Raw genomic sequence first — 105914 nt, 5'->3', positions numbered from 1 at the left:
AATCAGATAACCGGCACCTTTGTTAATGACTATGGCGCGGTAAATACCTTTGATGCTGTCGTGAAATAAACCGCCAACATACATAAATATATTTATTCGACATTGTAGTCATTACTCAGGGAACAAGTTCTTGAAGGAATTTTATATGTCAAAACATTGGCAATGTGGCATCCAGAGCCGGCTTTCCCCTCTGGCCATCGCCATCTTATCGACTTTTTTCGTGGGCAACGCCAGTGCTGAAGTTGTGGTTAACCCGCCAAAAGAGCTGGCAAAGAATCTGGAGTTTGATGCTTCTTTCCTGAATCTTGATGATAGAAAATCGGTTGACCTTAGTCGCTTCGCGAACGGCTCTTCGGCGCTGCCTGGGGTGTATAAAACCGCTTTGTATGTTAACAACCAACTCGTGAGTAATACCGATATTGAGTTTAAGCCGCGGGAAGATAAATCCGTCTATCCGTGCCTGACCAGCGAAATTATTAAAAATATTACGTTCAATTACGAGAAATTGCCTGCAGATTTTCTAAGCCAACAAAGCGGTGGTGAATTGTGTATCGATCTGCAGCGTAAGCTGCCACAGGCACAGGTCAACTACGACAGTAATGAACAGCGGCTGGATATCGTTATTCCCCAGGTTTATATGCTTAACGCCGCTCGTGGTACCGTCAGCCCTGAATTATGGGATCGTGGCGTCCCGGCATTATTGCTCGGCTATAACGTCAATGGTTATACCAGCGAATCTCAAGGTAATACTTTCAGCTCAATATTCGCCGGAGTGAATGCCGGGCTGAACGTGAATGGCTGGTATTTACGGCATAATGGTTCCTATAACTGGACAGATAGCGGGCAGAAACAGTACAGCAATATCAATACTTATCTGCAACGCGATATTCCGCAGCTTATGGGTCGGATGCTAATCGGGCAAGCCAATACCCCTGGGCAGATTTTTGATACTTTGCCGTTCTCCGGTATTCAACTGGCCAGCGATGAGCGGATGTTGCCGGAATCCCTGCGTGGTTATGCGCCGGATATCCGAGGAATTGCCCGTACCAACGCCCGCGTTACCGTACGGCAGAACGGCCAGGTGCTGTATGAAACCACCGTAACGCCAGGGGAGTTCCTGATCAACGATCTGTACCCGACCGGGTACGGTGGAGATTTGGACGTCACCGTGCGTGAATCTGATGGCACTGAACAAACGTTCCGGGTCCCTTATGCGTCGGTCGCACAACTGCTGCGCCCAGGATCATCACGTTATGCCATTACCGCCGGTGAATTACGCAGCGATACTATCCGCGATAAACCCACACTGTATCAGGCCACTTACCAACGTGGGCTGACCAACGCCATTACCGGTTACGGTGGTCTGCAAGTCAGCCAAAACTATTATGCGTTGCAGTTGGGCGCAGCGGTCGGTCTGCCGGTTGGGGCAATGGCTTTCGACGTGACCCAGGCTCGTACGCATCTGGGGAAAGGCCCAGTGGCAGATGATAGCCGCTATCAACCAGATAATAGCCTCAGCGGACAAAGCTATCAGTTGAGCTATAGCAAGATGATCAATGAAACCAACAGTAACCTGTCGTTAGCAGCGTACCGCTTCTCTACCAGTGGTTATATGGATTTCATGACCGCGATGCAGACCCGTGATGCGGTAGCGAAAGGTTTTTCACCTGATTCCGTGTGGCGAGCCAAAAATCGATTCACCGTTACCGCTGGCCAGGGGCTACCCGAGGGTTGGGGGCAGTTGTATATCAGCGGATCGGTACAGAACTACTGGAACAAAGAGGGTACCGAGAAGCAGTACCAGGTGGGTTACAACAACAACTATAAAAGCCTGTCGTATGGCATCAGCATCAATCGCAGTTATTCCAGCCTGGGAACGACCCAGACTAACTATCTGCTGAGTTTCAGCCTGCCGTTGGGTCGTAATGACCAGATCCACACGCCTCAGTTGCGTATGGATTTGTCACATGACAACAGTGGACGTAATGGCCAGCAGGTCAGCGTGTCTGGTACCGCCGGGGTGGAAAATCAGTTGAGCTATGGCGTCACGGCGATGAATGCCAATCAGGGTGTGGGTTCCAGCGGGTCATTGAGTACCAATTACCGCAGTCCGTTCACGGCGCTGAGTGGAGCTTACAGCACGGGCAAAGGTTACCAGAGCGTTTCTGCCGGGCTTTATGGAACGGTGATTGGCCACTCTGGCGGTGTGACATTCACGCCATATACATCAGATACCTTCGCTCTGGTGGAAGCCAAAGGCGCACAAGGTGCCAGCGTATCATCTTATCCCGGCGTCAGAATCGACTCGCGCGGCTATGCGGTAGTGCCTTACCTCAATGCCTATCAGATGAACGAAGTCAGTATCGATCCGAATGGTATGCCAACAGACATTGAACTGGATAACACCAGCCAGAAGGTGGCGCCGTATTCTGGTGCGGTGGTGAAGGTGAAATATGATAGCAAACGGGGCATCCCGATCCTGATCATGACAACCTATCAGGGAGAACCCGTGCCGTTTGGCGCCAACGTTGTGGACGAGAAAGGTAATAGTGTCGGCTCAGTAGGGCAAGGGGGCCAACTGTATGCACGCGTGGCTGTAGAACAAGGACAGTTGCGCATCATATGGGGTGAAGACAGCGGCATGCAATGCAGCGTAAGGTACAGATTGCTGCCACAGGCGAAAGGCAGCCAGCAACAACTGATGCAGCGCTTCGACTCAGTCTGTCAGCCATAAAAGATAAGCCGTGCATACTGGCGACCCAAAGAGGTCGCCAGTATGTAGCGCTTTATTTCTAGAGAGCACTTCTTCATTCATTATTAATGAGTACAAGTTGTAACACAGATAAGAAATCACAAGGAATACTTGTATAATATTAAGGAGTTTTTTATGGTCGTTTATTTGATCACTGATGACAATTACTTTTTTATCGGCTTGCGGGCAGTTTTAAATAAAGAATTTTGCACCCTTAAATTAATCTCTCACAAAGATGCTTCATCTATTGATAGCAAAATAAAACATGAAGCCAGTGCGTTTGTTTTTCACACGTCACAATATGATTACTTACCCTATTCCCTTTTTTCATTTATGAATCATAGCGGTGGGATTGTTATCATCTCTCCTAAACACCTCATTAAATTCTATTCAAGCTTTAATTTTGGCCACGTCATCAATGAAAAGTCCGAGATAGAAGACATCAGCCAGGCTATTTCCAGCGTGTTACTAGGGAAAAAAATTTACCCTTACAATAATATAAAACTGACGAACAGTGAAAAAAACATACTATTGCACATTATGAACGGCCACAGCACGGCTTTTATTAGTGATTTCTTAGATATTTCAATAAAAACGGTCTATACACACAAGAGGAATGCACTGCATAAACTAGGCGCACGTAAAATCACCGATATTATCAGAACGCGAAAACCTATCAATAACCCTTCATTTATAGAAGACATGTCAATGTTTTTGACGGTTCAAAGCAGGCTTCGTTTATAATCCGAGGTTACCGGTTGCAAAATTGAAAACATACTCTGGAAATCAACAGGGTTTGTTGACATATTGCATTGGTGAATACAATGACCTTGACTAACACGCATAACTTATACCTCAGCGCTGTACTCGATCATAGAGTAGCGTGATTATTCCACAGGGTAGATAACGTAGGCTTCACACTCGCTCATCGCCCTCACCTCCTATTTCTTTCACCCGAATATAATATATGCGATAGGAACGTTCTTAATATGCGGTTAAGTTGCTCTAAAAACCTGCATAATACGAAAATCTTTTATTAAAATGCTAGTTCATCATGTGGTAAGTTCACACTTTCAAGCTACAATATTAATCAGTAGTACGAAAAATCCTAAAAACAACTACGTGACTGAAAATGAACAAAAAATTCATTATTAATAAGTCTATTTTTTTCTATCCTGATGAACATCGATTAGTCCCAGCAGATGGGAAAGGTTCAGAAATCACACTCAACCTGCCAGCCAGCAGATGCTTGCTGCTGCTCTTGCAAAAGCCAAATACCGTTATTAGCCAACAAGAGTTCTTTAAGCAGGTATGGGAAAACCAGAAACAATACGTCACCACCAATGCACTCTATCAGAATATCTCTTTGCTGCGGCGAGGGCTAAAATCTGCCGGATTGCATGGCAATATCATCCAGACTATCCCAAAAGAAGGGATAAAATTTTCTGGTACAGTAACATTTATTGAAGAAGAAATAGAATCTGACTTCGTCGCTGAAGAAACAGAATCTAAACCACCTACAGCCCCCCATAAGGCAGAAGATAGGACGGAAGAAAAACCAGAGGAGGCACAACTTTTAGCAGACAGTGAAAAACTATTTAGAGATGGAGTGGTGGCGTTACTGTCCAGTAAAATAAAACAACCATACACGATAATGCATCTCATTATAGTCAGTGCTTCACTTATATTCTTTTGGCTTACTTGCCAAAAGCTGTACCACAATGTCACGCGCACGTTGAACTACTTCTCTGCATACCACCAGATTGGAGAGGCTAACCAGTGTTTGGTATTTGCAAAAACAGCAAAAATGCCAAACAGCAACAGAGAGTATCTTTCTTTTATTAAGGAAAAAAAAATCTCGTGCGAACCCGGTCAGGTGGCTTACATCACCGCCAATACAGCGAATACCCGAATGTCAGTCCACATCTGTAACAAAAATTCGTCGGGTATCTCTTCGTGTTTAACACATTACTTTTTCGAATATAACGATGACCCCAAAATATCGTAATTTACTGTTATGGCTAGCATTCTTTGCAGTTATTTTTTCACCACTGCTGGCGAACGCTCTCTATAACTATCAAAACAGCCACTTCACCTGCTGGAATAAGGCTTATCTCCACAACCGTGACATCACCTACGATGCCTTGACGACATATTCAATGATGGGGAGCACAGGACAATTCAATTTTTTAGGGCAGCTCAGTGAGTCGGGTAAAAAAGCCTTGTACATAGAACAGCCAATTCCCTTTTTCTTCACCCAGGATCAGGGCAAGTCGTTCATGGTCTTCACGCCAGCGACGATCGCCGATTCGGTGAAAAAACTGCTGGAACCGATGGGCAGAAGGGAAAAGAAATGGAGTATGCCGATTGAAACCTATAGGGAAGGCAGAAAAATGATGGTACTGGAATCGGATGGGCTCCCGATTTATGTCTGTACCAGGATCTGACATGCAACCGCTGTAATCATCAAGAAAACGCCCAGTGATATTCCTTGGACATCAACTGACTACAGCTCAAGTGAGCTGCTTTTGTTCGGAGTGCTGGGCGGTATCAGCAGCGCTTATGGTCACATTGAAGAATAAACGCAGCTCACAGGATGCCATCACATGAAATGTATTAGCTCAGACCGAACTAACAGTTACCGACTATTTATACAGATCGCTGTCAGATCATATCTGACTTAAAATTTTCTCAGCCCAAATGCGTTTTCCACTGTAACAAACCGGCAATATCCTTTCCGCTCTCGGCTTCTTTTAAGCGGCACTGCTGCTCGGCAAACTGGGCATATCCCGTCTGCGCTTTAATCCGACTTAGATGCTGTATGCCAGACTACCTGATGCAGGTGTTTTACTCTTTCGTTATAGGGATAGTTTCTGAATACCTAAACGTGATTAAATTCACTTGGAGTACGATCTTGCCCTATGAGATAGCCTATGAGGTGTTGTTCTTGTAGAGGGAACTCTACGTGTGATTTAGAGATATTTCTTGGTTGCCGTAACGATTGATTCCTCGGATAATGTGACATAGCATCCTGATGAATTAAATGGATTTTTTAATCACCACCACTGGGTTGATAATTAAAATGACGTGGTACAAAAATAGAATTTTTCTCGGCGCTGCTGTCCTCATAATCGGTATCAGCACTTATTTTTTCTTTACAATAAGTGCAAACAAACCAGCCCAGAGTGATACTCCGCCAGAGAAACAGGCTGCACTTACCGTTAATATCGAAGCCCCCCAACAACAGAATTTGCCACGCCAAATCAACGCCAATGGTAATATTGCCGCCTGGCAGGAAGCGATTGTCAGTAGCGAGGCTGATGGGTTACGCCTGGCAGAAATTTACGTCAATGTCGGCGACCCTGTGCGTAAAGGCCAACTTCTTGCGCGTTTTGATCCCGAAACAGTCACCACTGACCTTGCCCAAGCAGAGGCTACCTTAGCAGAAGCTCAGGCAAATAAAGACGAAGCCAGCACTAATGCACAACGTGCACGCCAACTGAAAAATACCGGCGCACTCAGCGAATTGCAGATCGACCAATATCTCGCCGCCGATAAAACAGCACGTGCTCGCGTCCAACAAGCGAAAGCACAAGTCCAATATCAGCGGTTGCGCCTGGAAAAAACGCGCGTACTGGCCCCCGACGACGGTATTATCTCATCGCGCAGCGCAACGGTTGGTCACGTCGCCAACCGTGGCAACGAGTTATTCCGGCTGATCCGTCAAGAGCGCCTGGAATGGCGCGCAGAACTGACCGCAGCAGAATTACCCTACCTCAAACCAGGTATGAGTGCCGTCTTGCGCACCACAGCAGGAACCGAGCTCACTGGCCGCATCCGCGCACTGGCCCCTGCACTCGATCTGCAAACTCGCAACGCCATCGTCTATGTCGATATCAACCCAACGCAACAGCAACAGCTCGGGGTAAAAGCGGGTATGTTTGCCCAAGGGGCGTTCCACGTCGGTGAAATATCGGCGCTCACCGTTTCACAATCCGCTCTCGTCTCACGCGAAGGATTTCACTACCTTTTTGCTGTTGATGAAGCGGGCAACGTCAGCGAAATTAAAGTCGAAGTTGGTCAGTTATATCAGGGGCGGTTTGAGATCCTCACCGGCCTGCGGCCTGATATGCGCATCGTTACCCGCGGCGCCAGTTTCCTCAATCACGGCGAAAGAGTGCGCGTTAACCCCCTCCCTACAGGGGAAACAGCACAATGAATCTCTCTACCTGGTCTATACGTAATCCCATCCCCGCGGCTATGTTGTTTGTGCTACTCACCGTCGCTGGGATCATCAGTTTCCGTAGTATGAAGATCCAACAGTTTCCTGATATCGAGTTACCGATGGTCACCGTCAGCGCCGCCTTGCCGGGCGCTTCGCCGGAACAGTTGGAAAACGACGTGGCGCGCAAACTGGAGGACTCCGTTGCTTCCCTGCAGGGGCTAAAACACACCTATACCAAGATCTCCGAAGGCAGCGTGGTTATGACGCTGGAATTTCAGCTGGAGAAACCTGTCCAGGAAGCCGTGGATGATACTCGTTCGGCAGTACAGGGGGTGCGCTCTGACCTGCCCAGCGATGTCCGTGATCCTGTTGTACAACGCGTCAATCTGACCGGAACGCCTGTGCTGGTGTATGCGGTGCGCTCAGAACATTTGGACGAAGAAGCACTGTCATGGTTTGTGGATAACAAACTGGTGCGCAACTTGCAGGCGATCCGCGGCGTCGGGGCCGTCAAACGAGTCGGGGGCGTCAATCGTCAGGTCCAGGTCGTGCTCGATCCGTTAAAGCTACAAAGCCTGGGGCTGAGCGCGGCACAAATCTCGCAACAATTGCGTTTAGTGCAGCAGGATGCCCCCAGTGGACGAGCCGAACTCGGCAACAGCGAACAGACTATCCGCACCCTGGGAGGGCAACACTCCGCCAAGGAGATCGCTGCACTACAGATCCCGCTTACCGATGGGCGCTACGTTAGCCTCGATCAACTCGCTACCGTCACCGACACCGTGGCTGAAGTCCGCGCTTCTGCCTTTGTTGACGGTAAGCCAGTCGTTGGATTTGAGATCGTGCGTAGCCGTGGGGAGAGCGAGGTAGAAGTTGGCGACGCCGTGGAAAAAGCGTTGGAGAAAATTAAGGCAGAATACCCGCATCTGATTTTCACCCAAGCATTTGACTTCGTCAGCCCAGTCAAAGCGGAGTACAACTCATCACTCAATCTGCTGTATGAAGGCGCGCTGTTGGCGGTGTTGGTCGTGTGGTTTTTCCTGCGCGAATGGCGGGCTACGTTTATTTCGGCAGTGGCGCTGCCCATGTCGGTGATCCCGGCTTTTTTTGGTATGGCTTTGCTGGGGTTTTCGATCAATGTGATCAGTCTGCTGGCACTGTCGTTGGTGATCGGGGTTCTGGTTGATGACGCGATTGTCGAGATCGAAAACATCGTGCGCCACTTGCGCAATGGTAAAACCCCTTATGAAGCTGCGATGGAAGCCGCTGATGAGATTGGCTTAGCGGTAATTGCCACCACGTTTACACTGATCGCCGTTTTCCTTCCTACGGCGTTTATGAGCGGTATTGCAGGCAAATTTTTCAAAGAGTTTGGTTGGACGGCGTCGATCGCCGTTTTTGCTTCGCTGGTCGTTGCGCGCATTCTTACGCCAATGATGGCCGCTTATATGCTCAAGCCCCTGGTGGCAAGCGATCGCGATCCGGCCTGGCTCACCCGTTATTTACGCATCGTCAACTGGTGTACTCATCATAAGGTCAAAACGCTGCTTTCTGTCGGGCTATTCTTTATTGCATCGCTGATGTTGATCCCCCTGCTACCTTCTGGATTTATGCCGCCGGATGATAACTCACAAACTCAAGTTTTTGTTGAGCTGCCGCCAGGATCGACGTTAACCCAGACTGAGGCGATGGCTGAACAGACTCGTCAGTTGCTCCGTCAGGTACCTGAAATACGCAGCGTCTATACCACTATTGGTGCCGGAAGTGCGGGAAGCGATCCCTTCTCCTCCGCCCTGATGGAGCCGCGCAATGCGACCTTGACCATCCAACTCATTGAGCGCAATGAGAGGGAGCGTAAACAACATATTGAAGCACGCATCCGCAATCTATTGGCACAACTGCCCGGGGTGCGTACCAAAGTAGGCCTAGGTGCATCTGGAGAGAAATATATTCTGGTGCTGAGTGGCGAAGATCCGCACAGTCTGACGTCCGCCCAACAAGCGGTACTGCGCGATTTGCGCACTATTCCAGGGTTGGGAAATATCGCGTCTACCGCCAGCCTCGTCCGGCCAGAAGTGGTCATTCGTCCTGATTTTGCCCGCGCAGCCGATCTGGGGGTCAGCAGTGCCGCTATCGGAGAAACACTGCGGGTCGCCACGTTGGGGGACTATGACATGTCGTTGCCAAAGCTGAATTTGCCCCAAAGGCAACTGGACATCGTGGTGAAACTGGATGATGCAGCACGGCAAGATATCGAAACATTAAAACGTCTTATTATCCCCGGTACCAGAGGCCCGGTGATGCTCAGCCAGGTTGCCGATATCGCGATCGCAAGCGGGCCTGCGATGATCAACCGCTACGATCGCTCACGCAATATCAATCTGGAGATCGAACTTTCCGGTGTTCCGTTAGGTACCGTGGTAAATGAGGTTAAAAAACTCCCCTCAATACAGAATTTGCCTGCCGGGGTGAGTGTGGTGGAAGTAGGCGATGCTGAAACCATGGGTGAACTCTTTGCCAGCTTTGGGTTAGCCATGCTGATCGGTATCCTCTGTATTTACATCGTGTTGGTGCTGTTGTTCAAACATTTCCTACACCCGGTGACCATCCTTGCCGCACTGCCTTTCTCTTTGGGCGGTGCCTTCGTCGGCCTGTTGGTCGCTGGGCAAAGCTTATCAATGCCTTCGCTGATTGGCCTGATTATGCTGATGGGGATTGCCACAAAGAACTCTATTCTGCTGGTGGAGTACGCTATTGTGGCGCGGCGTGGCAATGATGGCAGCGACGGGCGGCCAGTCGTTGCTGCCAAACCACGTCAAGAGGCGCTGATGGATGCCTGCCATAAACGTGCGCGCCCGATCATCATGACCACCGTTGCCATGGGCGCAGGTATGTTGCCAATTGCGATAGGGCTGGGCAATGCTGACCCCAGCTTCCGTTCACCGATGGCCATTGCCGTGATTGGCGGTTTGTTGACCTCGACCGTGCTGAGCCTGCTGGTGATCCCAGCGATATTTTTATACGTTGATGACTTTAGCCAGTGGTGTTACCGCACATTCATTAAAAAACCGTCTTAGCCACGGATGAAAGCGGGTCATTGAATGGCCCGCTCAGATCATGGTGCCAGTTTTCCACTGTAGCAAACCGGCGATATCCTTATTCCCCTTCAGCTTCTTTAAAGCGGCGTTGCTGCTCAGCAAATTGGATGTTTTCAGCCTGTGCTTTTTCATCTGCCATTTTCTTACTGACCGTCCTGCGCCTTGTAGAACCTCGCGGTCATTAAATTGCAGGAACTGATCCCACTTTTCCTGCCTGTCACGCAGGAACACCTGCTGGCGACGCCGGGCCTGATCTTCGGCAAAATCCAGCCACATGTTAACCACGCGGTTGAGTTCACTGACTTTATCCTGATTGAGGTAGTTTTTCGCCACGTCACATCGCTTTTACGCGCCTCTTCGCCTTTATAGCTGCTCAAGCCTATATGGGGTTGACTGACATCAGCACGCTGATAGATCAGTTCGGCAGCAGTATGACTGGTACAGGCAAAGTGCAGTTTATTCTGGATGGTTTGAAAAAACAGCGTTGTCTCTTTGAGTGAAGACTGGTAGTCGGCGGCTAACGCAAAGATCTCCCAAACACGCAAATAAACCCGCCGTTCGCTGGTACGAATATTACGGATGCGTTCTAGCAGAAGTAGTCAGGTACAGTTGATGAACCAACAGGAGGGTTTTTAAGCCGCTCATCGTCCATCATGAAACCTTTGATCAAGTATTCCTGGAGCGTTTGGGTGCCCACTGGCGAAATTGGGTGCCTCTGGTAGAACGAACGCAGTACTTTGTCATGAGCCTGACCTTTGCGCGAACGTTAAGCCCCAGCTCACGGGGGGCTAATCGACCAACTCACGGCCTGCTCGACCAGTTAAAGCCAGGGCAGAAACAATACGCCCTGGACTTGTTGCAAGCGACCTAACCAGTACCCCCCGAAAATATCGGGGGTTTTCTTTTCCACTTGAATCGTTTTAAGTGCCTTCTGGCTATGTGCCTTCTATTCTCACAGCCCACGCCTTAACTCGCAGAATAATGACCGACACTGGTATCTCTTCTATCCGGCTAGTGCGGCCCCTAGTAGTATCCATAGAGCGTAACTCAATAATTTAAAATGTCTGATCTGGACTTCCTATGCTGACTAAAAATGAGCTATATTGCTCTGGATCTTTTTCACGTATTTTCTTTAGTATAAACTGTGCTGACTTCTTCATTTCAGGCACATCAATAGGAGTCATGCTGCGTTCAAACACACCTGAAAGGTGTGAGTATTCATTATTAACCCTTTCAGTTAAGGTTGTTGCAATGGGGTCGCACCCAAAGAACTTGGATAATTTATAACTACCGTTTTCCACAGCGTCCGGGTATTTGAAGTATAGAAACGCCTCCAAAAACTTCCTGGCATTGTTAGCATAACTGTAATAACAATCATGGTTATCATCAACACTCTGTAAATCAGCATTTGCGCACTTAAAAACCTGGTGAAATAAGTAATTAAACTCTGTCACATAGTTTCTTAAGTAATTTGGCATCAATTTTATTTCACTTTCCTCTTTTGCCCTTTCTATTAAGAAAAATTCCTGTGGTAATTTAGCACCCAACTTGTCCTTATGTGATATTCGCTTTAAGTATTTTAAAAAATCCAAGTTATGTGTGGAAATGAAAATCTGTTCAAAATCACCCTCTAAAATCAACTTTATATTTATTATGCTGTAAATAAAAAATATATGGTTACTGTCAAGGCTTGATATAGGATCGTCTATATATATTATTGGTGAGAAGCCTTTAGTTTCAATGTCCTCTAACTTTGCCATAAAGTAACAAAATGCCAGTAAGCTACACTCCCCCTCGCTAAGGTGATGTGCTTTACTATTATTCCTGATTACTTCGAACTTATAAATACTACCTTCCATTATAGGTTTTAATGATAGAGCTTGATGTCCAAAAAAGTCATGTAGCAATTTATTTACGCCATCAGCTCCTTTAGATTCATCTTTCAACTGCGCCTTTAGCTCACTAATTTTACTCTCTATTCCAAGCTTGCTTGTTTTTAATGCATTGAGAGGAACGCTAGATTCTATTTCCATCGTCTTTAGTTGAGCAATCTTTTCAATTGCCTCTAAATACTTTATATCTATCGTAAATTTATAGACCTCATTTAATCGCAATGTATCTTTTGCTTTTGATTTCTCATTACTTAACCTACTAGTCAGGTTGTTTGAACTTTTTATTATTTCATTTAATTTAGATATTGAAGAATCAATGCGCTCCTCTATATCTATGATCGAACTAGGCTCTATAGATGAAGATATGGACTTCTCTCTTTTCTTTAAATCAGATATTAGAACGCTAAAGTTACCCTCTTGTTTTTTAAACAACGCATCTATAGAGTTCCCAATTTCTGACACTTCGGTGGCGTATGTAGAGTAGAAACCATTCAAATCAACTTTAAAACCGTGTATTACTTTATCTCTCGCTTGTTCTATTTCTTTAATTAAACTCTTTATTTCACCTCTTAGACTTTCTGACTCCTTATTAAAATGCTCCTCTAATTTCACCCATAATTCGCTCTGCAACACTGAACCGCAAAATGCGCAGTTTTCCCGAATATCTTTATGAAGTGCTCTACCTTGATTAACCCATCTTTCTAGTAACTCATCCTTTAATAGTTCATTTATAGGGTTGCTTATATTAATTTTCCTGCGTAGTGCCTCATCCGTCTTATCGCTAAATGACTTGAAATTTAAAACTGGAGATCTTATCTCTTCCATTTTCGTTTTTATATTTTCCTTAAGAAGACTTTTAAGTTCGTGAGCGGTATTTTCAGATATAGGTTTATATGACTCAGACAGGACTATAGCTCTATCAGCCTTGAGCTTTACAATCGTATAATTAGGATCTCCGTATACTTCGCTATATTTTATTCCGGATTTTCTATTCAGCGCTTTCTCTGAAGACTTATCATTAATATCATCAACTGCCTGGGCGTGTTTTCTCTTATTCTCTACATAAACTCTATTTTTATTTTCAATCTCCCATAACAGACCTTTTTTCTCTTCTATTGAGCCTAAAACATCCTCAAGCCCTAGTATTTCGGATTCAACCCTATTATTGTTCTCTCCTAGTATTGCAAAAGAATTTATGTCCTCATCTGGATTTACTATAAATTTTAAATTTTCTCGTATGAAATCCTCATTAAACACTCTGATTTTTACTTGAGAGTTTGAGATATCATTCTGCGTGAGAATCGAACTATCCTGCATAACCACTTGGAACTTTGGATTAAAATATTTCTCTGAAATAAAACCCGTCTCAAATGACCTGAATATTCTTGATAAGGTTGTTTTTCCTGAATAATTTCGCCCGTAAAAAATATTCACTTTCTTAAATTCAGCCACATTGCCGTCTTTGTTTTTTACCGAATTATTCCATTGGTAGTTATTGAAAACTGCCAAATTATTAATTGATTGTATTTTCTTAAACATTGATCATTCCTCGCTTATATTTTTACCGACAGACATTCCATTATTAATAATAACCATTGTAAACAATTAACATCTTCATTCTTAGCTTACGGTAAAAACCGCTCATTCAACCCTTTCTACTTTACATGTATATCAACAACATGTGTTTATCAACTAATTCTATATTAGCTGTATATAATATTATTCTCGCATAACCTTCAATTTGTCTTACTAGTGCTATATGCTCTTGCACTTTACTGCATTTATCATTCTATTTACTTCTGCGCTAATGGGGACTTTTGTTGTATTGCATTTTTTCCACCTCGGAAAAAACTAACAATTAACCAGGAAAATCTTCTATATCAGCGACCATTTCGGGAACGAGGATATGCAGCTTGACGCAGTACCTCCACTTGGGCCAGCAACTTGGCTCCGTTACTTTCCGCTTTTGCTGTCTGAATAATCAGAGTGCCTTCCGCCGTTCCGCGCATCAATCCATTTTTCGTGCCAATAACCTGCCCCATGGCCAACCGGCGCAATCCAGCGCGGCTGATATCGAGCCCAATTGAGCGGGCGAAATCCTCCAGTTTGGCGATCTGCTCGTCAATTTCAGGGGAGAGCGCTCGCTCCCCTTGTGTTGGTGGGCGTTTCTTGGCTGAGATTCGGTTATCTGGCGGCTGTTCTCGCAATCGGTGGAGAAGCTGCCGACGCTGATGCGGGGTTAATACCGCAAAATCAGTAATAGTTTCTGGCTCTGCATTCGGTGTTTTGCTGGTTGTATTCTGCACAGGCGGACAGTTATTGCCACGAGTCCAAGGGGCGGCGGAACCGCCCTGACTGTCAAGGTCAACCCCCTGACGCCCGACTGCGCCGGTCGTGGATTTGGTTTTACGTACTCGCTGCCAATTTTCCGTATGGGTGCAGATGCGCGAATCCGTGCCAAGTTGTGGCGACCAGACACCGTAAATCTGCATGTTGATTTCACCGTAATCGTTCGGCTTGTCGGCTTCGTTGTAGGCCGTGCGCACGATGTGATTGCTACGCGGTGACAGGACGCCGCACTGTTTGATGATGTACGTTGCAATGCAACCCACGTCAGCGGCAGATAACACATCATCCATCGCCTTATCGATTAGCCGGGGGTGTTTCTTTCCGGTGATCCCCTTACGGGCCATCTGGCTAGCCAGCAAGCGCAATTCACGATAGGTCTGCCGGGAGGGAATACCAAAAAATTGAAATTGGCGGACACGATGCAGTGACGCCCAACCGATGGCATGTTCCACGGTATCCGCCATGCTTTTGCCGCTTTCATGATCGATAGGTAATTCGCCGGTTTTGCGGTCGGATTACCACCACTGGCCGAGCGAAATCCGAGCATAACGTTTCTCGACACAGAGGAAATCGGGTTGTTACTGTCGTTTTTAGGCGGGGATTAAAGGTTGATTGCGCTGCTGTGTTTAAGCACTGGCGGGCGTTGGGGGGAAGTTAGCACACTAACCCGGATGCAGATCGTTAACGGGCGCGTGACGTTCCTAGAGACCAAAAACGGTAAAAAGCGAATTGTACCGATTTCCCCGGAACTCGAAAAGGAAGTGAAAGCCTAGGCAAGCGCGACGTTATTCAAGGTCGATTATGAGAAGTTCTGCATAAAACTGCGGGAAATCAAACCGGACCGACCGCGCGGCCAAGCCACACACGGCTTACGCCATACGTTTGCAAGTCACTTTATGATGAATGGCGGCAATATCATTGCGCTACAGCAGATCCTTGGTCACGCCAACATTCAGCAGACAATGCCTATGCACACCTGGCCCCGGACTATCTGCAAAATGCGGTGATGTTGAACCCGCTAAAAGGGGGATTACGTGTTTAATCGCGTCCATCAAGTGCCCAAAAACGTTCTAAAGCGTCCATTTTCAGGAGCATTTTAAAACGGCGGAAACCCTTAGCGCTCTTTATAAGGTGCTGTTTAAAAAAAGAATAAATCGTAATTTACTGATAAAAAAAACCCGCCGTTTAAGGCGGGGAAGACAGGGATGGTGTCTATGGCAAGGAAAAAACAGGGGACTACTCAGTCGTACTCAACTTCTGGGCAGAAGTTTGCTGCAAACCAGAAATTTGTTGCTCCATCTGCTGCATGCGCTGCTGATGTTTCTGGCCTAAAACACTTTTTTGCTCTGGCGTCAGCAGGTTATACATCTGGTTGCGTATGCGGGCCATTTCGACCTGGCGCTTAACCTGTTCCTGAGCCATCTTTTCCGCCTGGGCATAAACGGCGGCTTCATCAAATTTGTCTGCGATCACCAGCCGATGCATGGTTTCAATTTCTGCGACCTTAACATCGAGCAAATCGTAGCGAGCCAATCGCATTAAATCGCGCATTTGCTGGCGCTGTTGTTCGGTCAGGCTGATACCCTCAAACATGTGGTATTGGCCGGGTGTTCTGATCATCGCATCATTGGCAGGAGCTTGAGCAGTTTCCGGTGTAGTATCGGCAGCAAAGGCAGCGGAAGAACCCATCGCCAACATTGATGCCATCGCTACTGCGGTAAACTTACGCATTTTCACTCCTCAAGCATTCTCTCTTTGCGAATCAACGAGGAACAGTGTACTGCTGCACCTGCAAACATGCGTCAGTGCATGTAAAACTACGTAAAGTCATGGAATGTCAACAGTTGATGACGTATTTTGCGTCAGGAGGTAAATCATAATGAACAAAATTCTGTTAGTTGACGATGACCGCGAGTTAACCTCGCTGCTGAAAGAACTGCTTGAAATGGAAGGCTTTAACATCGTCGTGGCCCACGACGGTGAACAGGCGTTGTCGTTACTGGACAGCTCCATCGATCTACTGTTGCTCGATATCATGATGCCGAAGAAAAACGGTATCGATACGTTGAAAGAACTGCGCCAGCATCACCAAACTCCGGTGATCATGCTGACCGCGCGTGGCAGCGAACTAGACCGGGTGCTTGGCCTGGAATTGGGTGCCGATGACTATCTGGCGAAACCCTTTAACGATCGCGAACTGGTGGCCCGCATCCGCGCCATTCTGCGCCGTTCCAACTGGAGCGAACAACAGCAGAATGTCGATACCAGCGCCCCTACGCTGGACGTAGACGGCCTGCAGCTCAACCCTGGCCGCCAAGAGGCAACTTTTGACGGACATGCTCTCGATCTCACTGGTACCGAATTTACCCTGCTCTACCTGCTGGCACAGCATCTCGGCCAGGTTGTCTCACGTGAATTACTGAGCCAGGAAGTGTTGGGCAAACGCCTGACGCCGTTTGACCGCGCCATTGACATGCACATTTCCAACCTGCGGCGTAAGCTGCCGGATCGCAAAGACGGCCATCCATGGTTCAAAACCCTGCGTGGACGGGGCTATTTGATGGTATCAGCAACATGATCAACAGTTTGACGGCACGCATCTTCGCCATTTTCTGGTTCACGTTAGCCTTGGTGCTGATGTTGGTGTTGATGGTGCCGAAACTCGACTCCCGCCAGATCACCTCGCTGCTGGACAGCGAGCAGCGGCAGGGGTTGATGCTGGAACAACACGTCGAGGCCGAGTTGCAAAACGATCCGGCCAACGATCTAATGTGGTGGCGCCGCCTGTTTCGCGCTATCGATAAGTGGGCTCCCCCAGGCCAGCGCCTGATTCTGGTCACCAGCGAAGGGCGGGTGATTGGTGCCCAGCGCAACGAAATGCAGATTGTGCGCAACTTTATCGGCCAGTCGGATAACGCAGATTTCCCGAAAAAGAAAAAATATGGCCGTGTTGAGCTGGTCGGCCCGTTCTCGGTGCGCGATGGCGAAGACAACTATCAGCTGTACCTGATCCGCCCGGCGAACAGCCCGCAATCCGATTTTATCAACCTGATGTTTGACCGCCCGCTGCTGCTGCTGATCGTTACCATGCTGATCAGCGCCCCACTACTGTTGTGGCTGGCCTGGAGCCTGGCGAAACCGGCACGTAAGCTGAAAAATGCCGCCGACGATGTGGCACGCGGTAACCTGAAACAGCATCCAGAACTGGAATCTGGCCCGCAGGAATTCCTTGCCACCGGTGCCAGTTTCAACCAGATGGTGAGCGCGCTCGAAAGAATGATGACGGCCCAGCAACGGCTGATTTCCGATATCTCCCATGAACTGCGTACCCCGTTAACGCGTCTGCAATTGGCAACGGCTTTGATGCGCCGCCGCCACGGCGAAGGGCACGAACTGGCGCGTATTGAAACCGAAGCCCAACGATTGGATTCGATGATCAACGATCTGCTGATCCTGTCGCGTGGGCAGCAGAAAAGCGAACTGGTGCGCGAACTGCTGAAAGCGAACGAACTGTGGGCCGAAGTGCTGGACAATGCCCGCTTTGAAGCCGAACAGATGGGTAAGCATCTGGAGGTCACTTCCCCTCCTGGCCCTTGGACGATTTACGGCAACGCAGGGGCGCTGGACAGCGCGCTGGAAAATATTGTTCGTAACGCCCTGCGTTACTCGCATACGCGCATTACGGTGGCATTCAGCGCCGATAATCAGGGGGTCACCATCGTGGTCGATGACGATGGCCCTGGCGTCAGCCCGGAAGATCGCGAGCAAATCTTCCGTCCGTTCTACCGCACCGATGAAGCCCGCGATCGTGAATCCGGCGGCACCGGCCTGGGGCTGGCAATCGTCGAGGCAGCCGTCAACCAGCATCGCGGCTGGGTGAAGGCCGAAGACAGCCCGTTGGGTGGTTTGCGCCTGGTACTGTGGTTGCCGCTGCATCAGCGTTAATCGCCAGCACGCCAAGAGTTTGCTATTCTGCGCCCCTCATCATGAGGGGCCTTTTACATGCTGAATATCGTTTTATTTGAACCTGAAATTCCACCCAACACCGGCAATATTATTCGCCTGTGTGCCAATACCGGCTTCCAGTTGCATCTGATCGAACCGATGGGGTTCCCTTGGGACGACAAACGCCTGCGCCGCGCCGGGCTGGATTACCATGAATTTGCCAGCATCAAGCGCCATGCCGATTACCCCGCGTTTCTCGCCAGCGAAAATCCGCAGCGGTTGTTTGCCCTGACCACCAAAGGCACCCCAGCGCACAGCGCGGTGAGCTATCAGGCGGGTGACTATCTGCTGTTCGGCCCAGAAACCCGCGGCCTGCCCGCCAGCATTCTCGATGCGCTGCCTGCACAGCAGAAAATCCGCATCCCCATGCAGGCCCAGAGCCGCAGCATGAATCTGTCAAACGCGGTTTCCGTGGTGGTGTATGAAGCTTGGCGCCAACTAGGTTACGCAGGTGCTTTACTCAAAGAATAAGATCTGCCACCTCAAGGCGATGGCCTACCGTACAGACATCGCCCTAAAGCATTCTCGCTAAATCTGTGATCGTCGGCATACACACCCGCTGAATTTTGCCATGCTCTTGTGCCATCCGGCAGCCACCCGAAGGTTCCCTTTGTCACCTCTCTTTAGACTTCCTGTTCATCCGTGGTCTTACCGCGCCAATAACAACGAAGGATAAACAAGATGAATAACGCCATTATGCTAGGGATACTCTGGCACCTGGTCGGGGCAGCCAGCGCTGCCTGCTTCTACGCACCATTCAAACAGGTAAAAAACTGGTCCTGGGAAACCATGTGGTCGATCGGCGGCTTCGTCTCCTGGTTGATTCTGCCTTGGGCAGTCAGCTATGTGCTGCTGCCTGATTTCTGGCAATACTACGGCTCCTTCAGCGCAGCTACCCTGCTGCCGGTGTTCCTGTTCGGTGCCATGTGGGGCATTGGTAACATCAACTATGGCCTGACCATGCGTTATCTCGGCATGTCGATGGGGATTGGTATCGCTATCGGCATCACGCTGATCATCGGTACGCTGATGACTCCATTGCTGCAAGGCCGGTTTGAACTGCTGTTCGGTACCGCCGGTGGCCGCATGTCGCTGCTTGGCGTGTTCGTTGCGCTGATCGGCGTGTTAATCGTCAGCTATGCGGGCTTGCTGAAAGAGCGGGCCATGGGCATCCGCGCCGAAGAGTTCAACCTGAAAAAAGGGCTGGTACTGGCGGTGATGTGCGGCATTTTCTCGGCAGGGATGTCGTTTGCCATGGACGCCGCCAAACCGATGCACGAAGCGGCGAGTGCCTTGGGCATCGATCCGCTGTACGTCGCATTACCAAGCTACGTGGTGATTATGGGCGGAGGTGCGCTGATTAACCTCGGTTACTGCTTTATCCGCCTCGCAACCCTGAACAACCTGTCGGTCAAAGCGGATTTCTCGCTACCGAAGCGGCTGCTGGTGATCAACGTGCTGTTCTCCATGCTGGCTGGCCTGATGTGGTATCTGCAATTCTTCTTCTACGCTTGGGGCCACGCCAAGATCCCAACGCAATACGATTACATGAGCTGGATGCTGCACATGAGCTTCTACGTACTGTGCGGCGGTATCGTCGGATTGCTGCTGAAAGAGTGGAAATGCGGCACCAGAAAACCGGTTGCCGTCCTGTGCATCGGCTGCCTGGTGATCATTCTGGCGGCCAACATTGTGGGTATGGGGATGGCGTCTTAAGGGCTGACGATTACAGCGACTCTTCCATCGCCACAAACCGCTGACGATATTCGCGTGGGGTCATTCCGGCCTCACGCGCAAACACCACAGAAAAATAGTTACTGTCCTCAAAACCACAACGGGCCGCAATGTCGCTGATGCGGAACTCGCTGCGGCGCAGCAACCGCTTGGCCTGGCATAGCCGGATCTGCCGCAGATAGTGGTTGATGGTCATGCCGGTTTGCTGGCGGAACAACAGCTTCAGCGCCCGCTCGGTTAGACGGTGCTGTTGGCAAAATAGCCCCAGCTCAAAATGCCCGTCGATGCCGCTTTGCAGCGCCGCCATCAATAAATCCAACTGCTCACCATCCGGCAGCATATGCGCTTTTTCCACCGCATAGCGGTGGCGTTTCAGCACGATCGCCAGTTGCAGCAGTAGCGCTTCGGTTAATTGCAGCGACAGCGAATCGGTTTTGCGGCTCTCTTGCGAAAGCTGGGTGATGATCGGCCGCGCCTGTGCCATACCCTGGGTGGATAGCCGCCAGTAACGCTCGTCCGCAGTTGCAAACGGCGGCAGCAGGCTTTCCCATTGGGCATTCAGCCGCAGGCGTTCGGGGCAGTAAATGATGTTATCCAGCACCAGATCGTGTACGGACTCATAGCTGTGGCAATCGCTGGCGCGCAGATAAAAAATATCCCCGCAGGTGATACGGTAAGGGCGATCGTTCAACACATGCAGGCCATTGCCGCGCCAGACGATGACGATCTCGCAAAACTGGTGAGTATGGGTAGCAAACCCTTCCTGGGGATAGCGTTCCGCCACCGCTACCGGCATCTGCTCAGAGGGCAGATAATCGCGGCTCTCCAACAGTAATGTTTCCCTCATCTGTGCACCTTTTTTATTCATCACCACTGGACATTATTACCCAACCTGAAGCGAGGAAAATTGATACGATCGCGATTTCACGCCGCTAACGCAAACCCCGCAGCGCCCGCGGTGGGCAGGTAAACTCGCGCTTGAACAGCGTTGAGAAGTGGTTGCTGTCACCAAAACCGCAGCGAAAGGCGATATCGGTAATACTGCTATCGCTGTGGCACAGCATATGGCGTGCTTGTAGCAGGCGCAGGTGGGTCAGATAACGCTGTGGCGTCATATTGGTGTGGTTCTTCAACTGCCGGTGCAGCGTGCGTAACGGTATGGCAAAGCGTTCTGCCAACTCCGGCCATTCGATTTGTTCAGCGTAATGGCTTTGCAACCAGTCCAGCAGCTGGTGTAACCGCCCTTCCTGATCGTCCCCCTGCCGCGCCATACACCCACGCCACAGCTGCACCAACAGTTGCATAAACACACTTTCATGCAGCGCAATATCTTCCGGCTGGTCACCTGCTGGCGCACTCATCAGTAATGCAATCAGTTGCTTAACCTGCTGTAACACCTGATGGTTGATACGCCAATGCGCGGGATAGATGCCGTCGCGCTCGCGGGGCAGGAACTGTTCCACGCCGGAAACAAAGCGGAACGCCCCTGGGGCGCGAAACAGGATATTGGTCAGGATTAAGCCGTCGGTCTGCTCAAACAGATGGCGATCGTGATCGCGCACGAAACAGACGCAGCCGCTGTTAAGGGTATAAGGATTGCCGTTAAACACATGGACACCGGCCCCCTGCTCAACAATCACGATTTCGTAAAAATCATGATGATGTTCTGGAAAAGCCTGCTGCGGTTCACGGGGTTCAATCACCACGGGCGCGCTACAGGAAGGGAAAAAATCACTACTGTGTAATAGATTCATCTTACCCCCCGTTCCTTGGCGCGGCGGGATTACCGCGCAACGTCGGTTAACGATAGTAAGAGAAGCATCAAGGAAGATACCTTAAGGTTTTGACCAAAAAGCACGCTAAATCGGTGCGTTTTTTAAGAAAGCCGCAGCAATGTTGAGAAATGCGTGCAAGGTCACAACCCACAGAAAACCGGGCTGAATGGCAAACTGTGAGCTGCTTCACCTTTACCTTTGCCATTTTGCCAACCCGCCCTCGGCACTGGCAGTAGCGAGAAGGCTTCGCTACCCGCAACTTTCTACACTGCCCGTCATCAAGCAATAACGGGCTTTCACTCATGACTACACGCAACATTGCTGCCATCGATCTGGGTGCCTCTAGCGGGCGCGTGATGCTGGCCAGCTATCAACCGGAACAACAGCGGCTCCAGCTACGGGAAGTCAGCCGTTTTACCAACCGTTTGCAACAGCGGGATGGGCAGGACTGCTGGGACTTGGATGCGCTGGAGCAGCATATCCGCCAGGCGCTCGCTCAGCTTGATGAGCAGGGCATCGTGCTCGACAGCATCGGTATCGACACCTGGGGAGTGGATTTTGTGCTGCTGGATGCTCAAGGCGAACGAATCGGCCAAGCGGTCTCTTACCGCGATGCCCGCACGCAGGGCGTGATGGCGCAAGCCCAGCGCACGCTCGGGCAAGGCAATATCTACCAGCGCACCGGCATTCAGTTTCTACCCTTCAACACCCTGTATCAGTTACGCGCCTTGCGCGAGCAGCAGCCTGAACTGTTAGAGCGCGTAGCGCATCTGCTGCTGATCCCAGACTATCTGCACTTCCGGCTGACCGGGCAACTGAACTGGGAATACACCAACGCCAGCACCACCCAATTACTGAATATCGAGACTGATCAATGGGATGCCGAGCTGCTGGCCTGGGCGGGTGTGCCAGCACGTTGGTTTGGTAAACCGACCCCGCCGGGCAATCGCGTGGGCTATTGGACCAGCGCCAGCGGCCAACAAGTACCGGTGATCGCCGTCGCCACTCACGATACTGCCAGCGCGGTGCTCGCCACGCCGTTGCAGGATGCCAATGCTGCTTACCTCAGTTCCGGCACCTGGTCGCTGATGGGCATAGAAAGCCCGGTACCGATTGTTAACCCCAGATCGCTGGCGGCCAACATCACCAACGAAGGCGGCGCCACCGGTTATCGGGTACTGAAAAACATCATGGGCCTGTGGTTGCTGCAACGTGCCACTCAGGAGTTGAATATCAGCGATTTACCGGCGTTGATTACCCAAGCCGCGCAGCAACCCGCCTGCCGCTCGTTGATCAACCCCAATGACGATCGTTTTATCAACCCGGCCAATATGTGCCAGACCATTCAGGCTTATTGCCGTGAACAGGAGATGCCGGTGCCGGAGAGCCCTGCGCAGTTGGTGCGCTGTATCTTCGACAGCCTGGCCATGCTTTACCGCCAGGTGGCACAGGAGTTGGCCACCCTGCATGGCCGCCCGCTGAGCCATTTGCATATCGTTGGCGGCGGCAGCCAGAACCATTTCCTCAATCAGCTGTGTGCCGATGCCTGCGGGCTTGCCATCAGCGCCGGGCCGATCGAAGCCTCTACGCTGGGCAACGTCGGCTGCCAGTTGATGGCCTTGGATGCGGTCGCCGATATCGGGCAATTCCGCCGCATCGTGGCGCAGAATTTCCCACTGCAACATTTCACCCCTCGCGATAATCCCGACTTTGCCGCCCACTGGCCGCAATTTCAGTCGTTGAGTCAATTACCTAAGGAACTTTGCATATGAAAAGCTCTATTGAACAAGCCTGGGAACTGGCAAAACAGCGCTTTGCCGCCGTTGGCGTTGACGTTGAGGCCGCCATTCAAGCGATGGATACTCTGCCAGTCTCTATGCACTGCTGGCAGGGTGATGACGTGGCCGGTTTTGAAAACCCGGAAGGCTCGCTGACCGGTGGTATTCAGGCGACCGGTAACTACCCCGGCAAAGCGCGTAATGCCAAAGAGCTGCGTGCCGATCTGGAGCAGGCGCTGGCGCTGATCCCCGGCCCGAAACGCCTGAATCTGCACGCGATTTATCTCGAATCCGAGACTCCGGTGGCACGTAACCAGATTGAGCCGCGTCATTTCAAGAACTGGGTGGAATGGGCAAAACAGCACCGGCTGGGCCTGGATTTCAACCCTTCGTGCTTCTCGCACCCGCTGAGTGCGGACGGTTTTACCCTGTCGCACGCCGATCCAGCCATCCGCCAATTCTGGATTGAACACTGCCAGGCCAGCCGCCGGGTTTCCGCCTATTTCGGTGAGCAGCTCGGCACGCCTTCGGTGATGAATATCTGGATCCCGGATGGCATGAAAGACACGCCGATCGATCGCTTAGCCCCGCGCCAGCGTTTGCTGAGCGCGCTGGATGAAGTGATCGCCGAAAAGCTCGACCCGGCCCACCATATTGATGCCGTGGAAAGCAAGCTGTTCGGCATCGGTGCAGAGAGCTATACCGTCGGCTCCAATGAGTTCTACCTCGGCTACGCCACCAGCCGCCAGACCGCGCTGTGCCTGGATGCCGGGCACTTCCACCCCACCGAAGTGATCTCCGACAAAATCTCCAGCGCCATGCTGTACGTACCGCGCCTGTTGCTGCACGTCAGCCGCCCGGTGCGCTGGGACAGCGATCACGTGGTGTTGTTGGATGACGAAACCCAGGCCATCGCCAGTGAGATCGTGCGCCACAACCTGTTCAACCGCGTACATATCGGCCTGGATTTCTTCGACGCCTCGATCAATCGCATCGCTGCCTGGGTGATCGGTACGCGCAATATGAAAAAAGCGCTGCTGCGCGCCCTGCTTGAGCCGACCGCTATGCTGCGTCAGCTCGAACAACGTGGCGATTACACCGCACGCCTGGCCCTGCTGGAAGAGCAGAAATGCCTGCCGTGGCAAGCCGTGTGGGAAACCTACTGCCAGCGTAACGATGTCCCGGCCGATGCCAGTTGGCTCGACAACGTACGCAGTTACGAACAACAGATTCTCAGCCAACGTTAAGGATACCGAGCAATGCAACAGCTACTTTCCTCCTGGTTTATCCAGGGCATGATCAAGGCCACCAGCGATATGTGGCTCAAAGGCTGGGATGAACGCAACGGCGGCAATGTCAGCCTGCGGCTGACGGCGGAGGACGTTGAACCCTTCCGTAACGACTTCGTCACCCAACCACGCTGCGTAGAACTGACGCAACCGGCCAGCGAACTGGCCAACTGCTGGTTCCTGGTGACCGGCTCCGGCAAGTTCTTCCGCAACGTGCAACTGGCCCCAGAAGAAAACCTGGTGCTGCTGCAACTGAATCATAACGGCACCGCCTATCACATCCACTGGGGGCTGGCGCAAGGCGGCCTGCCGACCTCGGAACTGGCAGCCCACTTCCAGTCGCACATCGTGCGTATGCGGGTCAGCGGCGGTAGCGATCGCGTCATCATGCACTGCCACGCCACCAACCTGATCGCACTGAGCTTTGTGCAGGAACTGGATAATGCCCGCTTTACCCGCCTGTTGTGGGAAGGCAGCACCGAATGCCTGGTGGTGTTCCCGGACGGCATCGGCATTGTGCCGTGGATGGTGCCAGGCACCGACGGGATCGGCACCCAGACCGCCGAACAGATGCAGGCGCACAGCCTGGTACTGTGGCCGTTCCACGGCATTTTCGGCACTGGCCCAACGCTGGACGACGCTTTCGGCCTGATCGATACCGCAGAAAAATCTGCCGAAATCATGGTGAAAGTGCTGTCGATGGGCGGCAAGAAGCAGACCATTTCTGGTAGCCAGTTAGCCGCGCTGGCCCAGCGCTTTGGCGTCACGCCGCTGGCTGCGGCGCTTGAGGATTAGCCCCGATAGCTTTCAAGTTACAGCTAGGCGGCAAGAACATGGAGCCCCAGGAGCTTAGCTAACTAAGTGACTGGGGACATGTACGCAGCCAACAACGCTGTAGCTTGAAAGATGAAGGGGATACGGGCGCATCACAATGCATTCTCACTTCAGGAGTAATACATATGAGTTTCATGCTGGCATTACCGAAAATCAGTTTGCACGGCTGTGGCGCCATCGAAGATATGGTTAAGCTGCTGGCGCAAAAACAGTGGGGTAAAGCGCTGATCGTCACCGATGGTCAACTGGTTGAGCTTGGCCTGCTGGAAGGGCTGTTCAGCGCCCTGCAACAACAAACGCTGCCCTACGCGATGTTCAGTGAAGTATTCCCCAACCCCACCGAAGAACTGGTGCAAAAGGGTTGGCAAGCATTCAAGCAACACCAGTGTGACTACCTGATTGCCTTCGGCGGCGGCAGCCCGATCGACACCGCTAAAGCGATCAAAATCCTCACTGGCAACCCTGGCCCTTCCACCGCCTATTCCGGCGTAGGCAAGGTCAAACACGCAGGTGCGCCGCTGGTCGCCATCAACACCACTGCTGGCACCGCAGCCGAGATGACCAGCAATGCGGTAATCATCGACAGCCAGCGCCACGTCAAAGAAGTGATTATCGACACCAATATCATCCCGGACATTGCCGTAGACGATCCGGCCGTGATGTTGAATATTCCTGCCAGCGTGACCGCCGCCACCGGCATGGATGCACTGACTCATGCAATAGAAGCTTATGTTTCTGTCGGAGCCCATCCGTTGACCGATCACTCGGCCTTGGAAGCGATTCGCCTGATTGGTACCTGGCTACCCGCCGCAGTGGACGACGGTAACAACCTGCAAGCACGGGAAATGATGGCATATGGCCAATATCTGGCTGGCATGGCATTTAACAGTGCCGGGCTTGGCTTGGTGCATGCGTTAGCCCACCAACCCGGCGCCACCCACAATCTGCCGCACGGCGTGTGCAATGCCATCCTGCTGCCGGTGATTGAAGCGTTTAACCGCCCCAATGCCGTGGCGCGTTTTGCCCGTATCGCACAGGCTTTAGGTGTGGATACCCAGGGAATGGATGAAGAGCAGGCCAGCCATCAGGCGATCGCCGCCATTCGTGCGCTTTCGCTGCGCGTGGGGATCCCAGCCGGTTTTTCAACGCTTGGTATCAAAGAGGTCGATATTGAAAACTGGCTGGATAAAGCGCTGGCTGACCCCTGTGCCCCCTGCAACCCACGCCCGGCCGATCGCGAACAGGTGCGTGAGCTGTATTTAGCGGCGTTGTAATGGCGGAGGAAAATCCATGATCCGTAAAGCTTTTGTGATGCAGGTTAACCCGAATGCCCACGCGGAATATCAACAGCGCCATAACCCGATCTGGCCAGAGCTGGAACAAGTGCTGAAAGATCACGGTGCGCACCACTACTCCATCTTTCTGGACGAAGCGCGCAACCTGCTGTTTGGCTATGTTGAGATCGAGTCGGAAGAGCGCTGGAACGCCGTGGCTAATACCGACGCCTGCCAGCGCTGGTGGCGTTTTATGGGCGACGTGATGCCGAGCAATCCGGATCACAGCCCGGTCAGCTCGGCGCTACGTGAAGTGTTTTATTTGGAGTAACGGATATGGCGGCGGGTTAAATCCCGTCGCCATATTCAAACCCGTGATTCACGCCGTTGAAATACTGATTCATATCCATCGACGGCGTATCACTTTCAGGCCGTCCGACGAGGCGGGCAGGCACGCCCGCGGCAGTGGTATGAGGTGGCACAGAGTGCAGCACTACCGAACCGGCACCGATTTTCGCCCCTTTGCCCACTTCAATATTGCCGAGAATTTTGGCACCTGCGCCAATCATCACGCCTTCACGGATTTTAGGGTGGCGATCGCCGCTGGTTTTACCGGTCCCACCGAGGGTCACCGATTGCAGGATAGAGACGTTATTCTCCACCACCGCGGTTTCACCGATCACAATGCCGGTCGCATGATCGAGCATGATGCCGCAGCCGATGGTGGCCGCCGGGTGGATATCCACGCTAAAGGCGACAGAGATCTGATTTTGCAGGTAAACCGCCAGGGCCTGCCGCCCCTGCCTCCACAGCCAGTGTGCAATGCGATAGGCCTGCAAAGCGTGAAAACCTTTGAGGTACAGCAGTGGCGTAGAGTATTTATCCACCGCCGGGTCGCGCAGCCGCACCGCAAGAATATCGCGGGCCGCCGAAACAATCATTTGGGAATCAGAACGGTAAGCGTCTTCCGCCACTTCACGTACGGCAATCGCTGGCATGATCGGATTGGCCAGCTTGTTGGCTAAGATATAACTGAGCGCACTGCCCAGGTTTTCATGCTTAAGCAACGTCGCGTGGAAAAAGCTAGCCAGCATCGGTTCACAATCAGCCAGTGCTCTCGCCTCTGATTTTATATTGCTCCAGACCTGCTCTAACTCTTCTACTGACATCGCTTTCCTCTCTGCCTTACAAAACAAGCCACCTTGCCAGGGTTTCCGGCAAGGTGGCTCAATCCAATCCTGAGGCACAAGACTTCTGGTCCTGAACCCTTCCTTAGGTCAAGCGCTGTGTTTTTCGTCTTTTCTGGTACGCCCCAGCAGACTCAGCGCAGCCTCACGGGCATCTTTATCACAGTACAGCACCTGGTAAATCTGCTCGGTAATCGGCATTTCCACGCCATGACGTTGCGCCAGCGCCAACACCTCTTTGGTATTGCGATAGCCCTCCACCACTTGACCGATGCTGGCCTGTGCTTCATTCACATCCATACCCTGCCCCAGCATAATACCGAAACGCCGGTTGCGCGATTGATTATCCGTGCAGGTTAACACCAGGTCACCCAACCCCGCCATGCCCATAAACGTTGACGGGTCAGCGCCCAACGCGGAACCAAGACGGCTCATTTCCGCCAGCCCACGGGTGATCAACGCGGTACGCGCGTTGGCACCAAAGCCGATACCGTCGGACATGCCAGCGCCGATGGCGATAACGTTTTTTACCGCGCCGCCCAACTGCACCCCAATGAAGTCGGGGTTGCTGTACACGCGGAAGCTTTTGCCGCAGTGCAGCAACTGCTGCAAATCTTGGGCAAACTGCTCGTCGGTGGCCGCCAGGGCGATCGCCGTCGGCAGCCCGGCTGCCAGCTCTTTGGCAAACGTCGGCCCAGAGATCACCGCCAGCGGTATATTATCGCCCAACGCTTCGCGCGCCACGTCTTGCAGCAACCGGCCGGTTTCCGCTTCCAGGCCTTTGGTGGCCCACACAATGCGGGCATCCGGGCGCAGATGCGGTTTCAACTGGCGCAGCACGTCACCAAATACATGGCTCGGCACCACCACCAGCACATCACGGCTGGCCGCCAGCGCACGGACCAGATCGGCTTCGAGCAGCAAAGTATCGGGGAAAGCAACGTCGGGAAGGAACGCCTGATTGCAGCGATCGCGCTGCATAATCTGAATTTTTTCGGGGATATGCCCCCACAATATGACCGGGTGGCCGTTACGCGCCAGCGTAATCGCTAATGCGGTGCCGTACGAGCCGGCACCGATAACAGTCATTGAAGCATTGACGGTGTTCATCAGGCATCCTGATGTGGTTCGGCACCTTCGCTTTCGGCCTGCTGTTGCTGCTGTTGCAGATAGCTCATGAACAGCGCGTCAAAGTTGACCGGTGCCAGGTTCAGTTGCGGGAATGTACCGCGAGAAACCAGGCTGGTGATGCACTCACGCGCATACGGGAACAGAATGTTCGGGCAGTATGCGCCCAGGCAGTGCGCCAGCTGCGTCCCTTCGATCCCGGCTACGGAGAAGATGCCCGCCTGCTGAACTTCACACAGGAACGCAGTTTCTTCGCCCAGAGACGCCGTTACGGTTACGCGCAGTACCACTTCATACACGCCATCAGTCAATTGGCTGGAAGCGGTATCCAGATCAAGTTTAACTTCTGGCTGCCATTCCTGCTGGAATACTTGCGGAGCGTTTGGCGCTTCGAAAGAGATATCCTTGGTGTAGATACGTTGGATCTGGAAAGCCATCTCTGTGGTGTTTTGTTCTGACATTTGTCTGGTACCCTTAGTTAAATATCCTTATTGACACTCAGTAACCGGTATACCCTGGTGGCTTGAGACTGCAAGCTGTGGGTATAACTACCCGCTTAAAGCAGCGGATCAAGGCCACCACGAGCATCGAGTGCATGTAAATCATCGCAGCCACCCACGTGCTGACCGCTGATGAAAATCTGAGGCACGGTGGTTCGCCCACTGCGCGCAATCATCTCTTCGCGCTTCACGTTATTGCCATCGATAGCAATCTCGTTGAACGCAGCGCCCTTACTGTTCAGCAACGCTTTGGCGCGATGGCAGAACGGACAGGTTGCCTTGGTGTAAATATCAATGCTAGCCATGGAAAAAACCACCTTAAACTACAACTACGTAAATAAATTACTTGCCGCGTGCCAATGGCAGGTTTTCACCGCTCCAGCCCGCAATCCCGTCTTTCAGGGTGTAAACGCTGACAAAACCGGCTTTATCCAGGTTTTCTGCTGGCTCGCGTGATGTGGTGCCATTAGCGCAAGCCACAATGATCGGCTGGGCTTTATGTTTTTCCAACTCACCGAGGCTGCCGCTTTTGATCTCACTTGCCGTCAGATTGATGGCATTGGCAATGTGACCTTTACGGAAATCATCCCGGCTGCGGGTATCTACCACCACAGCATCTTCTTTATTGATCAGGCGAATAGCTTCGCCGCGGGTGATCTCTTTCACTTTAGAGAAACGACCCTTGATGGTCATAACGATCACCGCAGCCAGCAGCGCCACCCAAGCCAAACTCAGTATGGGATGCCTGCTAACAAATTGCATAATTTCTTGCAGCATGGGGTGTAACAACTCCCGTCAGTTAGGGGAAAATAAGTCAAGGTTTCAGAGTATACCTGCCGAATGCGGCAAATACAGCCAATAAGCAAGCGTGAATGCAGAAACTGCGGTCTGCGCCGAAAAATTACCGCAATGGCACAAGGAAAGTCGCCATTGTTCAACGCAACTTTGATCTTTCTAGGCTCTTTTTTCCCGGCTTTGTTGTAAAATCATTCGGTTCTGGAGGGTGAATAGCCATCATTCCAACGGGTTGATGGCTATTCACAACTTAAGCGATCATAACGAGGTTATAGCAATGTCGAGTACGAAAAAGCCCATGGTTCTGGTGATCCTGGACGGTTATGGCCACCGGGAAGAACAGCAGGACAACGCGATCCTGAATGCCAAAACGCCGGTCATGGATCGTCTGTGGCAGCAACAGCCGCACACCCTGATTGCCGCCTCCGGCATGGATGTTGGTCTGCCTGATGGCCAGATGGGCAACTCGGAAGTGGGCCACGTCAACCTGGGTGCTGGACGCATCGTTTATCAGGATCTGACCCGCCTGGACAAAGAAATCAAAGACGGTGACTTCTTCACCAATGCCACCCTGACCGCTGCGGTAGACAACGCGGTGAAAGCGGGCAAAGCAGTCCACATCATGGGTCTGATGTCCCCTGGCGGCGTGCACAGCCACGAAGACCACATTCTGGCGATGATCAAACTCGCCGCACAGCGTGGTGCTAAAGCCGTTTACCTGCATGCGTTCCTGGATGGGCGTGATACCCCGCCGCGCAGTGCTGAAAACACACTGAAACGTTTCAGTGATGAGTTCGCCAAACTGGGTGCCGGGCGCATTGCCTCCGTGATTGGTCGTTACTACGCCATGGACCGTGATAACCGTTGGGATCGCGTGCAACTGGCTTACGATCTGATGACTCAGGCCAAAGGCGAATACACCGCCGATAACGCCGTTGCCGCGCTGCAAGCCGCCTATGCACGCGATGAAAACGATGAATTCGTGAAACCAACCGTGATTCAGGCCGCAGGTGAAGCCACTGCACAGATGAATGACGGCGATGCGCTGATCTTCATGAACTTCCGTGCCGACCGCGCGCGCCAGATCACCCGCGCCTTTGTCAATGCCGATTTCGACGGTTTCCCACGGGCTAAAGTGGTGAAATTCGGTGATTTCGTGATGCTGACCGAATACGCCGCCGACATCCAGACCGCCTGTGCCTACCCACCGGCTTCGCTGGCGAACACCTTCGGCGAGTGGCTGATGAAGCACGACAAAACCCAGCTGCGCATTTCAGAAACCGAGAAATACGCTCACGTCACCTTCTTCTACAACGGCGGTGTTGAAGAGCCGTTCAAAGGCGAAGAACGCGTGCTGATCAACTCACCAAAAGTGGCAACTTACGATCTGCAACCGGAAATGAGTTCCGCAGAGCTGACCGAAAAGTTACTGACCGCTATCCACAGCGGCAAGTACGACGCCATCATCTGTAACTATCCGAACGGCGATATGGTGGGCCATACCGGCGTTTATGATGCGGCAGTCAAAGCGGTAGAAACGCTGGACCACTGCATTGCGCAGGTGGTTGATGCAGTGAAAGCCGTTGATGGCCAATTGCTGATCACCGCAGACCACGGTAACGCCGAGCAGATGCGCGATCCGGCTACCGGCCAGGCGCATACCGCGCACACCAGCCTGCCAGTGCCGCTGATTTATGTCGGCAAACCGGCCAAGGCGGTTGAAGGTGGTAAGCTTTCCGATATCGCACCGACCATGCTGGCGCTGATGGGCATGGAAATCCCGCAAGAGATGACTGGTAAGCCGCTGTTCATCGTGGAATAATCCTTCTCCATGAGGGAGAAGGCGAATTTTGCACTACCAAGGGTCATCCGAAGTGCACGCTCAGGCAGCCAATTACTGCCTGAATGCTCTGCGCTACGCAAGTTGACCTCCGTCTGCGCCAGCGTACTTTTCGCTGGCGCATTGCTATTGCCGTTAACCAGCCATGCGGCAGAAGACAACAAATCCCAGCTCAAAGACCTGCAACAAAGCATCGCCGAAAAAGAAAAGGCGGTGAAGCAACAACAGCAACAGCGCAGTTCATTGCAAGAACAACTCAAACTGCAAGAAAAAACCATCGCGCAAGCCAGCCGTTCGCTGCGAGATACGCAAGGCACGCTCAGCGAACTGGGCAAAGATATTTCTGGCCTGAATGCCTCGATCGCCAAACTGCAAAAACAGCAATCTACCCAGCAGGAAATGCTTGCCAAACAGCTTGATGCCGCGTTCCGGCAGGGGCAACACAGCGCGTTGCAGCTGATCCTCAGCGGTGAAGAGAGCCAGCGCAGTGAACGTATTCTGGCCTATTTCAGCTATCTGAATGTGGCGCGCCAGCAATCCATTGAACAACTGCAACAAACCCGCACACAGCTGGCCGAGCAGAAAGGCACGCTGGTGGTCAAACAGGGCCAACAGAAATCGTTACTCGGCGAGCAGCAAACCCAGCAACAGAAGCTGGAACAGGCGCGCAGCGCACGCAAGAAAACCCTGACTTCACTGGAAGCCTCGCTGGAAAAAGATCAGCAGCGGCTGGTGGAACTGCGCCAGAACGAAACCCGCCTGCGTGATCAGATCGCCCGCGCCGAGCGTGAGGCACGGGCTCGCGCAGAACGCGAAGCGCGTGAAGCCGCCAAAGTGCGTGAACAGGTTAAAGCCAAAGAACAGCAGGCGAAGAAAACCGGTACGCGTTATCAGCCTAGCGAAGGCGAACGTTCACTAATGGCGCGCACCGGCGGTTTAGGTCGCCCTGAAGGGCAGGCCGTTTGGCCAGTGCGTGGCCGCACCGAACATCGCTTTGGCGAACAACTGCAAGGTGAATTACGCTGGAAAGGGATGGTGATCTCGGCTGCCGAAGGCAGCGAAGTGAAAGCCATCGCCGATGGCCGTGTTCTGCTGGCCGACTGGCTGCAAGGCTATGGTCTGGTGGTGGTGATCGAGCACGGTAAAGGCGATATGAGCCTGTATGGCTACAACCAGAGCGCACTGGTCAACGTCGGTGCGCAGGTGCGTGCAGGCCAGCCTATCGCGCTGGTAGGCACCAGCGGTGGTCAGGGAACGCCATCGCTCTATTTTGAAATCCGTCGCCAGGGTCAGGCCGTTAACCCACTGCCATGGTTGGGAAGATAGATTGCACTATAGCAAATTGCGTACCGCTATCCTGATGGGTTCTCTGCTGCTGGCCTGTGCCGCACAAGCCGGGAAGCTGTCCATCGTGATTGACGATGTCGGCTATCGCCCACATGAAGAGAACGCTGTGATGCAAATGCCCACGGCTGTCTCAGTCGCCGTGTTGCCCAACGCGCCCCACGCCCGGATGATGGCGACTAAAGCTCACAGCCAGGGGCGTGAAGTGTTGATCCATATGCCAATGGCGCCGCTCAGCAAGCAAGCGCTGGAACCCAATACGCTGCAACCTTCGATGAGCAGTGAAGAAATTCAGCGCCTCATCCGTAATGCGGTCAATAACGTGCCCTATGCCGTGGGGATGAACAACCATATGGGTAGCGCGATGACCTCCAGCCTGCCGGGTATGCAGAAGGTGATGCAGGCGCTTGAGGGTTATCAGCTCTATTTTCTCGACAGCATGACCATCGGCAACAGCCAGGCAATGCGCGCTGCGGCCGGTACCCATGTCAAAGTGATCAAACGCAAAGTGTTTCTTGACGATACCGCCAACCCGGACGATATCCGCCGTCAGTTCAACCGTGCGGTTGAGTTGGCACGCCGCAGCGGTTCTGCCATTGCCATCGGCCACCCGCGTCCGGCCACGGTGAAAGTACTGCAACAGATGCTGGCCACGTTGCCGAGCGATATCGTGCTGGTAAAACCCAGTGCCCTGCTGAATGAACCACAGCAAAGCGGAGGCAGCTATGTTCCACCGCCGAAACCGCACACCGTACAGCCGAAGAATCCGTTTACCGGTGCCATCAAGCAGTGCAAGGTTAAACTGCCAAAAGAGAAAGTGGATGCCAGCAGAGTGCTGATGGTGATCGGGGAGAGCGTGGCGCAGTCACCGGTGGTGCTGTTGCTCAAACATCGTTGGCAGTATTGGTTGGGTTCAGAGCAATCCAAGCCGTAAGATTAATAGGCGAAGCACCAGTTCCGCCTGAGATTGATGACAAAGTCGCTTTCTAGCCCGAGATACCCGGGTCTAGCGCACCGAGGGGCTATGATGGGACACATCCTTGTGTCCCACCCTACGGGCCGACTTAACGTCGTTCAAATTTGCTCCCGGCAAATTTGTCGGCGGCTTACGCCGTTACGACCCCTTCGGCACGCTCCCCCTAATAACCGGCTTTGTCTGCCGTCTAGACGGAGCACCAGCTCCGCCAATTACATCAATCCCAGCTCAACACTACTTTCCCAGATTGACCCGAACGCATGGCGTCAAAGCCCTGCTGGAAATCATCAATAGGAAAACGGTGAGTGATCATCGGTGTCAGATCCAGACCAGATTGGATCAGTGCCGCCATCTTGTACCAGGTTTCGAACATTTCACGGCCATAAATCCCTTTGATAAATAGCCCCTTGAAGATCACCTGATTCCAGTCGATGGACATATCCGACGGCGGGATCCCCAGCATCGCAATGCGGCCACCGTGGTTCATGGCATTGAGCAGCGTGCGGAAGGCCGGTGGCGCACCAGACATCTCCAGGCCCACGTCGAACCCTTCGGTCATGCCCAACTCTGCCATGACATCATTCAGGTTTTCTTTGCTGACGTTAACCGCCCGCGTCACGCCCATTTTACGCGCCAGCTCCAGACGATACTCATTCACATCGGTGATCACCACATGGCGCGCGCCCACGTGTTTGCACACCGCAGCCGCCATAATGCCGATCGGGCCTGCGCCGGAAACCAACACGTCTTCACCCACCAGATCGAAAGACAGCGCGGTATGCACCGCATTACCAAACGGATCGAAGATCGAGGCCAGTTCGTCGGAAATATTGTCCGGTATTTTGAACGCGTTGAAAGCCGGGATCACCAGATACTCAGCGAACGCCCCTGGGCGGTTAACCCCCACGCCAATGGTGTTGCGGCACAGATGCGTGCGGCCAGCGCGACAGTTGCGGCAGTGCCCGCAGGTGATATGCCCTTCGCCGGACACGCGATCGCCGATGCTGAAACCTTTGACTTCCTGACCGATCGCCACCACTTCACCGACGTATTCGTGGCCAACCACCATCGGTACCGGAATGGTTTTCTGCGACCAGTCGTCCCAGTTGTAGATATGCATATCGGTGCCGCAAATGGCGGTTTTACGGATTTTGATCATCACATCGTTGTGGCCCAGTTCAGGCTCAGGCACATCGGTCAGCCAGATACCTTCTTCCGCTTTCAGCTTTGCTAATGCTTTCATGCAATGACTCCAAGTTCTTTACCGATACGGATGAACGCAGCAACAGCACGCTCAATCTGCTCCGGTGAGTGGTCGGCAGACATCTGGGTGCGAATACGTGCCTGGCCTTTCGGTACCACCGGATAGAAGAAGCCCGTCACATAAATGCCTTCCTTAAGCAAAGCATTGGCGAAATCCTGTGCCAATTTCGCCTCACCCAGCATCACCGGGATGATGGCGTGATCGGCACCGGCAAGCGTAAAACCTGCCGCGGTCATTTTTTCACGGAACAGGCGCGCGTTGGCCCACAGGCGATCGCGCAGCGCGTCGCCGTCTTCAAGCAGTTCCAACACTTTGATTGACGCAGCAACGATCGCCGGTGCCAGTGAGTTAGAGAACAGATACGGGCGTGAACGCTGGCGCAACCACTCCACCACCTCTTTCTTCGCGGCGGTATAGCCACCGGAAGCACCGCCGAGCGCCTTACCCAGCGTGCCGGTAATAATATCGACGCGGCCCATCACTTCGCAGTATTCATGCGTTCCACGCCCGTGTGCACCGACAAAACCCACCGCGTGAGAGTCGTCGACCATCACCAGCGCATTGTATTCATCGGCCAGATCGCACACGCCTTGCAGGTTGGCGATCACGCCGTCCATTGAGAACACCCCGTCGGTGGCGATCATAATGTGGCGAGCGCCATCGGCCTTAGCCTGCTTGAGCTGTTCGGCCAGCCCCTGCATATCGTTGTTGGCATAGCGATAACGCTTGGCTTTGCACAAGCGCACACCATCGATGATCGAGGCGTGGTTCAGCGCATCAGAGATGATGGCGTCTTCTGGGCCGAGCAGGGTTTCAAACAGGCCGCCGTTAGCGTCATAGCAGGAGGAGTACAGAATGGCATCTTCCATACCCAGAAAATCGGCCAGTTTCTGTTCAAGCTGTTTATGGCTGTCCTGCGTGCCGCAGATAAAGCGCACCGATGCCATACCAAAACCGTGGCTGTCCATGCCCGCCTTCGCGGCCGCAATCAGTGCCGGATGATTCGCCAGCCCCAGATAGTTGTTGGCGCAGAAATTGATCACATGACGGCCATCAGCGATGGCGATATCGGCCTGTTGTGCAGAGGTGATAATACGCTCTTCTTTGAACAGCCCTTCGGCACGGGTGGTCGCAAGCTGTTGCTCCAGCTGCTGGTAAAAGGACGTGGACATTCGGTAATCTCCAGAATAGGGACGTTTTCAACATATTTTACTGATTTACTGGCAAACTGACGACAATGCGCGGTAGAGAATATGAAAAGTGCAGCAGATATCACGGCAAACTAGGATATGTACTCATCGAACGGGACATTAAGAACCGTTACGCTGTTCCCGCTGGCATGAAATGCTATTATAGGCAGCATATCGGGTGGAGCATTGTGCGTCACCGGCAAGAATACAGGGGTAAACCCAATGATTATCGTCACTGGCGGCGCTGGCATGATCGGCAGCAATATCATAAAGGCACTGAATGACACTGGGTATCGCGATATCCTGGTGGTGGATAACCTGAAAGACGGTACCAAATTCGTCAATCTGGTGGACTTGGATATTGCCGATTATGTGGATAAAGAAGATTTCATCGCCAGCATCATGGCCGGTGACGATCTCGGCGACATCGACGCCATTTTCCACGAAGGTGCCTGTTCGTCTACCACCGAGTGGGATGGCAAGTACATGATGGATAATAACTATCAGTACTCCAAAGACATCCTGCACTTTTGCCTGGATCGCCAAATCCCGTTCCTGTATGCCTCTTCCGCCGCCACCTACGGCGGGCGCACCGATAACTTTATCGAAGAGCGCCAGTACGAGCAGCCACTGAACGTTTACGGTTACTCCAAATTCCTGTTCGACCAATATGTGCGTGAAATCCTGCCAGAGGCGGATTCGCAGGTGTGCGGATTCCGTTACTTCAACGTTTATGGCCCGCGCGAAGGCCATAAAGGCAGCATGGCCAGCGTGGCGTTCCATCTGAACAACCAGATTAACCGTGGCGAGAACCCAAAACTGTTCTCTGGCAGCGAAAACTTCAAGCGTGACTTCATCTACGTGGGTGATGTTGCAGCGGTTAACCTGTGGTTCTGGCAGAATGGCGTGTCCGGCATCTTCAACTGTGGCACCGGCCGGGCAGAAACCTTCCAGGCGGTGGCCGATGCGGTGGTGGAATACCATCAGTCAGGCGCAGTGGAATACATTGAATTCCCTGAAAAGCTGAAAGGCCGCTATCAGGCTTATACCCAGGCCGATCAGACCAAACTGCGCGCTGCCGGTTACAACGCGCCGTTCAAAACGGTCGCTGAAGGCGTCAAAGAATATATGGCCTGGTTGAATCGCACCGCTTAAGCGGAAGGAACCTGCAAAGGGTATGAAAATTCTGGTTATCGGCCCTTCGTGGGTTGGCGATATGATGATGTCGCAAAGTCTCTACCGCACCCTGAAGGCCGAATATCCGTCAGCGGAAATCGATGTGATGGCACCCGCGTGGTGCCGCCCATTGCTGGCGCGCATGCCGGAAGTCAATCAGGCGCTGGCGATGCCGCTGGGCCACGGTGCACTGGGGCTGGGCGAGCGCCACCGTTTGGGGCACAGCCTGCGCGCCAACGGTTATGATCGCGCCTACGTGTTGCCCAATTCATTCAAATCCGCCCTGGTGCCGTTCTTCGCCAACGTGCCGCAGCGCACCGGTTGGCGGGGTGAAATGCGCTACGGCCTGCTCAATGATATCCGCGTGCTGGATAAAGCCGCCTTCCCGCTGATGGTGCAACGCTATGTCGCGCTAGCTTACGACAAACAGCGGATACAGCTAGCCGCAGACTTGCCGCAGCCGTTGCTGTGGCCACAACTGCAGGTGAGCGACGAAGAGATTGCCGAAACCACTTCCGCCTTTAACCTCACCGATCACCGGCCGATTATCGGCTTTTGCCCAGGGGCGGAATTTGGCCCGGCGAAACGCTGGCCGCATTATCACTACGCCACACTGGCACAGAGACTGATCGACCAAGGCTATCAGATCACTCTGTTTGGTTCGGCTAAAGATCACGACGCCGGGGAACAGATCCGCGCCGCGCTGGCCGAAGAATCGCGTGATTTCTGCCGCAATCTGGCCGGTGAAACCCAGTTGGAACAGGCGGTGATTCTGCTGGCTTCCTGCCAGGCGGTGGTCAGTAATGACTCAGGATTGATGCACGTTGCCGCAGCATTGAATAAACCATTGATAGCCTTGTATGGCCCAAGCAGCCCGGATTTCACGCCGCCGCTGTCCAACAAGGCAAAAGTCATCCGCCTGATTAGCGGCTATCATAAAGTCCGTAAAGGTGATGCCGATCAGGGCTATCACCAGAGCCTGATCGATATTCAACCACAGCAGGTGTTGGACGCGCTGACGCCGTTACTTGCCGCCAGCGAGGAATAAACATGCAGGTTCTGATCGTCAAAACCTCATCCATGGGGGATGTGCTCCATACGCTGCCCGCCTTGACCGATGCGATGCATGCCATCCCCGGCATCCGTTTCGATTGGGTAGTGGAAGAAGGGTTCGGCCAGATCCCCAGTTGGCATCCGGCGGTGGACCGCGTTATTCCGGTGGCCATTCGCCGCTGGCGCAAAAACTGGTTCGGCCCCGAAACCCGCCAGCAGCGCTGCGATTTCAAGCGCCTGGTTCGGGAACGCAGTTATGATATCGTGATCGACGCTCAGGGTTTGATGAAAAGCGCCGCGCTGGTAACCCGCATCGCGCGCGGCAGCAAGCACGGCCCAGACTGCAAAAGCGCCCGCGAGCCTTTTGCCAGTTGGTTCTATAATCATCGCCATGAGATTGATAAACAGCAGCATGCGGTGGAACGCCTGCGTGAGCTGTTCGCCAAAAGCCTGGGCTATGAAAAACCGCAGAGCGCAGGTGATTACGCCATTGCCGCCCGTTTTCTCAGCCAACCACCAGCGGATACCGGGCAATATCTGGTTTTCCTGCACGCCACCACGCGTGATGAAAAACACTGGCCGGAAGCACACTGGCGCGAACTGATTGAGTTGGTTGCCGCGATCGGGCTGAAGATAAAATTGCCATGGGGAGCAGCGCATGAACATCAGCGCGCCCTGCGGCTGGCGGAAGGGTTTGCACATGTTGAAGTGCTGCCGAAACTCAGCTTACAGCAGGTAGCGGAAGTACTGGCCGGTGCAAAAGGCGTGGTGTCGGTGGATACCGGGCTCAGCCATCTGACCGCCGCGCTGGATCGCCCGAATATCACGCTGTTTGGCCCGACCGATCCGGGATTGATTGGGGGGTATGGGCGGAATCAGTGCGCCTGCCGCCCTGATATGGGGAATAGTATGGAGGATATCAGCGCACAACAGGTCATGGGGCTGTTAGCACCCATTCTGACCAACGAGGATGCACGTTAATATGCCCACGCAAAACATTTTGCTCAGCATCATTATTGCCGCCCACAACAGCAGCCACTACCTGCGTGCAACACTGCAAAGCCTGCTTGACGCACTGGGCGAAAGCATTACAAGGTGCGAAATCATCTTGGTTAATGATGCTTCCACTGATGACACAGGGGCATTGCTTGACGAGTTCGCCCAGGCAGTTCCTCAAGCACGTTATTTCAGCGTAGAATTCAAAAATATCGGCAAGGTGCGTAATTTTGCTATTGCAAATAGCCATGGTGAATACGTCACTATGCTCGACAGTGATGACCTGCTAAAAAGCAATTCTCTGAATGAAATAAGCATTTTTCTCGACAACAAAAAACCTGATCTATTGTTGACAAAACTGCATGAGGTACGCGAGCTTTCCCAGGCAGATAAGATCTGGAACGGTTTACAAACAGAGTGTTTGACCCAGGATGATGCGATAACACGTTTTCTGCTCCATAAGGATTTTCAGGCACATTTAATCGGGCAATTTATCAAGCGTACTCTGCTGCTGGCCAATCCTATTCCAAGCTTTACCTGTTACGAAGATTTCTATGTGTTCCCACAAATTCTCACACAATCCAGAAATATTGTATTCTCACGCGAGAGCCATTATTTATATATAAAGCGGAGCTTCAGCCTATCGAATTCACCGTCAGCAGAAAAGATACATAATCTGTTTTTATGCACGGAAAAAATGGATACGCTTTTTGGTCAAAAATTTCATGACTTAGTCCTGTGCCACTGGCTGGATATCGAATTAAAACAGAAAAAGTGGATCACACAAAGCGTACAATTGAATACACTCAATAAGAAAATACGTGAAACTCGTTGCCTTGGTTTTTTTATCAATCCAACGATAAGATTCAGCTATAAGAAGAAAGCGGTAAAATTATTATGGAAAAAATAGGGCAAAGATTATATTTCATCAGTTTTATACTGGCCGTTTTATCCGTTGTTTTTACTTTGATTATTACTGCCCGTCAACGGGAGCTTTTCTATTTCTCTTTCTACGTTGCTATGTTTGGCCTTTTCGTCGAAAGAAAAAATATCCGCTTACCAAAGATGGATATATCCTACGCCATCATCATGATAGGGCTGGTGAAAATTATCTGGACGCTGGTGTCTTACCGCCATATGCAGGGTTATGGTTTCGGAGTGACTCAGCTAGATGCCGGTAAAAAACTGGTAGTGGGTGGAGTATTGATTTTTTATATCACCCACTTCTCGCACTATTTAGCTACATTCAATTATCGTCGGTACTTGCTTGCAGCCTTTGTTTTGGCTTTTGTGCTAGCGACAGGTTACGCTATCTATCAGGTTTATCACGGTATTGAACGTGTTGAACTCAGCACTAACCGCGCAACCATAGCGGCATATATTTACTCAACGCTGTCTATTTTGCTTATCTATCTGCTGATCAAGTTAAAACACAGTACAGGCTACCGTATTACAACAGCGGCGATCATTATTATTTCATTCCTGATCGTGGTTATGACGGGAACCCGCGCCGCAATACTCTCGCATCTGTTGCTTATTCTGCTGATGATGCTGTTCCATTTCCGAAAAATCCATCTTAAGCCGCTGCTGATCGTCATGGCATTGGTCGGGCTGGCAGGCGTGGCCTCCTACGGTAAATATATTAAACCCAAGATCGAACAGACCAGCACCGAAATTATGCAGTATCAGAAAGGTGACGATTTCTCATCACTTGGTTCCCGTTTCTCATTATGGCATGTCGGGTTAGAAATCTTCTCGCAGCATCCTTTCGGCAATACCGTTGAAGCACGCCATACACAAGCAGCTGAGATCATCGCTAACGATCCAAAAAACCAGACGGCACTGATCTATATCGACTCACATCTGCATGACGAACTGATCGAGGCCGCCTCCCTGCAGGGTATTGTTGGCTTACTGACAGTACTGTTTTTCTATGGGTATATTATCACGCGGTCGTTGATACAAAAAAATACCCCGTTGCTGATGATTGGTTGCTGCATGATTGTTTATGGCTTAACCGACGTCTTGCTAATTAGTGCAGAATCATTATTGTTCTATATGATATGTATCGCGCTATTTGCAAGAAAAAACCCGCTGGCAATAAACCAAGAATAATTTCACCCGGCCAGGGATCCTGAGCCGGGTTAATATATTATTTGCCGTGATAATTCAGCATGATACTGTCCAGAGCTTGTTTGAAATTCAAGTAGTAGCTGGCGTCATAAAACTTGGCAATCGACTGTTTGATCTGCGCTTGGTCAATTATGATTTCCCCATCAACCAATGCCTGCAAAATCTCTGTCAACTTTGTCAGTTGATTTACAGCATACAAACGGCCGTTGGTGCCATCAATAACGTCTGCAGGGCCCGTTGGGCAATCTGAACTCACGCAATATACGCCATGAGCCATGGCTTCCAGCAAGGTCATTGGTAGCCCTTCAAATGCAGAGGTGAGTACCAATGCCTTCAGATCGCCAATATTCGCTTTAACATAGGGCCAAGGTTGTGCTTGCCAGCCATGCCATAGAATTCGATCAGAAAGCCCCAACTGTTCAGCATGTTGCTGGCATTGAGTTAAATCATCACCACTTCCCACAACATGTAGCCGCCAGTCCCCTCGCAGGGCGACCAACGAGTCCAGCAAGTCTTTCAGACGCTTTTGCCCTTCGAAAATCACACGCCCAATATAAATGAAATTGGCAGGTGAATGGCTAACCGGAATAGTGTCCTCGGTTTTTTCTACCGGATTAAAAACGGTATAAATATCCCTTTCTTTTACACCTAGTTCCTGTACCTGCTGATTAATACCGTGGCTGATCACCAAGTGAGCGTCGGCCTTCAAGATATACGTGTATTTGTATAGGTCGTACAATGAGAAATGCAGCCAGGAAGCAATAGGGTATCGGCCCAGACACAGTTTTCTGGCGACGTTAGCGATATAACAGGAAAGAGTGTCCAAAGCGATCACCAAGTCCGGCTTACGCCTACGCAAGAAACCGGATAAGGCAAAGGCGAAACGCAACCGCCTTAGCTTAGTGTTATGCACGGTTGAGGAAATCATCTGGGCGCTTAACCCTGCATACCACTGCTCATCTACCTCTCCCTTTTCGTTGAAAAAGATAAAATCAACCTTGGCACCAGGATTATTTGCCACAATCAGTTCAACCAGCCTTTTGCATACGGTTTCCATACCACCGTAACCCCCCAAGGCATATCCTGTAATAACAATGTTCATTTCACTCCTTCACTGAATTAGAGCTAATTTGCTGCGGAAGTCATGTGCATTTTTTCTAATATTCCATACACCTGTTCTACAGAGATAATCGATAATGGCTGTTCAGGATGGGTGCTCAACGCATTATGGTGGCTGCTGGAAAGATCGATCACATGATGTAACTCTCTATTCTGATAAGGACCGGTAAATTTGGGGCTGGCAGTCACAAACAGGCTGATGGTCGGCACTTTCAATGCCACAGCTAAATGCAGCGGGCCAGTATCACCGGTTAATAGCACGTCTAGAGAATCGATCACGCCAATTAATTGTGGTAACGAAGTCTTGCCTACATAATTGCTCACCCGCTGCTGTTGGTCGCTGTCCAGATCAGCCAGCAGAGAAGCAACCAGATCGTGATCGGCGCGAGAACCAATGATCACGATATCGCACTTGTCACCATGAAAATCTATCATTCTCTTAGCCAATTCAGTAAAGTAACCCACTGGCCAGCAGCGCTCGCGGGTTGAGGCACCCATGTTGAATCCTATCCGTATCCGCCCGGCGGGCTTTACTAACTTCTCAAATGGGCAGGGGATTTCCATCTCAATCTTGGAGGAATCCCCTCCTAGAAACTGCATCAAATCCAGCTTACGTTGGATCAGATGACCCCTGAAGTTCAGTGAACAACTTATCACCCAAGAATCGAACTCTTTAGGTAACGTCAAATAATTATCTCTAAGGATATATTGGCAGCCTGCCAAAGCCGCACTGAGAATATCGTAAGGAAGATGGCCATGCAGAATGACGGCCAGTTCCGGTTTGCGTTTTCGGATTTTACACACGGCCGGTATCATATCCCGGAATCTATTATTCCAGAAAATAACCTCATCAAAGCACTGGTAATCTTTCACCATCCCATAATTAACCATACCCGCTACCAGTGTAATATGGGCGTCTGGATATCGTCGGCGTAAAGCCCGCATAGTTGGGGTATTAAACATAAAGTCCCCCAGAGCAGTCGTAGAATACACAACGATACGTTTGAATGGATAGTCAGCGCTCAACGATTCTTTCGGTTTTATATTGCCAAACAGCAAATTGTAAACAGATAAAAACCAATGAGTATACTTCATCTTTCTGATTTTCATGTTATGAACCAGTTTTCATCTGCTTTTGATAATATTCAGCCAACGTCATTCCTACCGTGCGTTGCTGCAACCAGGCAAAAAGCTGCTCCAGATCGCGATACAAAGCTTCAATATCCTGCTCGGTTTTAAACGTCGGGCTGCCACCGGGCATAAACTCGGAAGAGTGCAGCATAAACTCAACGTAATCATTGCCTTCTGCCAACGAACGCTGCACAACCTGCTTCATCTGCTCCAAATTGCCCCCCGCTGGGCGTAGCCAATGCACCGACGGCGAACGTTTTTTTCCCCGCAGGCGATCATAGCCCTGTTTTACCGCATTCATCAGCGCCGAGTGTTTATACTGGATGCTCATCGGCACCTCCAACAGCGCCGAATTACCCGGTTTGGCAATATCTTGCGGGTCGATAAAATAAGCCTGCGACGGGAAGTGACGATAGTCGGTGCCGCCCTTACCCTGCGGGTTACCCGGCGAATACTGCCAGTTGACGCGCGGCGTCACGGAACAATCCACCTGGTAGCCATACTCCAGCAATAGTGAGGCATAAAACTCATTAAACGCCCAACGCCCGGCACGGTGGCTGAGCATTTTGGTCTGGAAAGCATCCTCCAGCAGTTTGGTCATATGATCGACCTTGGCACGGATCTGCTCGGCAGGATATTCAATCAAATAGGGTTTATAACGCCAGTCATCATCGGTGAGCGGCGTCAGCGGCGGACTGTTCCAGGCGTGCAGATGCATCCCCACCTCACCGGTTCCGCGCGCAATCACATCGCGGGCAAATTCGACGTATTCTGCATCCATCGCCATTTCATAATTGGTGAGATAAACCGGCTTGAAGGCATATTTTTCACACAGCGCCTGAAAGCGCGGCAGAAAACGCGTGTTCTCGGTCGAAATGCGATCGTGGTTTTGCCACAGATTATCGCCTTCGGTATCAATGGTGATAAGAAACGCCGGTTTGGTCATAAATATCGAGCCTGATCTCAACGGAATACATCATGTTACGCAGCCTGTTTAGCGAGGGCAAACAACTTTACTGCCTTGTTTGGACAACGTTATGCCACGTTTATCTCCAAAACCGATTATTTTTTCGTTACTGGCAAGAAAATTGAGCAACAGTAGCCACATGCAATCGGGTCATTTAGAATCAGTGATTGGTTTCTCTGAAAGCGACTCATGATGAACGATGCACCAGCCTTAGCTTTTGCCACGCCAATACAGCGTATTTTGATCGTTAAACTCCGCCATCATGGCGATATGCTGCTCACCACACCGGTCATCAATACTCTGCGGCAAAACTACCCTGATGCACAGATTGACGTCCTGCTATACCAAGAAACGCAGGATATGCTGGTCAGCAACCCGGCGCTGTCGCAGATCTTCGTTATCGATCGCCAATGGAAAAAACAGGGAACCAAGGCGCATCTCGGCCACGAACTCAAGCTGATTCGCCAGTTAAAAGCACAGCGTTACGATCTGGTGGTCAATCTCGCCGATCAATGGCGCAGCGCACTGCTCGCCAAACTGACCGGTGCGCGCATCCGCTTGGGTTTTGACTTCCCTAAACGCCGCGGCTTTTTATGGCGCCATTGCCACACACATCTGGTTTCAGTGGCCGATCATGCCCATCTGCATACCGTTGAGCAAAACCTTTCACTGCTGCAACCGCTCGGTTTACCCACCGTCAGCCAGCAGGTGACCATGAGTTATAACCCGCAGGACTGGCAAACCAGCCTTCAGCTTCTACAACAAAAGGGCATCACCGGCAGTTATATTGTGGTACAACCCACTTCGCGCTGGTTTTTCAAATGCTGGAGTGAAGAAAAGATGGCTGCTACCATCAGCGCACTACAGGCCGATGGACACCAGTTGGTGATCACTTCAGGGCCAGACGCTAAAGAGCAGCAAATGGTGGCTCGGATTCTAGAGCAATGCCCACCGCATGGCGTGGTTTCTCTGGCCGGGCAGTTGACCCTGCGCCAACTCGCGGCGCTGATCGATCACGCAACATTATTCCTCGGTGTGGATTCCGTACCGATGCATATGGCCGCTGCGCTGCAAACCCCTTGTATTGCGCTGTTTGGGCCATCCAAACTGGTATTCTGGCGCCCCTGGCAGGCGATTGGCCACGTTATTTGGGCCGGAGACTACGGTACGCTACCCGACCCTGATGCCATCAATACCGGTACCGATGAGCGTTATCTCGACCTTATTCCTACAGACGCGGTGATTGCAGCCGCGCGGAGCACGCTTGCATGAAAGCATTTCGTTTGGCGATTGTCCGCCAAAAATACCGCCCGGATGGCGGGGCAGAGCGTTTCGTTTCCCGTGCCCTGGAGGCGCTGGAGCAACAAGATCTGGATCTGAACGTCATTACCCGCGAATGGCAGGGTGACGTTAATCCAAATTGGCACATCCACCTGTGTAACCCGATGAAGTTCGGGCGCATCAGCCGCGAACGCGGTTTTGCCGAAGCGGCCAGAGCATTATGGCAGAAAGAAAATTTCGATTTAGTGCAAAGCCATGAGCGCATTCCCGGCTGTGATATCTACCGCGCCGGTGATGGTGTCCACCGCCGCTGGCTGCTGCAACGCGCACGCCTGCTGCCCGAGTGGCGGCGCAAATGGTTGTTCTCCAACCGTTATCATCGCTATGTGATGTGTGCCGAACGCGCCATGTATGCTGCACCCGAGCTGAAAGCGGTGATTTGTAACGCAGAGATGATCAAGCAAGAGATCATTGCCGATTTCGGCGTGCCAGCCGATAAAGTCACGGTGATCTATAACGCTATCGACAATCAGGCGTTTTTACCGGCCAGCGAACAACAGCGGCAACAATTGCGCATGCAATACCACATTCCCCAGCAGGCACATTGTCTGATCTTTGTCGGCTCGGGCTTTGAACGCAAAGGGCTGGCGGCAGCCATCCGCGCGATCGCCCCGACCGAGAGTTACTTACTGGTTGTTGGCAAAGACAAAGCAGAGAAGCGTTACCGCGCGCTGGCGCAATCGCTGGGCTGTAGCGATCGGGTGCGCTTTATGGGCGTGCAGAAACAGACGTTGCCGTTCTATCAGGCTGCGGATGCTTTGCTGTTGCCTACGCTGTACGACCCCTTCCCCAACGTGATTCTGGAAGCAATGTCATGCGGATTACCAGTGATCACCAGCACCACCTGTGGTGGCGCTGAATTTATCACACCGGGGAAAAACGGTTTTGTCACCGACGCGCTGGATGTCAGTGCCCTCACCGACGCCATCCACGCCTTGCCACAGCAGGCGCTGGGTTCAAGCATGGGAGAAGCTGCCAGGTTACGCATCATGCCTGCCACGCTAGCCCATCTCTCGCAGCAACTGATCGATCTTTATAACCGACTGTTGGACTGATTATGCGTATCCTGATGATTATCGACGGTTTACCCGGTGGCGGCGCAGAGAAAGTAGTACTGACACTGAGCCAGGGCATGCAGCAAATGGGACATGACGTCAGCCTGATTTCACTGCGTGACGTATGTCATTACCCGATCCCTGACGGCATCGATTATCAGGTGGTGGCGGATAACTGCCGCAAACCCTGGCGGAAACTGACAGAGCTTACGCGTCGTGCCAACATGCTGGACCAGGCGATCGCCGCCAACGAGCAGCAGAACGGCCGTTACGATCTGGTGTTCTCAAACCTGCATAAAACCGATCGTATCGTCAGCCATAGCAAAGTGCTTTCTTCCGAACGGCTGTGGTTCTGTATTCACGGTATTCTATCGACGTCCTACCTGGGTCACCGTACCGGTCTCGATCGTTGGCTAAAGCGGCGCAAAGTTGCCCGTGTTTATCAGGGGCAAAATATCGTTGCCGTTTCGCAGGCAGTGGGGAATGACCTGCGGCAAAACCTGTCAATTCAGCCCAAGCAGTTGGCCGTGATTAACAACCCGTTTGATATTGACGCGATCGCACAACAGGCGGCAGAACCCTGCGAACTGGCGGGCCAAGATTATCTAATCCACGTAGGCCGTTTTCATCCGCATAAACGTCACGATCGCCTGCTGAAAGCCTATGCGCTTTCCGGCATCCAAGCTCCGTTGGCTTTGGTTGGGACGGGCGATGAACAGCATATTAATGCCATCAGGAAATTGGCCACTGAATTGAATATTGCCGAGCGTGTGCTATTTCTCGGCTTTCAGGCTAACCCTTATCCCTTGATCAAACACGCAACGATGCTGGTACTCAGCTCAGATAGCGAGGGCTTCGGTAACGTACTGGTTGAAGCATTGCTGTGCGATACCCCGGTGGTGAGTACTCGCTGCCCTGGCGGGCCTGAGGAAATTCTGGAAAATGCGGGAATGAGTCATGCCCTGGCGGAATTAAATGAAAAATCACTGGCGGAGAAAATGGCAGAAATTTATGCTCGGCCACCAGAAATTAATCGCCAGCAGTTGTTAAGCTACGGCCTACAACCTATTTGCCAACAGTATTTGGCATTAAAGAAATAACTAAAATGGCAGGGCATTCTCTGCCATCAGAGATTATTTCATTGCTTCAATACTACGCCACACGTCTTCGACAGGAATATCACTACAATCACCCGATTCCGCCTGTAATATTCGGTACTTTCCTGACCATGGATGCCACTCTTCCTGGCTAGTTTCACCAAAAAACACCACTTGGTTTTTATTCAACGCCGCAGCCAAATGCATCTGACCACCATCGCTGCATAACACCAGATCGCAGAGATCGAACGCGGCTAACAGCTCACGTAACGAGGCCGTGGGATAGAGTGCAACACGCCCATTCTGGCACTGCTCCAACAGTTGTTCAGCGCGCCTCTGATCGCCGATATCATCTGGGGCCAAGGTTCCCTGCGGCGACCAAAAAATCAGCACCGAGGTTTGCGGATCAGCGGTCAAACGGCGGATGATCTCGGCATAACGCTCCAAAGGCCATGTGCTCTTTTCTCTTCGGTTACTGAAATGCACCGCACAGATATGCAAACTCTCCGGCAGCAGGGCCTTTAAACGTTGGGCAGCGGCCTGACGTTCATCCTCACTGAGATAAACACGCACGGGTGGAATCGGGATGGTTTTATCGGTGATGGCAGAAAGATAACTGAAGGCATATTCAACCTGATGCTTGCCATGAAAATCTTCCTTACGAAAAGCATGGGTGATTTCAGGTCTACCTAAATCAGCGCCAATAATGTGTTTCACTCCAGCCATCTTTGCCAGCCGCAGACTATATTTACAAGGGACAGGGTTAGCCAGGATCGCCGCATCAAACTTTATTTTTCGCAGATGCAAAAATACCATTAAGCGCTCAAAATAGATGCCCAGCGTAGTTTCATTCTTTGCCTTGTGTTTTGCTTTTTTATAAACAAACACTTTTTCGATATTTGGGTTATTTTTCACCACATCTTGGCAAGCTTTGTTGATCAACAAATAAATTTTGGCTTCTGGATAAGCAATTTTCACCGCTTCAATCAATGGTGTGGTACAAACGAGATCGCCAATGTTGTCGCGGCGAATAATTAAAATATTCTTCATTCCAAGCCTTTCGGCGAAACTCTCGCCTGTTGTTCCAGCCTTAGCCCCAGGTTACCAAATTAGCGCCTTTCCCTTGCGGTTATGATACTATTCTGGATAACCCATATAAATGAAATTGATAGAATGCTGCTCCGTTTATATCAGGTACTACTCTACCTTATCCAACCCCTGATCTGGCTTCGCTTACTGTTGCGCAGCCGCAAAGCACCAGCCTACCGTAAACGCTGGGCAGAACGCTATGGCTTCTGCGCCGGTAAAGTGGTGCCGGGCGGTATTATGCTGCATTCCGTTTCTGTCGGCGAAACGCTGGCCGCTATTCCGCTCGTGCGCGCACTACGCCACCGCTACCCTTATTTACCGATTACTGTGACCACAATGACGCCGACGGGTTCCGAGCGTGTGCAATCTGCGTTCGGTAACGACGTGCATCATGTTTATCTGCCTTATGATCTGCCCGGTTCTATGCGCCGTTTTCTCGATCAGGTGAATCCGAAGCTGGTGATCATTATGGAAACCGAACTCTGGCCAAATCTGATTAATACGCTGCATCAACGCCAAATTCCGCTGGTGATTGCCAATGCCCGTCTTTCTGTCCGTTCAGCCGCTGGTTATAAGAAAATCAGCGGATTCATTCGCGATATCCTGCGCCGCATTACGCTGATCGCGGCGCAGAATGAAGAAGACGGGGAACGCTTTATCGAACTGGGCCTGAAACGTTCACAGCTCACCGTGACTGGCAGCCTGAAATTCGATATTTCCGTTACGCCAGAATTGGCGGTACGCGCGGTAACGCTGCGCCGCCAATGGGCGCCGCGCCGCCCGGTGTGGATCGCCACCAGTACCCACGAAGGTGAAGAGGCCATTCTGCTGGAAGCGCATCGCCAACTGCTGGAAAAGCACCCTGATCTGCTGCTGATTCTGGTGCCACGCCATCCGGAGCGCTTCCTCACCGCCAAAGAACTGACACAGAAATCAGGCTTCAGCTACACCACCCGCAGCAGTGGCGAAATCCCTTCCAGCAGTACGCAGGTGGTGATTGGCGATACCATGGGTGAACTGATGTTGCTGTACGGTATTGCCGATCTGGCTTTTGTCGGCGGCAGCCTGGTGGCGCGCGGAGGACATAACCCGCTGGAAGCCGCGGCGCATGCTATCCCGGTGCTGATGGGCCCGCATATCTTCAACTTCAAGGATATCTGTGCCAAGCTCTCGCAGGCTGGCGGGCTGATTGCCGTCACCGATGTGGATTCTCTGGTGAAGGAAGTAACAACGCTGCTGACGGACGAAGACTATCGCCGTTACCACGGCCGCCATGCGGTTGAAGTGCTGTATCAGAATCAGGGAGCGCTGCAGCGTCTGTTGCAATTGCTGGAGCCTTACTTGCCGCCGCGGAGCCACTAGATGAGCGATCGTAAAAGCCTGTCGGTGGTGATGATCGCTAAAGACGAAGCCGAACTGCTGCCGGAATGCCTGCAATCGGTGGCCTGGGCGGATGAAATCATCATGCTTGATTCCGGCAGCCAAGATGGTTCCGTCGCTCTGGCCGAAAGCCTGGGCGCCAAAGTCTTTAGCCATACCGATTGGCAGGGCTTCGGCAAACAGCGGCAAAAAGCGCAAAGCTATGCCACAAAAGATTACGTTCTGATGATCGATGCCGATGAACGCGTGACGCCGGAGTTACGCCAATCAATCGAACAGGCGCTGGCAGCCGCAGACGACAGCGTGGTTTATAGTCTTGGCCGCCGCAACCTGTTTCTGGGCCGCTTTATGCGCCACAGCGGCTGGTATCCGGACCGGGTCAACCGTCTTTATGCTAATCAGCATTACCGTTACAACGACGATCTGGTGCATGAATCCCTCAATACCAACGGCGCAAAAGTGATGCCGCTAAAGGGCGATCTGCTGCATCTGACCTGCCGCGATTTTTTTGCTTTCCAGCGCAAGCAGCTACATTACGCCGAACAATGGGCCATTCAACGCCATCAGGCCGGTAAACGCTGCGGTTTTCTGTCTATTTTCACTCACACGATGGGCGCTTTCTGCAAAACCTGGCTGCTACGCGCCGGTTTCCTTGATGGCAAACAGGGCTTGCTGTTAGCCGTGGTCAACGCGCAATATACCTTCAATAAATATGCCGCATTGTGGGCATTGGATCGTAACACAACCCAATAGCCTTCGAGATGTGGGTAGGCGGCAACTGAGTGAATCTCCAGGAGCTTACACAAGTAAGTGACTGGGGTGAGTGAAGGCAGCCAACACCCCCACATCTTGAAGGATGAAGGGTTTATTCAGAGAAGTGAATCATGACCACTAAAGCCATCTACCCAGGAACCTTCGATCCGATGACCAACGGCCATCTGGATTTAGTGACCCGCGCCTCATTGATGTTTGATCATGTGATTCTGGCCATTGCCGCCAGCTCAAGCAAAAAGCCCCTGTTTACACTAGAAGAACGCGTGGCACTGGCTACACAGGTAACCTCGCATCTGGATAATGTGGAAGTGCTCGGTTTCAGCGAGTTGATGGCACACTTTGCCGCTCACCAAAATGCCAATATTCTGGTTCGTGGGCTGCGAGCGGTATCTGATTTCGAATATGAATTGCAGTTGGCGAATATGAACCGCCATCTGATGCCAACGCTTGAAAGCGTGTTCCTGATGCCGTCCGAAGAGTGGTCGTTTATCTCTTCTACCCTGGTGAAGGAAGTGGCACGCCATGGCGGCGACATCGCACCGTTCCTACCGGATGTCGTCACCAAGGCATTGATGGAAAAGCTCGCCGCAGAGTAAATCAGTGCTGGCAGCAGCGGCAGAAAAAGGTGCTGCGCTGCCCGTGCTTGGCGCTTTCAATCGGGGTTCCGCATACGCGGCAAGGCTCGCCTGCCCGGCCATAAACCTGCAGTTCCTGCGCAAAATAGCCTGGTTTACCGTCTGATTGCAGAAAATCACGCAGCGTGGTGCCCCCCTGTTCAATCGAACGCAACAAGACTGCCTTGATGGTGGCCACCAGCAAATCCGCCTCCGCATGACTCAGTGAACTTGCCTGACGATCGGGCAGGATCCCGGCGGTAAACAGCGATTCGCTGGCATAGATATTCCCTACGCCCACCACTAACTTGTTGTCCATGAGCCAGGGTTTTATCAGCGTGCGTTTATTACGCGATTTTTCATACAGATAGTTGCCATCAAACGCCTCGCTCAGCGGTTCTGGGCCGAGATGAGCCAGCACGTTGCTCGTTGCCAGATCTTCGCACCACAGCCAGGCACCGAAACGGCGAGGATCGGTATAGCGCAGGATCATGCCGTTGCTCATCACCAGATCGACGTGGTCATGCTTGCCAGCTTCGGTTTCTTCCGCCAGCATGCGCAAGCTGCCAGACATCCCCAAGTGCACAATAATCCAGCCGTAATCCAACTCGATCAGCAGATACTTGGCACGGCGTTGCACGCTGCGCACCGGCCTATCACTCAGCGTCAGGATCTGCTCGGAGACGGGCCAGCGCAGACGGGCATTACGCACCACTGCATACTGGATGTTATGGCCGACAAGATAAGGTTCAATACCGCGGCGGCTGGTTTCGACTTCTGGTAATTCAGGCATGCTGCGCTCCCTTTCGTACACCTCATATAACAAAAAACCCGGCCTTAGCCGGGTTTTTATTAATCCACTAAAATTACTTAATTTTAGCTTCTTTGTAGATCACGTGTTGACGGACAACTGGATCGAATTTCTTCAGTTCCAATTTTTCCGGCTTAGTACGCTTGTTCTTCGTGGTGGTATAGAAGTGACCAGTACCAGCAGAAGAAACCAGCTTGATCTTCTCGCGAACACCTTTAGCCATGATTCAGTTCCTTAATACTTCTCACCACGGGCACGCAGATCGGCCAAGACCGTCTCAATACCCTTCTTATCAATAACACGCATACCTTTAGCAGATACACGCAGAGTTACAAAGCGCTTCTCAGCCTCAACCCAAAAACGGTGTGAGTGCAGGTTCGGCAGAAAACGGCGTTTGGTCGCGTTCATTGCGTGGGAACGGTTGTTACCGCTCACCGGGCGCTTGCCAGTAACTTGGCAGACTCGGGACATGTCTATTCTCCAAAAATCAAATCAGCTCGAGCTTCGTATAGGGTATGGCCGCCTCGTCAGGCTTTTAGAGCCCATCTCAGCAAACTTCACACTGAGGAGACTCTCGTCATCAGGTCAGAAACTACACATCAGGTCAGAAACCTGCTGAGATAGGCTCTTAACGCCAAACCCAAGATTCTCAAAGGTGGCGTAGTATACGCTCTGAAGCGTAAGTGCTCAAGTCCCGAACAGCTAAAGATCCCTCAAGGATCGCGAAAAAATGGCTTAAAGCCATCCGCGCTCGGCAAAAGAGACGCATTCACCCCGGCCTATAACCAAATGATCGAGCACTCGGATCTCCAATAACCGGCAGGCATTGACCACTTGCTCGGTTATCAAACGGTCGGCGTGGCTGGGTTCAGCCTTACCCGAAGGGTGATTATGCGCCAGAATGATGGCGGCTGCATTAGCCTTCAACGCTTCACGCACAATTTCTCTTGGGTGTACGACGACGCTGCTGATGGTACCAGCAAACATCTCCTGATGGCGAATAACCCGGTGCTGATTGTCCAAAAACAATACTAAAAACACCTCGCGCTCATGGTGAACCAGCAAACTGTGCAGATAATGCTGGGTGACTTTCGGATTCAGCAATGCGTTTTCCAGCAAATGCGGGCCAGAAAACAGCCGCAAAGCCAATTCCGAAATAGCCTGCAACTGGGCATAGGTGGCATTTCCCAACCCTTTCTGACTGGAGAATTGCGCATAATCAGCCGAAATCAGATGGTATAGCGAACCAAAATGAACCAATAACTGCTCGGCCCGCTGCAAAACGTGAATACCTGGCAAACCGGTACGCAGGAAGATCGCCAGCAGTTCCACGTCTGACAGCGCCGCCGCACCATCGCGCATCAATTTCTCTCTCGGGGCTAACTCTCCCGGCCATAACGACATATCCTGGCTGCTCATCACTACCTCCCTGCAATCAACCGAGCATGCCATGAGGCATTCTGGATCGCGACAGGTGATTGATAACATTGCGAAGTATTACGCAAACCAGAATGTAACTGGCTGCATACACAGCAGAATCGCTCACCTCGTCAACGGTTATGCTAAAATGCTGCATCTTTCGGTTTTCAATCGGACAATCATGATGACGGGACTTTCCGGCAAACATATTGTGCTTGGCATCAGCGGCGGCATTGCTGCCTATAAATGCCCTGAGCTAGTACGCCGCCTGCGCGACAGGGGCGCCGAAGTACGGGTCGTCATGACCTCTGCAGCAAAAGCCTTTATCACCCCGCTCACCTTGCAGGCCGTTTCCGGCTATCCAGTTTCTGACGATCTGCTGGATCCCGCAGCAGAAGCCGCCATGGGCCATATTGAATTAGGCAAATGGGCCGATCTGGTGATTCTGGCACCGGCCACTGCCGATCTGCTGGCACGCGTTGCCGCCGGTATGGCTAACGATCTGCTGACCACGGTCTGCCTGGCAACGGCTGCACCGATCGCCGCAGCGCCGGCCATGAACCAGCAGATGTACCGTGCCGCAGCCACGCAGGCCAATCTGCACACCCTGCAAGCGCGTGGTATGTTGCTGTGGGGGCCAGACAGCGGCAGCCAGGCCTGCGGTGACGTCGGGCCGGGCCGTATGCTGGATCCGCTGGACATCGTCGAACTGGCTAACGGCTATTTCACCGCGCCACAGGATCTGCAACATTTAAAGCTTATGATCACCGCTGGCCCCACGCGCGAAGCGCTGGATCCCGTGCGTTTTATCAGCAATCACAGTTCCGGCAAGATGGGTTTTGCCATTGCCCATGCGGCAGCGGCTCGCGGTGCACAGGTAACGCTGGTTGCCGGGCCGGTTAGCCTATCGACGCCGCCCAAGGTGACGCGTATAGATGTCATCAGTGCTCTGGAGATGGAACAGGCGGTGCAACAGCATGCCGCACAGCAGAACATTTTTATCGCCTGTGCCGCCGTGGCGGATTACCGCGCAGAACAGATTGCCGATGAAAAAATCAAAAAACAGGGTGATGAAATCACTCTCAAGATGATAAAAAACCCCGATATCGTCGCAGGTGTTGCCGCGATGAACAAAAATCGTCCGTTTGTTGTCGGGTTTGCGGCCGAAACCCAGAATGTGGAAGAATACGCGCGACAAAAACTGGCGCGGAAGAAACTGGATTTAATCTGCGCTAACGATGTATCACTCGCAGAGCACGGTTTCAACAGTGATACCAATGCCCTGCATCTTTTTTGGCAGGATGGAGAAAAGCGCCTTCCGCACAGCGACAAGGCACTCCTTGGCCAACGTTTACTAGACGAGATAGTCAGCCGTTATGATGAAAAAAATCGACGTTAAGATCCTCGACCCGCGTATCGGTCAGGATTTCCCTTTACCAACCTACGCCACCCCTGGCTCTGCCGGCCTGGATCTGCGAGCCTGCCTGGATAGCGCGGTTGAACTGGCTCCGGGCGAAACTACCTTGCTGCCTACCGGCCTGGCCATTCATATCGCCGATACCGATCTGGCGGCGGTGATCCTGCCACGTTCCGGGTTGGGACATAAACACGGCATAGTGCTGGGTAACCTGGTAGGGCTGATCGATTCCGATTATCAAGGCCAGTTGATGGTGTCCGTGTGGAACCGTGGCCAAAAAGCCTTCACCATTGAACCGGGTGAGCGCATCGCACAGATGGTGTTTGTGCCGGTCGTGCAGGCCGAATTCAATCTGGTAACCGAATTCGACAGCAGCGAACGCGGTGCCGGTGGTTTTGGCCACTCTGGCCGCCACTAAACTCAGCCAGTAATGTTAGGGTCGGCATGCCGCGTCAGAGAGAAGGATATCTTTATGGCAAGGTTTGTTCGGCAATGAAAGTACCGCACACCCGATCGCGTAGAGAATAATGGTTGAACAGACCATTGGCCCAAACACCATAAAAACGATGACATAAGCCGCCTGGAGTTTACTCTGCTGCGGTCAGTGTTTGGGTTCTTGAGAATCTATACCCAATGGATTGCAAAACACAGGGGTATAACCGTTTTAGCAAAGGTCTAATCAAACATGGCAGAGAAAGAAAATACGAAAAGGAATCGGCGCGAGGAAATACTGCAAGCGTTAGCCCAGATGCTGGAATCCAGCGACGGCAGCCAGCGTATTACCACAGCAAAGCTTGCCGCAAACGTTGGTGTCTCTGAGGCTGCCCTTTACCGGCATTTTCCCAGCAAGACACGGATGTTTGACAGCCTGATCGAGTTCATTGAAGACAGCCTGATATCACGCATCAACCTGATCTTGCAGGATGAGAAAGAGACGTTCAACCGCCTGCGCCTGATTCTGTTGCTGATATTGGGGTTTGCTGAGCGCAATCCGGGGCTGACACGCATCATGACCGGGCACGCATTGATGTTTGAACAGGATCGCCTACAGGGCAGAATCAACCAGTTGTTTGAACGTATCGAGGCACAACTGCGCCAGGTACTGAAAGAACGGAAACTGCGCGAAGGCAAAGGTTTTGTCGTGGACGAAACACTGCTGGCCAGCCAGTTGCTGGCCTTTTGCGAAGGTATGCTGTCGCGCTATATCCGCTCCGAATTCCGCTACCGCCCGACGCAGGATTTCGATGCACGCTGGCCACTATTGGCATCACAACTGCAATAATCGCTACTATTGCAACGTGAAAGATAATGATAACGCCGGGTTTATGCCCGGCGTTATCATGTTAAACACCGTATTGTTCGCGATACGCCCGCACTGCTGCCAGATGGCTCGCCATTTCTGGTTTCTCTTCCAGATACGCAATCAAATCTTTCAGGGTAATAATGGAGATCACTTTGCAGTGATAATCACGCTCAACTTCCTGAATCGCAGACACATCGGCACGGCCACGCTCTTGGCGATCGAGGGAAATCAGTACCCCCGCCAGAGTGGCGTTATTGGCACTGATGACCTCCATTGATTCACGGATTGCCGTACCCGCCGTGATCACGTCATCCACCAGCATCACACGCCCCTGTAATGGGCTGCCCACCAGCAGGCCGCCTTCGCCATGATCTTTGGCTTCCTTGCGGTTGAAGCAATATGGCACATCGCGTTCATGGTGTTCCGCCAACGCCACCGCCGTAGTGGTGGCAATCGGAATGCCTTTATAGGCCGGGCCGAACAGCAGATCAAAATCAATGCCGGAATCGACCAACGCTTCGGCATAAAAACGCCCTAACAGCGCCAGATCACGCCCGGTGTTAAACAGGCCGGCATTGAAGAAATACGGGCTGACGCGGCCGGATTTCAGGGTAAATTCGCCAAATTTCAATACCTGTTTGTTAAGCGCAAACTCGATAAACTGGCGCTGATAGGCTTTCATTACTGCTTCTCCTCGTCTGGTCTGTTACATCTGTTCTACTACCGCCCGATCGCCGGGCGTAAAAAAGGCGACTTCGTCGTCGCCTTCAAAAATCAATCTGTCAGCGCCGCTTTCTGCGCTTGGAAAATGGTTTCAATGCCCCCTCGGGCCAGTGCCAGCAACGCCAGTAGCTCATCATGGCTGAACGGTTCGCCCTCAGCAGTGCCTTGCACCTCAATCATGCGGCCATCTTCCATCATCACTACGTTCATATCAGTTTCTGCGGCGGAATCTTCAACGTATTCCAGATCGCACAACGCTTCGCCGTTAACGATGCCCACCGAAACCGCAGCCACCAACCCTTTCATCGGATTAGCCTTCAGCTTGCCAGCGGCCACCAACGCGTTAAGCGCATCGGCCAATGCCACACAGGCTCCAGAAATAGACGCGGTACGGGTGCCACCATCGGCCTGCAACACGTCGCAGTCCAGGGTTATCGTGAACTCACCGAGTTTTTTCAGATCTACCGCTGCCCGCAGCGAACGGGCGATCAGGCGCTGGATTTCCAGCGTACGGCCACCCTGCTTACCTTTGGCGGCTTCGCGGGCATTACGGCTGTGGGTAGAACGCGGCAACATACCGTATTCTGCGGTGATCCAACCCTGCCCCTGGCCTTTCAGGAAGCGCGGAACGCCTTCTTCAACCGTGGCGGTGCACAAAACTTTGGTATCGCCAAACTCAACCAGCACTGAACCTTCAGCGTGTTTCGTATAGTGACGGGTCAATGTCAGGGGGCGAACTTGTTGTGGTGCTCTGCCTGCAGGACGCATGGACTCTCTCCGGCTTCTAATCAACGTTTGGCTGCGCATTATACGGGCTTCGTGACGTTATGCCTATCTTGGCCGCAGGTGCAACGCTATAATCGTTTCATCTTTTCCTATTACGGGTACGCATCAATGATCCGCAGCATGACCGCCTACGCCCGGCGTGAAATCAAGGGTGAATGGGGCAGCGCAGCTTGGGAGCTGCGTTCCGTTAACCAACGCTACTTAGAAACCTACATCCGCCTGCCAGAGCAGTTCCGCAGCCTTGAGCCGGTGATCCGTGAACGTATCCGTGGCCGCCTGACGCGCGGCAAAGTGGAATGTAACCTGCGTTTCGAACTCGATCCCAGCGCGCAAAGTTCGCTGATTTTGAATGAAAAACTGGCCAAACAGCTGGTCGAAGCCGCTAACTGGGTCAAAATGCAAAGCGACGAAGGGGAAATCAACCCTATCGACGTACTGCGCTGGCCGGGCGTTATGTCCGCTCAGGAACAGGACCTGGATACCATCAGTGCGCAATTGATGCAGGCGCTGGAAGACGCGCTGGATGACTTTATTACCGCGCGCGAAAGCGAAGGCACTGCGCTGAAAGCCATGATCGAACAACGCCTTGACGGCGTGAGCGCCGAAGTGCTCAAAGTGCGTGCACAGATGCCAAATGTCCTGCAATGGCAGCGTGAACGCCTGGTCAGCAAGCTGGAAGAAGCACAGGTTCAGTTAGAAAATACCCGCCTGGAGCAGGAACTGGTGCTGATGGCACAGCGTATCGACGTGGCAGAAGAGTTGGATCGCCTGGAAGCGCACGTGAAAGAAACCCACAACATCCTGAAGAAGAAAGAAGCCGTTGGCCGCCGCCTCGACTTTATGATGCAGGAGTTCAATCGCGAATCGAACACGCTGGCCTCGAAATCCATTAATGCCGATATCACCACTTCAGCCATTGAGCTGAAAGTGTTGATCGAGCAGATGCGTGAGCAGATCCAGAATATCGAGTAAGTATTCAGGAAGAGTCAAGAAGCCGCATATATCCATTGAAGCCCGCAATACGTCGGGCTTTTTTTGTTGTCATGAGCTAGCATAAAGAATCAAGAAAGCGCATCATTACCGTGTACATACCGGTGTACATAGTGACATTTATAGGAATGGCTTTATGTACACGCCCTATTCAATATTCAGATATACACGATGCCAAAGCTAACAGATATGCAGATCCGCGCCTGGATAAAGGCCGGGGAACGTTTTGCAGGCCGCGCTGACGGTGGTGGGTTGTATCTGTGCTTCCCTGAAAACTACACATCCCCCTTCTGGCGCTTCCGGTATAAATTCGCTGGAAAGGCTCGCGCAATGGTTATCGGCTCCTATGCGGAGCTATCACTTGCCAAGGCACGTGAAACCACCAAAGAGCTATCGGCGCGAGTTTCTTTGGGCTATGACGTGGCCGGAGAGAAGCAGGAGCGCAAATCCGAAGCGCTGAATAAGATGGAGCAGGAGAAGCACGCGCTGAGAGTGTCAGCATTGGCCGCTGAATACTTTGAACGCCAAATCCTGCCGCGCTGGAAGCACCCGGACATCCTGCGCCGTCGTATCGACAAAGACATAAATCCGTCGATCGGCCACATGAAGGTTGAGGACGTAAAACCCCGACACATTGACGACATGCTGAAAAGCATTGTTGACCGTGGAGCACCAACCATAGCAACGGACGTTCTACGCTGGACGCGCCGCATATTCGATTACGGCATTAAACGGCACGCGCTGGAGATTAACCCCTGTTCAGCCTTTGAGGTTTCCGACGCTGGTGGCAAAGAGGTAGCACGTGACAGGTGGTTAACCCGTGAAGAGCTGATCCGGCTGTTCCAGGCCATGCGCACCGCCAAGGGCTTCAGCAGACAAAATGAACTCACGTTCAAGCTATTGCTGGCGCTGTGTGTACGCAAGATGGAACTGTGTGCGGCGCGGTGGGAGGAATTCGACCTAGACGCCGCCATCTGGCATCTACCAGAAGAGCGCAGCAAGAATGGCGACGCTATCGACATCCCATTACCGCCACCAGCAGTTGAATGGCTGAAAGAGCTTTACACGTTCTCATGTAATAGCGCCTGGGTACTGCCAGCCAGAAAGATGCAAAACCGCATGATCCCCCACATCCAAGAAAGCACTCTGCCCGTGGCGCTGGCAAAGGTGCGGGCAGAAATGCCCGATGTGCCGAACTACACCATTCACGACTTCCGGCGAACCGCACGAACTCACCTTGCAGCTTTGGGGGTTGATCCGGTGGTCGCTGAACGTTGCCTGAATCACCGTATCAAGGGCGTTGAGGGCATTTATAACCGGCACCAATACTTTGATGAGCGCAAAGCTGCGTTGGCACAGTGGGCGGCATTGCTGGTGGCTTTAGAAAATGGCGAAGGCTACAACGTGACACCAATCAGGAAAGCGAAGTAACCGAACAGATTGAGCCTAGTCCGACGGGGCGAAAAGCGGAGAGCCTTACCGCATGACTCAATCCCTTCTTTTAAGGCATAGCGTGAAAGGTGACGTAGTGAAATTACCCTCGCACAAATATTATTCCCTCGAAAAAGCAGCCAAGCTAGCTCGCTGTGAGGTATCCGATCCACCATCTACCGGAGAGCGACCAGCCAGAGGAATAGATTTTTTAATTTCCTGCTTTTCTACACGTGAGAAAAAACATGTTGGTTCAGTCGGTTCAGTTGGTTCAATTTGTAAAGATTGTTGTTTTTAAAGGATATTGTTTTTAAAAAGTGCCGATTTTGAACCAACACTGAACCAACAAATGCCAGTTTTGAACCAACAAATATTAATCCGCGGGATGTACTAATAGGTAAGCATTGAATTATATCGGCGCGTGATTATTACCTAACCTCATGATATGGCCTGCTTTTTAGCAGGCTTTTTTGTGTCTTTGATCAAATGCTGAGCATTTTGATATGGCTATATAGCCGTCTGTAGAACACAGTAGACGTACTAATGTGTGAAATTCGAAGGAACGAATCGTGAAGAGAATAACTCTGGTTGTATGCCTGTCACTATTTGCACTCTCCGCAACTGCTGCAAACAAGCCATGCTCTGGCAAGAAAGGTGGCATATCTCACTGTTCCGGTGAAAAGTTCGTTTGCAATGATGGTTCGATCAGCCAATCGAAGAAGGTTTGTCGTTGATGGACTCTAACATATACGCGCCCGTAGTCGCCTGCTACCAATGGCTAAAGTAGGTGTTTAGCAAGGACATAAGATGAGGCTGGTTTAGAGGGAGATAGATTTATTACAACCTTATTTTTAACTTAATTTTCATCATCTTATTGATGGTTGTTAATAATTTTCAAAAGGACTTAGGATGGAGAAGCTTTGTTTTCCTCCCTTGCTCTCCCCCGGATTTCATGCGCTTGATGATGAATCTCTCAGGTTATTATGCGTGGATGGATTTCCGAATTCCGAAAGAAGGGGTATGCTATACTGTAATTATATACAGCTAATAACTGATGTTAGAAGTATCAATAAGCAATTCAAATGCTTTACTGAAATATGGGTAGACGGATCATTCACAACTGAAAAGCCAGAGCCTGATGATATCGACATGTTATTGGTCATTGACTATGATCGGTTAAATCTTGTTCCGATCATGTTTCAGCCCCAAGTTGAAAAACTGCTCGATAGGTCATTCATTAAGCACAACTATAAAATTGATCTTCTTTTGTTAAGTAGTAGTCGAGATGAGGATAGGATGCATTGGCGCGGGGTGTTCGGTCATGACAGAGAGGATACCCCCAAGGGTATAGCGAGGATATTATTATGAACGGCAGTCGCAATATGGCCTCTTTAAAAGGGCGCATTCAGTTCGTTCAGGATAAGCTCGCTTCTATCTCATCAAAGGGTGAGATGTCCTTCGCGGATAGAATTATGTTCAATAACATGGATTCGTATCTGAGCGACCTAAAGGCTGAGCAGATCGCTGAGGACGCCCGCCATCCGCTACTAGACTTTATGGAGTTGCGACTTAAAGGCGCAGTTGTTGACCTGGGAACTATACCACTTGAGATACTGGGCGTTATTTCCAGTAATCTCGCTGCGCTCGTCCAGCGCGCTACTCATAAACTTTCATCGGGGAAGGATTCACATAAAGTTCCTTATGCTGTTAAAAGCTCATTAAACATGAGGCTTGCCGAATTGTCACCCGGCTCCACAAGGCTTGGCTTAACATTTTCTACTGGTCAGTGCGAGCTAGTCGAGACGGTTTCAAGCAAAGCAGTGAAAGAAATCATGGACCTTTTAGAAACAAATGACCCATCAGCCATGATGAACCAAATTGCTGAGATTGGTTACAACTCAGCGCAAAGCTTGAAAAAAATAGTCGAGGAATGCGATAGGAATCATATAGATTTTGATTTGTCATGGATTGGCCCGTTCAGTGATGGCAAGAAAAATGTGAGTGTGAATCCTTCTAAAATCAAGATACTAAATGATCGACTTGCGACAACAACAATCTCGATACCGGTCATAGGAAATGTCGTTGGAGTTCTAGCCTCGCTATCTAAATACGGCAAAATGGAGCTTGAGGTTGATGGTGAAAAGATCAGGGCATCATTCCCCATTGAGTTATTAGATGAAATACAGGGCAGCCATAAGGTTGGTCAGCAAGTATCTCTTACTGTTGAGGTAACTGAAATTCACAATGAAAACCTTGGGCTCCATAGAAAAAACTATCTGGTTAAGTCTCTAAAATAAGTACAATACCCGGCCACCGCGCCGGGTTTTTGTGACCATGAATAAACTACCACACTTCATCACCAAAGCCCGTAAAAGGCTATCACCGTGGGAGCCTCTCCCTGATTCTGCCATCGTCAAGATCGCGCGAAAGTGTGGCCGTGATGAAGTTGCTTATGCCCATATTCGAATCAAAGAGCTACGTGCTGAACGGTTAATGGTTGAAGACTGGGACGGCGATACCCAAGATGATATCTGGCGAGCGATAACCTTCTTCGAGAAAATCCTCCTTCTATCCAGAGGCTAAAAAGCCCCGTAAGTGCGAGGCTGGTTAATTGGCGATGACGTTATTGCATGCGCTTTAATGCCCTTCCTTGCATTGACTAGAGTACCACCCCATTACACGGCCGAAAGGATGCGTTATGAACGAACATCACCAACCATTTGAGCAATTCAGACAGCAAGATGGCAATGGCATTGAATTTTGGTCTGCCCGTGATCTATCTAAGATTCTGGATTACTCGGAATACCGACACTTTGCTCCAGTGTTAGAACGCGCAAAAGAGGCTTGTTTAAACAGTGGTCATTCTGTCGAAGACCATTTCGAGGATGTCCTCGCAATGGTCAAAATTGGCTCAGGTGCGTTAAGGGAGCTTAAAGACGTCAAGCTCTCCAGATATGCTTGCTATCTTGTCGTGCAGAATGGTGATCCAAACAAGATTGTGATTGCGGCCGGGCAAACCTACTTTGCGATGCAAACTCGCAGGCAAGAACTTGCTGATGACGAAACATTCAAGCGCCTTCGCGAAGATGAAAAACGGCTGTTCCTGCGCAATGAATTAAAAGAGCACAACAAACAACTGGTTGAGGTCGCACAACAAGCAGGGGTAGAGACAACGTTGATTTCAGAACCATGGCTATCAAGGCCTATATGGTGGGTTGGATCAAAAGGCTATCCACCAGCGCAAGGGGCTAAAAAAGAGTCAAAAAATACTCGACCATATGGGTTCTACTGAACTTGCTGCCAACCTATTCCGGGCAACACAGGCCGAGGAAAAATTGCGCCGAGATCAGGTGAAATCAAAACAACAGGCAAATCAGACTCATTTTGATGTTGGCAGAAAGGTGCGACAAACCATCCAGGAGCTCGGTGGTACCATGCCGGAAAATCTTCCCTCACCGGAAAAAAGCATCAAGCAACTCGAATCAGCGGCTAAACGACTGGATAAGAAATAAGCCAATTAGGTGAGCACTCCGTTTTACCGTGTACACAATCAAAAAGCGCATTATAAAAAATCCAGTATCCAAAAGGCTTAGACGCCGATACTTGTAACCAGAGTGTACCAACTACGGCCCTTGTTAAACTTACCGGGTACACTCCCTGTTTTAGCGCTTAACTATAAGTAACCGCACAACAAACATGCTGCACTACGCACGAAAACCAGAAAATATTCAGCCGAATAGTATTGCAACTAAATCAATGTCGAATAGATACTCTATTATTTAATATTCATTAGAAAATCATATTAAATAATATCTTTTTCATCTTAACAGTGTGAATAATAAAAGACTTCTCTATTAACACTGACCATAAGCAATACTACACACTAATGCCCAATCAAATGGCTTTATAAGATAAGTTGATCGCCCCTTACCTAAATACCCTTGCTCTTATGACGTGACCTGCGCACGCAAATACGCCAATGCACTTTGGCTGTAGCTCTCGTCTTGAGCCAGCTTTGGGATCAGGCCCTGAGCTTCTAGAACCGTACCAATACGGTGCAACTCTTGATGCTGTGGGAGCACATCGGCAAAAGCATTGAGTAGGATAATCGATGGCATGATCTTGTCTGCGCAAGTACCAACCGCACCAGGTTCATCCCCTCTGGCTGGGCAAGGAAGATTATCCGCATTACGACACTGACATGCCTGTAACAAAGTAATTGCCTGTTGAATCTCATGACTCCATGGCATAACCACATTCCCCTAGATTTATCTCTATGCCAACATATGAAGAATAACCGATCGTTAGCACGCGTTAATTATTCACAGCAGAAGAACAACTTGTAAACCAAGCTGGCTTCGTATGACAAGATAAATTTTTCCAAGAATTGCACATTGATGTAGGTCACATTGTATAAAGATAGCTAAGGCTTTTCTATTCTTAGCCTTGGGCGTTCACTGAGTGATTTAAGTCTAAGTACATACCAAGCCTCTATTTATTACTCAATTGCTCAACCAGCGTCTGGCTCTGCTGAATAAAATGGCGGCTCTCTTCACTGTTCTGCTGCATCAGGCTGACAAACAGCAAATCAATGATGGTGTTTTGCGCCGTCCTGGCTGCAATCGAGGAGCTGCGCCAGCGTGTCTCATCGGCGATGGTATCCAGCGTGTAGTCCGCGAGCTCTCTCAGAGGATTATGCTGTAAGGAAGTGATGGCAATCAGCGTGGCTCCCCTTTTCTTGGCAACATCTGCCGCAATCAGTATCTCCCGGCGTTTACCGGAAAATGAAATAACAATCTGCACATCGGCTGGGCTCAGGGATTGGGCAACCGTGATTTGGACATGGCTGTCCAACTCATTCATAACCGAATAGCCAATCTTCATCAGCTTATAGGCGAGATCTTTGGCAATTAACGACGAGCCACCCACACCGATAATCTGAACACGCTTGGCCGCCTGAATATGTGACACCACCTGCTGCAACTGAGCAAAATCGAGGCTATCGGTGGTATCGCGCAACGCCTGTTGTTTCTCCAGAAATAACTTCTCGGCGATATCCGGCAGGCTGTCATTGCTGTTGATACCATTATGAATGTGTGAAATCTGCAGCTTCTGCTCTGACGCCTGCTGCCCCCACTCTTCAATTAGCGCTATTTTTAGGTGGGTAAAGCCTTTCATTCCCAGCTTCTGAGCAAATTTAATAATGCTGGATTGGCTAACCCCCAGAATCATCGCCAAGCTCTGTGAGGAGAGCTGTTTTAGCTTATCAGGGTTTTCCAGCACATAATCAGCGATCTTACGCTCGCCGGGGGTGAATAACTCTTTGTTATGAATTATCTTCTGCGTGTATCTCATCGCGGTGGTGACTCACATTGTCAACAAAAAAGCAGGCTCTACCGGGCTATCTTACGCTGCCAGTGCTTAAAAACAACCTGGGGTATAAACAGGGGCCATGGCAAGTTGATAACGGTCACATAATCATCAGAAAACATAAAATATTTATTGATTTAATTATTATTGGAATTAATTATTCCAATAATATTCGGGTATGTTTTGAGACAGCAATAAAAATTGATTTATCTACCCTGGTTACCGAGAGCCGGAATCAGGCTAGTGAAAATTCGGCCTGATTGCTGGGGGCATCCCGCTATGCAAGTAAACATCGTCATGCAGGCAACGGCGTGCCGCCGAAGCCTTGGACGCATGCGGGCGCCACTGTAAAACGGCTATCGTCATGATACTGGCCAACCTTTCGGCTACCGAAGCCAGTACGATTTTAAAACACAATAACGGTTTTATCCGCGCAGTCTTATCAGGAACAGGACGTCAATCCGATGGCGAAAATCAATGAAGCAATGATCGAACAAATTTTGGGTCATGTTGGCGGTAGCAATAATATTGCTATTTGCGGTAACTGCATGACACGGCTGCGCCTGACCCTGAGGGACAGAGAGCAGGTAGACCGCGATGCGTTGAAAAAAATGGCTGGCGTGATGGGTGTGATTGAAGGGGACGATCAGTTGCAAATCGTCCTGGGCCCTGGCAAGGCACAAACCGCCGCTGAAATGATGAATACCTTGCTGAGCCGTACTGAGCAGAACACCGCTGATGTGCCCAAAGATCTTAATGCAATCGCTTCGGAGAATAAAAAGCAGCTCAAATCCAAGCAAAGCAGCGCTATCCATCAATTTTTCAGCAAGTTTGCTACCATCTTTACCCCGCTGATCCCCGGTTTTATTGCCGCAGGGCTGCTGCTGGGGATTGCGACTCTGCTCGAACAAAGTATGGTTCTCGGCGTTGAGTCTCCCAACCCTTGGCTAATCAGCGCCATTGGCTATATGAAAGTATTCAGTAAAGGCCTGTTTGCCTTCTTGAGTATTCTGATCGGCCATAATGCACAAAAAGCCTTTGGCGGTACGGGAGTGAATGGAGCCATCATCGCTTCGCTGTTTGTACTGGGTTACGTACCTGATGCCAAAGTGGGTTACTACTCCGGCATCGACAACTTCTTTGGCCTGCCTATCGATCCTAGAGGCAGCATTATCGGCGTGCTGATTGCCACGATTATGGGAGCCTGGGTCGAACGGACAGTACGGAAATTTATCCCCGATAATCTGGATATGATACTGACCTCAGTCATCACTCTGCTGATTATGGGCGCGGTGACCTTCGTGGTCATCATGCCAGTTGGAGGGGAACTGTTTAAAGGAATGTCGTGGCTGTTCTTACACCTGAATGGCAACCCGTTTGGCAGCGCCGTTCTGGCAGGCCTGTTCCTGCTGGCGGTTATGTTCGGTATTCATCAGGGGTTTGTTCCAGTCTATTTCGCTTTGATGGATGCGCAGGGTTTCAACTCGCTCTTTCCGATCCTGGCCATGGCTGGCGGCGGGCAAGTGGGTGCTTCAATGGCGCTGTTCGCCAGAGCAAAAGCAGGCTCGGTGCTGCGTACCCAGATCAAGGGTGCCATCATTCCAGGTATTCTTGGCATTGGTGAACCACTGATTTATGGCGTGACGTTGCCTAGAGTGAAACCTTTTATCACCGCCTGTCTCGGGGGTGCCGTTGGTGGGTTCTTCATCGGGATGATTGCGTACTTGGGATTACCGGTTGGTCTCAACACCGTCTTTGGCCCATCAGGCATCGTATCTATTCCGCTGATGACGTCTGCACAGGGCATTTATGCCGGGATCATGGTCTACGTTGCCGGGCTACTGGTGTCTTATACAGCAGGTTTTATTTTCACCTGGTTCTTCGGCAGCAAGAATGTTGATTTGAGTTAACGACCCGATAACCGGGGGCAGACTAACACTCCCCCGGTTACCCTCATGCTGACGAGCGGCTGCAAATTAGGTATAAGTAACTTTTTTCTAGCCTGCATGCTGTTCGGACTGTCTATGTCGCAAATTCTGCACTTTACTTTGGCGTTGGTCGTTATCATCGCCCTCGCGTTATTGGTCAGCAATGATCGTAAGAAAATCCGCCCACGCTATATTATCCAGCTTCTGGTGATTGAAGCGATTCTGGCCTATTTCTTCCTGCATTCGGAAAGCGGCCTGGGTGTGATTAAGCACGTGGCTAGTTTCTTTGAAACCCTGTTGACCTTTGCTGCACAGGGCTCTGACTTCGTTTTCGGTGGCATGAGCAAAGAGGGGTTATCGTTTATCTTCCTCGGCGTTTTGTGCCCGATTATCTTTATCTCTGCGTTGATCGGTATTTTGCAGCATTTCCGTATCTTACCGCTGATTATCCGTGCGGTGGGTACGCTGCTCTCCAAAGTGAACGGTATGGGTAAGCTGGAGTCTTTCAACGCCGTCAGCACTTTGGTGCTTGGCCAGTCTGAAAACTTTATTGCTTACAAAGGCATCATTGCGGATATCTCCCCGCGCCGGATGTACACCATGGCCGCCACTGCCATGTCGACGGTATCAATGTCGATCGTCGGCGCTTATATGGTGATGATCGACGCCCGATACGTGGTAGCGGCGTTAATCCTCAACATGTTCAGCACCTTTATCATTCTTTCTATTATCAATCCCTATCAGGTCGAAGATGAGCCGGAACTGAAGCTGAACAAGCTGCATGAAGACCAGAGCTTCTTTGAAATGCTGGGGGAATACATTCTGGCGGGTTTCAAAATCGCCATGATTATTGCCGCTATGCTGATTGGGTTTATTGCACTCATCGCAGCGGTGAACGCCATCTTTGCGGCGATTTTCGGTATCAGCTTCCAGCAAATCCTAGGCTACGTGTTCTATCCGCTGGCCTGGCTGATCGGCATCCCGGCAAGCGATGCGCTGCGGGCTGGCAGCATTATGGCTACCAAGCTGGTCGCTAATGAGTTTGTCGCAATGATTGAACTGAAAAAAATCGCCGCAGAAATGTCCCCTCGTGGATTGGGTATTCTCTCGGTCTTCCTGGTGTCCTTCGCCAACTTTGCTTCTATCGGCATTGTTGCTGGCGCCATCAAGGGCCTTAATGAGCAACAGGGCAACGTCGTTTCACGTTTCGGCCTGAAACTGGTTTATGGCTCAACGCTGGTTAGCCTGCTTTCAGCGGCGGTCGCCGGGCTGGTGCTCTAAACGGGGTTCCCGGCTTGTCGCTTGCGCAGCAAGCCGGAAACTCATCAAAACCCCACGCACACCGGCGTATCAACCCGCATCACGGAATCCTGAACAAACTGCTGTTTATAATGGCTACGCAGCGCTTCTATCTTCTGCTCGCTTTCAGCACCCGATGTATGAATCAACATCAGCGCTTTGCTGTTTTCTCGCGCCAGCTTGCCATCGTTACCCAACCATTGCCCTTTGCCATCAAATACCGATAGCCCTTCTTTAAAACGTGGAGTTACTTGTTGATCAACAAAAGACTGCCACTCCGCTGCGGTAATCGCAGGTCCTACCGGGCGGTTCAAGCCAAAATAGAGCGTGGTCTGCGTCAGCGGATCGCCAACGCTGCAAAATGGTACCGACTTTTGCGGCGTAGCCTTCTGGGCTGGCGCAACACAGCCGTTCAACAACATGGCTATTGCAACAACCGCTGCCAGCATTACGTTGTGTCTCATTTTATTTTCACTTTCCTTAAAATGGTTACTCTGGAACAGAACTGAATACCATAGAAATAGCCCAGAAAGTATAATCACCGTCTGGAATTACCCATAATTATCTAATCCATTTACCGTATACTGTGTCAAGTAGGCTTGACTAATCGGTATAGTAAGCTCATCTATCATTAGATTAAATAATCCGAATTGAGATCCTTTAGAAAAACTCAGTCGCGCATTCACAGCTCTATCGTTACCCTCTAGCAATTGCACCTTAATTTCCCACCTTGTGAATCCCCCTATGTTACTGCTCGTTCTTTACATCATTGGCATCACTGCTGAAGCCATGACCGGAGCCCTGGCCGCTGGCCGCCGTCAAATGGATATGTTTGGCGTGATCTTTATTGCTTCGGCTACCGCCATTGGTGGCGGGTCAGTGCGCGATATGCTGCTGGGGCATTTTCCACTGAGTTGGGTCAAACACCCCGAATACATTGTTATCGTAGCTATCGCCGCGATTGTGACGACCTGGCTGGCACCTTTGATGCGCCATTTGCGCCGCCTGTTTCTGGTGTTGGATGCTATCGGGCTGATTGTCTTCTCCATCATCGGGGCACAGGTGGCGCTGGACATGGGTCATAGCCCAATCATCGCCGCGATTGCTGCGGTGATTACCGGCGTATTCGGCGGCATTTTGCGCGATATGTTCTGTAACCGCATCCCGCTGGTTTTCCAGAAAGAAATCTATGCAGGCATCGCTTTCGCTGCTGCCTGGCTGTATATCGGTCTGCAACACCTTAGCCTGCCGCATAACATGGTGGTTATTATTACGCTGGCTGTTGGCCTCAGCGCCCGCCTGCTGGCATTGCGCTTCCGCCTCGGCCTGCCGGTATTTAACTACCAGCATCCTGATCATTAATACCGCGTCACGTTATTCGGCCGGGCCCACCATTATGGGATGATTAGATAACGTTTCGAACCCGTTGATTTCTTGCTCTGCCAAGGTTTTTGCCAACCCGAGCATGACCGGTGATTGTAAAAAGACCTGGAGTTGCCCGGCTCTTTTAGCGCCAATTCCAGCCACTTTCTGCCAATTTTCTGGCGTTATCTGCTGTATTTGTTGCCAGTTTTGCGCTTGTGCTCCAATAACCTGAATAGGTGAAAGCGGTGCTCCTAGCGCGATCAGCCAGCGGTCGAAGGGTTGCTGCCGCGCCTGGCGAAACCGCTGATAGAGTGACTGCGCACGCTTGTTGCCAATACCCGGTATATCGTTCAACTGCTCCGGGGTTAATACTAACCAATCGAGCAAATCGTCAACCAAACCCTGATCGATTAACGATTGCCATCCGGCCTCACTCAGGCCGCTCATGTTCAATCCGTGAGTGCCACTTAGCCATACCAAACGAGCCAGAAACTGCTGACGACAACCGGGCTGTAGCGTAAAGCAGCTCAACGGATGGTAATTTTCAGGATTTGGGGCCACGGGAACCTGTCTTTCAACCGCTCGCCACACGACGCGATTAAGATGCGGAATACCGTGCCCCATCAAGCTGATGGCAATATGGTCACCCGGCGCAATATCCCATTTCTGCCATAGTGACAACGAGCCAACGTTAACGCGCCGGATCCATTTGTCGTCCATCCGTACCGGCTCCAGAAGCAACACCACGGTGATTTTTCCGGTACGGCCAACGCCAAACTCAACGTCCGTCACCCTGGTTACCTGCTGGGCCGGTGGATATTTCCATGCAACCGCCCAATCGCCAGGCTTGGCTTGCCAGTAACGCCCCTCAGGTACCGACCCTTGGTGAATAACAATACCGTCAGTCACAAATGGCAAAGGGTCACGATGCCAGGATGTGCGCCACTGCTCCACCTCATCCAGCGTATTGACCGGTTTTGAGTATTGCTGGGTGAACGCAAAACCCATCGCAGTAAGCTGCTGCAAACGTTCGGCCATATTCGGTGGGCCATCAGGCCATGCCCAGACAAACAGGCTGAGCTGTTTCAGCTCCAGGGAAAGTTGCTTGCGCATCAGCATGCCGGCAACTTTTGCCCGCGCATTGATCCCCCCAAGCGTTTGCTGGCGGTGATCGTTCACCATCAGGAACAGCTCCCCCTGTAACACTAATTGTGCGGGAGCCCTCGGCAAATCTTGGGGAACCGCGGGAATGGCTTTGACCTTTTCCAGCCAGTCTTCACCTTTCTCCCCGTTGCCCCTGCTGATAGCGCTGACCAGTTTTCCTTGCTGATAGACCAACGTGACGGCCACGCCATCAATCTTGGGCTGAACCCACAGGTCACTGCGCCCTTGCATCCATTGCCCCACGGCCACGCGATCTGGCAGCTTGCGCAAACCGGTCTGGGTAACAGGATGCAGCGTTTTACCTTCCGGTAAAACCGGCCTGACGTCTGCCAATGGCTCCTTACCGGCGCAATTTTGCCAATGTTGCAGTTGCTTCAGCAAGCTGTCGTAAATCTCGTCATCAACCAAACTACGACCCTGATGGTAATAAGCCTCATCCCAGCGCTCTAACTGGCTATTTAATGCCGTTATCTCCAACTGCAATCTTTCTGGCCGCCAGCTTGGGCAGGTTTGGGCCCATGCCGTGCTACACAGCAGCCCTACGGCTATCAGCATAGTCCTGATGTAATTACTGTACCCCGACATCGCACACCTCCTTGGTGCAGGGCAGTAAAAACGGAAACTGAATGATTGGCGATGGCTAAAAATCAGAAATGCAAAGTGGTTCCAGAAAGGAATGAACGTTTGCTGAAAACGCCGAAAATTTCCAGAGATGCTGCGCAAATTGGCTTTTTTCCCCTGTTTTTAACAGAAAGCAGCGGCCAAAATGCGACCCAACGCTGCATACCGGGCTTTAGCCGTGTATACTGTGCGGAGAAAATACACATCTGCTGTTACTGGCTTATCAACCGCTATCAACGAACATCATCATGGCTCAAGGCACGCTTTATATTGTCTCTGCACCTAGCGGCGCAGGGAAATCAAGTCTGATTCAGGCTTTGTTAAAGACGCAACCGCTGTACGACACGCAGGTTTCGGTTTCACACACCACGCGCGCAAGTCGCCCGGGTGAGAATCACGGCGAACATTATTTCTTCGTCTCTAAAGACGAATTTCGCCATATGATTGAGCGGGATGAGTTTCTTGAGCACGCCGAAGTGTTCGGCAACTATTACGGCACGTCGCGTGTTGCAATTGAGCAAGTGCTATCGACCGGTGTCGATGTCTTCCTGGATATCGACTGGCAAGGTGCGCAGCAGATCCGTGCCAAAATGCCCCAGTCGCGCAGCATCTTTATCCTGCCGCCATCAAAGGAAGAGTTGGGCCGCCGCCTGAGGGGCCGCGGGCAAGACGCTGATGAGGTGATCGCCAGGCGCATGGCGCAGGCCGTTGCAGAGATGACGCACTACGCGGAGTATGATTATTTAATCGTGAATGATGATTTCGATCTGGCACTGTCCGATCTGAAAACCATTATTCGCGCCGAACGCTTGCGTTTGGGCCGACAAATGCTGCGGCATGACGCTTTAATCAGCAAACTATTGGCAGACTGAAGACAGTTTCAGTATTATGCCCAGTCTTTTCGTCACCTGTGGAGTAGCACAAATATGGCACGCGTAACTGTTCAAGACGCTGTAGAGAAAATTGGTAACCGTTTTGACCTGGTGTTGGTCGCTGCTCGTCGGGCGCGTCAAATCCAGACCGGTGGTAAAGACGCTCTGGTACCTGAAGAGAATGATAAGTACACCGTTATCGCACTGCGCGAAATCGAAGAAGGGCTGATCAACAGCCAGATCCTCGATGTGCGTGAGCGCCAGGAGCAGCAAGAGCAGGAAGCCGCAGAGATTCAAGCGGTTACCGCAATTGCTGAAGGTCGTCGTTAATTAGACTGTGAGTCTGCCTTGTACCTGTTTGAAAGCCTGAATCTGCTGATTCAACGTTACTTGCCTGAGGAGCAGATTAAACGCCTCAAACAGGCATACCTCGTTGCACGTGATGCTCACGAGGGACAGACACGCTCCAGCGGTGAGCCCTACATTACTCACCCTGTTGCCGTGGCCTGTATTCTGGCGGAAATGCGTCTCGACTATGAAACGCTAATGGCAGCCCTGCTGCACGACGTCATCGAAGACACCCCGGCCACCTATCAGGATATGGAACAACTGTTTGGCAAAAGCGTTGCCGAACTGGTTGAAGGCGTATCCAAGCTCGACAAGCTGAAATTCCAGGATAAGAAAGAAGCGCAGGCGGAAAACTTCCGCAAAATGATCATGGCAATGGTGCAGGATATCCGCGTCGTTCTGATCAAGCTGGCTGATCGCACTCACAATATGCGGACTCTTGGTTCGCTGCGCCCCGACAAACGGCGGCGCATCGCGCGCGAAACCCTGGAAATTTACAGCCCGCTAGCCCACCGGCTGGGTATTCATCATCTGAAGATCGAGCTGGAAGAGTTGGGCTTCGAGGCGCTCTATCCGAACCGTTACCGTGTCATTAAAGCCGTGGTGAAAGCCGCGCGCGGTAACCGTAAGGAGATGATCCAGAAGATTCTTTCTGAGATCGAAGGGCGTTTAACCGAAGCGGGTATTCCCTGCCGCGTCAGCGGGCGGGAAAAGCATCTCTATTCCATCTACTGCAAGATGCACCTGAAAGAACAGCGTTTCCATTCAATTATGGATATCTACGCGTTCCGGGTGATCGTGAAAGAAGTCGACACCTGCTACCGGGTGCTGGGCCAGGCCCATAGCCTGTATAAGCCACGTCCGGGGCGAGTGAAAGACTACATCGCCATTCCTAAGGCCAACGGCTACCAATCACTGCACACATCGCTGATCGGCCCGCACGGCGTACCGGTTGAAGTGCAGATCCGTACCGAAGACATGGATCAGATGGCAGAGATGGGGGTTGCTGCGCACTGGGCCTATAAAGAAAGGGTTCCAGGCGAAACCACCGGCACAACCGCACAGATCCGCGCTCAGCGTTGGATGCAGAGCCTGCTTGAGCTGCAACAAAGTGCGGGCAGCTCGTTTGAATTTATAGAAAGCGTAAAATCCGATCTGTTCCCAGATGAAATTTACGTTTTCACCCCGGAAGGGCGCATCGTTGAACTGCCTGCGGGCGCAACGCCGGTCGACTTTGCTTATGCAGTGCACACCGATATCGGCCATGCCTGCGTGGGCGCACGCGTCGATCGCCAGCCGTATCCGTTGTCACAATCGTTGTCCAGTGGTCAGACGGTGGAAATCATCACCGCGCCGGGCGCACGGCCTAACGCTGCCTGGCTGAACTTTGTTGTCAGCTCAAAAGCCCGCGCTAAAATCCGCCAGATGCTGAAAAACCTCAAGCGTGACGACTCTGTCAGCCTGGGCCGCCGTTTGCTTAACCACGCGTTAGGCGGCAGCCGTAAGCTTTCTGAAGTACCGCAGGAAAACATCCAGCACGAACTGGAACGCATGAAGCTGGCTACGCTGGACGACCTACTGGCAGAAATCGGCCTCGGTAATACCATGAGCGTGGTCATCGCGAAGAACTTGCAGGGCGATCACTCCAACCTCGGGGCTTCTTCCGGCGTGCGCAATCTGGCCATTAAAGGGGCCGATGGCGTTCTGATTACCTTCGCCAAGTGCTGCCGGCCAATTCCGGGCGATCCGATTATTGCCCACGTCAGCCCAGGCAAAGGGTTGGTGGTCCACCATGAGTCCTGCCGTAACATCCGCGGCTACCAGAAAGAGCCTGAGAAATTCATGGCGGTAGAGTGGGATCTGGAAACCGAGCAGGAATTCATTGCTGAAATCAAAGTGGATATGTTCAACCATCAGGGAGCATTGGCTAACCTGACGGCGGCCATTAATGCGGCCGAATCGAATATTCAAAGCCTGAATACCGAAGAGAAAGATGGCCGGGTCTACAGCGCCTTTATTCGCTTAACCACGCGCGATCGCATCCATCTGGCAAACATTATGCGTAAGATCCGTATCATGCCGGATGTCATCAAAGTTAACCGTAACCGAAACTAGCGCTTATGAGCCCTGAACGTTATGCACGGATTTGTGAAATGCTATCCACCCGGCAGCCCGACCTGACGGTCTGTCTGGAACAGGTACACAAACCGCATAACGTCTCCGCGATTATTCGCACCGCCGATGCCGTTGGTGTACATCAGGTGCATGCCGTGTGGCCAACCACGCGGATGCGCACGCTGGTTTCTTCCGCCGCAGGCAGCAACAGTTGGGTAAACGTCCAAACCCACCCGACCATTGCCGATGCCGTGGCACAGATGAAAAGCCAGGGGATGCAGATCCTGGCTACCCACCTTTCCGCACGCGCCGTCGATTTTCGCGCAGTGGACTATACCCGCCCGACCTGTGTACTGCTGGGGCAGGAAAAAACCGGTATCACCGAAGAAGCGCTGGCGCTGGCCGATCAAGACATCATTATTCCGATGATCGGTATGGTGCAATCGCTCAATGTCTCTGTGGCTGCCGCATTAATTCTGTATGAAGCCCAGCGTCAGCGACAAAACGCTGGCATGTACCGCCGCGAACACAGCGCACTGAATAAAGAAGAGCAACAACGCCTGCTGTTTGAGGGGGGTTATCCGGTGCTGGCCAACGTGGCCAAGCGCAAAGGGCTGCCACGCCCGTATATTGATGAGCAGGGCCAAGTGATTGCCAGCGCCGAATGGTGGGCAACCATGCAGGCAACGACGGTACGCCGATGAAAGGCCGCCTGCTGGATACCGTCCCTCTTACAACACTTTCCGGGGTTGGAGCCAGCCAGGCAGGTAAATTAGCCAAAATCGGCCTGAATACCATTCAGGATTTGCTGTTACACCTGCCACTGCGTTACGAAGATCGCACTCGCCTTTACTCCATCAACGATCTGCTGCCCGGCATTTTTGCCACGGTGGAAGGGGAAGTGCTGCGCAGCGATATCAGTTTTGGTCGCCGCCGCATGCTGACCTGCCAGATCAGCGACGGCACCGGCCTTCTGACCATGCGGTTCTTCAATTTCAACGCGGCGATGAAGAACAGCCTGGCCACCGGTCGCCGCGTGACGGCTTACGGTGAAATCAAACGCGGCACTCACGGTGCCGAAATCATTCATCCTGAATATCGTATTCAGGGTGAAAGCAGTGAAGTTGAGCTGCAAGAAGCCCTGACACCGGTCTATCCCACCACCGAAGGCGTGCGTCAAGCCACGCTGCGCAAGCTGACCGACCAAGCATTAGAACTGCTGGATACCTGTACCATCGCCGAATTACTGCCTGCGGAACTGAGCGGTGGATTAATCAGCCTGCCACAGGCGCTACATACCCTGCACCGCCCGCCGCCGGATATCCAACTGGCCGATCTGGAGCAGGGCAAACACCCAGCACAAAAACGCCTGATTCTGGAAGAGCTACTGGCGCATAACCTCAGCATGCTGGCAGTACGTGCAGGCGCGCAAAGCTATAAAGCACTATCACTCACGCCAGACGACCGGCTGAAAAAGCGTTTCCTCGCTCAGTTACCATTTGCCCCTACCGGTGCGCAAAATCGTGTAGTAGCCGATATCGAAGCCGATATGCAGAAAGGTTTCCCGATGATGCGCCTGGTGCAAGGGGATGTTGGTTCAGGCAAAACTCTGGTTGCAGCACTGGCCGCCCTGCGTGCCATCGCCCACGGTAAGCAGGTGGCGCTGATGGCCCCTACCGAGTTACTGGCCGAACAACACGCCAATAACTTCCGCCAATGGTTTGAACCGCTGGGGATTGAGGTGGGCTGGCTGGCGGGGAAGCAAAAGGGCAAAGCACGCATCGCACAGCAGGACGCAATTGCCAGCGGGCAAGTATCGATGGTGGTAGGAACGCACGCCATCTTCCAGGAACAGGTGCAGTTCAATGGCCTGGCACTGGTGATTATCGATGAACAACACCGCTTTGGCGTGCATCAGCGGCTGGCACTGTGGGAAAAAGGCGAAGAGCAAGGGTTCCATGCTCATCAGTTGATCATGACCGCTACGCCAATTCCACGCACGCTGGCGATGACCGCCTATGCCGATCTCGACACTTCGGTTATCGACGAACTGCCGCCGGGGCGCACGCCGGTAACCACCGTAGCAATCCCTGATACGCGCCGTGCCGATATTATTCAGCGGGTAAAAAGCGCCTGTTTAGAAGAAAGCCGCCAAGCGTATTGGGTTTGTACGCTGATTGAAGAGTCCGACCTGCTGGAGGCTCAAGCAGCGGAAGCCACCTGGGAAGAATTGAAAATCGCCCTGCCGGAGCTGAAGGTGGCTCTGGTCCATGGCCGCATGAAGGCGCAAGAGAAACAGGCGGTGATGCAGGCCTTCAAACAGGGTGAATTGCAGCTCCTGGTCGCGACCACGGTGATCGAAGTGGGGGTTGATGTACCCAATGCCAGCCTGATGATTATCGAAAACCCGGAGCGGCTCGGATTGGCACAGTTGCACCAGCTACGCGGCCGCGTTGGCCGTGGTGCCGTCGCCTCTCACTGCGTGCTGCTGTATAAAACCCCGCTCAGCAAAACGGCGCAAAAACGCCTGCAGGTGCTGCGCGACAGTAACGACGGCTTTGTGATTGCCCAGCGCGATCTGGAAATCCGTGGGCCGGGCGAACTGTTGGGTACGCGCCAAACCGGCAGCGCAGAGTTCAGAGTGGCCGATCTGTTGCGCGATCAGGCGATGATCCCAGAGGTTCAGCGCACGGCGCGCCACATCCACCAGCACTATCCGCAACATGCTCACGCCCTGATTGAGCGCTGGCTGCCTGAAACCGCCCGTTACTCTAACGCCTGATTTTATCGCCCTCTCCCACGGAAAGGGCGACATCATTTAGCCAAACATCGGCAACATCAGATACAGCTTAATCACGATGGCATTGGCGATATCAATAAAGAACGCCCCCACCATCGGCACCACGAGAAACGACAGGTGCGAAGGGCCAAAGCGATCGGTAATCGCTTGCATGTTGGCAATCGCCGTCGGCGTCGCCCCCATACCAAAACCACAGTGCCCAGCGGCCAATACCGCGGCATCATAGTTTTTGCCCATCACGCGATAGGTCACAAAGATCGCATACAGCGCCATCACCAGGGCTTGTACCACCAGAATCGCCAGCATCGGCAATGCCAGAGAGGCCAGTTCCCACAAACGCAGGCTCATCAGCGCCATTGCCAGAAATAGGGACAAGCTGACGTTACCCAACACCGAAACGGCGCGCTCAAACACCGTATAGAAACCGGTGGCCGACAGCGTGTTACTGAGGATCACCCCCACAAACAGCACGCAAACAAACGTGGGCAGTTCGAAGGCGCTACCATTCAGTAATCCAAAAATAAATTTCCCGAGGCTCAAGCAGATAGCGATCATGGCAATGGTTTCGACCATCACCAGCGAGGTAATTAGGCGGCCACTTTCCGGCTTTTCAAAACCGCTTGGTTGCACGCTGTCTTCCGGGCTTCCTTCTGGGGTTGAAGAGTGCTTCACCAGATAACGCGCCACTGGGCCACCAATCAGCCCCCCCAGCACCAGACCAAAGGTGGCGCAGGCTATCGCGACTTCTGTCGCATTTTCAAAACCATAGCGTTCGATGAACACCTTACTCCAGGCAGCGCCGGTGCCATGGCCGCCAGAAAGCGTAATTGAGCCAGCAATCAGCCCCATCAGCGGATTCAAGCCGAGTATTTTCGCCATGCCGATACCAATGGCGTTCTGCACCACCAGCAGGCCCAGCACGACAAACACGAACACAAACAGCGCCTTGCCCCCTGCGCGCAAACGCGCCAGGTTAGCATTCAGGCCGATGGTGGCGAAAAAAGCCAGCATCAAGGGATCTCTCAGCGACATATCAAAGCTGACTTCCCAGTCGACGGTTTTTTTCACCAGCAACAACAACAACGCCACCAGCAAACCGCCCGCCACCGGGGCCGGAATAGTATATTTTCTTAACCAAGGGATGGATCGTACACATTTGCCCCCAAGGAGCAAAACCAGCGTGGCAGCCACTAACGTGCCATAGGTATCGAGATGGAACATCTCAGGTACTCCGTGTCAGAATCGATATACAATAAATTATAAACCATAATTTTAGTCAGGCTTTTAACTCGATGAGTAGTCAATTATTAGTGGAAAAGACTAATAAAAAAAGAAAAAGCGAACGAAAATGTGACCTTCATAAGGCTAAATTTGGCAAAAATATTAATGCGCAACCGTTTGCTTTTGTGAGGCGGATCATTAAAATGCTTTCTTTGCCGCTTCAGGGAACGCTACACCATGTCCATCCAATCCGCTGAGCTTGATACCGCGCAACAGGCATCAGCAACCGCTCCACGCACCAGTGAACTGATTTATCGCCTGGAAGATCGCCCGCCGTTGCCGCAAACCCTGTTTGCCGCCGGTCAGCATCTGCTGGCGATGTTTGTTGCCGTGATCACCCCAGCCCTGTTGATCTGCCAGGCACTTGGCCTGCCCGCACAGGATACGCAGCACATTATCAGCATGTCGCTGTTTGCTTCAGGTTTGGCCTCGATTCTGCAAATCAAAACCTGGGGCCCGGTGGGTTCTGGCTTGCTATCCATTCAGGGCACCAGCTTTAACTTTGTCTCGCCGCTGATTATGGGTGGGCTGGCGTTGAAAAACGGCGGTGCCGACGTGCCAACCATGATGGCTGCGCTGTTCGGCACATTGATGGTGGCTTCCTGTACTGAAATCCTGCTCTCAAGGGTGTTGCATCTGGCACGCCGCATTATTACCCCGCTGGTATCCGGTATTGTGGTGATGATCATCGGCCTGTCGCTGATTCAGGTGGGTCTGACCTCCATCGGTGGTGGCTACGCGGCCATGAACGACCATACTTTTGGCGCACCGAAAAACCTGTTGCTGGCTGGCGCAGTGCTGGTGGTGATCATTCTGCTTAACCGCCAGCGCAATCCTTACCTGCGCGTGGCTTCGCTGGTGATCGCCATGGCTGTGGGTTATCTGCTGGCCTGGGCGATGGACATGCTGCCGGAAACCCAACCGGCCACCAATACGGCCACGATTAATATTCCAACGCCGCTGTATTACGGTCTGGGCTTTGACTGGAACCTGCTGCTGCCACTGATGCTGATCTTTATGGTGACCTCGTTGGAGACCATTGGTGACATTACGGCAACTTCCGACGTTTCTGAACAACCGGTCAGCGGCCCGCTGTATATGAAACGCCTCAAAGGTGGCGTGCTGGCCAACGGCCTGAACTCGATGCTGTCGGCCGTATTTAACACCTTCCCGAACTCCTGCTTCGGTCAGAACAACGGCGTGATCCAACTGACTGGCGTAGCCAGCCGCTACGTCGGTTTCGTGGTTGCCTTGATGCTGATCGTGCTGGGGCTGTTCCCAGCGGTCGCCGGTATTGTGCTGCACATCCCAGAACCGGTGCTGGGTGGCGCCACCATCGTGATGTTCGGCACCATTGCCGCCTCCGGCGTGCGTATCGTTTCCCGCGAGACCCTGAACCGCCGTGCGATCATGATTATGGCGCTGTCTCTGGCCGTTGGCATGGGCGTTTCCCAGCAACCGCTGATCCTGCAATTTGCACCGGATTGGCTGAAAACCCTGTTCTCTTCCGGCATCGCCGCCGGTGGGATCACCGCCATTGTGTTAAACCTGCTGTTCCCGCAGGAAAAATAACCAATCCGACCCTAAGTGGTAAAACGGCCGGTAGCAAAGTGCTATTGGCCGTTTTTTTATTGTCTTTCAGGCTATTGCACTTGAGCTGGCAGGATAATTACGGCATAAACAGGGTATCTTTTCTGACCGCTACGGATTCGGACGATGAAATTTATCGGAAAACTGTTGCTGACGTTGTTACTGCTGGCGTTGCTCGCTGTGGTACTGCTATACGTCTTGGGGCAAACACGCTGGGCTGCGGGCTGGATGAGCCGTTGGATCAGCAATAACAGTGAATACCGCCTATCGGTGGAAAAAATCACCCATTCATGGAGTAAGCCAGGGCAAATCACGCTGGAAGAGGTCACTTTTGCTCAGGCTAACCAGCCGCAGGTGCTGGCCGCCAAGCAGGTGGATTTTGCCTTCAGCCTACGGCAGATCACTGAACCAGGTTACTTCGGCAGCGTGACGCTGCGTGACGGGACGCTCAATATACAATCACAGCAGGGCATCTCCTTGCCAATTCAGGCTGATACGCTGCAACTGAGCAATATGGCGTTGCAGTCCAACGAGGCAAACTGGCGGTTGAATGCGCAAAAAGTGAATGCCGGTGTTACCCCTTGGCAGCCGACCACTGCCCATGTGCTGGGTGAAAACAACCAGTTCCAGTTCAGCGCCGGTTTGATGGTCTTGAACGGTGTTCCTGCCTCGCAGGTGTTGGTGCAAGGTGAAATCAAGCAAGACCAACTGATCTTGAGCGATTTCGGGGCTGATCTGGCCCAAGGCGATCTGACCGGGGTGGCCAGCCGGGCCGCAGACGGCAGTTGGCTGGTAGAGCGCCTGCGCCTGAGTAACGTGCGCCTGCAAACCCCGCTGACGTGGGAACAGCTTTGGGAGCAGGTCACTGCACTGCCACCGATTACGGTGAAGCGCTTTGATTTGATCGATGCACGCCTGGAAGGGAAAGAGTGGGCAATTAACGATCTCGATTTATCGCTGCAAAACGTCACCTTCCAACAGGGTGATTGGAGCAGTCAGGATGGAACGCTCAGCTTTAACGCGGGCGATCTCATCCATGGCAGTTTCCACCTGGTCGATCCGATCATCAATATGCAGCTTTCTCCTGCCGGTATCACCATTCAACAGTTCACCACCCGTTGGGAAGGTGGGCTGTTACGCACCTCCGGTAATTGGCTGCGCGCCGACAAGCGGTTGCAACTCGATGAAGTGGCCATGGCTGCGCTGGAGTATACGTTGCCCATCAATTGGCGGGCGCTCTGGCTGCAACCGCTGCCAAGCTGGCTGGCGCAGGTGTATATCGGCAAGCTGACGACCAATCGTAATCTGATTATCGACATCAATCCGGATTTCCCTTTCCAAATCACCGCGCTGGATGGTTACGGCAGCAATCTGCTGCTGGCAAACGATCATCAGTGGGGCATCTGGTCCGGTTCGTTGAAGCTCAACGGCAGCGATGCCACCTTCAACAAAGTTGACGTGCGCCGCCCTTCTCTGGCGCTGGATGCCGATACACAGCAGATTAACGTTACCGAACTGAGCGCCTTTATGCCTGATGGCCTGTTGGATGCCAAGGCCAACATCAGCCAGTTACCCGGCAAGCCGTTTACGCTGTCTCTTGATGGGCGCTCGGTGCCGTTAAATACCTTACAGCAATGGGGATGGCAGCAGATGCCGCTGGAAGGTGATGGTAATCTGCAATTGCAGTTGAAAGGGATGCTGAACGGGGATGAACCGTTTAAATCCTCATTACAGGGCCACTTGCAGGCGACCAGCAAAGAAGGGCAAACGCTGGAACAGCAACTGCCATAACGAATAAGGGCCCGCGTTTGCCGGGCCCTTTTGATCTTTAACTGGCTATCGCTACTGACCCCCCCTTATCCAAGGGTTCGTCCGGTTCGGCAGGCAGCACCATATAGGTGCCTTCAAAGATTGCCCCTTTATCCTCATCCCCAAACAAATGGACTTCCGCCTGCACGCGCGCCCGGCGGCCACGGGCCAAACGGGCCAGATCGCCACTGAGTGAGCTGAGATCCGCCACCGCTCGTGGGCGACCGGTGATCGGTTTGCTGTAACGGATGTGGGCATCCGCCAGAATAATGGTGCCACCCAGATGGCGCTCGCGCAGCAGCAGCCAGATCAACCCCCAGGCGGTCAGCGTCGCCAGCGAAAACAGGCTGCCAGCAAACAGCGTATGGTGCGGGTTCTGATTACCCACCTCCGGCATGGTGGTGACAAAACGCTGCCCGGTATATTGGCTGATGCGCACGCCCATCTTTTCGCTCAGCGGAATATGCTCGTACCAAGCCTGTTGCAGTTGCCCGCACCAGTCAGGGCGATGCAGGATATCGTCCAGCGTGGCTACCGGTTTAATCATCAGGTAGTGACGGATTGGCGTGGTTTGCGGGGCAGTGATCTCACCCTGATTGATAAACCCAAGTTTGGCAAAGAAATCGACGGCATCTTCACGCGCGCTACACACTACCCGCTTTACCCCTTCCTGACGCGCGACCGACTCCAGGGTCATCGCCACCAGCGTACCCAGGCCTTTGTCTTGTACCGTAGGGTCAACCGCCAGGAAGCGGATAGCGGCTTCATTGTCGGCATTGATATACAACCGCCCAATCGCCACAATCTTGCCATTCTCATCCACCACCATCTGATGGTGCGCCATGGCGTCGTAGGCATCCTTTTCCGAACCCACTGGCTGATGCAACGGCTTGCGCAGCATCTCCCAGCGAAACTGGTAATACGCTTTCAGTTCTTGTTCTGTTACAGGGACTCGTAGGTGATACATAGACGCCTTCTCTCTTATCATGCTTACACTTGCAGCCAGAACGTCACCGGCCCATCGTTCACCAGCGACACTTTCATGTCGGCGGCAAACTCTCCGGTCTGGGTTTCCACACCGCGCTCGCGGCACTGGCCAACAAAATATTGATACAAACGATCGGCATCGATCGGCGCCGCGCCGCGCGAGAAGCTCGGGCGCATGCCTCTCTCAGTGTCGGCCACCAGCGTAAACTGCGACACCACCAGCACGCTGCCACCGGCCTGCTGTACGTTGAGATTCATCTTGTCGTTCTCATCGCCAAAGATGCGGTATCCCAGCACCCGCTCGCACAGGCGTTCAGCTTTTTGTTCGTTATCATCCGCCTCAACGCCCAATAACACTAACAAACCAGGGCCAATTTTGCCTACCGTTTCACCTTCAACCACCACGCTGGCGTTTAACACCCGCTGAATTAACGCAATCATAAATGCTCTTCCTGCTGCCGTTTTTGCTGTTGCTGATAAAGACGATACTCACCCAGCGTGACGGTGATTTCAGCACCGAGTAACACGATACACCAGCTCCAATACACCCATAGGAATAAAATGGGGATCACCGCCAACACGCCATAAATCAGTTGATAAGACGGGAACATGGTGACGTAAAACGCAAAAGCCTTTTTGCCCAGTTCGAACAGCACCCCAGCTACCAGAGCACCGACCAGCGCATCCTTCGGCGGTACCCGCACGGTGGGGACGATGCTGTACAGCAACCAGAAGGATACCCATGACAGCAGCAGCGGAAAAATGCGTAACACATCATCGAGCAGATCGTTGACGCCGGTCTGTGCCAGCCATTTCAGCGACAGCAGATACGAGCTGATCGCCATGCTGGCCCCTACCAACAGCGGCCCCAGGGTCAGCACCATCCAGTAAACGGCAAAGGAAAACACCATCGGGCGTTTATTTTTGTTGCGCCAAATGGTGTTCAGCACGGAATCCACCGAGGAGATCAACAACAACGCGGTGATAATCAAACCGCAGGCCCCTACCGCCGTCATCCTGCTGGAGTTGGCGACAAACTGCTCGAGGTACTGTTGAATCACGTTGCCAGCAGCAGGCATAAAGTTAGAGAAAATAAAGCTTTTCAACTGAACGCTGATGTCCGAAAACATCGGAAAGGCGGCAAACAGCGCAAACACTACGGTGACCAACGGTACCAGCGAGAGCAGAGAAACATAGGCCAGATGGCCTGCCAGCATGGTCAGGCCATCGCTATCGATACGCTTCATCAGCAACCGCCCGAAGGTTACTCCGGGCTTGAGCGACGCAGGCAGCTTTTTTCGGCGGAAAAACGACATATCCACTCCTTGAGATCGGCCTCTACGCCTTAAGCTTAACGCGCGGTGGTCATTGAGCAAAATACGCCGGAATAACCTGCCGATCGGTCACCTGCACCGCTTTGATCCCCAGCGCTTGCGCCGCTGCCACGTTAGCGGCGACGTCGTCAAAAAACACCGCCTGATCCGCCAGAGTATTTTCCGCAGCCAGCACATGCTGATAAATATTGGCATCGGGTTTACGCATACCGAGGTCTTGCGACAGGTACATATGATCGGCAGCTTCGGCAACCTGCGGGTAGTGTTGCGGCCAGTAGTTGCAGTGCAGACGGTTGGTATTCGACAGCACCACCACACGGTGCCCTTCATTACGCAAGCGATGCATAATGTCGATCACTTCCGGGCGCAGGGCGACAAACACCGCCTGCCAGCCAGTGGCAAACTGTTCGAAACTGAGCGCAACCCCCATCTCATCACACAGTTTAGCGGCAAAATCTTCGTCGCTGATTTCACCGCGTTCGTGCTGCTGGAAGACTTCGCCCATGCTGAAACGATCGGTCAATATCGCCAGCGGTGTACCGCTCAGATTGCTCCACACTCCCAGCACACGTTTGAAATCGATATCGACAATCACATTACCTAAATCAAAGATATACAGCATAGTCCTCTCCTGATGGGCCAGTGAGATTTTACTGTAACGGGAAAAGTTAAGGCTGAACAGGGAACAAGGAGGAAAAGCGCACGACACGCCGCAGAAACGGGGGAAAGACTGAGAAAAAAACTCAGGGCGCCTTTACGCGCCCTAAGCATTGCGGATTAAATCAGCTGATTAAGCTTCTTTAGGACCGCGGCTTGCACGCTTACGATCGTTTTCCGTCAGGTGACGCTTACGGATACGGATCGAGGTTGGCGTCACTTCTACCAGTTCGTCATCATCGATAAATTCCAGAGCTTGCTCCAGAGACATCTTGATGGCAGGAACCAGGGTAGTCGCTTCGTCAGTACCAGAAGCACGCATGTTGGTCAGCTTTTTACCGGTCAGGCAGTTCACGGTCAGGTCGTTAGAACGTGAGTGAATACCGATGATCTGGCCTTCATACACTTCTGCACCATGGCCCAGGAACAGCTTGCCGCGATCTTGCAGACCGAACAGGGCGAATGCTACCGCTTTACCCTGGCCGTTGGAGATCAGCACGCCGTTTTGACGCTGGCCCACTTCACCCTGGCGCACATCATCGTAATGGCTGAAGGTGGAGTACAGCAGACCGGTACCAGAAGTCATGGTCATGAATTCGTTACGGAAACCGATCAAACCACGGCTTGGGATCACATAGTCCAGACGCACACGGCCCTTACCATCAGGATCCATGTTTTTCAGGTCAGCTTTACGCTCGCCCATCGCCTGCATCACAGAACCCTGATGCTGCTCTTCGATGTCCAGGGTCACGTTTTCGAATGGCTCCTGCTTGCGGCCATCGATTTCGCGGAAGATAACTTTCGGACGGGAAACCGCCAGTTCGAAACCTTCACGACGCATGTTCTCGATCAGTACCGACAGGTGAAGTTCACCACGGCCTGAAACGCGGAATGCATCAGCATCTGCCGTTTCTTCAACGCGCAATGCCACGTTGTGTACCAGCTCTTTGTTCAGGCGCTCAAGGATCTGACGTGAAGTCACATACTTGCCTTCTTTACCGCAGAACGGTGAGGTGTTGACGTTAAAGAACATGCTTACGGTCGGTTCATCAACCGACAGCGCAGGCAGTGCTTCTACCGCGTTCACATCACAGATGGTATCGGAGATGTTCAGTTCACCCAGACCGGTGATAGCGATGATGTCGCCCGCTTCAGCAACGGTGGCTTCGATACGCTCCAGACCCATGTGGGTCAGCACTTTACCGATTTTACCGTTACGGGTTTTACCTTCGCTGTCGACCACAGTGATTTGCTGGTTAGGCTTCACTTTACCGCGCTTGATACGGCCGATGCCGATCACGCCAACGTAGTTGTTGTAGTCCAGCTGAGAGATTTGCATCTGGAATGGAGCATCCATCTCAACCTGCGGTGCAGACACGTGGTCAACGATCGCCTGATACAGCGGGGTCATGTCTTCGGCCATCTCGTTATGGTCGAGACCTGCGATACCCAGCAGTGCAGAAGCATAGATGATTGGGAAATCGAGCTGTTCGTCGGTGGCATCCAGGTTAACGAACAGATCGAAGACCTGATCAACGACCCAGTCAGGACGCGCGCCAGGGCGGTCAACCTTGTTGATGACCACGATCGGTTTCAGACCGTTAGCGAACGCTTTCTTGGTCACGAAACGGGTTTGCGGCATTGGGCCATCCATCGCATCCACGACCAGCAGCACCGAGTCAACCATTGACATCACTCGCTCAACCTCACCGCCGAAGTCGGCGTGTCCTGGGGTATCCACGATGTTGATGCGGTAGTCTTTCCAATTAATGGCGGTGTTTTTTGCGAGGATGGTAATCCCACGCTCTTTCTCCAAATCGTTGGAGTCCATTACGCGTTCTGTTGCTTCTGTACGCTCTCCGAAAGTACCGGATTGTTGCAGCAACTTGTCAACCAGGGTGGTTTTACCATGGTCAACGTGGGCAATAATGGCGATGTTACGCAAATTTTCGATCACAGCTTTGCCTCAGGCATTAGAAATAGCGCGCTATTGTACACGTATTAAGCGAGGGACTAAACAAGATCACAACACTCTCTTATAAACAACTGTGTACAGGTCAGTTTGTGATCTCATTCACGGTGCAAAAAGCAGCAACTGATGACGTTTTGCACCATTTAAGTGCCCCAACAGGCATTATTTGCACCACGGCAGTGCATTGCATCCCCCATGGTGCATACTAGGGATGGGTAAAACCCGCGCAGAAAGGCGATTATTGCGCTTTTAAAATAGTTGGCACAGTTTTCGCTTTAGTCTACGCAAGGCGAAATCAAGCCAGTTTCCACAGATTCGTTCCACGACGACGACAACGATAAATCCGGGAGAGTTAAGTATGTCCGCTGAACACGTTTTAACGATGCTGAATGAGCATGAAGTGAAATTTGTAGACCTGCGCTTCACTGACACCAAGGGTAAAGAACAACACGTCACCATCCCTGCTCATCAGGTAAATGCCGACTTCTTCGAAGAAGGTAAAATGTTTGACGGCTCCTCGATCGGTGGTTGGAAGGGCATCAACGAATCTGACATGGTGCTGATGCCAGACGCCAGCACCGCGGTTCTGGATCCGTTCTTTGAAGAAACCACGCTGATCATTCGCTGTGACATCCTCGAGCCAGGCACCATGCAGGGCTATGACCGTGACCCGCGTTCAATTTCCAAGCGTGCAGAAGATTTCCTGCGCTCTTCCGGCATTGCAGATACCGTGCTGTTCGGGCCAGAACCAGAGTTTTTCCTGTTTGACGACGTGCGTTTCGGCAGCAGCATCCGTGGTTCCCACGTGAGCATCGATGACATCGAAGGCGCTTGGAACACCAGCACCAAATACGAAGGCGGTAACAAAGGCCACCGTCCACCGGTTAAAGGCGGTTACTTCCCAGTACCACCGGTTGACTCTTCACAGGACATCCGTTCTACCATGTGCTTGACCATGGAAGAAATGGGTCTGGTGGTTGAAGCTCACCACCACGAAGTGGCCACCGCAGGTCAGAACGAAGTGGCAACCCGCTTCAACACCATGACCAAGAAAGCCGACGAAATCCAAATCTACAAATACGTGGTGCACAACGTGGCTCACGCATTTGGTAAAACCGCGACCTTTATGCCAAAACCGATGTTCGGTGATAACGGTTCTGGTATGCACTGCCACATGTCGCTGTCCAAGAACGGTGTTAACCTGTTCGCTGGCGACAAATACGGCGGCCTGTCTGACATCGCACTGTTCTACATCGGCGGTATCATCAAGCACGCTAAAGCGATCAACGCACTGGCTAACCCGACCACTAACTCTTACAAGCGTCTGGTCCCAGGTTACGAAGCCCCGGTGATGCTGGCTTACTCCGCCCGTAACCGTTCAGCGTCTATCCGTATTCCAGTGGTTGCCAGCCCGAAAGCTCGCCGTATCGAAGCGCGCTTCCCGGATCCAGCGGCTAACCCATACCTGTGCTTCGCAGCACTGCTGATGGCAGGTCTGGATGGCGTGATCAACAAGATCCATCCTGGCGATGCCATGGACAAAAACCTGTATGACCTGCCGCCGGAAGAAGAAGCTGAGATTCCAAAAGTGGCTGGCTCACTGGACGAAGCTATGGCTGCACTGAACGAAGACCGCGAGTTCCTGACCCGTGGTGGCGTGTTCACTGACGACGCGATCGATGCTTACATCGAACTGCGTAAAGAAGAGATGGACCGCGTTCGCATGACGCCACACCCAGTAGAGTTTGAACTGTACTACAGCGTTTAAGTAATACCTTGCGCTGTCCGCGGATGGCGCACCGGTTTCAGTTGCCGTTTTTTTTGTTGCCGTGGAAACTTTTTAGCCCATCTCTGATGGGCTTTTTTCTCCACCGTATTATTTCATACCGCGATAGTGCTGGATGGGGTAGGATGGATGCACTAAAAAGGTGCAGGCGTCTGCTGTGCCCAATAGGTTTCATGGTATAGCTAGGCGGCAACCGAGCGCATCCCCAAGAGCTTGGTCGGCCAAGTGACTGGAGCAAGCAAGGGCGGCCAACAACGCTGTGCCTTGAAAGATGAAGGGCATGTATGGCAATTGGCAAGCTACCCGATGCTGGGCAGATCCTCAATTCTCTGATCAATAGCATTCTGCTGTTGGATGACCGGCTTGCTGTTCACTACGCCAACCCGGCGGCGCAACAACTGCTGGCGCAAAGCTCCCGTAAACTTTTCGGTACGCCATTGCCTGAATTACTGGGCTATTTTTCGCTGAACATCGATCTGATGCGTGAGAGCCTCAATGCAGGCCAGGGCTTTACCGACAATGAAGTGACCCTGGTGGTCGATAGCCGTGCGCACATCCTCTCCCTGACTGCCCAGGCGCTGCCTGAAGGCTTTATCCTGATCGAGCTGGCACCGATGGATAACCAGCGCCGATTGAGCCAGGAACAGTTGCAGCACGCTCAACAGGTGGCAGCGCGCGATCTGGTGCGCGGATTGGCACATGAAATCAAAAATCCGCTCGGTGGCCTGCGTGGCGCAGCACAGTTGCTGGCCAAGGCGCTGCCCGATCCGGCGCTGACCGAATACACCAAGGTGATCATCGAGCAGGCCGATCGGCTGCGTAACCTGGTGGATCGCTTGTTGGGGCCACAGCGGCCTGGTCAGCATATTACCCAGAGCATTCATCAGGTTGCAGAGCGTGTTTGCCAATTAGTGTCGTTGGAAAAACCGGATAACGTCACGTTGGTACGTGATTACGACCCCAGCCTGCCAGAGCTGGCACACGATCCAGACCAGATAGAACAGATCTTGCTCAACATCACCCGCAACGCCCTGCAGGCGCTGGGCCGCGCCGGTGGCACCATCACGCTGCGCACGCGTACCGCGTTTCAGATCACCCTGCACGGCACGCGCTACCGGCTGGCAGCGCGCATTGATATCGAAGATGACGGCCCTGGCGTACCGGCGCTGCTGCAAGACACCCTGTTCTACCCGATGGTCAGCGGCCGAGAGGGGGGGACCGGCCTGGGATTATCTATCGCCCGTAATCTTATCGATCAGCATTGCGGAAAAATTGAATTTAACAGTTGGCCAGGGCATACCGAATTCTCGGTTTACCTGCCCATTCGTAAGTAGAGGTCGCTATGCAACGAGGGATAGTCTGGATCGTCGATGACGATAGCTCCATCCGCTGGGTGCTTGAACGTGCGCTCACTGGAGCTGGTGTAAGCTGCGTCACCTTTGAGAGTGGCCATGAAGTGCTGGAGCAACTTGCCACACAAACTCCCGATGTGTTGCTGTCCGACATTCGCATGCCGGGTATGGACGGTTTAGCTCTGCTTAAGCAGATAAAGCAGCGCCATCCGATGCTTCCGGTCATCATAATGACCGCGCATTCAGATCTGGATGCCGCCGTCAGCGCCTATCAACAAGGGGCATTTGACTACCTGCCGAAACCTTTTGATATTGACGAAGCCGTCGCGCTGGTAGAGCGCGCCATCAGCCATTATCAGGAACAGCAGCAACCGGCGCGTAGCCAGCCGGTTAGCGATCCGGCAGCCGATATTATCGGTGAAGCGCCCGCGATGCAGGACGTGTTCCGCATTATCGGCCGCCTGTCACGTTCGTCCATCAGCGTGCTGATCAACGGGGAATCGGGAACCGGTAAAGAGCTGGTCGCCCATGCGCTGCACCGCCACAGTCCGCGCGCTAAATCCCCGTTTATCGCCCTGAATATGGCGGCGATCCCTAAAGACCTGATCGAATCCGAACTGTTCGGCCACGAGAAAGGTGCGTTTACCGGTGCTAATCAGATCCGCCAAGGGCGCTTTGAACAGGCCGACGGCGGCACGCTGTTCCTGGATGAAATCGGTGATATGCCGCTGGATGTGCAAACCCGTTTGCTGAGGGTGTTGGCTGATGGTCAATTCTATCGCGTTGGGGGCTACGCACCGGTAAAAGTGGATGTGCGCATCATTGCCGCCACCCACCAGAACCTGGAATTACGGGTGCAAGAAGGTAAGTTCCGTGAGGATCTGTTCCACCGCCTGAACGTGATCCGGGTGCATTTACCGCCACTGCGCGAACGCCGGGAAGATATCCCGCGCTTAGCACGCCATTTCCTGCAAGTTGCGGCAAAAGAACTGGGGGTGGAAGCGAAAAATCTGCACTCAGAAACCGAAACCGCCCTCACCCGCTTGCCATGGCCGGGCAACGTGCGCCAGTTGGAGAATACCTGCCGTTGGTTAACGGTAATGGCCGCTGGGCAAGAGGTGCTGATTCAGGATCTGCCCAGTGAGCTGTTTGAAACCACGGCTCCAGAGTCTGCTGGCCACAGCCTGCCGGACAGTTGGGCGACTCTGCTGGCACAGTGGGCCGATCGCGCGCTGCGTTCCGGGCATCAAAATCTGCTGTCAGAAGCTCAGCCTGAAATGGAACGAACCCTGCTTACCACCGCCTTGCGCCATACGCAGGGGCACAAGCAGGAAGCCGCCCGCCTGCTGGGATGGGGTAGGAATACGTTAACGCGGAAACTGAAAGAATTGGGGATGGAGTAATCTGTGCGCAGGATAGTAAAAACACAATCAAGCGCACAAAAAATCATCTAATTACGGCTTTACAGGGTACGCCGCAGCAGTATGATTATGGCGCAAACCCCGGAGGCTCAGGATGTTGGATTCTTTTATCGTCTTTATTACCCATGGCGCAGACGTCAGTTCTGCCGTCAGCCACACGCCGCAGGCGGCCTTTGCTGCGGTACTGTGCGCCGCACTGATCAATTTCTTCAGTTAAAATAACAGCCGCATCTCAGCGGCTGTTATTTTAAGCATCAAATCACCCGTGAGAACTGCTGAGTGCGCGCCTGCTTGCGCAGATAAATATCAAAACACATACAGATATTGCGGATCAGCAAACGTCCGCGCGGTGTAACACGAATGCCACGCTCATCGCGCTCCACCAGCCCATCTCGCTCAAACGGTGCCAGCAACGCCAAATCTTCGGCAAAGTAATCGGTAAACCGGATAGCGTGTTGCTGCTCAATGGGCTGATAGCTGAGTTGGAAATTGCAGATCAAGGTTTTAATCACATCGCGACGCAGGCAGTCGTCTTCTGTCATCGCCAGGCCACGCCATAGCGCATTCCCACGTTCTTCTACATCGGCGTAATACACCTTCAGCTCTTTCTGGTTCTGCGCGTAACTGTCACCGAGCATGCTGATGGCGGAAACCCCCAGACCAAGCAGATCGCTGTCCCCCTGAGTGGTGTAACCCTGGAAGTTGCGGTGTAGCTTGCCTTCGCGCTGGGCGATCGCCAGTTCGTCATTCGGCCGGGCAAAGTGATCCATACCGATAAACTGGTAACCCGATTCAGTTAGCGAAGCGATGGTTTGCTGCAAAATATCGAGCTTCTGTTGCGCACTCGGCAAATCAGCATCTTTGATTTTACGTTGCGCAGCAAACAGATTCGGCAAATGCGCGTAGTTGAAGACGCTCAGACGATCCGGGTTCAGTTCCGCCACGCGCTGTAGCGTAAAGGCGAAACTTTCCGGCGTCTGCTTTGGCAGGCCGTAAATCAGGTCGATATTGGTGGAGTTGAACCCCAAGGCTTTAGCACGAGCGATCAGCGCGAAGATAAAGTCTTCGTCCTGTTCACGGTTCACCAGGCGCTGCACTTCTTTATTGAAGTCCTGCACCCCCATACTCAGGCGATTGAATCCTTCAGCACGTAAATGATCCAGTACGTCCAGCTCAATTTCGCGCGGATCAACCTCGATCGACATTTCCGCATCAGGCAAGAAATCAAAATGCTGGCGCAGCATAACCATCAACCGGCTGATTTGTTGTTTGTCGAGGTAAGTCGGCGTTCCGCCGCCCCAATGCATCTGATTAACCTTACGGCCCGTAAACAGCGGCGCACGCGCGGCAATCTCTCGCGCCAGCACTGCCAGATATTCGTCAGCCTTATGGGTTTGGCGCGTCACCTGTTTATTGCAGCCGCAGAAATAGCAGAGCTTGTGACAGAAAGGAATATGCACATACAGCGAGAGCGGGCGCTCAGGATAACGCGCAGCGGCGCGTTGAAACGCCGCTTCGTCGTAGCTCTGGTTAAACTCCAGCGCTGTGGGGTATGAGGTGTAACGCGGCCCCGAATAGTTATACTTTTGGATCAGGGCCAAATCCCAGACTATTGTCTGTTCAGACATGTTTGCTCACTCCTTCCGATACTTTTTCCTACCGGGCCGGGAAATGGGCAGTTGTCTATGCTGTCTGGCCGCGGAAGCGCTGCGAAAACGCGCTTTGCGTTTCGACAGCCGCCATAGTTTACCGAATAACCACAGTAGATAACACGTCAACAGTAGGGCTATTGCCGGGATCAGCCACATATCACATTAAAATACGTCTTTTGGGTTACCGCTTTTCAGCAGTTTCAGGATATCTTCCTGCTTCTCTTCGACTTCGTCGTCTTCATCACCCAACTCGATGCCCAACTGCTCCATCAGAGCATCAATACGATCCAGGGTTTTCTCAACGTAAGCCTGATCTTCCGCATTCAGGGTGGCGCCATCATCCAGGCGCTCCAGCAATGCATCTAAACGTTCATCATTTTCCAGTTTCGCCAGTTCTTCTTCCGGCGACAGGCGCGGCTTAGCTTCTGCCTTCGGTTTTGGCTGAGGTTTGGTTTTCGCTTTGGCTTCAACCACCAGCGCTACTGGCACTTTACTGCCAATACGGGGATCTTTAGGCTGTGCCGCCGCTTTGTCTTTCTGGTTGGCGGACTCAACCTGGGTGCGTGAGCCTGAAGCATGACCACGGCGTTTTTTAAGACGTTTGCGATCACGAGCTTCCTGATCGAGCTCCACACGGCTTTTCTTTTTACTTTTTGACGTCGCCGCGCTGCTGCGTGGGGTGCGAGGTGCTTTTGATGGCTGGTTCATTGCGTGTGCTCTTAGGTGTGTAGATTCAGTATAGAATTGCTATACGATTGCGGCGGAATCTAGCAGAAAGTAGACAAAGAAAAAAGGCGGCAGGTTAAACCTGCCGCCTATTTCACACCTTCAAGTGAAGGATATTCCTACTCCGCACTCCATGCGTACACTCAACGTCCCAGTTTTTCCATCTGCTATAACCGCATTCCCTGCAACTATGTCCTTCATCCTGAAAAGGAAATTCGTCCCTGGTGCAATCCGTTAGCCTTCACTCTTCCTGAGTGTGCTTCCCGCATGCATCCAAATTGCAGTTAATTCACCATCCATATGCTATTCATACGCTCCGGTACAAATAGTTTCAATTCCATCTGAAGCCATCCTGATACTCATTACACATCCTGTGTATTCCATGAGATTTATCACCCTTCCTGGATGTTCCTGTTTCCTTCGCGTCCTGCGTTGAGACCTACTTTACGCCTTTAGGAATTGTACTCAAGGTACCTACAACAGACTTACAGTGATATTTTCACCACAAAAACACTAATTGTTTGTTTTTTAAATAAAATAAATAAATGAACATTTAAATAAAGAGACATTACCCCCTATTGGAATGGCAAATGTCTTACACGACAGGAGCCAATTTGCTCGAATGGACTACTCGCTAGATGCATAAAAACCGAGAAAAACACCATTTTGATACCGATGCAGTTATAATCGCCCACCAGATAGCCATCCTCACGGAGACGAAAATTTTGACCAGCAAGAATTACAATTATCATGTGACCCACTTCGTCACCAGTGCGCCCGATATTCGCCACCTTCCGGGGGATGAAGGTATTGAAGTGGCATTTGCCGGCCGATCCAACGCCGGTAAATCCAGTGCCTTGAATACCCTGACCAATCAGAAAGGGTTGGCGCGTACCAGTAAAACCCCTGGCCGTACCCAATTGATCAATCTATTCGAAGTGGAAGAGGGTATTCGTCTGGTGGATTTGCCTGGCTATGGCTACGCAGAAGTCCCTGAAGAGATGAAACGCAAATGGCAGCGTGCGCTGGGGGAATACCTGCAGATGCGCAACTGCCTGAAAGGCCTGGTGGTACTGATGGATATCCGCCACCCGCTGAAGGATCTCGACCAGCAGATGATTCAATGGGCTGTTGATGTCGGCACGCCCGTACTGGTGCTACTGACTAAAGCCGATAAACTGGCATCCGGCGCGCGTAAGGCACAGCTGAATATGGTGCGTGAGGCCGTGCTTCCGTTCATGGGGGATGTTCAGGTTGAAGCCTTCTCTTCACCGAAAAAAATTGGTGTCGACAAGCTGAGCCAAAAGCTAAACACCTGGTTTAATGAGATCCCACCCGAGGTACTGCCGGAAGAGGACGAAATCGGCGGAGAATAACCGTTGGTTGAGTAAATAGCCGATGTGGAGACATCGGCTTTTTTTACGTCTCTCGATCGCCACGCTGTGCTTGATTTTGTTACCTAGTTACATTTCTGACTAAAAACCATCAGAAAGGCTTATGACAAATTGAGGGAATAATGCAGATAAAAACAGGGAGTTATCGACCATAGGCAGGAAAGGGAATAAACAGAGAAAACGCAGAGAAAGCTATATTGACCTTTGTTTATACAATAAAAAACGCCCCAGTCAAAACCGACTGGGGCGGCTAATATTAAGCCAAATCCGATTACGTGAAGTAAAAGGTCTGAAAAGATAGAACATCTTACCTCTGTACCCTACGCCCGTAACTCTACATCATTTTTTCACAGTGCAAAAGAATTTTTTGTAGTTTAGTTACACGGTATAAAGGCTAAGAACGGCGATGTTGGGGAAACAATCGCCGTATATTGTAGCTTAATTACAAAAAGTGCTTAGGTTATCGCCAGTTAGATGCCATCCCCTGAAGAACGCAGCAAAGCAATCAGTGAGCTTCATCCCAGTTTTTACCAACGCCGATATCCACCTTCAGCGGTACCGCCAGTTTCATGCTGCCTTCCATCAATTCGTGAATGCGCTGGCTCGCCTCTTCAATGGCCGATTCATGCACTTCAAACACCAATTCATCATGTACTTGCATGATCATGCGCACTAACGGCTTTTCCTGCGCTTGCAACCAGGCATCCACTTCGATCATCGCACGCTTGATGATATCCGCTGCGGTACCCTGCATCGGGGCGTTAATCGCCGCTCGTTCAGCTGCCTTGCGGCGCATCGCGTTACTGGAACGTACGTCTGGCAGATACAACCGGCGCCCATCCAGCGTGCTAACATAACCCTGCTCAGAGGCCTGCTGGCGGGTACGCTCCATATATTCCAGCACCCCGGGGTAGCGTTCGAAGTAAAGGTCCATATAGCGCTGGGCTTCGCCACGCGGGATCCCCAACTGACGCGCCAAACCAAACGCACTCATGCCGTAAATCAGGCCAAAGTTAATTGCCTTGGCACTGCGCCGCTGTTCGCTGGTCACTTTGTCGAGCGGTAAACCAAACACTTCTGCCGCTGTGGCACGGTGAATATCTTTACCTTCAGCAAAGGCCTTCAACAGACCTTCGTCTTGCGACAAATGAGCCATGATACGCAGCTCAATCTGCGAATAGTCGGCAGCGACAATTCGGTAACCTTCTGGCGCAATAAACGCCTGACGGATACGACGACCTTCATCGTTGCGTACTGGGATGTTCTGCAGATTCGGATCGCTGGAGGAAAGGCGCCCGGTTGCCGTCACTGCCTGATGATAAGAAGTATGCACCCGCCCGCTAACCGGATTAATCATCAGCGGCAGCTTATCGGTATAGGTGGTTTTCAGTTTCGCCAACCCACGGTATTCCAGCAGTACTTTTGGCAATGGGTAATCCAGCGCCAGCTCAGCCAAAACCTCTTCATTGGTTGACGGGGCACCACCGGGGGTTTTCTTCAAAATTGGTAACTTTTGTTTTTCATACAAAATTGCCTGGAGCTGCTTGGTTGAAGCCAGGTTAAATGGCTCTTCAGCCAGTTCATGCGCTTGCACTTCAAGCTCTGCCAGGCGTTTAGCCAGCTCTTTGGAATGTGCCGCCAGAATATTTTGATCGATCAGCACACCGGTTCGTTCGATATGCGAAAGTACCGGCAGCAACGGCATTTCAATTTCATTGAATACCGTCAGCAGATCTTCACTTTCTTTCAGTTTTGGCCACATCGCCAGATGCAACTGCAGCGTAACATCGGCATCTTCAGCGGCGTAAGGCCCAGCTTGCTCAAGGGCAATCTGGTTAAAGGTCAGTTGATTTTTCCCCTTACCTGCAATCTCTTCAAAGGTAATGGTTTTATGACCTAGATGGCGATCGGCCAGACTATCCATATCGTGGCGACCACTGACGCTGTCCAGTACGTAGGACTCAAGCATGGTGTCATAAGCAATACCACGCAGATCGATGTCATAGCGCGCCAGCAGGCTCTTATCAAACTTCAGGTTCTGCCCAACCTTCAGCGCCTTTTCGTCTTCCAGCAACGGCTTCAGGGTGGCCAACACGTGTGCACGATCCAATTGAGGGGGAGCATCAAGGTAATCATGTGCGACCGGCAAATAGGCAGCTACACCCGGTTCAATAGCAAAGGACAAACCAATCAGGTTAGCGGTTAAGGTATCCAGGCCATCAGTTTCGGTATCAAAGGCAAACACCTCCGCTTTTTTCAGGCGTGCTATCCAATCAGCAAAGGTTTCTTCATCAAGGATCGTGACATAACCTTCCTGCGACAACGTGGCTTCACTGGCAACCTTAGGTGTTTCAGCCGCTGCCGCCGGTTTTGCTCCGGTACTGGCTTTACGTCCGCCACCTTTATTCTCTAGCCAAGTGCCAGCCTCAACGTCTGCCATCCAACGCTTGAATTCGTAGCGTTTAAACAGCGCTTGTAACTGATCAACATCTGGCTGGTTCACTTGCAGTTCGCCGCAGCTTAGCTCCAACTCAACATCGGTTTTAATTGTCGCCAGCTTATAAGAGAGGTAAGCCACCTCTTTGTTCTGCTCCAATTTGGCGGCAATAGTTTTAGCACCACGGAAACTCAGCGTGGCGATGCTGTCGAGATTAGCATAGAGCGCATCCAATCCTCCCAGCCCTTGCAGCAGCGCCTGAGCGGTTTTCTCACCAACGCCAGGTACACCGGGGATATTATCTGATGAGTCACCCATCAGTGCCAGAAAATCGATGATCAGCTCTGGTGGAATGCCGTATTTATCACACACTTCCTGTGGACCGAGGATAGTGTTGTTCATGGTGTTGATCAGGGTGATATTTGGCGTCACCAGTTGCGCCATATCCTTGTCACCGGTACTGATCAATACCGCGTGGCCGGCCTTTTCAGCCTCTTGTGCCAAGGTGCCGATCACGTCATCGGCTTCCACTCCTGGCGTCACGATCAGCGGCAGCCCCATGGCCTTCACCATTTGGTGCAGGGGTTCGATCTGCGCACGCAAATCGTCCGGCATCGGTGGCCGGTGTGATTTGTATTCGGCAAACAGATCGTCACGGAAAGTTTTGCCTTTGGCATCGAACACCACCGCCACGTGGCTAGGGGTGTACTGCAGAAGCAGGCTGCGCAGCATATTCAGCACACCGTACATCGCCCCGGTCGGCTCGCCAACGGAGTTGGTTAGCGGTGGGAAGGCATGATAGGCACGATAGAGGTAGGAAGAACCATCTACCAGGATTAATGGGTTTTCTGCAATCTGGGCCATAGCGTTTCTTTTTTATTCGTGAAAAGACTGAGCTAAGCATGCCATAGCTAGCCGCTGGTGACGAACCTTAGCGTGCATTGTCGGTAAATTTGATGGGATTCTGCGAGGCGATCCGCAAGATCCTTCTTGTGGATAACTTTGTGCATAGAAAAGATAGCGAATTATAATAATGTGCTTATTATTATAACTAAAAATAAAATTATCATTTAAATCATGGTGTTAAAATAAATTATTTTATGCCTTGATATTAATCATCTTTCAAGCAATTTGTGGATATAACTTAAGCCAAATGCTAGCAGCACAAATAATCAATTTTTGGCACCTCAATGACCATAGCACAAGATTAAAGATTTGCACGGGGACGTAATACTCGGCTATGCCTTTGCAATCAAAACACTGACTTTTAGCTGCGTTATCTTCCCCTGGTTTCTGTTAAAATATTTTCCCATGCATAACAATGTTTTCATTCACCTTCAGCACTTAACTCATGCCAAAATTGTTATCCCCCGTTATTTTTATCCTCTCTACACTGCTCACCATTGTAGTGACGGTTTTATGCTCTATCCCGATCACTTTGGCTGGCGTTATTAAACTGTTGGTTCCGGTTCCCACTCTTTGGCGACATATCTCCATCTTTTGTGATTACATGATGTGGTGCTGGTGCCAAAGCCTAGCCCTGCTACTAAAAAAAATTAACACGGGTATGCAATGGGATATTGATGGGCTGAAAGGGCTGGAAAAAAAGAATTGGTATCTGCTGATCGGTAATCATCAAAGCTGGTCGGATATTGTCGTGCTCTGTGTACTCTTTCGTAATCACATACCGATGAATAAGTATTTCCTCAAACAGCAGTTAGCCTGGATACCCTTCGTTGGCTTGGCCTGCTGGGCGCTGGATATGCCATTCATGAAACGCTATTCACGCTCATATTTGCTGAAGCATCCGGAAAAGCGGGGACGGGATATCGAAACAACTCGTCGTTCCTGTGAGAAGTTTCGCCAACGCCCAACAACTATCGTTAATTTCGTTGAGGGTTCGCGTTTTACGGAAGCGAAAAAAATCAAAACTCACTCACCTTACCGTAATTTACTGGCACCCAAAGCGGCCGGTATTGCCTTTACGCTCAACGCGCTTGGTAACCAGTTTGATAAAATATTGAATGTGACTCTGCTCTATCCTGATAACCAGGCGCACCCGTTTATGGATATGCTGTGCGGCCGGCTGAAACGCATTGTGGTAAGAATTGAATGCCTGCCGATTGATAAAACCTTGCACGGGGATTACTTCAACGACAAGCAGTTCAAGCGCAAATTCCAGCTTTGGTTGAATACCTTATGGCTGGAAAAAGACCGCCTGCTTGATAAACTCAAGCGCCAGTACCGCTAAAAAAACGCCGGATTAACCGGCGTTAGTTATCTTGTTTACACGTTATTTCTTTTCACTCAGGAATTTTACTACGTCAGCAAATTGCTTCACGTAAGCTTCCATTGAGCTGGTATCCAAACCATCAGGTTTCACCATGTATTTGCCATTAACAAACATCGCTGGTACACCACGCAGTTGCAGATCTTCAGCTGCTTTCTCTTGCTGAACCAACAAGGATTTCACGACAAAACTGTTCAAGGCCGCATCATAGTCTTCCGCGCTAACGCCTGCCTTCACGAAAACATTACGGATGTCATCTGGAGTTTGTATCGTTTGGGTTTTCTGTACGGCTTCAAACATCAGCGGAGTGATTTTATCTTCCACACCTAACGCTATCGCCACAGCCCATGCTTGAGTCATCTGTTTGCCCAAGGGCCCCAGGAACTCCACATGATATTTGGTCATTTTAGTGCCCGCGGGCAAGGCTTTCTTCACGCTATCAGAAACATGATAAACCTCTTCAAACTGATAACAGTGTGGGCAGTAGAAAGAGAACAACTCCAATACTTGCGGTTCACCGGTCACAGGTTTGTCCAAAGTGACATACTGATTGCCTTCACTGAATTGCGCAGCAGAGGCACTGAATGCCATCACCATGCCAACGAGCGCCAACCATATTTTCTTCATAAAACTAAACTCTCCATTATGTTAAAGCTTCAATACATTGGCGTCAGCTGCAGAGGAGGTTCCTGCAACAGCTTAACCTGCTCAGTAAATGCCTTAGTCTGAGATAACCAAAAATCAGACTCAGCCATCCACGGAAAACTTTTAGGGAATGCCGGGTCTTGCCAACGGCGTGCTACCCATGCCAGATAATACACCATACGCATCGCCCGCAACGGCTCAATTAACGCTAGTTCACTCTGATCGAATTCAGAAAATTCACCGTAGGCTTCCAGCAAGATATCCAATTGCATCAACCGATCGCGGCGTTCACCGTGTAACAACATCCACAGATCCTGCACTGCTGGCCCATTACGCGCATCATCCAGATCGACGAACAACGGCCCATCACGCCACAGAATGTTGCCCGGGTGGCAGTCACCGTGCACACGCAACGGCTGCCAATCCAATTGCCAATGCTGTTTAATGACGGCAATCAGATTATCCATAGCGTTCAAAAAAGTATCGCGCTGAGCCTTGGGCACTAAAGCGCAGTTTGCCAAAACCTGCCGTGGCGCCGTAAGATACTCTTCAACGCCGATGGTAGGGCGCTCTGCAAACAAACTTTCGCTACCCACCTGATGAATACGACCCAGAAAACGCCCAACCCACTCCAGTTGCTCAAGACTGTCTATCTCATATTGCCGGCCACCCACACTGGGAAAGACGGTAAAAAAGAAACCCGCATGGGTATGTAGGGTATTTCCTTGCAACACCAGTGGTGCAACTGCCGGGATTTCAGCTTGGGATAGCTCAAGAGCAAACTGATGCTCTTCACCAATTTGTACCGCACTCCAACGCTCCGGGCGATAAAATTTCACCACATAACGCTGACGATCTTCATCCATAAACTGATAAACACGGTTTTCATAGCTGTTCAGCGCCGTCAGCCCGGAATCAACACGCAAACCAATCCCTTCCAAAGCATCCATAATCAGATCGGGAGAAAGGGTTTCAAAATTAAAAGCAGAGTTATTATTCATAACAGCCATTCAGTTCGCCAGATGACAGCACAGTGCCAAGTATGAGAAATAGTAGCACTAATCATCACTACAGATGACTGTCCCTGATGAGTGCTAGTCTTTAATGACACCACGAGCACGCAGCAATGCGGTTTTGAAGTCTTCTTCGTAATCTTTCTTCAGACCAGGGATCTGCTCAGTGCCAGCACTGCCGCGCATTTTAAGATGATAAATCAAAATATCATCACTCAGCTCCGCCAAGTCACCTTGAAAACCCGCTTCCTGCGCCAGCTTTTGCAGAAACTGAATCAGATTGAGATCCGGATCCTGCTGCCAGGCCGGGTGGAGCAGCTCAATCAACTCGTTTACGCGATGCGTTTTCATACCAATATCATCCAGTGAAGTGAATAAACTCACAAAGTAGCAGGCTTACTCACGCAGTGAAAGAACCAGCTTGTCAATAAAGGTAAATCACCCTGTCCGCATGGGTTTAGCGTTACAATCAGTGCATTAGTGATACAGCAGAGTGATGAATTATGCGTACAGAAATAACCGGCGTTATTCTGGCCGGAGGGCGCTCTGCCCGCATGGCGGGTGAAGATAAAGGACTAATTCAACTGGGTGATAAAGCATTATACCAACACGTGTTGGCTCGATTAATGCCACAGGTTGGTCACCTGATTATCTGCGCCAACCGCAATCAGCAATGTTATAGGGAAAGCGGCTTACCAGTAGTAAGCGATCTAACGGCTGACTTCCCCGGCCCATTAGCCGGTATGTTGGCTGGGCTCCACTATGCCGATAATGAGTGGATAGTTTGCGCCCCCTGTGATGTTCCAGATCTCCCTGACAATTTGGTTGAGCAACTATGGCAGCATAAAGGTACAGCGCTGGCTGCTTATGCCAGCGACGGCGAGCGCCCGCACCCCACATTAGCATTACTCCATACCAGCCTGTTGGGTAACTTGACGGATTATCTGGCTAGCGGCGAGCGTAAGCTGATGCTGTTTATGGAGGCCATAGGTGCGCAGCAGGTTGTATTCAATAACCAGCGACAGGCATTTCGCAATTTAAATACGCCTGAAGATTGCCAGCAATGGTTGCAGGAAAAAGGAGTCGTTAATGATTAACTCATTGCCCCCCTTACTCGCTATCGCAGCTTATAGTGGCACAGGAAAAACGACGCTGCTTAAACAATTAATTCCACTATTGAAACAGCAGCAGATACGGGTTGGACTTATCAAGCATACCCATCATGATATGGATGTCGATACTCCAGGCAAGGACAGCTACGAGCTACGTAAGGCCGGAGCAAGTCAAACGCTGGTGGCTAACGATCGGCGTTGGGCGCTGATGACCGAAACCCCTGAACAGCAACCGCTGGATTTAATGTATTTGGCCAGCAGGTTCGACAGCAGCAAAGTGGATTTAATTCTGGTGGAGGGATTCAAACATGAACCTATCAGTAAAATCGTTCTTTATCGCGAGGAAGTGGGGAAATCGCTTGAAAGTATGCTGGATAAATATGTTATTGCGGTGGCTAGCGATAAAAAAACCAACGATATACTGCGGCAATTAGATATCAATCGGCCAGAGGAGATCGCCGTATTTATCACACAATGGCTGAAGGAAATAAGAAAATAAGTGAGTTTATTGAACAAATTAATCCTGGGTTTAAGTCTCAA

The 105914-nt window shown here is 51.8% G+C and carries 95 protein-coding genes and 6 pseudogenes; 60 read left to right on the top strand and 41 right to left on the bottom strand.

Annotation, left to right across the window (positions count from 1 at the left end):
- Nucleotides 1-145: 145 nt before the first annotated feature.
- From AC2A1E_RS14935 to AC2A1E_RS14920, 4 genes are all read left to right on the top strand, one after another.
- On the top strand, nucleotides 146-2734 hold the full coding sequence (locus AC2A1E_RS14935) for a fimbria/pilus outer membrane usher protein (protein ID WP_484384407.1): 2589 nt from the start codon (nucleotides 146-148) through the stop codon (nucleotides 2732-2734).
- Nucleotides 2735-2887: 153 nt separating this feature from the next.
- Entirely contained in the window at nucleotides 2888-3496 is a 609-nt protein-coding gene (locus AC2A1E_RS14930; protein ID WP_484384406.1) for a helix-turn-helix domain-containing protein, read from the top strand.
- A gap of 388 nt (nucleotides 3497-3884) precedes the next feature.
- Nucleotides 3885-4760: a winged helix-turn-helix domain-containing protein gene (locus AC2A1E_RS14925; protein ID WP_484384405.1), complete on the top strand. Its 876-nt coding sequence runs from the start codon at nucleotides 3885-3887 to the stop codon at nucleotides 4758-4760.
- Entirely contained in the window at nucleotides 4741-5199 is a 459-nt protein-coding gene (locus AC2A1E_RS14920; protein ID WP_484384404.1) for a hypothetical protein, read from the top strand. The genes AC2A1E_RS14925 and AC2A1E_RS14920 overlap by 20 nt, the downstream gene beginning before the upstream one ends.
- A gap of 244 nt (nucleotides 5200-5443) precedes the next feature.
- Here the strand turns inward: AC2A1E_RS14920 and AC2A1E_RS14915 are convergent.
- Nucleotides 5444-5554, bottom strand: a pseudogene (locus tag AC2A1E_RS14915) (hypothetical protein); the annotation flags it as partial.
- 241 nt (nucleotides 5555-5795) lie between these two features.
- Here AC2A1E_RS14915 and AC2A1E_RS14910 point away from each other — a divergent pair.
- Nucleotides 5796-6971, top strand: coding sequence for an efflux RND transporter periplasmic adaptor subunit (locus tag AC2A1E_RS14910; protein WP_484384403.1), 1176 nt, complete (start codon nucleotides 5796-5798; stop codon nucleotides 6969-6971).
- Complete coding sequence (locus tag AC2A1E_RS14905; protein WP_484384402.1) at nucleotides 6968-10054, top strand: efflux RND transporter permease subunit; 3087 nt, start codon at nucleotides 6968-6970, stop codon at nucleotides 10052-10054. Before AC2A1E_RS14910 ends, AC2A1E_RS14905 begins: the two co-directional genes overlap by 4 nt.
- A 33-nt stretch (nucleotides 10055-10087) precedes the next feature.
- Here the strand turns inward: AC2A1E_RS14905 and rhuM are convergent.
- The 3 genes and pseudogenes from rhuM to AC2A1E_RS14890 form a co-directional block, all read right to left on the bottom strand.
- A pseudogene (gene rhuM, locus AC2A1E_RS14900) lies at nucleotides 10088-10813 on the bottom strand (RhuM family protein); the annotation flags it as partial.
- 317 nt (nucleotides 10814-11130) lie between these two features.
- Nucleotides 11131-13506: an AAA family ATPase gene (locus AC2A1E_RS14895; RefSeq protein ID WP_484384401.1), complete on the bottom strand. Its 2376-nt coding sequence runs from the start codon at nucleotides 13504-13506 to the stop codon at nucleotides 11131-11133.
- Between the two features lie 341 nt (nucleotides 13507-13847).
- Nucleotides 13848-14780, bottom strand: a complete 933-nt coding sequence (locus tag AC2A1E_RS14890; protein WP_484384400.1) for a hypothetical protein — start codon at nucleotides 14778-14780, stop codon at nucleotides 13848-13850.
- 48 nt (nucleotides 14781-14828) lie between these two features.
- Here AC2A1E_RS14890 and AC2A1E_RS14885 point away from each other — a divergent pair.
- Nucleotides 14829-15358: pseudogene (locus AC2A1E_RS14885) on the top strand (tyrosine-type recombinase/integrase); the annotation flags it as partial.
- Nucleotides 15359-15552: 194 nt separating this feature from the next.
- Here the strand turns inward: AC2A1E_RS14885 and cpxP are convergent.
- Nucleotides 15553-16047 (bottom strand): cell-envelope stress modulator CpxP, encoded by a 495-nt coding sequence (cpxP, locus tag AC2A1E_RS14880; protein WP_484384399.1) that lies wholly within the window; start codon nucleotides 16045-16047, stop codon nucleotides 15553-15555.
- 148 nt (nucleotides 16048-16195) lie between these two features.
- Here cpxP and cpxR point away from each other — a divergent pair, with 148 nt between their 5' ends.
- From cpxR to rhaT, 4 genes are all read left to right on the top strand, one after another.
- Entirely contained in the window at nucleotides 16196-16894 is a 699-nt protein-coding gene (gene cpxR, locus AC2A1E_RS14875; RefSeq protein WP_459400554.1) for an envelope stress response regulator transcription factor CpxR, read from the top strand.
- On the top strand, nucleotides 16891-18261 hold the full coding sequence (cpxA, locus tag AC2A1E_RS14870) for an envelope stress sensor histidine kinase CpxA (protein WP_484384398.1): 1371 nt from the start codon (nucleotides 16891-16893) through the stop codon (nucleotides 18259-18261). The genes cpxR and cpxA overlap by 4 nt, the downstream gene beginning before the upstream one ends.
- Before the next feature lie 57 nt (nucleotides 18262-18318).
- Nucleotides 18319-18792, top strand: coding sequence for a tRNA (uridine(34)/cytosine(34)/5-carboxymethylaminomethyluridine(34)-2'-O)-methyltransferase TrmL (trmL, locus tag AC2A1E_RS14865; RefSeq protein WP_484384397.1), 474 nt, complete (start codon nucleotides 18319-18321; stop codon nucleotides 18790-18792).
- A 210-nt stretch (nucleotides 18793-19002) separates the two neighbouring features.
- Nucleotides 19003-20037 (top strand): L-rhamnose/proton symporter RhaT, encoded by a 1035-nt coding sequence (rhaT, locus tag AC2A1E_RS14860; protein WP_459400557.1) that lies wholly within the window; start codon nucleotides 19003-19005, stop codon nucleotides 20035-20037.
- A 10-nt stretch (nucleotides 20038-20047) separates the two neighbouring features.
- On the opposite strand, the gene rhaR is transcribed toward rhaT, so the two are convergent.
- Nucleotides 20048-20902 carry an HTH-type transcriptional activator RhaR gene (gene rhaR, locus AC2A1E_RS14855; protein ID WP_484384396.1) on the bottom strand — a complete coding sequence of 285 codons (855 nt, stop codon included), beginning with the start codon at nucleotides 20900-20902 and terminating at the stop codon, nucleotides 20048-20050.
- An 85-nt stretch (nucleotides 20903-20987) separates the two neighbouring features.
- The gene (gene rhaS / locus AC2A1E_RS14850) at nucleotides 20988-21809 is read right to left on the bottom strand and encodes an HTH-type transcriptional activator RhaS (protein ID WP_484384395.1); all 822 of its coding nucleotides are present in this window, start codon (nucleotides 21807-21809) and stop codon (nucleotides 20988-20990) included.
- 323 nt (nucleotides 21810-22132) lie between these two features.
- On the opposite strand from rhaS, the gene rhaB reads away from it, so the two are divergent.
- The 5 genes from rhaB to rhaM all read left to right on the top strand — a co-directional run bounded on the left by rhaB (nucleotide 22133) and on the right by rhaM (nucleotide 27336).
- Nucleotides 22133-23602 carry a rhamnulokinase gene (gene rhaB / locus AC2A1E_RS14845; protein WP_484384394.1) on the top strand — a complete coding sequence of 490 codons (1470 nt, stop codon included), beginning with the start codon at nucleotides 22133-22135 and terminating at the stop codon, nucleotides 23600-23602.
- Nucleotides 23599-24855: an L-rhamnose isomerase gene (locus AC2A1E_RS14840; RefSeq protein ID WP_484384393.1), complete on the top strand. Its 1257-nt coding sequence runs from the start codon at nucleotides 23599-23601 to the stop codon at nucleotides 24853-24855. The genes rhaB and AC2A1E_RS14840 overlap by 4 nt, the downstream gene beginning before the upstream one ends.
- Nucleotides 24856-24867: 12 nt before the next feature.
- Entirely contained in the window at nucleotides 24868-25692 is an 825-nt protein-coding gene (rhaD, locus tag AC2A1E_RS14835) for a rhamnulose-1-phosphate aldolase (protein ID WP_484384392.1), read from the top strand.
- A gap of 164 nt (nucleotides 25693-25856) precedes the next feature.
- Entirely contained in the window at nucleotides 25857-27005 is a 1149-nt protein-coding gene (fucO, locus tag AC2A1E_RS14830) for a lactaldehyde reductase (RefSeq protein ID WP_484384391.1), read from the top strand.
- A gap of 16 nt (nucleotides 27006-27021) precedes the next feature.
- Entirely contained in the window at nucleotides 27022-27336 is a 315-nt protein-coding gene (rhaM, locus tag AC2A1E_RS14825) for an L-rhamnose mutarotase (protein WP_484384390.1), read from the top strand.
- A gap of 16 nt (nucleotides 27337-27352) precedes the next feature.
- On the opposite strand, the gene cysE is transcribed toward rhaM, so the two are convergent.
- The 5 genes from cysE to AC2A1E_RS14800 form a co-directional block, all read right to left on the bottom strand.
- Entirely contained in the window at nucleotides 27353-28174 is an 822-nt protein-coding gene (gene cysE, locus AC2A1E_RS14820; RefSeq protein ID WP_484384389.1) for a serine O-acetyltransferase, read from the bottom strand.
- Between the two features lie 108 nt (nucleotides 28175-28282).
- On the bottom strand, nucleotides 28283-29302 hold the full coding sequence (gene gpsA / locus AC2A1E_RS14815; protein WP_484384388.1) for an NAD(P)H-dependent glycerol-3-phosphate dehydrogenase: 1020 nt from the start codon (nucleotides 29300-29302) through the stop codon (nucleotides 28283-28285).
- On the bottom strand, nucleotides 29302-29781 hold the full coding sequence (gene secB, locus AC2A1E_RS14810; protein ID WP_459400567.1) for a protein-export chaperone SecB: 480 nt from the start codon (nucleotides 29779-29781) through the stop codon (nucleotides 29302-29304). Before secB ends, gpsA begins: the two co-directional genes overlap by 1 nt.
- Before the next feature lie 95 nt (nucleotides 29782-29876).
- The gene (gene grxC, locus AC2A1E_RS14805; protein WP_484384387.1) at nucleotides 29877-30125 is read right to left on the bottom strand and encodes a glutaredoxin 3; all 249 of its coding nucleotides are present in this window, start codon (nucleotides 30123-30125) and stop codon (nucleotides 29877-29879) included.
- Between the two features lie 37 nt (nucleotides 30126-30162).
- The gene (locus AC2A1E_RS14800; protein WP_459400569.1) at nucleotides 30163-30597 is read right to left on the bottom strand and encodes a rhodanese-like domain-containing protein; all 435 of its coding nucleotides are present in this window, start codon (nucleotides 30595-30597) and stop codon (nucleotides 30163-30165) included.
- A 295-nt stretch (nucleotides 30598-30892) separates the two neighbouring features.
- Between AC2A1E_RS14800 and gpmM the strand changes: the two genes are divergently transcribed.
- The 3 genes from gpmM to AC2A1E_RS14785 are packed head-to-tail and all read left to right on the top strand — an operon-like array spanning nucleotide 30893 to nucleotide 34733.
- Nucleotides 30893-32437 carry a 2,3-bisphosphoglycerate-independent phosphoglycerate mutase gene (gene gpmM / locus AC2A1E_RS14795; RefSeq protein WP_484384386.1) on the top strand — a complete coding sequence of 515 codons (1545 nt, stop codon included), beginning with the start codon at nucleotides 30893-30895 and terminating at the stop codon, nucleotides 32435-32437.
- A gap of 9 nt (nucleotides 32438-32446) precedes the next feature.
- Nucleotides 32447-33781, top strand: coding sequence for a murein hydrolase activator EnvC (envC, locus tag AC2A1E_RS14790; protein ID WP_484384385.1), 1335 nt, complete (start codon nucleotides 32447-32449; stop codon nucleotides 33779-33781).
- A 1-nt stretch (nucleotide 33782) separates the two neighbouring features.
- Entirely contained in the window at nucleotides 33783-34733 is a 951-nt protein-coding gene (locus AC2A1E_RS14785) for a divergent polysaccharide deacetylase family protein (protein ID WP_484384384.1), read from the top strand.
- 259 nt (nucleotides 34734-34992) lie between these two features.
- Here AC2A1E_RS14785 and tdh read toward each other — a convergent pair whose 3' ends face one another.
- Together tdh and kbl are read right to left on the bottom strand one after the other, a co-directional pair.
- Nucleotides 34993-36018 carry an L-threonine 3-dehydrogenase gene (gene tdh / locus AC2A1E_RS14780; protein WP_459400573.1) on the bottom strand — a complete coding sequence of 342 codons (1026 nt, stop codon included), beginning with the start codon at nucleotides 36016-36018 and terminating at the stop codon, nucleotides 34993-34995.
- A complete protein-coding gene (gene kbl / locus AC2A1E_RS14775) occupies nucleotides 36015-37211 on the bottom strand; it encodes a glycine C-acetyltransferase (RefSeq protein ID WP_484384383.1) in 1197 nt (398 codons plus the stop codon). The genes tdh and kbl overlap by 4 nt, the downstream gene beginning before the upstream one ends.
- A 240-nt stretch (nucleotides 37212-37451) precedes the next feature.
- On the opposite strand from kbl, the gene rfaD reads away from it, so the two are divergent.
- From rfaD to AC2A1E_RS14750, 5 genes are read left to right on the top strand one after another with little or no spacing between them, the layout of a single operon-like run.
- Entirely contained in the window at nucleotides 37452-38384 is a 933-nt protein-coding gene (rfaD, locus tag AC2A1E_RS14770) for an ADP-glyceromanno-heptose 6-epimerase (protein ID WP_484384382.1), read from the top strand.
- A gap of 22 nt (nucleotides 38385-38406) precedes the next feature.
- Nucleotides 38407-39453: an ADP-heptose--LPS heptosyltransferase RfaF gene (gene rfaF, locus AC2A1E_RS14765; protein WP_484384381.1), complete on the top strand. Its 1047-nt coding sequence runs from the start codon at nucleotides 38407-38409 to the stop codon at nucleotides 39451-39453.
- Nucleotides 39454-39455: 2 nt separating this feature from the next.
- A complete protein-coding gene (rfaC, locus tag AC2A1E_RS14760) occupies nucleotides 39456-40439 on the top strand; it encodes a lipopolysaccharide heptosyltransferase RfaC (protein WP_484384380.1) in 984 nt (327 codons plus the stop codon).
- A 1-nt stretch (nucleotide 40440) separates the two neighbouring features.
- Nucleotides 40441-41364: a glycosyltransferase family 2 protein gene (locus AC2A1E_RS14755; protein ID WP_484384379.1), complete on the top strand. Its 924-nt coding sequence runs from the start codon at nucleotides 40441-40443 to the stop codon at nucleotides 41362-41364.
- Nucleotides 41352-42569: an O-antigen ligase family protein gene (locus tag AC2A1E_RS14750; protein WP_484384378.1), complete on the top strand. Its 1218-nt coding sequence runs from the start codon at nucleotides 41352-41354 to the stop codon at nucleotides 42567-42569. The genes AC2A1E_RS14755 and AC2A1E_RS14750 overlap by 13 nt, the downstream gene beginning before the upstream one ends.
- A 37-nt stretch (nucleotides 42570-42606) precedes the next feature.
- Here the strand turns inward: AC2A1E_RS14750 and AC2A1E_RS14745 are convergent, their stop codons facing one another.
- From AC2A1E_RS14745 to AC2A1E_RS14735, 3 genes are read right to left on the bottom strand one after another with little or no spacing between them, the layout of a single operon-like run.
- Nucleotides 42607-43689 carry a glycosyltransferase gene (locus AC2A1E_RS14745; protein ID WP_484384377.1) on the bottom strand — a complete coding sequence of 361 codons (1083 nt, stop codon included), beginning with the start codon at nucleotides 43687-43689 and terminating at the stop codon, nucleotides 42607-42609.
- 23 nt (nucleotides 43690-43712) lie between these two features.
- Complete coding sequence (locus tag AC2A1E_RS14740; protein WP_484384376.1) at nucleotides 43713-44816, bottom strand: glycosyltransferase family 9 protein; 1104 nt, start codon at nucleotides 44814-44816, stop codon at nucleotides 43713-43715.
- A 1-nt stretch (nucleotide 44817) separates the two neighbouring features.
- Nucleotides 44818-45783 (bottom strand): polysaccharide deacetylase family protein, encoded by a 966-nt coding sequence (locus AC2A1E_RS14735; protein WP_484384375.1) that lies wholly within the window; start codon nucleotides 45781-45783, stop codon nucleotides 44818-44820.
- 210 nt (nucleotides 45784-45993) lie between these two features.
- Between AC2A1E_RS14735 and rfaQ the strand changes: the two genes are divergently transcribed.
- From rfaQ to AC2A1E_RS14720, 3 genes are read left to right on the top strand one after another with little or no spacing between them, the layout of a single operon-like run.
- Complete coding sequence (rfaQ, locus tag AC2A1E_RS14730; RefSeq protein WP_484384374.1) at nucleotides 45994-47076, top strand: putative lipopolysaccharide heptosyltransferase III; 1083 nt, start codon at nucleotides 45994-45996, stop codon at nucleotides 47074-47076.
- Complete coding sequence (locus tag AC2A1E_RS14725; RefSeq protein ID WP_484384373.1) at nucleotides 47073-48200, top strand: glycosyltransferase family 4 protein; 1128 nt, start codon at nucleotides 47073-47075, stop codon at nucleotides 48198-48200. The genes rfaQ and AC2A1E_RS14725 overlap by 4 nt, the downstream gene beginning before the upstream one ends.
- A 2-nt stretch (nucleotides 48201-48202) precedes the next feature.
- Nucleotides 48203-49300 carry a glycosyltransferase gene (locus AC2A1E_RS14720; protein ID WP_484384372.1) on the top strand — a complete coding sequence of 366 codons (1098 nt, stop codon included), beginning with the start codon at nucleotides 48203-48205 and terminating at the stop codon, nucleotides 49298-49300.
- A 33-nt stretch (nucleotides 49301-49333) separates the two neighbouring features.
- Here the strand turns inward: AC2A1E_RS14720 and AC2A1E_RS14715 are convergent, their stop codons facing one another.
- Nucleotides 49334-50347 carry a glycosyltransferase family 9 protein gene (locus AC2A1E_RS14715; protein WP_484384371.1) on the bottom strand — a complete coding sequence of 338 codons (1014 nt, stop codon included), beginning with the start codon at nucleotides 50345-50347 and terminating at the stop codon, nucleotides 49334-49336.
- Nucleotides 50348-50470: 123 nt separating this feature from the next.
- Between AC2A1E_RS14715 and waaA the strand changes: the two genes are divergently transcribed.
- The 3 genes from waaA (at nucleotide 50471) to coaD (ending at nucleotide 53136) form a co-directional block, all read left to right on the top strand.
- A complete protein-coding gene (waaA, locus tag AC2A1E_RS14710; RefSeq protein WP_484384370.1) occupies nucleotides 50471-51748 on the top strand; it encodes a lipid IV(A) 3-deoxy-D-manno-octulosonic acid transferase in 1278 nt (425 codons plus the stop codon).
- Nucleotides 51749-52519 (top strand): glycosyltransferase family 2 protein, encoded by a 771-nt coding sequence (locus AC2A1E_RS14705; RefSeq protein WP_484384369.1) that lies wholly within the window; start codon nucleotides 51749-51751, stop codon nucleotides 52517-52519.
- 131 nt (nucleotides 52520-52650) lie between these two features.
- A complete protein-coding gene (coaD, locus tag AC2A1E_RS14700) occupies nucleotides 52651-53136 on the top strand; it encodes a pantetheine-phosphate adenylyltransferase (RefSeq protein ID WP_459400589.1) in 486 nt (161 codons plus the stop codon).
- 1 nt (nucleotide 53137) lies between these two features.
- On the opposite strand, the gene mutM is transcribed toward coaD, so the two are convergent.
- The 4 genes from mutM to radC form a co-directional block, all read right to left on the bottom strand.
- A complete protein-coding gene (mutM, locus tag AC2A1E_RS14695; RefSeq protein ID WP_484384368.1) occupies nucleotides 53138-53947 on the bottom strand; it encodes a bifunctional DNA-formamidopyrimidine glycosylase/DNA-(apurinic or apyrimidinic site) lyase in 810 nt (269 codons plus the stop codon).
- 73 nt (nucleotides 53948-54020) lie between these two features.
- Nucleotides 54021-54188: a 50S ribosomal protein L33 gene (rpmG, locus tag AC2A1E_RS14690; RefSeq protein ID WP_004392084.1), complete on the bottom strand. Its 168-nt coding sequence runs from the start codon at nucleotides 54186-54188 to the stop codon at nucleotides 54021-54023.
- A gap of 11 nt (nucleotides 54189-54199) precedes the next feature.
- Nucleotides 54200-54436 carry a 50S ribosomal protein L28 gene (rpmB, locus tag AC2A1E_RS14685; RefSeq protein ID WP_004931195.1) on the bottom strand — a complete coding sequence of 79 codons (237 nt, stop codon included), beginning with the start codon at nucleotides 54434-54436 and terminating at the stop codon, nucleotides 54200-54202.
- A gap of 264 nt (nucleotides 54437-54700) precedes the next feature.
- Complete coding sequence (gene radC, locus AC2A1E_RS14680) at nucleotides 54701-55384, bottom strand: RadC family protein (RefSeq protein ID WP_484384367.1); 684 nt, start codon at nucleotides 55382-55384, stop codon at nucleotides 54701-54703.
- A 181-nt stretch (nucleotides 55385-55565) separates the two neighbouring features.
- On the opposite strand from radC, the gene coaBC reads away from it, so the two are divergent.
- The 3 genes from coaBC to slmA all read left to right on the top strand — a co-directional run bounded on the left by coaBC (nucleotide 55566) and on the right by slmA (nucleotide 58083).
- On the top strand, nucleotides 55566-56783 hold the full coding sequence (gene coaBC, locus AC2A1E_RS14675; RefSeq protein WP_484384366.1) for a bifunctional phosphopantothenoylcysteine decarboxylase/phosphopantothenate--cysteine ligase CoaBC: 1218 nt from the start codon (nucleotides 55566-55568) through the stop codon (nucleotides 56781-56783).
- On the top strand, nucleotides 56761-57219 hold the full coding sequence (gene dut / locus AC2A1E_RS14670; protein WP_484384365.1) for a dUTP diphosphatase: 459 nt from the start codon (nucleotides 56761-56763) through the stop codon (nucleotides 57217-57219). Before coaBC ends, dut begins: the two co-directional genes overlap by 23 nt.
- A 267-nt stretch (nucleotides 57220-57486) precedes the next feature.
- Nucleotides 57487-58083 carry a nucleoid occlusion factor SlmA gene (gene slmA, locus AC2A1E_RS14665; protein WP_484384364.1) on the top strand — a complete coding sequence of 199 codons (597 nt, stop codon included), beginning with the start codon at nucleotides 57487-57489 and terminating at the stop codon, nucleotides 58081-58083.
- Nucleotides 58084-58144: 61 nt separating this feature from the next.
- On the opposite strand, the gene pyrE is transcribed toward slmA, so the two are convergent.
- Both pyrE and rph read right to left on the bottom strand, forming a co-directional pair.
- The gene (gene pyrE, locus AC2A1E_RS14660; protein ID WP_459400595.1) at nucleotides 58145-58786 is read right to left on the bottom strand and encodes an orotate phosphoribosyltransferase; all 642 of its coding nucleotides are present in this window, start codon (nucleotides 58784-58786) and stop codon (nucleotides 58145-58147) included.
- A gap of 92 nt (nucleotides 58787-58878) precedes the next feature.
- Complete coding sequence (gene rph / locus AC2A1E_RS14655) at nucleotides 58879-59595, bottom strand: ribonuclease PH (RefSeq protein ID WP_484384363.1); 717 nt, start codon at nucleotides 59593-59595, stop codon at nucleotides 58879-58881.
- A 126-nt stretch (nucleotides 59596-59721) separates the two neighbouring features.
- Here rph and AC2A1E_RS14650 point away from each other — a divergent pair, with 126 nt between their 5' ends.
- From AC2A1E_RS14650 to dinD, 7 genes and pseudogenes are all read left to right on the top strand, one after another.
- Nucleotides 59722-60585 (top strand): YicC/YloC family endoribonuclease, encoded by an 864-nt coding sequence (locus AC2A1E_RS14650; RefSeq protein WP_484384362.1) that lies wholly within the window; start codon nucleotides 59722-59724, stop codon nucleotides 60583-60585.
- A gap of 189 nt (nucleotides 60586-60774) precedes the next feature.
- Nucleotides 60775-62034 (top strand): tyrosine-type recombinase/integrase, encoded by a 1260-nt coding sequence (locus AC2A1E_RS14645; RefSeq protein ID WP_484384361.1) that lies wholly within the window; start codon nucleotides 60775-60777, stop codon nucleotides 62032-62034.
- A 578-nt stretch (nucleotides 62035-62612) separates the two neighbouring features.
- The gene (locus tag AC2A1E_RS14640; RefSeq protein WP_484384409.1) at nucleotides 62613-62768 is read left to right on the top strand and encodes a YdcA family protein; all 156 of its coding nucleotides are present in this window, start codon (nucleotides 62613-62615) and stop codon (nucleotides 62766-62768) included.
- A gap of 175 nt (nucleotides 62769-62943) precedes the next feature.
- Nucleotides 62944-63402, top strand: a complete 459-nt coding sequence (locus AC2A1E_RS14635; protein ID WP_484384360.1) for a DUF6932 family protein — start codon at nucleotides 62944-62946, stop codon at nucleotides 63400-63402.
- Nucleotides 63399-64331, top strand: coding sequence for a hypothetical protein (locus tag AC2A1E_RS14630; protein ID WP_484384359.1), 933 nt, complete (start codon nucleotides 63399-63401; stop codon nucleotides 64329-64331). The genes AC2A1E_RS14635 and AC2A1E_RS14630 overlap by 4 nt, the downstream gene beginning before the upstream one ends.
- Nucleotides 64332-64368: 37 nt before the next feature.
- Nucleotides 64369-64617: a hypothetical protein gene (locus AC2A1E_RS14625; protein WP_484384358.1), complete on the top strand. Its 249-nt coding sequence runs from the start codon at nucleotides 64369-64371 to the stop codon at nucleotides 64615-64617.
- Nucleotides 64618-64732: 115 nt separating this feature from the next.
- Nucleotides 64733-65546, top strand: a pseudogene (gene dinD / locus AC2A1E_RS14620) (DNA damage-inducible protein D).
- A 435-nt stretch (nucleotides 65547-65981) separates the two neighbouring features.
- Here dinD and AC2A1E_RS14615 read toward each other — a convergent pair.
- Both AC2A1E_RS14615 and AC2A1E_RS14610 read right to left on the bottom strand, forming a co-directional pair.
- Complete coding sequence (locus AC2A1E_RS14615; protein WP_484384357.1) at nucleotides 65982-66284, bottom strand: hypothetical protein; 303 nt, start codon at nucleotides 66282-66284, stop codon at nucleotides 65982-65984.
- 241 nt (nucleotides 66285-66525) lie between these two features.
- Nucleotides 66526-67389 carry an SIS domain-containing protein gene (locus AC2A1E_RS14610; RefSeq protein WP_484384356.1) on the bottom strand — a complete coding sequence of 288 codons (864 nt, stop codon included), beginning with the start codon at nucleotides 67387-67389 and terminating at the stop codon, nucleotides 66526-66528.
- Between the two features lie 17 nt (nucleotides 67390-67406).
- On the opposite strand from AC2A1E_RS14610, the gene AC2A1E_RS14605 reads away from it, so the two are divergent.
- The 4 genes and pseudogenes from AC2A1E_RS14605 (at nucleotide 67407) to AC2A1E_RS14590 (ending at nucleotide 70613) form a co-directional block, all read left to right on the top strand.
- Complete coding sequence (locus AC2A1E_RS14605) at nucleotides 67407-67664, top strand: hypothetical protein (RefSeq protein ID WP_484384355.1); 258 nt, start codon at nucleotides 67407-67409, stop codon at nucleotides 67662-67664.
- Between the two features lie 53 nt (nucleotides 67665-67717).
- Nucleotides 67718-67885 (top strand): annotated as a pseudogene (locus AC2A1E_RS14600) (hypothetical protein); the annotation flags it as partial.
- On the top strand, nucleotides 67869-69314 hold the full coding sequence (gene murP, locus AC2A1E_RS14595) for a PTS N-acetylmuramic acid transporter subunit IIBC (protein WP_484384354.1): 1446 nt from the start codon (nucleotides 67869-67871) through the stop codon (nucleotides 69312-69314). The pseudogene AC2A1E_RS14600 and the gene murP, both read left to right, overlap by 17 nt.
- A gap of 114 nt (nucleotides 69315-69428) precedes the next feature.
- A complete protein-coding gene (locus tag AC2A1E_RS14590) occupies nucleotides 69429-70613 on the top strand; it encodes a NupC/NupG family nucleoside CNT transporter (RefSeq protein WP_484384353.1) in 1185 nt (394 codons plus the stop codon).
- 44 nt (nucleotides 70614-70657) lie between these two features.
- Here AC2A1E_RS14590 and AC2A1E_RS14585 read toward each other — a convergent pair whose 3' ends face one another.
- Nucleotides 70658-71095 carry a DUF3574 domain-containing protein gene (locus tag AC2A1E_RS14585; RefSeq protein ID WP_484384352.1) on the bottom strand — a complete coding sequence of 146 codons (438 nt, stop codon included), beginning with the start codon at nucleotides 71093-71095 and terminating at the stop codon, nucleotides 70658-70660.
- A gap of 280 nt (nucleotides 71096-71375) precedes the next feature.
- Between AC2A1E_RS14585 and AC2A1E_RS14580 the strand changes: the two genes are divergently transcribed.
- A complete protein-coding gene (locus tag AC2A1E_RS14580; protein WP_484384351.1) occupies nucleotides 71376-71993 on the top strand; it encodes a trimeric intracellular cation channel family protein in 618 nt (205 codons plus the stop codon).
- Nucleotides 71994-72005: 12 nt separating this feature from the next.
- Here the strand turns inward: AC2A1E_RS14580 and ligB are convergent, their stop codons facing one another.
- On the bottom strand, nucleotides 72006-73745 hold the full coding sequence (ligB, locus tag AC2A1E_RS14575; protein ID WP_484384350.1) for an NAD-dependent DNA ligase LigB: 1740 nt from the start codon (nucleotides 73743-73745) through the stop codon (nucleotides 72006-72008).
- 284 nt (nucleotides 73746-74029) lie between these two features.
- Between ligB and gmk the strand changes: the two genes are divergently transcribed.
- The 5 genes from gmk to recG are packed head-to-tail and all read left to right on the top strand — an operon-like array spanning nucleotide 74030 to nucleotide 79898.
- On the top strand, nucleotides 74030-74653 hold the full coding sequence (gene gmk / locus AC2A1E_RS14570; RefSeq protein WP_484384349.1) for a guanylate kinase: 624 nt from the start codon (nucleotides 74030-74032) through the stop codon (nucleotides 74651-74653).
- Between the two features lie 54 nt (nucleotides 74654-74707).
- Nucleotides 74708-74983 carry a DNA-directed RNA polymerase subunit omega gene (gene rpoZ, locus AC2A1E_RS14565; protein ID WP_024482945.1) on the top strand — a complete coding sequence of 92 codons (276 nt, stop codon included), beginning with the start codon at nucleotides 74708-74710 and terminating at the stop codon, nucleotides 74981-74983.
- Nucleotides 74984-75001: 18 nt separating this feature from the next.
- The gene (spoT, locus tag AC2A1E_RS14560) at nucleotides 75002-77116 is read left to right on the top strand and encodes a bifunctional GTP diphosphokinase/guanosine-3',5'-bis pyrophosphate 3'-pyrophosphohydrolase (protein WP_484384348.1); all 2115 of its coding nucleotides are present in this window, start codon (nucleotides 75002-75004) and stop codon (nucleotides 77114-77116) included.
- A gap of 5 nt (nucleotides 77117-77121) precedes the next feature.
- A complete protein-coding gene (trmH, locus tag AC2A1E_RS14555; protein WP_484384347.1) occupies nucleotides 77122-77820 on the top strand; it encodes a tRNA (guanosine(18)-2'-O)-methyltransferase TrmH in 699 nt (232 codons plus the stop codon).
- Nucleotides 77817-79898, top strand: a complete 2082-nt coding sequence (gene recG, locus AC2A1E_RS14550) for an ATP-dependent DNA helicase RecG (RefSeq protein ID WP_484384408.1) — start codon at nucleotides 77817-77819, stop codon at nucleotides 79896-79898. Before trmH ends, recG begins: the two co-directional genes overlap by 4 nt.
- A gap of 36 nt (nucleotides 79899-79934) precedes the next feature.
- Here the strand turns inward: recG and gltS are convergent, their stop codons facing one another.
- Nucleotides 79935-81137 carry a sodium/glutamate symporter gene (gltS, locus tag AC2A1E_RS14545; protein ID WP_484384346.1) on the bottom strand — a complete coding sequence of 401 codons (1203 nt, stop codon included), beginning with the start codon at nucleotides 81135-81137 and terminating at the stop codon, nucleotides 79935-79937.
- Nucleotides 81138-81374: 237 nt separating this feature from the next.
- On the opposite strand from gltS, the gene AC2A1E_RS14540 reads away from it, so the two are divergent.
- Both AC2A1E_RS14540 and AC2A1E_RS14535 read left to right on the top strand, forming a co-directional pair.
- Nucleotides 81375-82769, top strand: a complete 1395-nt coding sequence (locus AC2A1E_RS14540; RefSeq protein ID WP_473189301.1) for a nucleobase:cation symporter-2 family protein — start codon at nucleotides 81375-81377, stop codon at nucleotides 82767-82769.
- Between the two features lie 144 nt (nucleotides 82770-82913).
- Entirely contained in the window at nucleotides 82914-84578 is a 1665-nt protein-coding gene (locus AC2A1E_RS14535; protein ID WP_484384345.1) for an AsmA family protein, read from the top strand.
- Nucleotides 84579-84615: 37 nt separating this feature from the next.
- On the opposite strand, the gene fabY is transcribed toward AC2A1E_RS14535, so the two are convergent.
- From fabY to typA, 5 genes are all read right to left on the bottom strand, one after another.
- Nucleotides 84616-85563 (bottom strand): fatty acid biosynthesis protein FabY, encoded by a 948-nt coding sequence (gene fabY / locus AC2A1E_RS14530; RefSeq protein ID WP_484384344.1) that lies wholly within the window; start codon nucleotides 85561-85563, stop codon nucleotides 84616-84618.
- Between the two features lie 23 nt (nucleotides 85564-85586).
- Nucleotides 85587-86024: a D-aminoacyl-tRNA deacylase gene (dtd, locus tag AC2A1E_RS14525; RefSeq protein ID WP_484384343.1), complete on the bottom strand. Its 438-nt coding sequence runs from the start codon at nucleotides 86022-86024 to the stop codon at nucleotides 85587-85589.
- On the bottom strand, nucleotides 86021-86899 hold the full coding sequence (locus AC2A1E_RS14520) for a virulence factor BrkB family protein (RefSeq protein WP_484384342.1): 879 nt from the start codon (nucleotides 86897-86899) through the stop codon (nucleotides 86021-86023). The genes dtd and AC2A1E_RS14520 overlap by 4 nt, the downstream gene beginning before the upstream one ends.
- A 49-nt stretch (nucleotides 86900-86948) precedes the next feature.
- The gene (gene yihX / locus AC2A1E_RS14515; RefSeq protein ID WP_484384341.1) at nucleotides 86949-87539 is read right to left on the bottom strand and encodes a glucose-1-phosphatase; all 591 of its coding nucleotides are present in this window, start codon (nucleotides 87537-87539) and stop codon (nucleotides 86949-86951) included.
- Between the two features lie 168 nt (nucleotides 87540-87707).
- The gene (gene typA, locus AC2A1E_RS14510; protein ID WP_459400615.1) at nucleotides 87708-89531 is read right to left on the bottom strand and encodes a ribosome-dependent GTPase TypA; all 1824 of its coding nucleotides are present in this window, start codon (nucleotides 89529-89531) and stop codon (nucleotides 87708-87710) included.
- A 373-nt stretch (nucleotides 89532-89904) separates the two neighbouring features.
- On the opposite strand from typA, the gene glnA reads away from it, so the two are divergent.
- The 4 genes from glnA (at nucleotide 89905) to AC2A1E_RS14490 (ending at nucleotide 94322) form a co-directional block, all read left to right on the top strand.
- The gene (gene glnA / locus AC2A1E_RS14505) at nucleotides 89905-91314 is read left to right on the top strand and encodes a glutamate--ammonia ligase (protein WP_473189293.1); all 1410 of its coding nucleotides are present in this window, start codon (nucleotides 89905-89907) and stop codon (nucleotides 91312-91314) included.
- Nucleotides 91315-91616: 302 nt separating this feature from the next.
- A complete protein-coding gene (gene glnL, locus AC2A1E_RS14500; RefSeq protein WP_484384340.1) occupies nucleotides 91617-92666 on the top strand; it encodes a nitrogen regulation protein NR(II) in 1050 nt (349 codons plus the stop codon).
- 8 nt (nucleotides 92667-92674) lie between these two features.
- Nucleotides 92675-94087 carry a nitrogen regulation protein NR(I) gene (gene glnG, locus AC2A1E_RS14495; protein ID WP_484384339.1) on the top strand — a complete coding sequence of 471 codons (1413 nt, stop codon included), beginning with the start codon at nucleotides 92675-92677 and terminating at the stop codon, nucleotides 94085-94087.
- 112 nt (nucleotides 94088-94199) lie between these two features.
- Nucleotides 94200-94322, top strand: coding sequence for a YshB family small membrane protein (locus AC2A1E_RS14490; RefSeq protein ID WP_459400619.1), 123 nt, complete (start codon nucleotides 94200-94202; stop codon nucleotides 94320-94322).
- A gap of 37 nt (nucleotides 94323-94359) precedes the next feature.
- Here the strand turns inward: AC2A1E_RS14490 and hemN are convergent, their stop codons facing one another.
- Together hemN and yihI are read right to left on the bottom strand one after the other, a co-directional pair.
- Complete coding sequence (hemN, locus tag AC2A1E_RS14485) at nucleotides 94360-95733, bottom strand: oxygen-independent coproporphyrinogen III oxidase (RefSeq protein WP_484384338.1); 1374 nt, start codon at nucleotides 95731-95733, stop codon at nucleotides 94360-94362.
- A 186-nt stretch (nucleotides 95734-95919) separates the two neighbouring features.
- Complete coding sequence (yihI, locus tag AC2A1E_RS14480; protein ID WP_484384337.1) at nucleotides 95920-96465, bottom strand: Der GTPase-activating protein YihI; 546 nt, start codon at nucleotides 96463-96465, stop codon at nucleotides 95920-95922.
- A 743-nt stretch (nucleotides 96466-97208) separates the two neighbouring features.
- Here yihI and yihA point away from each other — a divergent pair.
- Entirely contained in the window at nucleotides 97209-97859 is a 651-nt protein-coding gene (gene yihA / locus AC2A1E_RS14475; protein ID WP_459400622.1) for a ribosome biogenesis GTP-binding protein YihA/YsxC, read from the top strand.
- Nucleotides 97860-98137: 278 nt separating this feature from the next.
- Here the strand turns inward: yihA and spfP are convergent.
- Nucleotides 98138-98183 (bottom strand): annotated as a pseudogene (gene spfP / locus AC2A1E_RS14470) (small protein SpfP); the annotation flags it as partial.
- Nucleotides 98184-98382: 199 nt separating this feature from the next.
- Entirely contained in the window at nucleotides 98383-101178 is a 2796-nt protein-coding gene (polA, locus tag AC2A1E_RS14465; RefSeq protein ID WP_484384336.1) for a DNA polymerase I, read from the bottom strand.
- Between the two features lie 487 nt (nucleotides 101179-101665).
- Between polA and AC2A1E_RS14460 the strand changes: the two genes are divergently transcribed.
- Complete coding sequence (locus tag AC2A1E_RS14460) at nucleotides 101666-102565, top strand: acyltransferase (RefSeq protein WP_484384335.1); 900 nt, start codon at nucleotides 101666-101668, stop codon at nucleotides 102563-102565.
- Between the two features lie 42 nt (nucleotides 102566-102607).
- Here AC2A1E_RS14460 and dsbA read toward each other — a convergent pair whose 3' ends face one another.
- The 3 genes from dsbA to AC2A1E_RS14445 form a co-directional block, all read right to left on the bottom strand.
- Nucleotides 102608-103231, bottom strand: a complete 624-nt coding sequence (gene dsbA / locus AC2A1E_RS14455; RefSeq protein ID WP_484384334.1) for a thiol:disulfide interchange protein DsbA — start codon at nucleotides 103229-103231, stop codon at nucleotides 102608-102610.
- A gap of 29 nt (nucleotides 103232-103260) precedes the next feature.
- Complete coding sequence (locus AC2A1E_RS14450) at nucleotides 103261-104259, bottom strand: serine/threonine protein kinase (protein ID WP_484384333.1); 999 nt, start codon at nucleotides 104257-104259, stop codon at nucleotides 103261-103263.
- An 84-nt stretch (nucleotides 104260-104343) separates the two neighbouring features.
- Nucleotides 104344-104613 (bottom strand): YihD family protein, encoded by a 270-nt coding sequence (locus tag AC2A1E_RS14445; protein WP_484384332.1) that lies wholly within the window; start codon nucleotides 104611-104613, stop codon nucleotides 104344-104346.
- 152 nt (nucleotides 104614-104765) lie between these two features.
- On the opposite strand from AC2A1E_RS14445, the gene mobA reads away from it, so the two are divergent.
- Both mobA and mobB read left to right on the top strand, forming a co-directional pair.
- Nucleotides 104766-105359, top strand: a complete 594-nt coding sequence (gene mobA / locus AC2A1E_RS14440; RefSeq protein ID WP_484384331.1) for a molybdenum cofactor guanylyltransferase MobA — start codon at nucleotides 104766-104768, stop codon at nucleotides 105357-105359.
- On the top strand, nucleotides 105352-105873 hold the full coding sequence (gene mobB / locus AC2A1E_RS14435) for a molybdopterin-guanine dinucleotide biosynthesis protein MobB (protein WP_484384330.1): 522 nt from the start codon (nucleotides 105352-105354) through the stop codon (nucleotides 105871-105873). The genes mobA and mobB overlap by 8 nt, the downstream gene beginning before the upstream one ends.
- Nucleotides 105874-105914: the final 41 nt, after the last annotated feature.

The sequence above is a fragment of the Serratia sp. HNCC26DJ206 genome (assembly GCF_057180605.1).
This window is presented reverse-complemented; position numbering and strand designations above follow the sequence as displayed.

What these genes read in the sequence shown, in the direction of transcription:
- AC2A1E_RS14520 (WP_484384342.1), bottom strand. Translation starts at nt 86,899, where the DNA reads ATGTCGTTTTTCCGCCGAAAAAAGCTGCCTGCGTCGCTCAAGCCCGGA.
- secB (WP_459400567.1), bottom strand. Translation starts at nt 29,781, where the DNA reads ATGTCAGAACAAAACACCACAGAGATGGCTTTCCAGATCCAACGTATC.
- kbl (WP_484384383.1), bottom strand. Translation starts at nt 37,211, where the DNA reads ATGTCCACGTCCTTTTACCAGCAGCTGGAGCAACAGCTTGCGACCACC.
- AC2A1E_RS14625 (WP_484384358.1), top strand. Translation starts at nt 64,369, where the DNA reads ATGAATAAACTACCACACTTCATCACCAAAGCCCGTAAAAGGCTATCA.
- pyrE (WP_459400595.1), bottom strand. Translation starts at nt 58,786, where the DNA reads ATGAAAGCCTATCAGCGCCAGTTTATCGAGTTTGCGCTTAACAAACAG.
- AC2A1E_RS14705 (WP_484384369.1), top strand. Translation starts at nt 51,749, where the DNA reads ATGAGCGATCGTAAAAGCCTGTCGGTGGTGATGATCGCTAAAGACGAA.
- AC2A1E_RS14755 (WP_484384379.1), top strand. Translation starts at nt 40,441, where the DNA reads ATGCCCACGCAAAACATTTTGCTCAGCATCATTATTGCCGCCCACAAC.
- glnA (WP_473189293.1), top strand. Translation starts at nt 89,905, where the DNA reads ATGTCCGCTGAACACGTTTTAACGATGCTGAATGAGCATGAAGTGAAA.
- murP (WP_484384354.1), top strand. Translation starts at nt 67,869, where the DNA reads ATGGCGAAAATCAATGAAGCAATGATCGAACAAATTTTGGGTCATGTT.
- AC2A1E_RS14910 (WP_484384403.1), top strand. Translation starts at nt 5,796, where the DNA reads ATGGATTTTTTAATCACCACCACTGGGTTGATAATTAAAATGACGTGG.
- mobB (WP_484384330.1), top strand. Translation starts at nt 105,352, where the DNA reads ATGATTAACTCATTGCCCCCCTTACTCGCTATCGCAGCTTATAGTGGC.
- fucO (WP_484384391.1), top strand. Translation starts at nt 25,857, where the DNA reads ATGAGTTTCATGCTGGCATTACCGAAAATCAGTTTGCACGGCTGTGGC.
- rhaM (WP_484384390.1), top strand. Translation starts at nt 27,022, where the DNA reads ATGATCCGTAAAGCTTTTGTGATGCAGGTTAACCCGAATGCCCACGCG.
- AC2A1E_RS14750 (WP_484384378.1), top strand. Translation starts at nt 41,352, where the DNA reads ATGGAAAAAATAGGGCAAAGATTATATTTCATCAGTTTTATACTGGCC.
- AC2A1E_RS14715 (WP_484384371.1), bottom strand. Translation starts at nt 50,347, where the DNA reads ATGAAGAATATTTTAATTATTCGCCGCGACAACATTGGCGATCTCGTT.
- cpxR (WP_459400554.1), top strand. Translation starts at nt 16,196, where the DNA reads ATGAACAAAATTCTGTTAGTTGACGATGACCGCGAGTTAACCTCGCTG.
- AC2A1E_RS14585 (WP_484384352.1), bottom strand. Translation starts at nt 71,095, where the DNA reads ATGAGACACAACGTAATGCTGGCAGCGGTTGTTGCAATAGCCATGTTG.
- radC (WP_484384367.1), bottom strand. Translation starts at nt 55,384, where the DNA reads ATGAGCAGCCAGGATATGTCGTTATGGCCGGGAGAGTTAGCCCCGAGA.
- coaBC (WP_484384366.1), top strand. Translation starts at nt 55,566, where the DNA reads ATGATGACGGGACTTTCCGGCAAACATATTGTGCTTGGCATCAGCGGC.
- waaA (WP_484384370.1), top strand. Translation starts at nt 50,471, where the DNA reads ATGCTGCTCCGTTTATATCAGGTACTACTCTACCTTATCCAACCCCTG.
- cpxA (WP_484384398.1), top strand. Translation starts at nt 16,891, where the DNA reads ATGATCAACAGTTTGACGGCACGCATCTTCGCCATTTTCTGGTTCACG.
- gpsA (WP_484384388.1), bottom strand. Translation starts at nt 29,302, where the DNA reads ATGAACACCGTCAATGCTTCAATGACTGTTATCGGTGCCGGCTCGTAC.
- fabY (WP_484384344.1), bottom strand. Translation starts at nt 85,563, where the DNA reads ATGTATCACCTACGAGTCCCTGTAACAGAACAAGAACTGAAAGCGTAT.
- ligB (WP_484384350.1), bottom strand. Translation starts at nt 73,745, where the DNA reads ATGTCGGGGTACAGTAATTACATCAGGACTATGCTGATAGCCGTAGGG.
- rpmB (WP_004931195.1), bottom strand. Translation starts at nt 54,436, where the DNA reads ATGTCCCGAGTCTGCCAAGTTACTGGCAAGCGCCCGGTGAGCGGTAAC.
- rhaB (WP_484384394.1), top strand. Translation starts at nt 22,133, where the DNA reads ATGACTACACGCAACATTGCTGCCATCGATCTGGGTGCCTCTAGCGGG.
- yihI (WP_484384337.1), bottom strand. Translation starts at nt 96,465, where the DNA reads ATGAACCAGCCATCAAAAGCACCTCGCACCCCACGCAGCAGCGCGGCG.
- hemN (WP_484384338.1), bottom strand. Translation starts at nt 95,733, where the DNA reads ATGTCTGAACAGACAATAGTCTGGGATTTGGCCCTGATCCAAAAGTAT.
- glnG (WP_484384339.1), top strand. Translation starts at nt 92,675, where the DNA reads ATGCAACGAGGGATAGTCTGGATCGTCGATGACGATAGCTCCATCCGC.
- mobA (WP_484384331.1), top strand. Translation starts at nt 104,766, where the DNA reads ATGCGTACAGAAATAACCGGCGTTATTCTGGCCGGAGGGCGCTCTGCC.
- gltS (WP_484384346.1), bottom strand. Translation starts at nt 81,137, where the DNA reads ATGTTCCATCTCGATACCTATGGCACGTTAGTGGCTGCCACGCTGGTT.
- slmA (WP_484384364.1), top strand. Translation starts at nt 57,487, where the DNA reads ATGGCAGAGAAAGAAAATACGAAAAGGAATCGGCGCGAGGAAATACTG.
- yihX (WP_484384341.1), bottom strand. Translation starts at nt 87,539, where the DNA reads ATGCTGTATATCTTTGATTTAGGTAATGTGATTGTCGATATCGATTTC.
- AC2A1E_RS14890 (WP_484384400.1), bottom strand. Translation starts at nt 14,780, where the DNA reads ATGGCGGATACCGTGGAACATGCCATCGGTTGGGCGTCACTGCATCGT.
- grxC (WP_484384387.1), bottom strand. Translation starts at nt 30,125, where the DNA reads ATGGCTAGCATTGATATTTACACCAAGGCAACCTGTCCGTTCTGCCAT.
- trmH (WP_484384347.1), top strand. Translation starts at nt 77,122, where the DNA reads ATGAGCCCTGAACGTTATGCACGGATTTGTGAAATGCTATCCACCCGG.
- AC2A1E_RS14590 (WP_484384353.1), top strand. Translation starts at nt 69,429, where the DNA reads ATGTCGCAAATTCTGCACTTTACTTTGGCGTTGGTCGTTATCATCGCC.
- recG (WP_484384408.1), top strand. Translation starts at nt 77,817, where the DNA reads ATGAAAGGCCGCCTGCTGGATACCGTCCCTCTTACAACACTTTCCGGG.
- envC (WP_484384385.1), top strand. Translation starts at nt 32,447, where the DNA reads ATGAGGGAGAAGGCGAATTTTGCACTACCAAGGGTCATCCGAAGTGCA.
- rhaT (WP_459400557.1), top strand. Translation starts at nt 19,003, where the DNA reads ATGAATAACGCCATTATGCTAGGGATACTCTGGCACCTGGTCGGGGCA.
- AC2A1E_RS14895 (WP_484384401.1), bottom strand. Translation starts at nt 13,506, where the DNA reads ATGTTTAAGAAAATACAATCAATTAATAATTTGGCAGTTTTCAATAAC.
- AC2A1E_RS14745 (WP_484384377.1), bottom strand. Translation starts at nt 43,689, where the DNA reads ATGAACATTGTTATTACAGGATATGCCTTGGGGGGTTACGGTGGTATG.
- rhaS (WP_484384395.1), bottom strand. Translation starts at nt 21,809, where the DNA reads ATGAATCTATTACACAGTAGTGATTTTTTCCCTTCCTGTAGCGCGCCC.
- AC2A1E_RS14635 (WP_484384360.1), top strand. Translation starts at nt 62,944, where the DNA reads ATGGAGAAGCTTTGTTTTCCTCCCTTGCTCTCCCCCGGATTTCATGCG.
- AC2A1E_RS14735 (WP_484384375.1), bottom strand. Translation starts at nt 45,783, where the DNA reads ATGACCAAACCGGCGTTTCTTATCACCATTGATACCGAAGGCGATAAT.
- dut (WP_484384365.1), top strand. Translation starts at nt 56,761, where the DNA reads ATGATGAAAAAAATCGACGTTAAGATCCTCGACCCGCGTATCGGTCAG.
- AC2A1E_RS14580 (WP_484384351.1), top strand. Translation starts at nt 71,376, where the DNA reads ATGTTACTGCTCGTTCTTTACATCATTGGCATCACTGCTGAAGCCATG.
- rfaF (WP_484384381.1), top strand. Translation starts at nt 38,407, where the DNA reads ATGAAAATTCTGGTTATCGGCCCTTCGTGGGTTGGCGATATGATGATG.
- dtd (WP_484384343.1), bottom strand. Translation starts at nt 86,024, where the DNA reads ATGATTGCGTTAATTCAGCGGGTGTTAAACGCCAGCGTGGTGGTTGAA.
- gmk (WP_484384349.1), top strand. Translation starts at nt 74,030, where the DNA reads ATGGCTCAAGGCACGCTTTATATTGTCTCTGCACCTAGCGGCGCAGGG.
- AC2A1E_RS14920 (WP_484384404.1), top strand. Translation starts at nt 4,741, where the DNA reads ATGACCCCAAAATATCGTAATTTACTGTTATGGCTAGCATTCTTTGCA.
- cysE (WP_484384389.1), bottom strand. Translation starts at nt 28,174, where the DNA reads ATGTCAGTAGAAGAGTTAGAGCAGGTCTGGAGCAATATAAAATCAGAG.
- AC2A1E_RS14630 (WP_484384359.1), top strand. Translation starts at nt 63,399, where the DNA reads ATGAACGGCAGTCGCAATATGGCCTCTTTAAAAGGGCGCATTCAGTTC.
- rpmG (WP_004392084.1), bottom strand. Translation starts at nt 54,188, where the DNA reads ATGGCTAAAGGTGTTCGCGAGAAGATCAAGCTGGTTTCTTCTGCTGGT.
- AC2A1E_RS14445 (WP_484384332.1), bottom strand. Translation starts at nt 104,613, where the DNA reads ATGAAAACGCATCGCGTAAACGAGTTGATTGAGCTGCTCCACCCGGCC.
- glnL (WP_484384340.1), top strand. Translation starts at nt 91,617, where the DNA reads ATGGCAATTGGCAAGCTACCCGATGCTGGGCAGATCCTCAATTCTCTG.
- coaD (WP_459400589.1), top strand. Translation starts at nt 52,651, where the DNA reads ATGACCACTAAAGCCATCTACCCAGGAACCTTCGATCCGATGACCAAC.
- AC2A1E_RS14935 (WP_484384407.1), top strand. Translation starts at nt 146, where the DNA reads ATGTCAAAACATTGGCAATGTGGCATCCAGAGCCGGCTTTCCCCTCTG.
- AC2A1E_RS14740 (WP_484384376.1), bottom strand. Translation starts at nt 44,816, where the DNA reads ATGAAAATCAGAAAGATGAAGTATACTCATTGGTTTTTATCTGTTTAC.
- AC2A1E_RS14490 (WP_459400619.1), top strand. Translation starts at nt 94,200, where the DNA reads ATGTTGGATTCTTTTATCGTCTTTATTACCCATGGCGCAGACGTCAGT.
- rfaC (WP_484384380.1), top strand. Translation starts at nt 39,456, where the DNA reads ATGCAGGTTCTGATCGTCAAAACCTCATCCATGGGGGATGTGCTCCAT.
- AC2A1E_RS14540 (WP_473189301.1), top strand. Translation starts at nt 81,375, where the DNA reads ATGTCCATCCAATCCGCTGAGCTTGATACCGCGCAACAGGCATCAGCA.
- AC2A1E_RS14460 (WP_484384335.1), top strand. Translation starts at nt 101,666, where the DNA reads ATGCCAAAATTGTTATCCCCCGTTATTTTTATCCTCTCTACACTGCTC.
- AC2A1E_RS14720 (WP_484384372.1), top strand. Translation starts at nt 48,203, where the DNA reads ATGCGTATCCTGATGATTATCGACGGTTTACCCGGTGGCGGCGCAGAG.
- AC2A1E_RS14615 (WP_484384357.1), bottom strand. Translation starts at nt 66,284, where the DNA reads ATGCCATGGAGTCATGAGATTCAACAGGCAATTACTTTGTTACAGGCA.
- rfaD (WP_484384382.1), top strand. Translation starts at nt 37,452, where the DNA reads ATGATTATCGTCACTGGCGGCGCTGGCATGATCGGCAGCAATATCATA.
- AC2A1E_RS14725 (WP_484384373.1), top strand. Translation starts at nt 47,073, where the DNA reads ATGAAAGCATTTCGTTTGGCGATTGTCCGCCAAAAATACCGCCCGGAT.
- AC2A1E_RS14840 (WP_484384393.1), top strand. Translation starts at nt 23,599, where the DNA reads ATGAAAAGCTCTATTGAACAAGCCTGGGAACTGGCAAAACAGCGCTTT.
- AC2A1E_RS14905 (WP_484384402.1), top strand. Translation starts at nt 6,968, where the DNA reads ATGAATCTCTCTACCTGGTCTATACGTAATCCCATCCCCGCGGCTATG.
- rhaR (WP_484384396.1), bottom strand. Translation starts at nt 20,902, where the DNA reads ATGAGGGAAACATTACTGTTGGAGAGCCGCGATTATCTGCCCTCTGAG.
- dsbA (WP_484384334.1), bottom strand. Translation starts at nt 103,231, where the DNA reads ATGAAGAAAATATGGTTGGCGCTCGTTGGCATGGTGATGGCATTCAGT.
- rfaQ (WP_484384374.1), top strand. Translation starts at nt 45,994, where the DNA reads ATGATGAACGATGCACCAGCCTTAGCTTTTGCCACGCCAATACAGCGT.
- AC2A1E_RS14930 (WP_484384406.1), top strand. Translation starts at nt 2,888, where the DNA reads ATGGTCGTTTATTTGATCACTGATGACAATTACTTTTTTATCGGCTTG.
- tdh (WP_459400573.1), bottom strand. Translation starts at nt 36,018, where the DNA reads ATGAAAGCATTAGCAAAGCTGAAAGCGGAAGAAGGTATCTGGCTGACC.
- AC2A1E_RS14535 (WP_484384345.1), top strand. Translation starts at nt 82,914, where the DNA reads ATGAAATTTATCGGAAAACTGTTGCTGACGTTGTTACTGCTGGCGTTG.
- mutM (WP_484384368.1), bottom strand. Translation starts at nt 53,947, where the DNA reads ATGCCTGAATTACCAGAAGTCGAAACCAGCCGCCGCGGTATTGAACCT.
- AC2A1E_RS14650 (WP_484384362.1), top strand. Translation starts at nt 59,722, where the DNA reads ATGATCCGCAGCATGACCGCCTACGCCCGGCGTGAAATCAAGGGTGAA.
- AC2A1E_RS14800 (WP_459400569.1), bottom strand. Translation starts at nt 30,597, where the DNA reads ATGCTGCAAGAAATTATGCAATTTGTTAGCAGGCATCCCATACTGAGT.
- rph (WP_484384363.1), bottom strand. Translation starts at nt 59,595, where the DNA reads ATGCGTCCTGCAGGCAGAGCACCACAACAAGTTCGCCCCCTGACATTG.
- AC2A1E_RS14925 (WP_484384405.1), top strand. Translation starts at nt 3,885, where the DNA reads ATGAACAAAAAATTCATTATTAATAAGTCTATTTTTTTCTATCCTGAT.
- cpxP (WP_484384399.1), bottom strand. Translation starts at nt 16,047, where the DNA reads ATGCGTAAGTTTACCGCAGTAGCGATGGCATCAATGTTGGCGATGGGT.
- trmL (WP_484384397.1), top strand. Translation starts at nt 18,319, where the DNA reads ATGCTGAATATCGTTTTATTTGAACCTGAAATTCCACCCAACACCGGC.
- polA (WP_484384336.1), bottom strand. Translation starts at nt 101,178, where the DNA reads ATGGCCCAGATTGCAGAAAACCCATTAATCCTGGTAGATGGTTCTTCC.
- AC2A1E_RS14450 (WP_484384333.1), bottom strand. Translation starts at nt 104,259, where the DNA reads ATGGCTGTTATGAATAATAACTCTGCTTTTAATTTTGAAACCCTTTCT.
- AC2A1E_RS14610 (WP_484384356.1), bottom strand. Translation starts at nt 67,389, where the DNA reads ATGAGATACACGCAGAAGATAATTCATAACAAAGAGTTATTCACCCCC.
- AC2A1E_RS14645 (WP_484384361.1), top strand. Translation starts at nt 60,775, where the DNA reads ATGCCAAAGCTAACAGATATGCAGATCCGCGCCTGGATAAAGGCCGGG.
- rpoZ (WP_024482945.1), top strand. Translation starts at nt 74,708, where the DNA reads ATGGCACGCGTAACTGTTCAAGACGCTGTAGAGAAAATTGGTAACCGT.
- gpmM (WP_484384386.1), top strand. Translation starts at nt 30,893, where the DNA reads ATGTCGAGTACGAAAAAGCCCATGGTTCTGGTGATCCTGGACGGTTAT.
- rhaD (WP_484384392.1), top strand. Translation starts at nt 24,868, where the DNA reads ATGCAACAGCTACTTTCCTCCTGGTTTATCCAGGGCATGATCAAGGCC.